The organism is Sphingomonas sp. PEI4 (assembly GCF_056679955.1).
Window position 1 is genome coordinate 1 of the sequence record NZ_JBWXPI010000004.1, and the last position, 107,793, is coordinate 107,793.

Genomic DNA, 107,793 nt, shown 5'->3' on the forward strand with positions numbered 1-107,793 from the left:
ATGGATTCGCGAGAAGTCGCTCTCACCCAGGGCAAGCTGTTCGACTATCTCGACAGCCCGCTGCACGGCAAAGTCCGTGGCGAGCAGAGTATCATGGACTTTCCACTGTTCTCGTTAGCGAAGCGGCCTCAGATGGAGGCCATGACCTACGAGATGGACGGCGTCAAAATCGAGATCAAGCCCAGTTCGAGCGGTATCGCGACGATGTGGGATAAAGAGGTGCTGATCTACGTCCTGTCGTTGATGGTGCAGCATATTGGTCGGACCGGGGGTGAAGTACAGAATGTCTTCACCTTCAATGCACATGACTTCTTCCGGGCGACCGGCGTCGGACGCCCATCGAAGCGTGATTACGATCGCTTCATCGAAGCGCTCGGTCGTCTGCAGGGCACGCAGATCCGCACGAACATCAAAACTGGCACCGTGGGGACGAAGGGCTTCTTCTCCTGGTTCGCGGAAGCGCAGGCGACCACTCGCGAAACGGCGAGCGGCGTCGATCAACTCATGCCGGTCCGCGTCCAGCTCTGTGACTGGCTCGTCCGCGCGGTCTCGCGTGACAGCCGTATCTATGACTACCACAACGACTATTTCCGTCTCGGCCCGATCGAACGACGCCTTTATGAATTGGCGCACTGCTACTGTCGTGATGAAGAATATGAAATGCCTCTGGAAATGCTGGGTGCGAAAATCGGCTCCACGTCGCCGCTCCGCACGTTGAAAAGTCAGCTGAAGAAGATCGCGGCCGAGAATAAAATGCCCAGTTACTCAATCGAAGTGCGGGAAGTTGTTCCGGAAGTCCCTGCGCGGGATAAACTAGGCCGACGGGTCGGGAAGCCCGAGACGGTCGTCGTGATGAAGCCCAAGGATCGTTTGACAGGAGGTCGAGCCGCGTTGGCCGCCTGATATAGATCCATATGCCTGACGTCCTGCGCGACTAGCTGCGGCAGACGCGTCCCGTCCGGCTTTGGAAGATGGCTTAGCGGTAGCGATGCTTCGTCGGGCACAAGGCGTTCAGAGGAGAGGGAGCCTTCGGCTTGTTGCTCCGGTGATGATCACCGGGCGACAAGAAGGAAGCCCTCGATGCGCACCTCAGCCGCAGCTCTCGAACTCGACTTCACCGAACCCTCGATCACGGCCGCCAAGGCGGTCGCCGACACCATCGCCAGGAATGGTTCGCTCCAGCGCGACACGCTGCTGTGGGTCATGGAGCAAGCCTATGGCGGATCCTCGGCCGACGGTCGTTGGTCGCTACGCGACGCTTACGACATGCTCGAACTCGCCGAGGTCATGCACCTAGCGAAGGCCGACCTGCCATCCACTCCGGGCGATTGCCTTGGCGCACTGACCGCGCTGGTCGCCGGCCTGCCCACGCATACCGTTCGCAGCGAAGAGCAAATCGAGCTCCAGCAATTCTCCACCCCTGCCCCGATCGCCTACCTCGCTGCGCTCGCCGGTAGAATCGCGGCCACGGATCTGGTCCTCGAACCGTCTGCCGGGACAGGCCTGCTCGCCGCCTTCGCGCACCGCGCCGGTGCGCGCCTGATCCTCAACGAGATAGATCCGGCGCGCGCTGAGATGCTCGCTGCCGCGTTCCCGGGCGTCGCTGTCACGCGGCACGACGGCGAGCTGATCCACGATCTACTCGAACCAACGATTCGGCCAACGGCCGTCCTCATCAATCCTCCCTTCTCGCGCAGCATCGGTCGCCACGCCGACCGCCAAGCAGCGTTCCGGCATCTTCGCGCCGCCTTGATGCGTCTCGGCACCGGAGGCCGTTGCGCCGCCATCCTGCCCGGCCGCGTCGATACATCGAGCCGCGCCTGGGCCAAGGCGACCGAGGGCTGCACGCTGACGCTGCACCTCGAACTGCCGGCGAACGCCTATGCGAAGCATGGCACCAGCCAGACCGTGAAGATCATGGTGTTGGAAAAAGGTACCGGCATGCCGGCCGAACTGATCCGCTGCGCGACGCTCGCCGAGGCGCTCGCGGCGATCGCGGCAAAGGCCGCTTCCCCCGTATCCGCGCCTGTCCCGCGCACCGCCTCGCTGCTCGCGCGCCCTGCAGGGCGCAGCTCGCTGCTTGGCGGTCTCGCGAATAAACCGCGCCTGAGCGCACCGCCCGCAAAAGCCGCGCGGTCGCAGACCGCGACCCCGATCGATTACACCGTGTTCGCCGAGCCACTCCCGACCGGCGAGTCTGTCGGTGTGTACCTGCCATACCGGCCGAGCCGGATCGCGATCGTCTGCGCATCGGCGCATCCAACCGCTCTGGTGGAATCGATCGCCATGGGCTCGATCACAGCGCCACGGCCGACCTACATCCCCACGCTCCCGCACGCCGTCGTCGATGCGAAGACGCTCTCCGACGCGCAGCTCGAGACGTTGATCTATGCCGGCGACGCCTTTGAGCGCGACATTCCCGGCCTGTTCAAACCTGTCGAGGAGGGGCTCTCGATCGCACCGTCCGAGGATGGCCGCCCATACCGGACCGGCTTCTTCCTCGGTGACGGCACCGGCGCCGGCAAGGGCCGCCAGGTCGCCGCTATCATCCTCGACCAGTGGCTGCGCGGCCGTCGCAAGCACATCTGGGTCTCCAAGACCGAGACGCTGCTCGAAGATGCGCGTCGCGACTGGACCGCCGTTGGCGGTCTCGCGCTCGACATCCAGCATCTCAACCAGTGGAAGCTGGGCTCGCCCGTAGGCGCGGCCGAAGGCGTGCTGTTCCTCACCTATGCGACGCTGCGCTCCAATCGCGGTGACAAGGGAACGCGGCTCCAGCAGATCCTTGAATGGGTTGGCGACGACTATGACGGCATGATCGTTTTCGACGAGGCGCACGAGATGGCCGGTGTCGCAGGTGGCGAAGGCAGCTTCGGCACCAAACAAGGCTCCGACCAGGGCATCGCCGGCGTCCGTCTCCAGAACCTCCTCCCGCGCGCCCGCGTCCTCTACGTCTCCGCGACCGGTGCATCCGACGTCAACAATCTTGCCTATGCAACGCGGCTTGGCCTGTGGGGTCCGGGCACGGCGTTTGCCGATCGCCGGACCTTCGTCGACTCCCTGCGCCGGGGCGGTATCGCCGCGCTGGAGCTGATCGCGCGCGACCTGAAAATGCAGGGCCTCTACGTCTCGCGCGCGCTGAGCTTCGCCGGTGTCGAATACGATATCCTCCAACACAACCTCACACTAGACCAGATCGAGGTCTATGACGCCTATGCCGATGCGTGGGCGATCATCCACAGCAACCTGCGCGCGGCGCTGGACGCGACCCGCGTGACGGACAGCTTCTCGAACGACACCTATAACAGCGGCGCCAAGGCGGCCGCGCTGTCGATCTTCGAGTCCACCAAGCAGCGTTTCTTCTGCCAACTCCTGATCGGCATGAAGCTGCCCTCACTCGTTCCCGCGATCCGCGCCGATCTCGCGCGCGGCGAGAGCGTGGTGATCCAGCTCGTCTCGACGTCCGAGGCGATGCTTAACCGGGCACTGGCCGCGCTGACCGTCGAAGAACGCGCCAATCTCGACATCGAGCTTTCCCCCCGCGAGTTCCTCATGTCGTACCTCACGGCCGCCTTCCCGGTGCGGCAGATGAAGACCTTTGTCGACGAGACCGGCAAAACCCGTTCCGAACCAATGTCGGACGAAGACGGCCGCCCCGTCTTCAGCCAGGAGGCGCTCGAGATGCGCGACAACCTCCTCGAGCAGCTCTGCGCACTGCCCATCGTCGGGTCCGCGCTCGACCATATTATCGGGCATTTCGGCACCGATGCGGTCGCCGAGGTCACGGGGCGTAGCCGTCGCGTCATCATGGACGCGCACGGTCGCCAGCGCGTCGAAAGCCGCTCGCCCCGTACCAACTTGGCCGAAACCGACGCCTTCATGCGCGGTGCCAAGAAAATCCTGATCTTCTCCGACGCTGGCGGCACCGGGCGCAGCTATCATGCGAGCCTGACGTGCGAGAACCAGTCGCGCCGCAATCACTACCTCCTCGAGCCGGGCTGGCGTGCTGACGCCGCCATCCAGGGGCTCGGACGCACGCACCGCACCCATCAGGCGATCGCACCGCTGTTCCGGCCGGTGTCGACCGACTGCCGCGGCGAACGTCGCTTCATCTCGACGATCGCACGCCGGCTCGACAGCCTAGGCGCGCTCACCCGCGGGCAGCGCCAGACCGGCGGTCAGGGCCTGTTCGACCCCCGCGACAGTCTCGAAAGCGACTATGCCAAGGAATCACTCGAACAGTGGTTTCGCCTGCTCGCCAATGGCAAGCTTCGCTCGACCACGCTTGACCAGTTCCAGAAGCTCACCGGCCTCGAGCTGGAGGGCGAAGGTGGCGGCCTTAAGGAAGATATGCCGCCCATCCAGCGCTGGCTCAATCGCATCCTCGCGCTGCGCATCGCCATGCAGAATGCGATCTTCGACGAATATCTCGGGCTGATCGAAGCCCGCATCGAAGCGGCCAAGGATGCTGGCACGCTGGATCTCGGTGTCGAGAGCATCAACGCCGAGCGCATCACAATCCTCGACCGTAGCGTCATCCGTCGTGACGAGACCAGCGGTGCCGAGACCGAGATCCTCCGGTTGGAGACCGAGGAACGCTACAAGCCGCTCGCGCTCGCGTCCGCGTTGCAGATCCTCGACGAGGACTCCCGTCCGATGGTGAACCGGAAGTCGGGCAAGGCCGCGATTCGGAGCAGCACTTATTCGCTGACCGACGACGATGGCGAGATCGTGCGCCGCTACGAGCTGGTCCGCCCCACGCGTACCGAACGGATGCGTCAGGATCTTCTTGTCGAGACGATGTGGGAGGAGGCGAGCGAGGAGGAGTTCTCGACATTGTGGCAGGCCGAGGTCGAGGAGATGGCGGGGAAAACCCGCACCAATACGCTCTACCTCGTCACCGGCCTGCTCCTACCGGTATGGGACCGCCTGCCCGACGATCACGTCCAGGTCTGGCGCTTGAACACCGATGACGGCCAGTCCTTCCTTGGCCGCATCGTCCCTGCCCCGCTCGTCGCCAAGCTCGCGGACGCTTTCGGCATCGCGGCGACCATCACCGTCTCGGGTGCCGAAAACGCCAAGCACGTCATGACGAGCGGCGAGATCGCGATCGTGGGCGCATACAGGCTGAAGCGCAGCCTGGTCGCCGGCCAGCAGCGCCTCGAGCTACTCGACTGGCCTCACACGCGACTGCCTGAGCTGAAGGCCGCCGGGTGCTTCACCGACATCATCCAGCACAAGACGCGGATGTTTGTACCCGTGGCCAGCGCTGCAGCCGTGATCGACCGCATCATCGCCTGACGAACCAACGACTTCCTCCCCGCTCGATCGAAGGGAGGGGAGGGAGCCTTCGGCTTTGTGAGCTTGATGAGCAGGCTTGCGCGACCGTCTGACGCGGCGCGCCAATTCCAGATGGAGACGACCGGTGATCCAGTCCGTGAAGGTCAAGAACCTTTCGCTGTCGAAAGACAATGTGCGCAAATCCAACCGCGAGGTCGGCATCGACTCCCTCGCCGCTAACATCGCTGCCCAGGGGTTGTTGCAGAACCTCGTCGTTACCCCGCTCAAGAAGGCGGGCACGTTCACCGTCAAGGCAGGCGGTCGCCGCCTTCGGGCGCTTCAGCGCCTGATCGAACAGGGCGCCCTCCCCGCTGACCACACCGTCCCGGTCCTGGTACTGAGCGATGACGACAACGCGACCGAGGCGAGCCTTGCCGAGAACTTCCAGCGCGTGCCGATGAACCCGGCCGACGAATGCACCGCGTTCAACTTCCTGATCCAGAAGGGCATGACCGCCGAGGACGTCGCCAAGCGTCAGGGCGTCACCACCCGCTTCGTCGAGCAGCGTGTCCGTCTCGCGGAACTGGCACCGTGCGTCTTTGAGGCGCTCGCGGCCGGCGAGATCACCCTCGGCGTGGCGCAGGCTTACGCCGTCACCACCGATGTCGACCGTCAGGCCCGCGTGTTCACGCAGATGAGCAACTCGTACTATGGCGATAATCCCGACAATATCCGCCGCGCCATCCTCAACGGCACCGTCAAGGCGAACGACGCCAAGGCCCGCTTTGTCGGTCGCGATGCCTATGTCGCCGCAGGCGGACGTATCGAGGGCGACTTGTTCGCGACCGAAGGCGATGAGAACTGGATCGACGTCGACCTGATCGAGATGCTCGCCGCCAAGAAGCTGGAAGCGGCCGCTGCCGAGCTGGCGCAGGCGGAAGGTCTCGCGTTCGTAACGCCGATCGCGGCGACGCACGTTCCCTACGACCTCGAGCGCCAGCTGCACGAGTTTCACGCCCCTGCCCGCGCCCTCACCGAGGACGAGACCGCGCGTGTCGAAGTTCTGTCGGCCGAGAACGACACGCTGATCGACCAGCTCGAGCAGGAACTGCCCGACGGCAGCGCCGAAGCCGAGGCGGCGAACGCGCGCATCGAGACGATTGAGCGGGAACTGGAGACCATCGAGGACGCCCGGCACGAGATCGATCCGGCGCTGAAAGCGCAGATCGGGACGTTCGTCTATATCGGGGGCGATGGCGAACCTCGCGTCCACACCCGCCTCTTCAGCGAAAAGCCGGTCGTGGATCCGAACGCCCCGCCCAAGGAGTCGGGCGGTGCAACCGGGGACCGCGATGCCGGCGACGCCGAACAGGGTCCGAAGCTCAGCGCCACGCTGGTCGATGAACTGGCGACGCAGCGCCGCCAGATCCTCGTCGCTCATATCGCCAGCGACCCGGGACTCGCACTCGACCTGACCATCTTCCTGATGGCGCAGAACGTGGTGTTCGAGCAGGCCCACATCCCGACCCACTCGACGCTGAAGTCGAGCGCCGCGGGCTTCCCGATCTTCGCCTTCCGCGACGAGGGTTCGATGGCGTCGCAGACGATCGACGACCAGCGCCAGCGGCTCGACACGAGCTGGGCGGGTCTGCCGACCATGACCGCCCGCTTCGACGCCTTCCGCGCGCTCGACGACGAGGCCCGGGGCGCTTGGGTTGCATACTCGATAGCACGAACTCTCGAACCGACGCTTAACGTTGCCGAGGGCTATCGGAGCAACGGCTTCCACGACCATCTTGGTCGCCTCCTCCACATCCAGGTCGAGAATTGGTGGCGCCCGACGGCCGAGAACTTCTTCGGTCGGGTCAAGAAGACCGTCATGCTCGACGCGCTCGAGGAGATTGGAGGCCCGATCCTGCGCGGCCGCTACAAAGACGCCAAGAAGGGCGACCTTGCCGGCACCTGTGCCTCGCTATGCAACGGCCAGGGCATCGTCGAAGCCGAGATCCGCGATAAGGCGACCGCCTGGTTGCCCGACGCGATGCGTTTCGACGGAATCGAGAAGGAGGCACGCACGCCACTGCGCTCCAGCTTCGTCGACGACGAGACCGGCATCGATCCGGACGAAGACGAGGATACCGACCTCGACACCGGTGACGACGCAGTGATCGATCACGAGGAAGAGGAGGATTTCAGCCAAGCGGCCTGACGCCGGCTTGCACATTTCGAGGCACCTGGGGGCGGCACTCTTCGCGCGAGTGTCGCCCCTCTTTTTGTGACCCGGCACCGCCCTTCCGGAGGGATGGATGCTCACGCGGGTTTGCCTCAACCCAATCAGGAGAACGATCGTGGCACAGACCACCGACAAGCCCTCGCCTGCCGACATCATCACCAGCACGATCATCGACAAGCTCGAATCCGGGGTGCGTCCCTGGGTCAAGCCATGGCGCCCCGGCCTTGGCGGCCGTCCGCTGCGCGCGACCGGCGACCCCTACAAGGGCATCAACTGCTTCTGGCTGTGGCTGTGTGCCGAGGGCGCGGGCTACAACTCGCGCACCTGGATGACGTACAAACAGGCGCAGGCTCTTGGCGGCCAGGTCCGCGAACGCGAGCGCTCGCAGATCGCGATCTTCTACAAATCCTACAGCAAGACCGTCGAATCCGTCGTCACCGGCGATACGACCGACGAAATGCGGCGCGTGCTGCGCTCCTACGCCGTGTTCAATTGCGACCAGATCGACGGGCTGTCTCCTGACTTCTACCCGAGCCCTGTCAGCATCGTGCCCCCGGCCGATGCGCTGCCCGTTCGCGCGCAGCGCTTCCTCGATGCGCTGCCGGCAACCGTCCAGATGCGCGGCGATCGCGCGTTCTACGACCGCACCGCCGATAGCATCACCATGCCGCCCGTCGAGCTATTCTCGGCCCGCGCCTACTTCGCGGCGACGCTCGCCCATGAGGCTGGCCACTGGACCGGCCATCCCGACCGGCTCGATCGCACGTTCGGCAAGCGCTTCGGCGACGACGCCTACGCGTTCGAGGAACTTTGCGCCGAGATGACCTCAGCGCTGCTCGGTGCCGATCTTGGTCTGCCGACGTCGCATATGGACGACCATGCCGCCTATATCGGCTCGTGGTTGAAGGTGCTGCGCAAGGATAGCCGCGCGATCATGACCGCCGCGGCGAAGGCAGAAGCGGCAGCCGGCTATCTACTCCGCGCAACCGGCCTCGACGCCTCGGCCGAACCCGAGGAACAGATCCGTGAAGCAGCATGACCGCTCCGGCCGCCCTCCCCGACCTCGGCGCCTACCGGCGCTTCGTCGTGGCATTCAGTGGCGGCAAGGACAGCCTTGCCGCCCTGCTCCACCTCCTCAGCCTCGGCGTGCCGGCACACGCGATCGAGCTGCATCACCATGATGTCGATGGCCACGGCCCGACCTTCATGGATTGGCCGTGCACCCCCGCCTATGTCCGCGCGATCGCCGAGCATTTCGGCATAGCGCTCTACGTCTCGTGGCGCGAGGGCGGCTTCGCGCGCGAACTGGCGCGCGACGACGCGCCGACCGCGCCGATCGCGTTCGAGACGCCAACCGGCATCGGCCGTGCCGGGGGCAACGGCCCTACCGGCACGCGCGGGCTCTTTCCCCAGATGTCTCCCGATCTTCGGGTGCGCTGGTGCAGCCCCGCGCTGAAGATTGACGTCCTCGCGGCCGCGATCCGGAATCAGCCGCGCTTCCTTGACGGCCGCACGCTCGTCATCACCGGCGAGCGCGCCGAGGAAAGTCCCTCGCGTGCGCGCTATGCGACGTTTGAGCCGCATCGCACCTCCACCCTCGCGCGTGCAGTCGATCATTGGCGCCCAGTCCATGACTGGACCGAGCGCCTGACCTGGGACGCGATCTCGCAAGCGCGCATCCGCCCCCACCCGGCCTACGTCCTGGGATGGGGACGTCTGTCGTGCCGAGCCTGCATCTTCGGCTCACCGGACCAATGGGCGACGCTCCGGCTCGTCTACCCTGCCGCCTTCCGACGGGTGGCGGCTCGCGAATCCGCGAGCGGGAAGACGATCCATCGCTCGCTCACCGTCACGCAGCTCGCTGATCGCGGCACGGCGTTCCCGGCTGCAACACTCCATCCCGACGAATTGGCGCAAGCCGATGACCCGGTCTGGCGTCTCTCGATTCTGACGGATCGCTGGACGCTCCCTGCCGGTGCCTTTGGCGACCATGCAGGCCCGCCATGAACGCCGCCACGCGCGTCGATCTCATGGACCTGCTCGGTCCCACGCGGGAAGACCCGCTGTGGGAAGCCGAGAAATCGGGATGGCGCTGCTTCGTCATGGGCAACGACCGTTGCCATTACCACCGAGCGAGCAAGCTCCGCACGGCTTGGCAATACGGCTATGACGCAGCCTCCCGCTCGGCCGACCCTGTAGGAGGGATGCTCTGACCAAGGCCCGGTTGACGGAGGAGAGGGAGCCTTCGGCCTTTTGAGCGCGCGTGTGCGCTCAGGAGGTCCGGCCATGCTCTACGACACTCACTACCGCCACAAAGAGGCGCTTTCCCCCGACGCGCTTGGCACCCTGCCCGCAGCACTACATGCCCTGAACGCGGGCGTCGACGACTGCAAGCGTGCCGGCAAGCCGATCGACCGCGATGCATCGGTCCTGCTGCTGATCCGCAACCTGGCGTCCGTCGCCGAACGTGGAGCGCCCAGCACCAACGAACTGCGCCTGCGCTGTGCGGAAGATCGGGGTACCGTCATTGCAGGATCCGCGCTGCTCGACATCGCCGGCAACAGCGTCGTCGGCGACGGAGCGGCGAAACGTACCTTCCATCGGCAGGCACGCCTCGCGCTCGCTTCGCTCGCCGAGACAATCGGCCTCGAGGCCCATGACGTCCGTATCGATAGCGACATGGGGGGTATCGCGGACGATGGCACGACCGAGCTGCGCCACGCCGATCTCTCGATCCGGGTGCGGCCGCACAGCTTCCTCCCCGACAGCGAGATCACCTTCAACCGCTGCCGGGGCGGCGAACACGCTGGCCCCGTTCAACGCGCGCCGATCGCCGAGCTGCTGGATGCAGCCACGTTCCAGCGCCGGCTCACCGCGACGGTTGGCGACGTGGGCGCTCCGCGCCTCGCCGCTGCCGCCTGATCCTCACGTCATCGGAGACTTATCATGGGTTGGCTCTTCATGCGCGATATGGGCGGCCACGCCTCCGCGCGCTCCTATCTCGATAACCAGTTCACCTATCAGCGTGACACGCATCGCCTGACCGTGCTCGCATCGGCCATGGTCGGATCGACCTATTACGCCGCTTGCGAGCGCCTGACGGACGACGCCGAACGGATCGTGTTCGGCATCGTCTGCCTCACCAAGACCAGCACCGGCGCACGCGACGGCTGCACGTTCGGGTACAAGGACATGGATGAAACGGTCGGGCCGAACGAAAGCGAGTGCCCGGCCGCGATCCTCGACGAACTGACCGCTACGGACAGCGAATATGCCTTGGCCTGGCGCGCGCGGTGCCGCGCCAATCTGCTCGCGAAGAAGCTCGACCGGGCCAAGCCGACCCCGAAGCCTGGGCAGATCATCATCTTCGATGAGCCCATGCGCTTCAGCGACGGCGGCGACCGCACCCGCTTCGAGGTGGTCGCCAACCCCAAGGGCAAGACGCCGCTGTTCCGCGACCCGGAAAGCCGCGCGATCTGCCGCATCCCGGCGTTTCGCAAGCGCGCCTACCGCATCGTTCATGCGGCGATCATCGTCCGGGATACGACCAATGGTTGATCGCCCGCCCGTCATCGCGGCTTGGGGGGCCGGCGTCGACTCCACCGCCATGATCGTCGAGCTCGCCGAACGCGGCGAGCCCGTCGACATGGTTCTCTTCGCCGATCCCGGCGCCGAAAAATCGGCGACCTATGCGTTCATCCCCGTGTTCCGGGCCTGGATGTCGGAACGCGGCATCCCATCCGAGATCGTCCGCTACCAGCCCCGCAACTTCAAACACTGGCCGCCCTATGCGGGCATCGCCGAGAACATGCTGACCAACGCCACCCTGCCCTCCGTGGTATTTGGTGGCGGGTCGTGCAGCCAGAAATGGAAGGCGGCCCCGCAAGATGCCTGGACCGCCCAGTGGGAACCCGCGCGCCGCTGCTGGGACGCAGGCGGGCGCGTGGTAAAGCTGATCGGCTACGACGCCTCGGGACGCGACACGCAGCGTTACCATCATGCGGTCGGGTGCGAGGATCCTCGCTACGCCTACCGCTACCCCTTGCGGGAATGGGAATGGTCGCGCGCCGACTGCGAGGCGCGCATCGTGTGCGCCGGACTCCCCGTCCCGCCCAAATCGAGCTGCTACTTTTGTGGCAGCATCAAGCCCGACGAGGTGCTGGAGCTTTCAACCGAGGAGTTGCGCATCATCGTTTTGATGGAAGCGCGAGCCAAGCCTCGCCTTCGCAATGTCGAGGGCCTGTGGCGCAAGCCGGTGCTTGGCCGTCGCGGTGCGACGCCGCGTCCCGGCAGCATCACCGAGTTCATCCGCGAACGCGGCCTCCTCTCACCGGCCGAAGTCGACCGCATCATCGAGACGGCGCCCTTGGCGCTACTCGATTTTCAGGCCGCGCAGGCTGCACTTCTCCCTGAGCAACGCGTCCCGATGGGGCGCTGGCTCGACGACTTTCATCTCGCGTCCAACGCGCTGGTCGAAGACCATCACCATGGTACTGAGATTCCGGCGAACTCTGCACCGAACCGGCACTGACTGCCTGTGGCGTCACCTTTGCCGAGGGTCACGAGGACCACGGATGGACGATGGCGCTGGAGTTTCAGGCGCATCTCAATCGCGATTGGAACGTCGGCGACCACGCGCGCGAGATCAGCAGCATCCTCTCCGCTGGTCGCTTCGGGACCCACGCCCACGAAGGCTGGCCCGCTCTCGCCTTTCCGGCCGAGCGTCCCCGCTACGAATGACCCGAACCGCTTGGGTCTCCAATTTTGCCAACCTTCAGAAGTCCGGTCTCATGAAGACCTTCACTGACCCCTTTCGAATACCCTGCCCATTACCGTGCGGAAATCACGGTCGAGGCGGAAGATGTCGTCAGCGCCTGCCGCTCCGCTTGTCGATGCGTCGCATACGACCGACGGGTGGAAGAGCCTTGGTATGGGGCATCCTACGTCGGCAGCGCTTGTCGCTGAAGGTGTGGACGTCGCGCCTTAGCGCCTTGTCCTCGATGGCGGCGCTGCCTCCGCCCTGCCCGTCCCGGGCCTCTTCTCGCAAGCTACGGCGTGCGTGGGCTATGCCGCGACCCGGAGCGAGGATCTGGTCGACCCGCTTGCGCACCATGGTCGATGCGATCGGCGCCGATGGAGCGCCCACGGATCACCCCAGCGGCGATGGTCCGCTTGTGTGCAACGTGGCAGGCGCTTCTCAACGACATCGCGACGTTCGGGTTGAGCCCCACGTCAACCGTAGCAGCAAGCGTGGTCACGTCTGCGCCTGACGCCACCTGACGCCCGACAGCCCTCCGCCAGAGAGATGCGGCCCATGGGCGGCCGCGAGACCCCCGCAACCGCAAAAATCCGGGCCGAGTTGCCGCTTTGCGGCTGCCCGCACCACCCCGGTTTTTTGGGTTTCCCTCCGCTTCGCGTCGGTGCGGGCGCCCCTCATTCGGCTGCCCAGGAGGTGCGCATCCGGCGGATAGGCCGCCGGCCTCGATCAGATGAAGGGCTTGACCCCATGACCACTTCCCTCGCTGCCGCACTCTCCGATCTGGAGCTTGGACACCTCGAACCCCGCGCCGAAGACATTTCAGGCATGTGCCCGCCCTCGACCGAAGCACTGGAGCAGACCACCACCGCCATCTGGAGCGACCTATTCGCAACCCTCCAGAACACGTCGCTCGAGCGCGACATCGAGGAGATGGGCTGGGGCCTAGTCAACCTCTTCCACCGGGCCGCGGCGAAGAAGCACGCGACCATCGACCGTCTCACCGACGAGATCAGGCTCCTCCTGGCCGAGCAGGACGGTTCGGAGATCAACACCGCCAACCTCGAGGACAAGATCGACCTTGCCAAGAAGATCGAGGAGGCCGCCACCTGCTACGAACACATGCGCGACACCGCAGCGGCTCACTATATCCGCGAGACCGGCCGTTCCTGGATCCCGTCGACCGGCAACCGCATTTCGCTCGGGGTTACGTCGGCAATCGTTGACGGACGCGCCTTCCTCCAGGCTCGGCGCGAGCGGGTCCGCGACGCCAACACTGCACAGGGCACGCCCGTAGTGTTTGCCGGGGGACGGCTGACCTTCCGGACCGATGAGGATATGAAGGCGTTTGGCGACAATCTGCTGCGTACCCTGGGTGCGGTTCGGGAGCGTGTCGGCGACATGTATCTCGTCCATGGCGGCGACATGAAGGGGATCGAGCGCATCGCGGCGTCGTGGGCCGAGCAAAACGGCATCCAGCAAGTCCGCTTCGGTCTCGATCGCAAGCTGGGTGATCGTGCCGGCTTCCGTCGCAACGAGCAGATGCTCTCGCTGAAGCCCCGCTACGTCATCGCCTTCCAGGGTAACGGCGTGACCGAGCGTCTGGTCATCGACGCCAAGAAGGCCGGCATCCGCGTGGTCGATCGTCGCGGTCCGCTGGGGACCCCGCCCGCAGCTCAGAACGCTCAGCGCGACCGAGAGGTCGCCTGAGCTTCGGCGAGGCCGCTGGCAAAGCCAGCGGCCTCGCCCCTTGCCGCCTCCCCCCGATTCCACTCACTTCCACCCCATCTGGGAGCAAACCGATGCCTCGCCCAACCCGTAACAGACGGCTGCGCATTGCGGTCGCTTCGCGTTTCGCGTTTCGCGCTTCGTCTGACGGCGATACCTGCCACGTCGTCATGACGGACAATCGCAGCGCTCCTCGCGCGAGCGGCAAGAGGCTTTTCGTCACCGTCACCGTCACGGTCGCCGGCTACGGCCCCCCGCCTGCACGGTGAGAACGCGGATCGCGCTGTCGAGGCCATGATCGGTCGTGCAGGCTTCCCAGGGCGCACAGCCGAGCGGTGATGACTGGTTACTAAGGGCAGGCTCGCGAAGGTTCGGGGCCGATAGTGTCGCGACCAGCGCGCTATTCCGCTTCGCTTCACCGAGCCCCTTAGCCGGTCTTGGCCCATTCGGGTGACGATCGACTGACGGGGGCTTACCGCGCCCGCATCGCGATTCCGACGCGGAGCGGTTCCGTGGGGCGAGGCCGGAGTCTGCCCCGCGCCGTGTGCCTCTCGTTCAGGCCACACGCCACCTCACCGCGTTGGTCTCTGCGCCGGCTTCGCCGCTCTATACCAGGGGGGATGCGCTGCCGGAATCACGACAGCCGCGTTCGGTTCCTGCCGTCCGGGCGGGGCGTTGCGCAGCACGACCCCCCCATCGTCATCTCGACACGCACGACGCGCGCGCCGTGACGGCGAAAGGCGGCACCAAGGTCCACGCCGCAACCATCATCCTTCACGACAGACACCGGCGCAGGGCGCGAGCACCAGCGAGGGAGGGTGTCAGGTCCGCCCGGATAGCGGGATCAAGGCATAGTGGCACTGCCGGACGAGCAACGCGACAAGGGCGTCCTGCTTCACGGTTCCATGTCCGTTGCCCGCCGGGGGGTCCATCCCCTCTCTTTCCTGAACGACCTAATCCGGCCGTCCACCCCCTCCAACCCGCGATCGTTCGGGCCGAGTTGCCGCTCCGCGGCTGCCCGCACCACCCCTTCGATCGGGGTTCCCCTGCGCGTCTTCGCGCTCCGGTGGAGAGGGCGTCCTGGCCGTCTTTTTTGGTGTTCAGTCGAGGGGACGGACCCCCCGGCGAGCAAAAAAGGAACCTCGAAATGCAGAACCTCGTCATCCTCGCCGGCAACGTCGGCGCCACGCCTGAAGTCCGCACCACCCAGGGCGGCACCAAGATCACCAACTTCTCCCTCGCCACCTCGCGCCCCAAGCGCGACCAGGACGGCAAGACCATGAAGGATGGCGAAGGTCGCCGGGTCGAGGACACCGAATGGCACCGGATCACCTGCTTCAACGGCGTCGGCAAGACCGTCGCGCAGTATGTCGAGAAGGGCCAGAAGGTCATGGTCCGGGGCCGCATCCACTACACCCGCTGGACCGACGATCAGAACATCGAGCGCTACGGTGTCGAGATCATCGCCGACGAAGTGACCTTCCTCTCCTACGGCAAAAGCCGCCAGGAACGCCAAGGCGCCGCGCAGGACGATGAGGCGGATGACGTCCCCTTCTGAGGGAGGCAGTACGGGCCCGGAGCTGACGCTCCGGGCCTCTTCTCGCGTTCACCGGCAATCAGGACCGCAAGGTCACAAGTTCACGAAAACACAGCTACACCGCGCGCTTGAGCTGTTCGAGTTGCTTGTTGTCCGGCACCGTCTCCGTGAGACGTTGCTGGAGCATGCGATCGTCGAAAGGCTTGCCGATGCACGTTGCTTTGTCGGGCATGTCCCCCGGACATGGCGTCACGTTGCCGCTTGTGAGCACGATCTCGATCCAGGGCCAATACTCGGCAACGTAATGGGTTCGCGCGAACCCGTCGCTGTCGCCGGGCATCGCCACGTCGGAGAACAGGAGCGTCACACCGTCGGCATCATCGCCCATGAAGGCCTTAGCCTCCTCGACCGTACCCGCTTGGTGAAAGTTAAAACCCGCTACCTCCGGAATGTCGCACGCATGCCTGAGAATGAGCGGATCGTCGTCGACTACCAATGCATAGAGGACGGTAGGGATCGCCATTCAGTCTAAAGCCTTATCATGAAGCCGGGTAGCCTTGGGTTGCTGTCTCGAAACGAGTTGGCGTCTCCCGGCAAAGCCGGGACCGTCGCTCTATTCCGCTTCGCTCCACCGAGCCCGTAGCCGGTCTCGGCCCGTTCGGGTGACGATCGACTGACGGGCGCGCAGCGCGGAAACTTCTTTCCGGAAAGCGGCAACGTCCTTCCATCTTGGCCCGGCCTGGGCTGCACCGCCGAGCAGCGCACTGTGCCCGTCGACATTGGAGCGCAGAGAAGGGGCACGGACTGGGCAGGTGTCCACCGCGCCTGCGCGATGGGGCGCGTCTCCGGCGACCCAGCGTTGCGTCGCGACGCTTCGTGCAGGCGGGCTTCACCCCGCTCTTGAGGCGCAATCCTTGGGCCGGCTCAGGGCCTTGTACGATCAACCCGCAAGGGGTCCGGGCGCTTCGCTACGGCTTTTTTCGCATGCGAAAAAAGTGATCGCGGCCCTTCCCCGTCCTGTCGGGCGCCTGTCGAGCGGGGATGAACCCCGCCGGCTTCACAGGAGCCTCGGACATGTTCAACGATATCTGGATCGCCCGCAAAAACGCCATGGGCCTCGCAAGAACCTTGATGGTGGCAACCATGGTCATCGCCGTCGGCACCCAATATTCCGTCATCACCGCCGAAGATCACGACAGCTCGCTCACGATCGTCAACGAGTACGACCCTTACGCCTGAGCCTCCCGGGGGGCTTCGGCCCCCCTCCCCTCCCCTCCCCGCGCTTCAGCCGTGAAGGCGGCGGAGCGGGCATCGAGCCCGCCCCGCCGCCGCTGCGCAAGCACGGCAGCGCCGCCGGACGAAGGGCTTCTGCCCCCTTCTATCCACCGCTTGGGTGCGGGATCCAAATTCAGACGGTATCTCTTCCGGAGGCGGGCAATCAGCTCCACGCCGTCCGGACAGGCGGCAGTTCCTCGAACATCTTCATCAGCCGCGGGTCGCGCAGGAGCGTCACCCATTCGCGGCCATAGGTTCGCGACGCCAGATAGAACGTAGACCCTTCGCACTCGACCATCCGACAGCGCTCCAGCTTGTCGACCAGCGAATAGTCAGACCCGTGGCGTGCCACGATGTCTTCCAACTCGGCCCGCATCAGCGTCCCGCATTTGCAGCACCGGGTCCGGACCAACGCCTTCATCCGGAGCATATCGCCAGCGCTGTCCATCCAGCGGGGCCACAGGGCAACGATGTTGGCAGCCGTTTCCATGATCGAACGATACGCCGCGATCGGCGTGGTCGTCCAGCATCAGCCTCGACGTGAAGTCTCCCCGTGTCGACGATCCGCGCGGCATTTCGGGCTCGTACGTCCTGGCCGGGGCGCTCCCCCGCGCAAGCCCGCCAGCGGGCTTCTCCACTCCGTTTCGACCCTATGGGTGCGCGAGCGACCTATGCCCCGGCCGTCCTGTCGCCTGTCGAAAGGCCCCGATCGTCGGGGTCAATGGCAGGAGACCATCATGGCCGAGCAAACGCCCCAATCGAACCACGCCAAGGGTGGCGCAGCGGAGATCGCCCGCCTCAACGACTGGCTGCGCGAGCATCTCACCGCCCCGGGCAACAACCGTGTCGTGATGACCAGCGGGATCGCAGACCTGATCGGCGACATCAGCCTCTTCCGGAACTTCCGCAAGCGGGCGGAGCTGCTCCGCGCGGTTCGCGACTTCGATGCCTTTGACGACGCGATCGATCCGTACGGCGAGCACGACCTGGGCCGGTTTCGGTTTGAAGGCACCGACTGCTACTGGAAGATCGACTATTACAATCACGACCTGAGCGCGGGCTCGGATGATCCGGCAGATCTCTTTAAAACCACGCGCGTCCTAACGATCATGCGCGTCGACGAACGCTGACGCGTCGCCCCGGCGTAGTGGCGCCGGGGCTTCCCATTTCTGCCGAAAGGCTCGGATCATGAATGTCGAGACCCCCCCCTCCACGCTCGTCGATCAACGCGGCCGAGCGCGCGCGGCGTGAACACGAGGTCGCCCTCGCTCGGGGAAACGTCCGTCATGAAGCGGCATTCTTCCCGATGAGATCGAGTGCCTCAATGCCCGTGACCTCGCCGCGGAGTTCGATAGCGACCAGCTGACGGTCGCGATTTGGGCAACGACGGTTGTACGGGAAGGGTGATTGGCGCGCGTGGGAGGCAAGACCGTCGCTAGGGTCGGCGCCTCCCCTGCCCTGCCAACGTCGGAAAGGCTCTGTCGTCGACTCTGTCCATCGTGACGACCGGGCGGAGCCAGCGTCAAGGATGCGCGGTTCCCCCAATTTTGACGCGGCCTTCGCTGCGCTTCGACCACGACAAAATCGGCACCCCCACGCCCCGCTTGCGCGGCCGCTGCGCGGTCCTGTGACCCTGACCCCACCCGATCGTCAGCCGGCATCCGTCTCAACGAACAGACGGAGGTTCACATGCACGTGCAAACCGCACGCACCCAGGCATGGCTCGCTGAACTTGCAAGCATCCAAGCGGAGATCGCAGCACACGGGATGCCCGAGCGGGCACCCCTCCCCGCAGTAAAGCGAACTCGCAAGCTCAAGCCGCTCTGGGAGGAATGAGCATCGTCCGGGCGGCCTCGGCCGCCCGATTAGAAGATTGGGTCTTCTTCTTGAGCGTCGTTGTATCCGGTGTGGTGCAGGTCGTGTCGAACGAGATCGGGCCGTGGGTACTTCACGATCGATTTCGCCATTTTGCGCTTTGGTGAACGCCGATCGCGTTTGTCGCGTTCGGCGTCTCAATCTTTTGTCGATTTGTGGCTTTGCACTGCGGTTTCATCAATTGATTTGGCGACACGCGAACTGAGGGAATTTGTTCCTTCGTCTGGTAGCTGCTTGGTAGCAACGAGCTAGCGACATTGTAGCGACCTGATCGCGGATTGCGTTCGGGTAGCAACCCGATAGCTACGATCTGGCATGTTCATACACGGTTGGTAGCCTTGCCTCTCGCGCGTTTACAACCGCGTCTCGACGGTATCGCAAGGGCGAGCATCGCTGGTTGGTAGCAAGCAGCAACACGCTACCAACCAGATCGCCAGCACGTCGCCTTCCAGTCGCAACATGGTCGCATCCAAGCTGCAATCGGCTCGCGATAAACTCGCTACCAACTGGCGGCCTAGTTGCGATCAAATCGCAATTATACCGCAAGCTGCTCGCTGTCAGATTGCGTCAAAGTCGCTAGACGCTAGCTGCTAGGTTGCGATATAGCCGCTTCATGAACGCTGGCTGCTACATGGTAGCAACCTGGCCGCAACGGGAGAGCAGCATGCCAGTCATCAGCTTCGTGTCGCCGAAAGGCGGGGTGGGCAAGACCACCGCGACATTGTTGCTCGCCGGAGAGTTGGCGGAGGCGGGGGGTACCGTACGCCTGATCGATGCTGACCCGAACCTTCCGCTGGTCGACTGGGGCGAGTTACCGGGACGACCGGATGCGATAACTGTCGTGGGGTGCCGCGACGAAAACGCGATCATCGATGAAATTGAGAGGGGCGCGTCGGAGGCGCGCTTCACACTCGTTGACCTCGAAGGCGCGGCGACCGCGACCGTCACGTTCGCAATCGCGCAAAGCGATCTGGTGATCATTCCTTGCAAGGGGTCGCATCTGGATGCCACCCAGGCTGCCCGCGCTATCAAGCTCGTCAAGCAGACTGCGCGCGGCACCAGGACAGAGATCGATTATGCGATCCTGTTCAGCCAAATCCCGCCGGCGCTGCGCTCGAACAATCAGAAGGACATCGCGGAGCAGTTCAACGATGCTGAAATTCCAGTCCTTCCGGTCATGATCTACAATCGCGAGGCCTATCGCGCGATGTTCGCCGCTGGTGGAACGCTTCGCACCATCAACGACAAAGGCGTCGGTAACATGAAGGCAGCGCTCGAGAACGCCGAGGCCTATGCGGCAGCGGTGATCGCAAGGCTGCGTAAGGCGCGTAGCGTGAAGGAGGCAGCATGACCCGGTCCCGGCTCGATCTCTCGGAGTTCGATGATACGCCCCCGAACAAGGATCCAGCCAAGCTACGCGAGATCAGCGACGGGGCCGGCTTTCCGTCGCGTCCGGCTGTCCCAGCTGTAGCTGCCCCGCCTGTAGCGGCGCCCGTGCCTCAAGAGCGTCCCCAAGCCGGGACATTTCAACGGCCGCCACGCGTAACCGGCAATCGCAATATCGCGATCAACGTGAGGGTAGATCCCGAGACCGCTGCGAGACTCTATGCTCTTCGTGACGCCGACCCGGCACGCAAACGCGTGCTCGCCGACGTCGTCGCTGATGCGGCGCTTTTGCTTTACGAACGCGAGATCGATGGCGCTAGTCAATAGGTAGGGCAGGGGCCTTGCATGGCCGTTAGCGCTGCGACGCAACCCAATCCTGGTTGACCGCCCGCGCGCCGCAGAACCTCGTTAAAGGCGGCCCCACGATCGAATGGATAGGGCGTGATACCCCGCTTGGCAGGACCGAGACGGCGACCGAAACACCATACGAACGGCGCCAGCGTGCAGCGGCGCACGGGCGATTGCCGGCCACCGACACGACGCAATCTGCGGTCGGCCGGCAGGGGAGGGGACAGCCTGATTTGGCGCCGTCAATCTGCTTTCGGATATCCTGCTCGGCCGCGCTGAAGCGAGCGCCGGCCTTGAGCCCCCGTCAAAGGAACGCCCGGACAGCCCGTGGCTACCAAGATTGGGGCATCGTTACGTTCGATCCCACCCAATCCCGTTACCGCATAGAATGGCGGATCGAAGGTCATCCCTTGCCCACGCTCAGTTCGATCAAATCCCATCGGTTTCCGTAGAGGTCTTCGAAGACCGCCACCGTGCCGTATGGTTCATGTCGAGGCGCTTCGACAAAACGGATGCCCCGCTGCGTGTTAGCGAGGTGGTCACGGGCAAAGTCGTCTGTTTCGAGAAACAGGAACACGCGACCGCCGCTTTGATAGCCGATCGTCTCACGTTGCCGGTCGCCAACAGCTCGCGCTAGTAACAGTCCGTTCGCCGCACCATGCGACGCGACCACCACCCACCGCTTGTCATCAGTCAGCGCGGTATCTTCACGCACTTCGAAGCCAAGCTTCTCGACGAAGAAGGAGAGCGCGGTGTCATATTCGTCGACAAGGAGAGTGGTCAGGTTCAAGCGTTGAGGCATCCGATGAGGCTGCCCTAATCTGGATGCCAAGCCAACGCCGGCTTCTCGTCCGGAGGGTGGATCGGGAAGTCTAGCGTAGCGACGCAAGCTGGCCTGCCACCGCTTTGCCGCCGTGTTTCGAGATAGCCGTCGCGATTGCCCGGGCATCCGCTTTGTCGATCGCTGCAATTTTAACCCGCTCGAGCGCTGCGGTAAGAACCGGACGACCAGCGTCTCGAGCCGTCTGCTCCGCCGCCTTTGCCTGTTCGTCCAGATGAGCAAGTTCCGCTTTTAGAACTTCCCGCCGAGCCTCGATTGTTGCGAGATCGACGGCGTTTCTTGTTCGGGCCATTCTTCGAATCCGGTTCCAATAGAGAACAACTTAGGAGGTTGCGGGCAATCCAGGAAATAGCAGTTAGCCGTGCCTAATCGTGCAAACGCCTTGCGCCGGGACCACAACGCCGAAAGCTACTTGTCGCAAGCGCACAGTCAATCACTTTTCACCTCCGCGTTTGGAGCGATTTAGCTCCAAAGAGGTCGTTGTTTTATGAGGATAGGCAATTACTAGGGATGGCAGGATATGCCTCACGGCACCAATGTTTAACATTGGCTTGTGGGGGCCGCTGCACGGGGCTTTTAGGATGAATGTAGGCCTGCGGTTGAAGGACGAATTGGTCGCCGAGATCGACCGCGTTGCCGCGGCGAATGGGCAAACCCGCAGCAGCTGGATGGAAAGCGTACTGGCCAACGCCGTGCTGGCCCCGGAGAACGATGACATCCCGGTGCTGCCAATTCAGGGCAGGGGGCATCCCGACGACCTCGTTCGCGTCACCGTCCGACTCGACCGGAGCGAGGTCGAAGGCATCGACACCGTAGCGGCGCCGATGAAGATGACGCGAAACGAATGGATCAAACGCACGCTTCGCTGGCAGCTTTGGGACAAGGCGGGCGTGCTGAGGCTGGCTCCGGCCACCCAGGTTGAGATCGTCAAATTGCGCAAGCAGGTGCTTCTGATCGGCCGAAACATCAACCAGGCGGTCCACGCGATGAACGCAGCGAACCAGCCCGAAAGCTCGCTCGATATCGCCCGCATCGCCGGTCCCTTTATCGAAAAATGTGAAGAGCTGAACGCGCTGCTGTTTACGACCCGGCTGGCCCTCTCGGCCGTGATCGGGGCAGAGGTCGGGTACTGGACCGAAACTCACCGAGGTTCAGTAGCGTGAGCTTCCGCTTCTCTTCCGGAACGATGGACTCCATGGCGGGCGTCTTCGCGCCGCCGAAGAAGTACCGCCTCGGGACTGGAGGCGGCAGCGCAAAGGGCCCGAAAACGGGGGGCACAATGCTCGGCCTTGCCGTCGCATCGATGTTCCCGAAGGCCGCATCATCTTTGGCCACTTCGCGTCCCAGTGCGCAGGCGAAACATGCTTTCGGGGGAGGACCGCAGGCCCGGATGAGCGGCCGGGCGATCATGGCTGCGGATCGCACATCACGTCGAGTTCCAGAGGTTATGGTGCGGATCACGGGGCGTCAGCATGGCGGCGGACACGTCCTTGCCAACTTCGCCTACATCAGTCGGCTGGGGCATGGTCCCGACGAGGAACTCGGGCTTGAAACCGGCGAGGGCGTCGTGCTGCGCGACGGACGGGACATGCAGATTCTCGCGAAGGATTGGCACAACTTCGAGATGGACGGGGACGCCAGACGCAAGGGTGCGACGTCCATATCGATGATCCTTTCGATGCCGTCGGGGACCGATCCGGAGCGTCTGAAAGCGGCAGCTCTGGATTTCGCAGCCGAGGAGTTTGCGAACCGGTCGTGGGTTGCCGGCCTTCACGTCGATCGCGACCATCCGCACGTTCACCTCACGATCGCACGTCGCGATTACGATGGGCGCCGCTTCCATCCGGACCGGGATGATCTGTTTCGATGGCGGCAGCGCTTCGCCGAGAAGCTCCGCGAACGCGGCATCCAGGCCAACGCCACGCCGACCAGAGCGCGCGGTATCGACCCCGCGCATGAACACATCGCGGTACGGAAGATGCGCGACAAAGGGCAGGTTCCGCAGATCGATACGGGCCGCGCCGAGCGCGCCCGGCGCCTTCGCGACCAGGGTATTTCCGACCCGGTCGAGGCCGTTCTTGCAAGTCGGCAGGCCATCGTTCGCGCGACCTATATGCGATCCGTCGCGGAGCTGTCGGCTTCGCATTCCCTTGCCGATCAGGTGGTCGCACAGAGCCTCGAACGGTTCGTCGCGGCATTGCCGCCGCCCGAGCCCAACTCCGCCCGGGCGATGCGTGCCGTTTCACCGTCCCGCAGGCGCGACGCGGTCGTCGATGCTCGGACGCGCCCGGCTGTTGCGGACCCCGGGCGCGATCCGATCACCGCAGCACTGGAACGTTCACGCGTCATGCGTGGAAAGCTGGAGGCCAAGCAAGCACTCCGGGAGAGCCCCGAGCGGACCGAAGACACTCCGCATGAACACCGACCCTCAGTGGTATCCGAGCGCCTTCGTTCGCTTATGGCCGAGGCCGAACGGCAGGCCACAGCACCGACGCCAAGCAAGCCGGAGGAGGTCCTTCGCGAGATATTGGATCGTGATCGCTCAACTCTGGACCGCGCGCGTTCGCCGGATAGGGGGAGGCCAGAACGATGAGTACGGACCAGGTAAGCGTTGCTCTGGCGGGCGTTCTGGACGCGTTGACGCTCGTTCAGGAGCAGCTCGATGCGCTGACCGAGAGCAGCCAGCGCATTGAGGCGACACACAAAGAGATCGTCAGCAGGCTCGACACGATCGATGCGGGCCAGGCCGCCGTGACGGATCTAACGCCGATCCTCGAGATGATCCTAGCGCGATCGATCGACGATCGTGAGATCATGAAAACGCAACTGGGTACGATTGCGGCGGCGATCGGCTTCGCCCATGCCGCCGCTAACGGTAACCGGGCACCCCTGCCTGTCGCAGTAGCCAGCGATCCGCTCCTCGAGCGCTTTATCCTAACCCAGCCTGCGGATCTGGCATCGAAGGAACGGGCTTTGACGGACTGGCGCAACGCCGCGTCGACCACCACCACCGCGGAGCTTATCTCTTTCCTGAACCATCAGCAGCAGCCCTCACCAACGGATACCTCAGAATCCCGGGTCCTGCGCTACCGCCTGGTGGCAATTACGCGGGCCGAGATCAAGGGGAGGGGGGCCGCGCCGCCAGGACCGCCGGACACCACGGTTGCGGGCGATCGAACGGCCTCGGCTTGCATGATCCGGTCCCACCAACTTGCCGGCCTATGGCGAGCAGGGGAAAGCGCAGCGCTATACAGTGAACCCGAACTGGCAGGCGCAATAGATCTCTTCGACGATACGGAGCGCAGGCTGGGGTCTGCGGCTGGTGTGGATTTTCCACCCGAGCTCGGCTCGCTTCACAGCGATCTAGCAACCCGCATCGAGGCAGGCGAACGGCCGAGCATAGGTGACAGTGGCCCGGCTTACAGCAGCGAACGTGCGACTACGGTCGAGCCCAGCAAGGACCGTTAGACGGCGTCCGGTAGAGTGAATTGACGGCTTCCGACCAGATTACGAAGTTCACTGGCGTTTCGCCAATGTCCGGATCGGACAGGAGCGGCCGCCCGAGCGTCACGAAACTGTCTGCCGGCACTCGCCAAGTCCCGGTCGTTAGCGCCAAAATCTAAGAGCCTTGGAAGCCTGATTATGACACGCGGTTCTGATACCTACAAACAGACGGAAAACCGCGCTCCGGACAGCGGTTCCAAAACCGACCGTGGCTGTTGAAAAACAGGCTGCTGGGATCTCGCCTGGACGATCAAACCGCAGCCGGCCATCGATCGAGTGCCATTTCGGCGATGGAGAGAAGTTCGTTGATCGTAGCGCCGTCGCGCGCTTGAACGGACATGCCTTCCATGACCGTATTGATGAATTTGCCTAGGACGGCCGGATCAGTATCGGCCGCAAGCTCGCCCTGCGCGGCGCCCCGATGTAAACGCTCGATCAGGAGGGCCTCCGCCGCGATACGCTTGTCGCGCAGCAGGCATTCGATGGCGGCGGACGCCGGCGACACGGCTGCCGCTGCCGAATACATGAAGCAGCCGGCCGGCGTTCCAGGTTCCGAGAATAGTGACGCCGCTCGTTCCAGCAGGCCTTTGACGGCCTCGTAGGTGGACAACGCCGGATCGTTGATGGGTGCATAGAGGTGGACGCTGAACGTCGCGGCGTAGCGCTCGATTACCGCCGCAAACAGCCCCGCCTTGTTGTCAAACGCTGCATAGAGACTGGCGGCGGCGACGCCAGTCTCCGCCACCAGATCGGCCATCGATGTCGCCTCGTAGCCGCGCTGCCAGAACAGCCGCACCGCTTTGTCGAGCGCAGCGTCAGTGTCGAACACACGAGGGCGACCTGCGCGGCGCCGGGCTTTCGTCTCTGTCATCTCTGGTGCACGATATGGAACGATCGATAAATAATATCTTGAAACTGGTGCTCCGCTCTCTTACAGAACGATCATTCAATAATCAAGGATTTTCCAATGAGCCGCATCGTCCGTATCCACGAATATGGCGACGCCAGCGTCCTCAGGATTGAAGATGTGGCAGTCCCCGCGCCCGCGGCTGACGAAGTGCAGATCGCGGTGAAGGCAATAGGCATAAACCGCGCCGAGGTGATGTTCCGCAACCATGCCTATCTTCAGGAAGCCGAGTTCCCGAGCCGCCTTGGCTATGAGGCTGCCGGCACTGTCGTTACGGTCGGCGCGGACGTGACCGGGTTTGCGGAAGGCGAAGCCGTCAGCGTCATCCCCCCGCTCGATATCGCGCGCTGGGGCACTTATGGCGAGGTCGCCAACGTGCCCGCCCGCCTCGTCGTCAAACATCCGGCGGCGCTGACGTTCGAGGAAGCGGCGGCCGTGTGGATGCAGTATGTCACCGCTTGGGGTGCGCTGGTGGAGCAGGCGAAACTCGGCGAGGGCGATTTTGTCATCGTCACTGCTGCCTCCAGCAGCGTCGGCCTTGCAGCCTTCCAGATTGCGCGGATGGTCGGCGCGACGGTAATCGCGACGACGCGTACCGGCGCCAAGCGCCAGGCCCTGATCGATGCCGGTGCACATCATGTCGTCGCGACCGGGGAAGAGGATCTGGTAGCGAGGGTGATGGAGATAACCGATGGTCAGGGTGCGCGCGTGGTGCTCGATCCGGTCGGAGGCCCGTCGTTCGAGCCGCTGACCGAGAGCATGGCACGCGGAGGCATCCTGCTCGAATATGGCGCGCTCAGCGGCGAACCGACGCCGTTCCCGTTGTTCTCCGTGCTGGGCAAGAGCCTCACGCTCAAGGGGTATCTCTACAGCGAGATCGTCTCGGACGATGCCGCCCTCGATCGCGCTAAGGCGTTCATCGTGGCGGGTCTGGAATCGGGCGCGCTCAAGCCGCGGATCGCGCGCACTTTCGCGCTCGACGCCATCCAGGACGCTCACCGCTTCCTCGAATCGAACGACCAGATCGGCAAGGTCGTCGTTACGGTCTGACCGGCATACCGGGGGAGTGAGCGATCGCTCCCCCACGAATTTGCGCTGACGCAACGGCCTCGCACCAGCAATCGGTTTAACTCAACGAAGGTATCCCAACATGAAATCTCGCGCCGCTGTAGCCTTCGAGGCGGGCAAGCCACTCGAAATCGTCGAGATCGATGTCGCCCCACCCCGGAAAGGCGAAGTCCTCATACGGGTGACGCACACCGGTGTGTGCCACACCGACGCGTACACGCTGGCGGGGAGTGATCCGGAGGGTGTTTTCCCGGTGGTTCTGGGCCACGAGGGCGCGGGCATCGTTGTCGAGGTCGGTGAAGGCGTCACCAGCGTCGGACCGGGCGATCACGTGATTCCGCTCTACACCGCCGAATGCGGCAAGTGCGACTTCTGCCTGTCGGGCAAGACCAACCTGTGCGTCGCTGTCCGCGAAACGCAGGGCAAGGGCTTGATGCCCGATGGGACCACCCGCTTTTCGTACAATGGTCAGCCCCTCTATCATTACATGGGCTGTTCAACCTTCAGTGAATATACTGTCGTCGCCGAAGTCTCGCTCGCCAAGATCAATCCCGAGGCAAACCCCGAACATGTCTGCCTGCTCGGCTGCGGCGTCACGACCGGCATCGGCGCAGTCCACAATACCGCCAAGGTCCAGCCCGGAGACTCGGTCGCCGTGTTCGGCCTCGGCGGCATCGGCCTCGCGGCGATTCAGGGTGCGCGCCAGGCGAAGGCGGGTCGCATCATCGCCATCGACACCAATCCATCCAAGTTCGAGCTGGCACGCCGGTTCGGTGCGACCGAGTGCATCAACCCCAAGGACCATGACAAGCCTATCCAGCAAGTGCTGATCGAGATGACGGGCTGGGGCATCGATCATACCTTCGAGTGCATCGGCAACGTCCACGTCATGCGCGCCGCGCTTGAATCAGCGCACCGTGGCTGGGGTCAGTCGATCGTGATTGGCGTTGCCGGCGCGGGCGAGGAAATCTCCACCCGCCCATTCCAGCTCGTCACGGGCCGCGTATGGAAGGGGTCCGCTTTCGGTGGCGTCAAGGGACGGACACAGCTCCCCGGCATGGTCGAGGATGCGATGAGAGGCGATATCGATCTGGCCCCATTTGTAACCCACACGATGGGTTTGGAGGAGATCAACGAGGCCTTCGAACTGATGCACGAAGGCAAGTCGATCCGCACGGTCATTCACTACTGACCCGCCGATCCGAAGCGGCGCGAGGCGCTCGGATCGACAACTCGGCCGTCATCATGGCCCGACCCCGGCCATGATGAAGCGCGCTCTGGCAAATGGGCAACGCGTCGCGATGCGGTAACAAGCGCCGAAGTACGGTCGTTACATGTCGATAGCGGCACGGACCATTGCCGCCTACCGTCGTAGTCGTCGAACATGACATGCGCGCCATCACACAGGCGGACTGGATCATCGACCTGGGACCGGGGGCCGGGGAAGATGGAGGGAGTATCGTTGGCAGCGGCGTCCCTGGCGTCGTTGCGGAAGCGGAAGGCAGTCTCACCGCCCGCTATCTCAAGGCGGCGCTGTAGGTCGTAAATCTGGCCGAACGCACGTTCGATCAGGTGCATTTCGACCACACGTTGGAATGGGTCGAATCTGGAAGCGGGAGCCGGCGATGTGTCACCGCGGTTGACCCGGGGTTTTCTGAATGATTGAGCCAAAACAGCCGAATAACGCGCCAAATTGATGTGCTCAAGAATCTCCCGCGAACGAATGGTGCCGTCATGTCACGACACATCAACGGCGCCTTATCATTAAATTCAGAGATGTGATAAGTGCAGAAGACAATGTCATCCACTATCGCGGATGACCTGCCATATTCATTTATTCATTTCCTGATACGGCCGGTCCACCCATTCCGGATAGAAACACGAACCTTACCCTGCAATCAAACGGCAGCTTAGGTACCGACCACTCCGCTATTTCGCGGCCAGCAGGGTGAACTTGTGAATTTGCGGGGGTTCAGAAAACAGTTCTTCTGCCTTGTCCATCAGTGCGGCGGCAACCTTGCCGTCAAGGTGGGCCTGCCGATCCTCCTCTGTGTCGAACGTATCGAAGATCGCGTACGCACCGGGACCTTCCTCGATCGCATACCAGGTCAGAGTGCCCGCCTCAGCTTGAACGAGCGGCAATGCCGAGGTCAGGAAATTGGCGACATCACGCTCTTTTCCGGGCTTGGCCTTCAGTGGTACATACAGGGCAAGTTTGGGCATAAATGAATCCTCAAGTGAAACCGACAGTCATTATTCGGCAAAGTAACGGAAGAGCGGGCCGGTACGTTCCCCATGAGGCGGAGCACACGCGGCCCCGCCTCCTCGTCGAAATCAGAACTGCTGTGCGGTCGGCCGGATGACGATCGCGTTGATGTCGACGTCATCAGGCTGTTCGACAGCGAACGCGATAGCACGCGCCACCGACGCCGCAGGGATGGCCTGTTTATAGAAGTCGAGTACCGTCTCGGCAGCCGTGCCCGAAGTCGTGAACTTCAAGTCGCTTTCGACGGCTCCGGGCTCGATAGACGTGACACGGACCTTTTCGCCCACCTCTTGGCGAAGACCCTCGCTGATGGCGCTGACGGCGAACTTGGTGCCGGAGTAGACCGTGCCGCCTGGTGCGAAGACCTTGATGCCCGCAACCGAGCTCAGGTTGATGATGTGGCCGCTGCCCTGCTCGAGAAAGCCGGGAAGAGCCGCGGCGATGCCGTAGAGCGTGCCCTTCAGGTTGACGTCGATCATCTGGTCCCACTCGTCGGTGTTGACCTCGGCCATCGGACGGATCGGCATCAGCCCGGCGTTGTTGATCAGCACGTCGAGGCGACCGAAGTCGGCGATGATCGCGGCGACGACGGACTGGACCGCCGACTTGTCGGTGACGTCGAGCGCGTAGCTACGTGCCGTGCCGCCGCTTGAGGCGATGTCCGCGACAACCTCGTCGAGCCTGTCCTTGCGACGGGCGGCGATGGCCACCTTGGCGCCGCGTTCAGCGAGAAGCCGCGCGGTTTCCGCGCCGATACCGGTGCTGCCGCCGGTGATGAGAACAACCTTGCCTTCGATACCTTTGGTCATGACTGTGTGTCCTTGATTTCAGATGTTGATTTTCCGCTGGATCGCGGCCCCGCGCCAGCGGTAGCCGCCGCGTGGATAAACGAGGCCAATAAGGCCCAAGCGAAGCGCAGGTGCCAACAGGCCGATCATCCGCAGCTCCTCTACATAGAACGGTTGTGCCAGCAGCGCCGACCCCACCCATTCTTTAAGCTTGCCCATGGCAGCACCCTCAGGTCGCGGAGACGGGGTTGAGGACGAACGCGCCGCGCTCGGCCAGATCGCCGATCTGAGAGAGGTAGTTCTGGAAGTGGGGCGTCGCGCGGTGGGCGGCAACCGCATCCGAGTCCGCGTACAGCTCGTCGAGGACGAAGCGGTTCGGATCGCTCTGGTCCTGCCAGAGATCGTAGCGCAAATTGCCCGGCTCCGCACGGCTCGGCTTTAACATGGCGTCGAGCAGAGCGTGCAGGCGGTCGACGGTATCCGCACGGGCGGTGAGCACGGCGACGATCTTCACGTTGGCTGTCATGGCACCGTTCCTTGTCATGGTTATATGCGAAGCGGGGCGCATCCTGAGCGCCCCGCCCGTCATCCTGGTACTCACGCAGCGGCGCGATCGAGGGCTTCGATCAAAGCGTCGGCCATGGCCTGGTCCGACGCCGGATTCTGACCCGTGATCAGCTCCCGGTCCACGACGACATTCGAAGCGAAGTTCTTGTCAGTGACCGAGACGTCGCCACCGGCCGAGCGCAGCGCCTTTTCCATGTCGAAGAAGAGCTCGCCCTTCAGTACTTGCTCCTCGGCGATCTTCTCCTCGCTCGCCGAGAAAACGGTCATGCGGTAGCCCGAGTAGATCCAGTCTCGCGCCAGGTCGGCCGCCCCGGCGTCATCGCCTTCCTCCAGCGCCTTGCGGAAGGCCGGAGCATCGTCGAGCGTAGCGACAACGGCTACCGGTCCGTGGCAGAGGAGCGCGGTCGGCTTGGCCGCCGTGTGGAAGTGACGGAGGATCGTGCCCGCGTCGTGGTCCTGCATCAGGTCGACGACGGGAGCGTGGCCGCCCGGCACGAACACTCCGACAAAGCCGTCCAGGCCGCCCTCGACGACAGAGCGCAAGCTGCGGACGTCGTTCATCGCCGGGTGGCTGGCGAAAAAGTCCTTGGCGCGCTGGAATGCCGTCTGATCGCCGCCAAAATGATCAACCGAAACGGAGACGGAGTCGATGTGCGGCTTGGCCCCATTGGGCGTGGCGAGAACAATGTCATAGCCGGCGTCGAGCAGAGCCAGCGCGGGGACCGCCGTCTCGTTGAGATACTGACCGACCGTCGCGGTACCGCCGCCACGAAGACCGATCTGCGTTGCGTTCGATCCAAGAACGAGAACCTGTCCCTTGCTCATCTGAACCTCCATGTTCGCGGCGTCCGTCGCCGATGGATGGGAAATGGGCCTCGTTGACATATTCCAGAAGTTTATCTTTCTGATTTCAGATATAACGCTAACAGGATGACTGTATGCGCTACGATCTGAACCTGCTGCCGATCTTCGTCGCGTTAATGGAGGAGCGCAGCGTCACGCGGGCCGCCGAGCGCATGGGCATGACACAGCCCGCCCTGTCTAACGCCCTATCGCGTCTACGACTAATGCTTCAGGACCAGCTGTTCGTCCGCGAGCGCTACGGCATCCAGCCGACCCCAATCGCGCTAGAACTCGCGCCGCTGATCGCCGAGGCACTCGCGCAGCTCGACAACGCGGTCCTCGGTCAGCAGGCCTTCGACCCCGTACAGGCCGAACGGCTCTTCACCATCGCGCCGAACGGCTATGTCGAGTTCGTCCTCGTCCCCGCTGTCGTGGCGCGCCTGGAGAAGGTCGCTCCCGGCATAAAGCTTCGTCTGACGCCCTACGGCAACGATCTTGTGGAAACAGGCGTCGTATCGGGCACGACGGCGCTCGTACTAGGCCGCATCGTCGATCCGCCCGACAATCTCGTCGTCCAGCACCTGATGGACGAAGGGCTCGCCTGCGCCGTCCGCGCCGACCATCCGGGCGTCGGCGATGCCATGACGCGCGAGCAGTTCGAGGCGATGAAGCACGTTAACATCGTGCCGCCCGGACGGATGCGCGCCGGGCTGTTCCAGGCGCTGGCGCAGCAGCAGCTGAAGCGTGACGTCGCAATCTCCGTGACAAACTTCTTCGCGGTAGCCGAGATGGTGGCGGTGACCGACTATTGCGCCACCTTGCCCTCGCTCATCTGCAGGCGGCTGATGCACGACCCCCGGCTGAAGATCCTGCCGGCTCCGGTCGACCTTGGCAGCTTTCCCGTGGAAATGGCTTGGCACGTCCGCTATCGGCATGATCCCGCACACCGCTGGCTACGGGCGCTGATCGGCGCGGTCATCACCGACCTCACGGGGAAGACGGCAGCGGCAGCCACGCCGTCGCCAGCCTGAGGACGATGTCGAACCGCGACGTCGCTTGTGCGTATCCCGTACACGACAAAGTTCGCTATACAGCCCCTGACAATAGGATTTATCATGCGCGCAATCGGCTACCAGCAGCCCGGAACGATCGATCGCACGGAAGCTCTCGTCGATATCGAACTTCCCAATCCCAACGCTACCGGCCGTGATCTCCTTGTCGAGGTCAAGGCTGTCTCGGTAAACCCGGTTGACACGAAGGTGCGCGCTGGCTCGGGTTCGATCCACGGTGATTGGCGTGTCCTGGGTTGGGATGCCGCCGGTGTCGTTCGCGCTGTTGGCCCTGAAGTGCGCGGCTTCGAACCGGGCGACGAGGTGTTCTACGCGGGCAGCATCGGCCGCGATGGGACCAACGCCGAGTTTCACTTGGTCGACGAGCGCATTGTCGGGAAGAAGCCGGCCAGCCTCGATTGGGCAGAGGCAGCGGCGTTGCCGCTGACGGCGATCACCGCGTGGGAGGCCCTCTTCGAGCGATTGTCCGTGCGTACTCCTGTAGCCGGTGCAGCACATGCGCTGTTGATTGTCGGGGGTGCCGGCGGGGTAGGCTCGATGGCAATCCAGCTTGCTCGCCAAGTACCCGAGCTGATCGTCATTGCGACAGCCTCGCGCCCTGAAACGCAGGCCTGGGTGGGCGAGCTCGGTGCGCACCATGTCATCGATCATCGCCAGCCGCTGGCTCGGCAAGTGGCGAATTTGGGCATTGGCGCGCCGGCTTTCGTCTTCTCGACCACGCACACCGACGAGCATATCGAGCAGATCGCCGAGCTGATCGCCCCGCAGGGACGTTTTGCGCTCATCGACGACCCCAAGACGCTCGATGTCGTACCGTTCAAACGCAAGTCGGTGTCGACCCACTGGGAGTTTATGTTCACCAGGTCCATGTTCGAGACCGCTGATATGGAAACGCAGGGTCAGACCCTGTCGGCCATCGCCAGCCTCGTGGACGCCGGGGAGGTGCGCACCACCCTCACCGAACGGTTCTCCCCCATCAACGCCGCGAACCTCAAGCGCGCGCACCAGGCGCTTGAGAGCACTACCGCACGCGGCAAGATCGTCATCGAGGGTTGGCAGTGATGCGGTTCACGCTCACCCGCAACGTCCGCCGCGCCCGCGGCGCCCGCGGCCCCCGCTGCACCAACTGAAAGGGACCAAGCCTCGGCGTTATCGATGCCAGCCATGTGCGGTTGTGGGCGTCGCTTTCGCTGGGTCACTGATATCTACAATCATAAAAGACCATGATGTTTTGAGATAGCAGACGCGGTCCTCGGGTGAAAACTCGGGACGTCTGCTAGCTCGGCCTCTCACCAATCGGTGCCAAGAGCGGGGAGTGCTTCGGCTAAAAAGTCAATCCACGCCCGCGTCTTGGCGGCGGGGCGCCGCGTCGGGTGTGTGATGGCATATGCCGCTCCCAGCATCATAGGCGGCTCGTCCAGCTCAAGCTCGCTCAATTGGCCGGCGCGAAGCGCCTCTGCCGCAATAAAGCGTGGCCCATAAACCAGCCCTTGGCCCGCGATGGCAGCGCGAACCAAGGCCTCGCCATTGTCGGAACACATCGATCCTGAGATCGGCACTTTGATCGTCCCGTCTTTGCCGAACGCCCACGATGTCGTTCCTGCAAGCGACGCGTTGGTGTGGCCGAGGCAATCGTGATCGCCAAGATCGGCCAGGCGGGTGGGCGTTCCGCGCCGCTCCAGGTAGGCGGGGGCGGCACACAGCACGACGCGCATCGCCACGAGCTTGCGGGCAACAAGCGCACTGTCGGCAAGGCGCCCGATCCTCACGGCCACATCCCATCGCTCTTCCAGCAGGTCGACGTAGCGATCGTTGAAGCCCAGTTCGATCGTCACCTCGGAATGACGCGCGGAGAATGTAGGGACGAGCGAGGCAAGGTGCAGGACGCCGAAGGTGGCGGGCGCACTGACGCGCAGCAGTCCCCGCGCGGTGATCGATCGCGACGATGCCTCCGCCTCGGCTTCACCGATCTCCATCAGGATACGTTCGGCCTTCTCGAAATAGTCAGCGCCCGCCTCGGTCAGCGACAGTCGACGCGTCGAGCGCTGGACCAGCGTTGTGCAAAGCCGCGCTTCAAGGGCGTCGAGGTGCTTGGCCGCCATCGCAGGCGACATGTGCAGATCACGGGCGGCAGCAGAGATGCCACCGAGCCTGATCGCCCGCACGAATACGTCCATACCCGTCAACCGATCCGCCATGACTTCCTACCCGTGGTTGAAGCTGATCCTTCTACGCGAGCGATTATCATTGCGCGATAGCGGGCACATATTCCGGCCAACAGATCGATGATCCAGGCCGCCTCCGCGGCGCCTGCACCGGAGTGTATGACCATGAACGTCCAGCCCACCTACTTCATCCCGCATGGCGGCGGCCCCTGCTTCTTCATGGACGATCCGCGCGGCGTGTGGATCGGTATGGAAGCGTTCCTGCGCAACCTGCCGAACACGCTTGCCGAGAAGCCCAAGGCCATCCTCGTCGTCTCGGGACATTGGGAGACGGACGGCTTCGCCTTCACCGGCGCCGAACGGCCCGAACTGATCTACGACTATTACAACTTCCCGCCCCATACCTATCAGCTGCGCTACGACGTGCCAGGCGCACCCGCGCTCGCCGCTCGTGCCGCGGCCTTGCTCAAGGATGCGGGTATCCCCTCGACTGTCGACGCGAAGCGGGGCCTAGATCACGGCGTGTTCGTCCCCCTCAAAGTGGCTTTTCCGGATGCGGACATTCCGCTGATCGAGATGTCCGTCGAGCGGGGGCTGGACCCGGCCCTCCATGTCGCTGCGGGCCGCGCCCTTGCGCCGCTGCGTGAGGAGGGCGTGCTGATCCTCGGCTCGGGCATGAGCTTTCACAACATGCGCGCCTATGGCGACCCGCGCTCGACGCCCGGCTCGCAAGCGTTCGACCAGTGGCTGGCCGAAAGCATGGAACTCGACGGCCCGCAGCGGGCCGAGCGCCTGGCGCGCTGGGCCGATGCGCCCTCGGCACGGTTCGCCCATCCCCCGGCCAAGGAGGAGCATCTGCTGCCCCTGATGGTCGCAGCCGGTGCGACCGAGGGCGAAGGCGCCCGGGTCTATGCCGAGGAAGTCCTGTCGACCGCCATTTCGGGCTTCCGTTTCAACTAATCTTACCGCGTCACCGAAGGAGAATTGTCATGACTATCGCCGTCACCGGCGCGACCGGCCAGCTTGGCCGCCTCGTCATCGAAAGCCTGAAGCGCAAATCGACCGGCGAGCCGATCGTGGCGCTGGTGCGCTCGCCCGAAAAGGCCAGCGATCTGGGCGTCGAGGCACGCGCTTTCGATTACGCGCAGCCCGAGACGCTCGCTCCGGCGCTGGCCGGGGTCGACACGCTGCTCCTGATCTCATCGAGCGAGGTCGGGCAGCGCGAGCCGCAGCACCTCAACGTCATCGAGGCCGCCAAGCAGGCAGGCATCAAGCGTATCGTCTATACCAGCCTGCTGCATGCCGACCGCTCGCCGATCAGTCTGGGCGAGGAGCATCGCGCGACCGAAGCGCTGCTGGCGTCCTCCGGTATCCCGACGACCCTCCTGCGCAATGGCTGGTACACCGAGAACTACACCGGCTCGATTCCCGCAGCCCTGGAGAATGGTGCGCTCGTCGGCAGCGCTGGCGAGGGACGCCTGTCGCTCGCGACCCGCGCTGATTATGCCCAAGCCGCAGCCATCGTGCTGACCAGCGCCGGCCATGAGGGCAAGACCTATGAGCTGGCCGGTGACGACGCGGTGATGCTCGCCGACCTTGCCGCCGAGATCTCGCGCCAGACCGGTCGCGACATCCCGTACCGCGATCTACCGCAGGCCGAATACGCTGCAATCCTGAAGCAGGTCGGCCTGCCCGAGGGCTTCGCCGAGGGGCTTGCGGCGTGGGACGTCGATGCCTCAAACGGTGCGCTGTTTGATGACGCTCATCAGTTCTCGAAGCTGATCGGACGTCCGACGACGCCGCTGGCCGACGCCGTGCGGGCGCAACTCGCCGTGCAGGGCTGACGTTACGGACAACTCCGACCGATAACGACCATCCCTGGAGATAGCGCATGAACATCGACCTTTCCGGCAAGACGGCGCTCGTGACCGGCTCGACCGCCGGCATCGGCTTTGCGATCGCGAAGGGGTTGGCGGCAGCCGGGGCGATCGTCGTTCTGAACGGGCGCGACGAGAGCCGCACCCAGGCGGCGGTGGCCGAGCTAAAGCGTGAGGTCGGGGATGCCGATGTGCGCGGTGTGGCCGGAGACGTCGGCACGGAAGCCGGATGTGATGCCATCGTATCCGCGCTTCGGGAGGTCGACATCCTGGTCAACAATGCCGGCATCTTCGGCCCGCAGGACTTTTTCGAGACACTCGATGAGGAATGGGAGCGCTTCTTCCGGGTCAACGTGTTGTCGGGCGTACGCCTGTCCCGGGCCTATCTGCCGGGGATGCGGGACAAAGGCTGGGGTCGGGTGCTGTTCCTGTCCTCGGAATCCGGCCTAAACATCCCGGCGGACATGATCCACTACGGCGTGACCAAAACGGCCGACCTTGCCTTGTCGCGTGGGCTGGCCAAGCGCATGGCGGGCACGGGCGTGACGGTGAACGCCATTCTTCCCGGTCCAACGTTGTCGGAGGGCGTGACCGAGATGCTGGCGGACGCGGTCGCATCGGGCAAATCGTTGGAAGAGGCCGGCGCCGATTTCGTCAGGGCGCACCGACCGTCCTCGATTATTCGGCGTGCTGCCACGGTCGGGGAAGTCGCCAACCTGTGCGTCTATATCGCCTCTCCGCAGGCGTCCGCGACCACCGGTGCGGCGCTACGCGTTGACGGCGGTGTGGTGGATACGATCGCCTGACTTTCAGTTTGTCCCATCCCGATTGGAAAGGGCGGCCAGCACGACCAATGCGCGAGTTGCACGACAGACGGCAAGGCGGGTGCCGTTTCCCGAACTGTTTGTCGAGCGTGGCAAAACGGAAAGCCAGACCGCCAGAAAAACGACCGGTTTTCTGGCGATCGCTGATTTTGCCTCATCAGCGCATCCCGGCAATCGGAAAACCCGTTGCGGAAACCACCGGCACATTGCAGGGTGCCGGATGTCTTTTCTGGCGGGGTAACGATGCTCATCGGATATGTGAGGGTGTCCAAGGCTGACGGCTCGCAGACCCTGGCACCCCAGCGCGATGCGTTGCTCGCTGCCGGCGTCGATTCCTCGCGGATTTATGAAGACCTCGCGTCGGGGCGGCACGACGCCCGGCCCGGCCTGACCGCGTGCCTGAAGGCACTGCAGCCCGGCAACACTTTGGTCCTCTGGAAGCTCGATCGTCTTGGGCGCGACCTCCGCCATCTTGTCATCACAGCCGAGGCGCTGCGCGAACGCGGCATCGGCCTGAAGGTGCTGACAGGGGCCGGCGCGCAGATCGACACCACGACTGCCAACGGCCGCCTCGCCTTCGGCATCTTCGCAGCGTTCGCCGAGTTCGAGCGCGAGCTCATCGCCGAGCGCACCCAGGCAGGACTTGCTGCGGCACGCGCGCGGGGACGGATGGGGGGTCGGCCGCGGAAGATGGATAAGGCCACCCTTGCAATGGCGATGGCTGCGATGTCCGATCGCAACGCGATCGCAGCCGATGTCGCGCGCCGTCTCGGGATGACAACCACGACGCTCTATATGTATGTGAATGGCGACGGCACGCCCAAGGCGCCGGGCCAGGCACTGCTCGACGGCGTACCGTACCGTAAAGAACGACTGCGCGCCGCGTGATGAACCGGACCACGCTGCAACGGTCAGGTATATCGCCTAAATGGCGGCACGATCACGTCATGTTCGATCGACCGGGCCGAGATGGTAGCCGAGGTCAATGCCGCGGGAACGCAGACACCCCGGCGCGGCTTGCCGATCAGCCGACGTGGTCGCGCCAGTATCATCAGGTTCATCACCGCCGCACCGATCAGAAACTCTTCTTCCGCTCCGCGGATGCCGCGCAGGTGAAGCCGCCTCATGCCATGCTTCCCCTTAGCGTCAGCGAAGAACCGTTCGACCCCACGCCGCAACCGCATCGACCGCTTGTACAGGCCGGTTTGTGCTTCGGCTCTGGCAAGATCGCGGACGTCCTCATCGTCCAGACGGGTCAGGGTACGACGCCGTGCCGTCGTGCATTTCTTCCGAAGCACGCACGCCGCGCAGTCCCGGGCGTCGGCAGCATAGCGATGTACGCCGGTGGGTGGATGGAAGGCGTGGTGCCGAAGCGGCTTGCCGGTCGGGCAGGTAAAGCTGTCGGTATCCCGGTCATAGCTGAAGGCCGATCGTGGCAGCTTGCCATTGGTCTGGTGCGTCCGATCGATCACGGGAATGTGCGGGATTGCACCGTGGTCCCGCACGAAGCCGAGAAAGACGGCGCTGCCATAGGCCTTGTCGGCAGCAACCCGCTTTGGGTGATAGTCAAACCGATCGGCCGACCGCTCGAGCATGACGCGGCCTGCATCGACCTCCTCCGCAAAGCGAGCCGGCGTCGCCTGAACATCAAGCGCGACGCCGCTCGGGGTGTCTATCAGCGTGTTAAGGGCGTAGCCGAAACGGCCACGCACCGTTCGCGCCGACCAAGCCGCGGCAGGGTCGGTTCGAGAGACGCCTTGGCAGCTTTTCGAGCGCGCCATTTCCCAGACGGCATCACCTGTGTCTTGCACCCATTCCCGAACCGCGCGCGACGCGTTGGCGACATACGGCAAGTAGCCAGGAACGGTCTTGCGCTGCCAGCTCGCATCAGCCGCTATGAACGACGCATCGATCGCGGCGTCTTTTCCGCCGATCAGCCCTTCACTGATGCAGCGTCGAACCGTGCTCTCGAACAGGATCCGGAACACGCCGGCATCGCGGAAGCGACCATGCCGGTTCTTGCTGAACGTCGAGTGGTGCGGAACCTTGTCTCCCGGCCTAAGACGGCAGAACCAGCGATAGGCCAGATTGTAGCACAGCTCTTCACACAGGCGCCGCTCGGACGTGATCGCGTAGATTCGGCCGATCAGCGTCATGCGGATGAGGAGTTCGGGATCGATCGATGGTCGCCCCCGTGCGCTGTAATGACCGGTCAGTGCCTGCCTCAACTCGCTCATGTCGAGACACTGGTCGATGCGACGCAGCAGGTGGTCTGTGGGCAATATGGCTTCTATGGCGCGGTGGATCGCCCCTCCCCGCCCACCGCGACAGGCTGGTCCCATCATAGCGACGCTCCTTTCGGCAGGGGTGAAACGAAGGAGCAACCCGGCATGTCCGGCATTTTTCAACAGGCCCGACCGGTTATGACACCGGCAGCGTTACCGACTGGAATGATGAAGCAGGAAGCGTATCGGCGCGATCAGTCTGGGATCAGCGCCCAACCACGCAGCTGCAACGTCGCCAAAGTAGTCAGCGCAGACACGTCGGTCTCGACACTCTTTTCTACCGTAGCGGGGTCGATCTTGTTGCCAATAAGAGCTTGGCTGCATACCCGAACGGACACACCCGCCTTCTTCAACGCCTCAATCAAAGCAAGGTTAGGGTTCGCAGCTACTCCCGTCTTTATCGCATAGGCGCGATCTTCGGTAACGATGGGCGTCGCCGGACCGTGGACGATCACGACGACATCGCCTTGTTCTGGACGAACGCCGTCGTTGCCTAGCAGGTTCAGGAAGCGGGCGACCTTCTCCAGAGATGGATTGATCTTATCCGGCGTTGCCGCGGCCTTGGTCACATTGAACAGCACGCGATAGCGCAACTTGCGATCGGGCCGTTCCGCAGCACCTTCGATGGGTGTGATCGCGCCGTATCCCGCTATCACCGCCTGCCCGGGCACGCTGGCTAAAGCACTGACGCTGCTCATGAGTGACAAGCATCCTGCAACAGCAATGATTGGCATGCGCATCCGCTTTTTCCTTTTTCAGTCAAAATGATCAGCCAACTCTCGCAAAAACGGCCGCACCGATATTTTGCGGTCGAACCACGGAGGGCGTCTCGCGCGGTCGTACTTGGCGGAGGGCGGGGGCTGTTTGGGGGGCCGACAGATCGTCGGCTCCAAACATCGCCTCCAGGGTTCGCACGCACAATGCGGCTGCGTCGTCGGCAAGGCGGTAGTGAACCTGTTTGGCCTCACGTCTGGTCTTAACGAGTTCGGCGCGCCGTAGCTCGGCAAGCTGCTGGCTGAGCGCGGGTTGTGTCACGCCCGTGGCGGCCTCAATGTCCGCTACCTGCCGTTCGCCGTCTAAGAGATAGGACAGGATCATAAGCCGCTGAGGCTGCGCGAACACGCGCAGCTTCTCGACTGCGACGTCGGCGAGCGCGCGGGACTGGTAAATCGCCGTCACCGGTCAGCCTTCGTTTGGTGAAACCAGTCAGCGCCTGCGTGCCCCGGCAAGGCAGGAGGCAGGAGCACGTCGTCACCCGGCTGCCAGTCAGCAGGCGTATAGGCCTCGCCATCGGCCGAGCGCCGCAACGCCCTGACCGTGCGCAGCATCTCGTCGACAGACCGACCAACATTCATCGGATACCAGCTAAGCGCGCGGATGATGCCTTCAGGATCGATGAAGTAAGTCGCGCGCACGGTTGAGGCATCTCCGGCCTGCTCGTCGAGCATGCCGTAGGCATACCCGACCGCCATCGAGGGATCTTCGATTACCGGAAATGGCACCTCTACACCGAAGACGTCTTTGATCGCGCGTAGCCAAGCCACGTGCGAGTAGAGGCTGTCGACCGACAGCCCTAGCAGCGCGCAATCCAACTCTCCAAAGCGAGGTGCCGCCTTGGCCAAGGCCACAAACTCGCTGGTGCAAACCGGCGTGAAGTCGGCAGGGTGCGAGAAGAACACGACCCAGCGCCCACGATACTGATCGAGCGCAATCTCGCCCTGCGTGGTGCGGGCGGTGAAGTTCGGGGCTGCATCCCCGATGCGCAGCGAGCGCGGCATGTTCGCATCAATCATTTCCATTCCTCCCAAATGGCACGAACACCCCGTTGACGCAATATGATTACACAACTACATAAACCGTGATATTGATTAAACGGAGATGGTCATGGACCCGGTTTTGAGCGAAGCCAACGCCCAGATCAGACGCGCAAAAACGGCCGGATCGCCGGTCGTTCAGTCCTTCTTTGATGAGCCCACCAACACAGCGACCTACGTCGTTTGGGACGCGGCGACGAAAAAAGCTGCGATCGTCGACAGCGTCCTCGATTTTGACGCCGCGGCGGGCCGGACCAAAACTGCGTCGGCGGACGCAGTGATCGCTTACGTGCGGGATCAGGGACTGACGGTCGATTGGCTGTTGGAAACCCATGCACATGCCGATCACCTGTCTGCGGCACCCTATCTTCAACAGGCGCTTGGCGGGCAGCTCGCGATCGGTCGTGAGATCATCCGGGTCCAGAACGTATTTGGCAAAATCTTCAACGCTGGCACCGATTTCGAGCGCGACGGTTCCGAGTTCGACCGGCTGTTCGACGACGGCGACCGCTTTGCCATCGGCAACATCGACGCCGTTGCGCTGCACGTGCCCGGCCATACGCCGGCGGACATGGCCTATGCCATCGGCGACGCGGTCTTCACCGGCGATACGCTCTTCATGCCCGACTACGGCACCGCGCGGGCAGACTTCCCTGGTGGCGACGCACGCCAGCTATTCCGCTCGATCCGCCGGCTCATGCAGCTGCCGGACGAGACGCGCCTGTTCCTCTGCCACGACTACAAGGCGGTGGGTCGCGACCAATATGTCTGGGAAACGACTGTAGGCGCGCAGCGTGTCGGCAACGTGCATGTCCACGAAGGGGTCAGCGAAGACGACTTCGTCGCGATGCGGACCAGTCGCGATGCCACCTTGTCGATGCCCAAGCTCATCCTGCCCTCGATTCAGGTGAACATGCGCGGTGGTCATTTGCCGGAGCCGGAAGCCAACGGCACCCGCTACCTCAAGATCCCGCTGGATGCGTTGTGATGCTGGGCTTTCCGCATGCCATGCCGCTCGAAGGCTTCATCGGCGGGCTGATGATCGGTGTCGCCGCGGCGATCATGCTGCTCGGAAACGGCCGCATCGCCGGAGTCAGCGGCATGTTCGCGAGGGTTTTGGGTCTTTCCGCTGGAGGTCCACCATGGGCAATCGCGCTGCTTTTCACCGCGGGTCTGCCTTTGGGCGCGGGTATTGTTGCAGCCAGCTTAGGCGTGAAGGCCAGCTTTCCGACATCGCTTTCGCTGATCGCCGTCGCCGGTCTGATCGTCGGTATCGGAACACGGCTCGGGTCCGGGTGCACCAGTGGGCACGGCGTATGCGGCCTGTCTCGCCTGTCGCCCCGGTCCATCGCCGCGACCGCTACGTTCATGGCGACCGGCGTCGTCACGGTCACGATCATGCGTCTGTCCGGGGTAATACTGTGATGCGCCAGAACCTCATTTCACTCGCCAGCGGGACGCTGTTCGGCGCCGGCCTTGCCGTCTCGGGAATGATTGATCCGGCGCGCGTGCGGGCGTTCCTCGATGTCACCGGCGCGTGGGACCCGACCCTGGCGTTCGTCATGGCGGGCGCAATTCTGCCGATGGCGATAGCGTGGTTCGTCGTGCGGCGTTGCTCGACCCCGATCGCGGCCGAACAATTTCACACGCCCGCCACCTCGCCGATCGACCGGCGCCTCATCGGCGGTGCGGCCTTGTTCGGCATAGGCTGGGGCATCGTCGGATTGTGCCCAGGTCCCGCCATTGCCGCACTGGCGATCCAGCCTCTGCCGGCACTGGTCTTCATCGCTGCAATGGCCCTCGGCGTTGCCGTCCACCGCTTTGCATTCACTTCCCGCCGTTCGGCCTGATCAGACAGGAGACATCACATGGCTTTCAAGCAGATCACCTCGTCCTTCTCTGCCGCCCCCCAGCTGACGCAAGACGACCTCGCCGCTGCCGCGAAGGCAGGATATCGCTCGATCATCTCAAGCCGCCCGGACGGCGAAGAGGCGGGCCAGCCGAGCGCGGAAGAAATGGCCCGAATGGCAGGCGAACATGGTCTCGCGTTTGCCCATGTCCCTATCGTACCGGGCAAGGCGACTGACGCCGATGCGGATCGCATGAAGGAGGCGCTAGCCACACTGCCACAGCCTACGCTCGGCTTCTGCCGTAGCGGGACACGCGCGGCGACCTTGTGGGCGTTGGCCGAGGCCGATCGCGCCGATCCGGCGACGATCATCGCCCAGGCAAAGGCTGCCGGGTACGACCTTGCCGATTTGACGCCTGCGCTGAAGCGCCGTTCCGAAAGGGTGGATCAATGACCTACGACGTCATCATCATCGGGGGCGGTGCCGCCGGCATCGCGACAGCCTCCAGCATTCTGAAGCGCAACGCCAAGGTGACGATCGCGGTCGTCGATCCGGCCACGGACCACTATTACCAGCCTGGCTGGACGATGGTCGGGGCCGGCGTCTTCACGCCCGAGCAAACCCGCAAGGCCGAAGCCGATGTGATGCCTAAGGGCGTCCGCTGGATACGGTTGCCCGCGATCACCATCGACCCCGACCGCAACGCGATCGAGCTCCAAGACGGTGGCACATTGACCTATCGCGTTCTGGTCGTCGCGCCCGGGCTGCGCCTGGCGTGGGAGAAGATCGAGGGGCTGCCTGAGGCTCTCGGCCGCAACGGCGTCACCTCCAACTACCGCTACGATCTGGCACCCTACACCTACCAGCTCGTCAAGGAGTTGCGGCAGGGGCGGGCGCTGTTCTCGCAGCCACCCATGCCGATCAAGTGCGCCGGCGCACCGCAGAAAGCGATGTATCTCTCCTGCGACATCTGGCGGGATAGCGGCGTTCTCCCAGCTATCGACGTCGAGTTCCATAATGCCGGCGCAGCCCTGTTCGGGGTCCCGACCTACGTCCCGGCGCTGATGGAATATGTCGAGAAGTACGGCATCGATCTCAGGCTTGAGTCCAACCTGGTCGCGGTCGACGCCGATCGTCGCGTCGCCACGTTCGAGCGCAAGCAGGACGGCGTCTCCGAGCGGATCGAACGTGAGTTCGATATGCTCCATGTCGTGCCACCTCAGGTGTCACATGCGGTCGTCGCCAATAGCCCGCTCGCGGCTGCGAACGGCTTCGTCGAGGTCGACGAGACTACGCTGCGGCACAAGCGATTTGAAAACATCTTTGGCCTTGGCGATGCCGCTGGCACCAGCAATGCCAAGACGGCCGCTGCTGCTCGCGTCCAGGCGCCCGTGGTCGCCGTCAACGCGCTGGCCGCGCTCGACGGCAGACCCCCCGTTGCCGACTATAATGGTTACGGCTCATGCCCGCTCACGGTCGAACGCGGTAAGATCGTCCTCGCCGAGTTCGGCTATGGCGGAAAGCTGCTGCCCAGCTTTCCATCCTGGCTGCTCGACGGAACGCGTCCCACGCGCGCCGCCTGGTTCCTGAAGGAGCGCATGCTGCCCCCGATCTACTGGCAGGGCATGCTGAAAGGCCGCGAGTGGATGGCCGCCCCGCATGAAATCGGCAAGGCAGCATGACTCTCGAACCGATCCAGTATCTGCTTGGCGCCCTTTCGGGCAGCTTGGTCGGATTTACCCTTGGCCTCGTAGGCGGCGGGGGCTCGATCCTCGCCGTACCGCTGATGGTGTATCTGGTGCGCGTGCCCGATGCGCACCTTGCAATCGGCACGAGTGCGTTTGCCGTGGCAGCCAATGCCGCGACCGGTCTTATCGGTCATGCCAAGGCTCATACCGTAAAATGGCGGTGCGGGGGCATGTACGCCACAGCGGGCGTCATCGGTGCGCTGCTCGGATCCACCGTCGGCAAGGCCGTCGATGGCGGCAAGCTGCTCTTTCTGTTCGCGCTTGTCATGGTCGTTGTCGGCGTCCTGATGCTTCGCGGGCGGGGTGATGCAGGTAATCCCGGTGCGGAATGCAACCGGGAGAAGGCACCCAAGGTGCTGGGCTACGGCCTTGGGACGGGCTTGTTCTCAGGGTTCTTCGGCATCGGAGGTGGCTTTCTGATCGTTCCGGGCCTGATCGGATCGACGGGTATGCCGATCCTCAACGCTGTCGGCACGTCGTTGATTGCTGTCACCGCCTTCGGCCTGACGACCGCCGCCAATTATGCATTCTCCGGGCTGGTCGACTGGCCGCTTGCCTTCGTCTTCATTGGCGGCGGGGTCGTCGGCGGGTTGATCGGCACACGCATGGCCAAGCGCCTTGGCTCGGGCGGAACGCTTACCACCGTCTTCGCGGTGCTGATCTTCGTCGTGGCAGCTTACATGCTCTGGAAGAGCGCAGGCGCGTTTCTCTGATGGGAAGCGCGATTGCCATCGGACCGCTCATGATGGCGGTTGAACGCGGACTGGCGGTGCTATGCATCGTCGTGTTCCTGGGGCTGACAACCTTGGCAGGGCGGTTCCGCTTCCCGCGGGTGTCCACGGTCGCCACCAGTGCCATCGTCGCTGGACTGGTGGCGGCGCGGATCGGCTATGTCGCGGCACATTGGGCGAGCTACGTCGAAGCGCCCCTATCCATTTTCGCCGTCTGGCAGGGCGGCTTCTCCGCCATCGCCGGCATCATTGGTGCTGCCGCGACGCTGGCCTTCCAGCTTGGCCGAACACGCGCCTTGGCGGCGGGCTGGGGGGCATTGGCGATAGCGGGTGGCCTGTGGTTTACGCTCCAGGCGCTTATCCCGCCCGTGAACTACGGTCCGTTCCCCTATTATCTAACGTTGACGACGCAGCCCGGAGTTCCGCTTCCGCTTGCACGCTTCCAGGGCCGCCCCTTCGTGATCAATCTATGGGCGACATGGTGCGGGCCGTGCCGGCGCGAGCTGCCGATGCTCGACGCCGCGGCAACGCGCAATCGGGATGTGCCGATCCTGCTCGCCGATCAGGGTGAGGCTCCAGCAATCGTCACCGGGTTTCTTACCCGTGAAGGCATCGGCGTGAGCAATGTCGCGCTCGATCCTGCCCGTGGGCTTTCCCAAGCCCTCGAAGTCGCTGGCTATCCCGCAACCGCCTTCGTCGCTGCGGACGGAACGATCGTGCAGCTTCAGCTTGGCGAGCTGTCACGCGCCGCCCTCGCTGATGGGATCGATATGGCAAGGAAACACCGATGAACCGACGCAACCTTCTCTGTCGCAGCTTTCTGGCGTTGCTCGCCGTCGCCGTGCCGGCAATGCCAGCAGTCGCGCAGCAACCCGATCTGTCGCGTAAGGCGGTCGTAGACGATCCCGTTGCTCCGAAGCGTGCCGGCCGAGCCTATGACGTCACCGTTGTCGAGTTCTTCGACTACAACTGCCCCTATTGCCGTCGCATGGAGCCGGTGCTGAACGCTCTGCTTCGCTCCGACCCGAAGGTGCGGATCGTGTATCGGGATTGGCCGATATTCGGACCCGCCTCCCGTGAGGCGTCCCGGGCGGCCGTCGCGAGCCAGTGGCAGGGCAAACATGCCGCCTTTCATGAGGCGCTGCTGACCTCGCCGGCACGGCTCGATAGCGCCGGGGTCAAGGCCGCTGCCGCGAGAGCCAAGGTAGACTGGCCGCGTCTGCAACGCGATCTGAAGACCCGCGGTGCAGAAATCGATGCGCTCCTCGCTCGTACCAACGCCATCGCTCAAGCGATCGGGTTCAACGGAACACCGGCGCTGATCGTCGGCTTACAAGTGGTGGCCGGCGCGGTTGATCTGCCGACGCTACGCCGGCTTGTCGCAACGGCGCGCAGCAAGCCTCAGGCTCGCTGAACATGCCAGAGCCGCTCAATCGCAGGCAGGCAGTCGGGCTTGGGGCCGTCGTCGTGACTGGTTGGGCAGTCGGACAGATGCTGCGACGCACAGCGCCGATCGGTCGCGACGTTGGTCCGACCGCTGACCTGATTCTGGCGGGCAGCGGTTCGCCTGAATACGGCCCTGCCAATGCCACGCTGCGACTTGCCGTGTTCACCGATTATCGTTGCCCGGCCTGTCGTCACGCCTTCCCCGCACTGGAAGAGGCGGTGCGACGCGATCGCAAGGTTCGGGTCATCTACAAGGACTGGCCGATCTTCGGTCCGCCGTCCGAACGCGCCGCGAGCGTTGCGCTCGCCTGTGCCGAACAGGGCATCTACCCGGCCGTTCATCGCCAGCTGATGACCGACAGTCGTTTGATCGACGACGACATGCTGAGGGACATTGTCACCGGCGCTGGCGGGGACTGGCTGCGCGCGACGACCTGGCTTGCTTCGCATGCACAGGCTGTCGCAGCGCGTCTGCGCGCGAACGGCCAAGAGGCCTATTCGATCGGTTTGGCCGGCACCCCGGGCTTTCTTGCTGAACGCATGCTGGTGATGGGCGCGATCGAAGCAGGTGATTTCGAACGATTGTTCGCGCGTGCGCGGGCGGAAAGCTGACAGAGCGAGAGGACGAAAACATGATCGAGTATAAGCACGATGGCATGACCGTTGCGTCGCTCCATGACGAACGCACTGGTAGCTTCCAATATGTTGTCGTCGACGACACTACGAAAACGGCCGCGATCATCGATCCAGTCCTGGATTTTGACCCGCGCGCTGGTGCGACCGCGACCCGCAACGCCGATCTGATCCTCGACTATGTGCGTGAGAAGGGGCTGACGGTTGAATGGGTGCTCGACACCCACCCCCATGCCGATCACTTCTCAGCCGTTCCGTACCTCGCCGGCAAGACCGGTGGCAAAACCGCGATCGGCAACAAGATCGTGGAAGTGCAGAAGCTGTGGCGGGACATCTACTGCCTGCCCGATCTCGCCGTCGACGGCAGCCAGTGGGACCGGTTGTTTGCGGATGGCGAGCGTTTCCGGATCGGTACGCTAGACGCTCAAGTCATGCTGTCCCCGGGCCATACGCTCGCCTCGATCACTTATGTCGTCGGTGACGCCGCGTTCGTTCACGACACGCTTATGGTCCCCGATAGCGGCACAAGCCGGGCAGACTTCCCGGGTGGTGATGCTCATGCGTTGTGGCGCTCGATTCGCGCCATCCTCGATCTGCCACCCGAAACCGCAACCTATGTCGGGCATGACTATGGAAAGGATGGCCGGGACGTACTCGGTCACTCGACCGTCGCCGATCAGCGTCGCGACAACATCCATGTTCACGATGGCATCGACGAAGCCGAGTTCGTCGCAACCCGCGAGAAACGCGACGCATCGCTCCCACTACCCGACCTGATGCTTACCGCGCTTCAGGTGAACATACGTGGCGGCCGACTGCCAGATGCCGACGAATGTGGGACGGCGTTTCTCAAGTTGCCACTGAACCGGTTTGGACCTGCTGCTTCATAGCTCAGTCCGCGCTGTCTCAAGTGTCACAACCGAACGGTTGTGACACCACGTGCCGGCGGCTTTCGACCGTTCCAATCCTGAAAGCTGTCTGGCAGGAAAGTCCCCAACTGACGCCCTCCGGGGACAACCTTGCTCGTTCCCACTTTAAAACTCGATGAGAAGGCATTCCCATTGGTCACCCAGATCTGCCTCGCACCATGAGGACGCCGTCGAAGAGCTTGGCGACACGCTCGTTTGACGGAACGGCCAAGGCGGCGTTGATCGCGGCTTGGTTCAATCCATGCCGACCTACTGCGGGAGCGCCGTTAGTCGCAACCGCTCCTGCCATCGGCGCGGCGCCTGGCGCTGACGAGGCGGCATTGACGTCATCCGGGGCCTGCGTGGCCTCGATCACGCGGAGGCTGTTAGCAGCGACCGCCGGGTCGACGCGGATCTGGGGCATCTCGGGGGCCGGTATCTTGGTCCGCGCCGAGAGCTTCTTCTCGGCATAGTAGCGGACCTTCTTTCCATAGGTCGCGTACATGCCTCGCCGGAAAACGATCAGATCGTCCTCCGGCAGCAACTCGACTTCCTGAGGGAGCATCAGCGGCCGGCGCTGATCGGAGTCCGAGGTGGAGCCGCCGCCGCCACCCCACGTTCCCATCGAGCGCGAGCGAGCCTTGAACGTGTAGCTGCCGAGCTGGTCCGAAATCTTCTTCGCTTCGGCCAAACCGGCCGGACGAAGCACGAGCCGCACCGCGCAGTTCCGCTCGATGTCGGCCGCCACCTTGTCCCCATAGACGCCCTGGATCTGTTCGAGCGACTGGAATGCCGGCAGCATCCGCAACCCGTAGCCGGCGACATAGCTGAAGGCGTTCGCGAGCACGGTGCATTTGCCGAGGCTCGCGAACTCGTCCAGGGCTAGCAGCACCTTGATCTGATGCTTGTCGCCCTTCGGCAGCTCGCGGACGTTGCGGTCGATGAGTTGCTGGAAGAGCAGGCCGTAGATCGGCGCAACCCGCTCCAGGTCATCCGGCGACACGCCGAGATAGAGCGAGATCCGCTTGTCCCGAAAGTCACTGAGATCGAAATCACTCTCTGAGGTCGCCGCATCGACATATGGGTTCAGCCAGCCGTTGATCTTGGACGTAACCGACTGGCGCAATCCAGAGAATGTGTTCGCCGACGAGCCGGTATAATCCTTGATCGCCGATACGCACCCTTCCGACAGGGGCTTACCGGCCTTCTTACGATCGGCGATGATCTTCGGGAAACGCCGCTGGGCGTCGCTGGCCGCGAACTGGCGGTACACCTCGCCGAGCGTAAAGGGGAGGGCGTCCTCCCCATCGTCGACGGTTGCCGCGATATATGCGGTGATGCCGAGGAAAGCGGTTCGCGCGCCCTCGGCCCAGAACTTCTCGCCCGTGAGCGGATCGGGATAGAGCATTGCCGCGATCTTCTGAAGCTCGTTGATGACCTCCACCGGATCATGCCGGTTGATGTAGCTCAGCGGGTTCCACCGCACGGTGCGGCCCGTGGGATCGAGCGGGTTGAAGAGCAGCACCTGCTGCCCGAGCACCTTCAGCCGATACCCCGCCGTATTGTCGTAATTTTCCTGCTTGATGTCGAGCACCACGAGAGAATCGAGCCAGTCGAGCAAGTTCGGGATGATGACGCCCACCCCCTTGCCGGCGCGCGTTGGGGCTTCCAGCATCACATGCTCGGGTCCGCCAAAGCGCATCACCTTGCCGCCGAACTTGCCCAGCACGATGCCGGCCGAGGCGAGCATCTTGCCGTTGCGGACCTCGCCGACTCGTGCGAAGCGCGCCTCGCCGTGGAGCTTCTGCCGTTTGAACAGCGTGGAGAGAATGGTGATGACCGTCAGGACGAGGCCGATCCCGACGCCGATCAGGAACGGCTGATAGACGATCGGATAGCCCTTCAGCGCCCACAGCGCGGCCGGCACCTTAATCCAGGGCGTATGCGCGTTGAGGAGGTGGGCACGCCACAGGACGGCGAGGGCGCCGATCGTGGCGCTCAGCGCCAGGCCGATGATGCCGAGGAACGCGATCGCGCCCGGCTGCGACCCTTCGTCGCTTCGCACCCATTTTCCGTTCATGCCGATACCCCCTTCAGTCGGTCGGCTTGCTCGCCGGATCGAACCATACTTCGGTCATGCGATAGCGCGCCGGCTGGCCCTCGCCGGGTGGCAGGCGGTGCATCTGCACGACGATATCGACCAGCGAGCGCAGCAGCGCCCGGATGTCGTGGCGGTCGAGATCGTTGCCGCCCTCCGATTCCTTCACCAGCAGCGTCAGCTGCTCGAGCGCGCCCTCCGCCGTGTTTGCGTGGACCGTGGTGATCGAACCGGGATGACCGCTGTTGACGTTGCGCAGGTAGAAGAAGGCGGTGCCGTCCCGCAGCTCCTGCAGAAGGATGCGATCGGGCCGCATCCGCAGCGCCGATTCCAGCAACTCCTTGGCGCCCGCCTTCTGGAGGCTCTTCCCATCCTTGGCGTACATCATGTGGACGTGGTTGCGCTGGGGTACAACGAGCTCGCGCGTGTCCTCGATCGTCAGGATCCGCTCATAGTCCGGGATCAGCTTGATGAGACCCTTAGAGAAGCTCGTCTTGCCGGAGCCCGTCGCGCCGGAAATGAGGATGTTCTTGCGGGCTTCGACCGCCAGCTTGAAGAAGGCGCGCCAGTCGCCCGCCTCGCGCAGTCGCAGCAGATCGGGGTCGACCTCCTCGTACAGGCCGTGCGCGCGGACCTCGCTGAACAAGCCGGCACGCTCGAAATCGTCGATGTTCATCGTCACGCCCGACGCTTTGCGGATCGTGATCGAGATGAAGCCTTGCTCGACCGCCGGGGGGACGACGACCTGCGCGCGCTCGCCGCCCGGCAAGACCGAGGAGCAGATCGGATATTCGGAGTTGATGTCCTGCTTGGTCAGCCCCGCGATCAGCTTCGCCAGCGTCATGAGGGCCGCATTGTCGAGTGCGGGCTCCTCATGCCACTCCCAGCCGTTCCGTGTTTCGAGGCCAATCATCCCCGGCTCATTGATGACCAGTTCGGTCACATCGTCGCGCAGAAGGTGCCGTCGGATCGGTTCGGCATTATGCTCGTAGATCAGCGAGGTCGGACTGGATGCCACGGCCTTAACGCCTCAATCCTACGTCATAGACCGAGCGGAAATCGAAGTCCTTGGCGACGAAGATCGCAGCGGTGTCGCCCTGGTTCTTTTTCAGGATCGGTTTGATGTTCATGGTCTGCTGCAGGACGGTCTGCCCGGTTTGCCCGGGAACCTGCGTGGTGTTGCTCCCCTCATTGGCAACCGCCCGACCGGCAATCTGCGAGGCATCCTCCAGCACCGAGATGACGAGCCCGACGCCAAAACGTGCCCAGAACTGGGTATCGACGCCGCCTGGCAACCCGGCCCGACCAAGGCTATCCGCTGCCGGCGACCCGAGGTCGATCGCGACGCCACGCGGCGTCAGGGCGCGCGTCCACAGTACGAACAGGCGCGCTTGCCCCTGCGTGATGCCGCCGGAATATTGCCCGAGGACCTTGGTCCCCTTGTCGAGCAGGACGATGCGGCCGTTCTCGGAATAGACGTCGTGATTAATGACGCAGGACACGAAGCCGGCCTGCGTCGAGTTGATCGCCGTTTGGAGCGTGCAGGGAATGACCGTGCCGGCACTCAGCAGAAGGTTGCGGTCCGCGACCATCGTTGCCCGGACCGTCTGGATCGCGGCATGGCCGAGCTGATCGCTGAAGTCGGTCGAGCCCTTGCCCGCCTCGGCCGGACTGTCTTCACCCGGCGCTCCGAAGCCACTGGCACCGAGGCCCCGCCGTGCGACAGTGGATTGGCCGCCGCGCGTCCGGTCGTCGAGGTCCGTGCCCTGTTGGGCGTCGGCACCGGCGGAGGCGGGAAGGGCGGCCGAGGCCAGCCCGGTGTTGCCAAAGGCCATGATCGGCGACCGCCGCGCCGCATCGGCCATGGCGCGTGCCTGCTCGGCACGTCGCTGCTCGGGAGATTGCTGTCCGTTCGCCGTTGGGGAGGTTGTCCCGCTCGTTGCCGGCACCGGATTGCCGTTGGCATCCGCGACCTGCGGCCCCGGGGCTGCGGCGATCGGCCGCCCGAAGATGTCGGTTTGCGCCGCGCCGGGCTGGCCGAGCTGACCCGCGAGCGCCGCTCGCTGCGCGTTCGGCGATCCCATCACGTCGTCGACGGCACGGTCACTGGCCTTAGCGGGCTGCGCGGCAGCCGCGGTACTGGCCGATTGGTGAAACGCGCCATAGCCTATCACGATGCCGCCTATGGCACCGAGCAGGCCGATCCCCGCACCGATGAAGGCGAGGTTGCCCCACCCGCCGCTACGCGTGACCGGGCTATCCACCTCGCCTGGTGGAACGGTGTCGGCAGCGACATCGCCCCCGCGGTCAATGACGGTCCCGACCATGTTACTGCCCCTTCACTTTGCGTTCGACGACATTGGAGACGGTGCCCGTTCGATCGCCGCGATCGTTGCGCAGCGACGCCTCGTTGTAGATGCACAGCACCGTCGCCCCGCGCCGGAGGCGCAGCTGCCGGTAGACCGCATGGATCACGACGAAATCCTCGCGGACATCGTAGGGGACGATCGTCTCGGTCCCGTCGACATCGACCGCGAAGATCGAGGGAATGTCGGCGTGGCCGGGATAGCGCAGCACGGTGAACTCGCCGTTGTCCGAGATTTCGGTGGGTTGCAGCGCGCTGTCACCCTGCACGGTGTAATTCATATTCCGGGTGCCCTCGATCACGGCATGGTCGAGCGCGGCGGTGGTGATGGTCGTCTCGATCGCCTTGGCAGCCTGGCGCTGGGCAAGCTGCACCTGTAACGCCGCCATCGCCCGTTCCTCGCGCGGATAGCGGAACCGTACGCCGTACATCGTGGCGCCCGTCCCTAGTGCGAGGTTGAAATGATAGGTGCGCGGCACGCCGCCCGCGTTGGTGACGACGATCAGGTTGGTGCCTCCAGCCCTCTCGCGGGGTTTGAGAAAGACGATATTGCCTACAGGCGCGATCTGCCAGGAGACGGTATCGCCCAGGGCGGCCTGCGTTACCGTTTCGCCGGGCCCGAACTGGATCTCGATCGCGTGCCGGAAACTGCCGACGATCGTCACCACTTGATCCGGATCGTAGTTGACGTTGCGAACGCGGGCGTCCTTGGCCCCGGGGACGGGAGTCTCCGAGGCGAACGCGGGTTGCGGCGCGAGCGTGACTGCCGCGGCACCCAGAATTGAGAACGCGACGAGGCGGTGCCACACCGCCCCAACCCCGCGCCAGAACCGGTTCCTGGCGCCATCCTCTGTCAACACCAACTCCGTCGCCAGCGGTGACAGGCGGAGAATCAGCTTTTTGCGGAGCGCGGGCATGAAGGGGACGGCAACACGGTCGCCATTGTCCGACGTATTTGGCTGATCGCTCATGTCACGCCTCCGGATCAGAACGATAATTCACGACCTGGAAGCCGAGCGGATTGATATTCCGATCCTTCTCATGCTCCGGCGCTGTCGTGTATCTGAAGGTCAGTATCGCGTTCCAATTTTGCGCGATCGGCGTGTTCTGCCCGAAGGTGATGATCTTCGTGAAGCGAACCTGTGCCACGGTAGGACTGAGGAAACTGATCGTCCGGATCGAGATCGAGACGAAGCCCTTGTCGCCGTAAATGTTGGACGGCGCGTTCTTGTTGTTGGCCTGAACGCTGTTCAGGTAACGAGCGCTCTCGGCGGAATCGCTGGTAAGCATGACCGTATAGGCGTTCTCGCGCGCGGCATCGTTGAGCCAGCCTTCGCGCAACCGTACATATTGCGAGATGAAGTAGCGGTTGACCGCATCCTCATAGGTGCGCGGCTGCGGCCCTTTGAGCGCGGTCACGACCTGCGTCTCGCCCGAGCTCTTGTCGACCCTGATGACATAGGGCTCGACGGTCTTCAGCGGACTCAGCATCGCGACGGCCGCAACCGACGCCACAGCGAGCGTGCACGCACCTGCGGCGACACCCCAGGCGAGCCGCTTGGACTGGATCGCCGCACGCATACGATCGTATTCCCACGTCCTCGAGGTCTCGTAGTATTTCTCTTTATCTTCGGCCTTCACCGCGCCCATGGCGTCGATCCCTTCAGCAGGAGGAGTAGGTCGGCGCGACGTCCTGCGCGGACGTGCGTGGTGCCGATCGCGGGATATTCGTGGCCCCAGGTCCGATGGGGGCGGCAGGCGGACCTCCGGCACCGGGCGTAGGGGGCGGTGCGGGAAGAGGCGCCGGTGCTGACTCGCGTGATGGAGGAACCACCATCGACTGCCCTGCGCCCTGCTGTGACGCCGGCAGTGGCACCGGCAAGCTCGGCAGGATCGACCCGTAGAGGTTGGCGGGACGCCGGTGTTTGCCGTCGCACACCGAGACAGGTCTGATATGAGTCCCGGTGCAGCCGCCAAGAACAAGCGTGCCGATCGCCACGATGGTCAGCCTTTTCATACGGTCTCCGTTCGTAAGGTCCCGCGCCCGGCGGTTCTGTGTTTCATGGTTCTGGACTGGCAGCCGGCCTAATTGGACCGAGAGGCCGAGCCGCCCGTGCCGCTTCCTACTGCGGGGGGACGGTTCGCCTGCGTCGCGCGCCGGAACATGAGCCGGTTGGTCAACATGTTCGCCCCGGTCTGCAGGAAGCCATGGCCGCCAGAGGACGCACCCCCCGAGATGCCCGCGGCGATGGCCGGCGATTGAAAGAAGAAGATCGTGCCGACGATGTAGATCGCCGCACAGGCGATCGTCGCGACGAGCATTACGGCGGCTTTCAGAACGATGTAGCCGTTCTGCGCCATGACGAAGGACGAGCCGTCTTCGGGGATCGATCCCATGATGCCGTCCATCGCGGCTTCCTGGAGGCCGGTGATGAACTTGGTCATGATCGCCATGACGACCATCAGCAGGATGAAATTGACGGTCTGCTTCAGCCACCCGTCGAACAGCCAGCGGGAGGAGTTGAAAAGCAGACACGCCAGCGCAAGCGGCGCGAGCGCGACGCAGATCGCAACCGAAAGCTTGGCAAAAATGACGATGCAAAAGCCGATCGACGCCGATAGGAACGCGAAGATGTAGAGGACGGCGACGCACAGATAGGTGATCAGCGTGGCGCTGAGCTGAATCACGGGCGTGCGAAAGTCGGTGATGCCCTTCTGCTCTTGCGATTGAACTTTCAGGTTCGCGTTGACCAACTTTTCCGAGAGCTTGCCGGTATCGGAGACATAGGTATCGAAGGTCGTGCCCGGGTTGGTGACGGGCGTGCCCGATCCAGCCGCGATGATCTCGCTCGGCAAGTTGGTGACCACGTTCACCACAAACGCCGAATAGCCGACGGCACTGGCAGCCGCGAGGGCGAATCCGACCTTACCAGCCTGGAATACCAGTTCGCGCAAGGGGGCCTGGATAGCACCTCGCAGCACGGCGAAGCCGAGCAGCAGGAAGTAGATGATCGCCGCCAGGGCCAAAGGCGCTGCAACGAAACTGACGAGACCCGCCCCGAAGCTCGCAACCGAGGTCGCTATGGCGGTCTCCACATACGAATACATCGTCGTGAACAGCGTCATGATGTTGGGTGGGCCGGCAGCCATTGGGTGAGGTTCCGATCTTCGGCGATCAAAGCGCAGCGAGTAAATCTACTTCTTGCGGATCGTGTTCTGTTTGAAGAAGTCCGCCTCTTCGTTGCCGGCCTTGGTCTGGGCGACCGAGATGGTCGCGTCGCCGGTCGTCGCGCACATCTTGGCCTTCTGATCCGCAGGGAGATGGCTGTACTCCCCCGCATCGCACTTCGCTTGCCACTGCGAGAGGAGTTGAGGACTGGCGATCAGATCCTTGGCGGTAGGCACCACGACGTTCTGTTGGCATCCGCAGACGACGAGCAACGAGCAGAGCGATAGTATCTTGCGCATGATCACTTCCTGATCGTGTTGGCACTGAAGAAGGCTGCTTCATCGCGACCGGCCGCCACTTGCGCCGCACTGATCTGCATGTTCGCCTGACCGGCCTGCGCCATCTGGATCGCCTGCATCTTGAGCATATCGTTTTGAAGCTGTGCCTGTTCGACCGAGATCCGGGCTTGGAGGTCCATCACGTCCTTGGGATCCTTGGCATACGACAGTTGCTCGCGGAGCTGGTCGAGGCCTTGCATCCGGGTCTGGGCGATGCTGAGCGTATTCTCGCCCAGCGCGGCCGTGGCGGCCGATGAGCTGGTCGCATCCTTGAGCGCCTGGGTGTAGGCTAGGTCTGCGTCGGAGGACGACGTTGCCGGCAGCGCGTAACGAGACTGGATGCTCGATGCGAGCGAACCGAGCGAACCAATCTTCGACAGGTCGCCACTGAGCAACGTCGAGGCGTCGATCGTCGTGTTGGGCAGGATGTTGCGCACCTGCGCGTTGAGCAATTGCGGGGCGAGCGCGTTGACGTTGGTCAGCTTCTGAAGCGAGCTGAGCGTCGTCGTCGCTGTCTGGATCTGCTGCTCGCCCTGCTGGATCATTTTGATCGTGTTCTGGACCTGGGCGAGCGCTTGCACATAGGTAGAGGTGTCGAACACAGGGATGCCCTGTGCAGCGGCCGGCGACGCGAACGCGACGATCGCGACCGGCGCGGCTGCAACCATGATGATGCGCTTGAGCGACATGTCAGCTTCTCCTTTGGTTGGCATAGAAATGCGGCAGCCATGCCGCAGGATCGTTGCCCGCCAGGGCAATGGCCTCCTCCATGGCGACGAGGGTTTCCTCGCGGCCAGAAAGCACTTTCAGCTCATTGGGCATCCCGCCGAGATCGAGCTTCGCAACGATCGAGGTATGCCCTTGCTTGACCAGAAAGGTCCGGCTCTCCGGCGTCAGGTCTTCACGGATCAGCCGATACTCCGCATCCGTCAGGCCGAGCCCATCGCAATAATCCGATCGCTTGGCGTCCGAGTTTGGAAGCAAGATCTTGGTCGCGGTCTGCTCGATGATCGAGTGCGCGATCGGCGAGCGCAGCGCGTCGGCCGGGGACTGCGTGCCAAATACCATGAAGGCGTTGCGCTTACGGAAGGTCTTGAGACCGTCCTGCGCGAACGCCCGAAAGGCTTCGTCCTGAAGCGCCTTCCAGAACTCGTCGACGTCAACCACGACACGCCGCCCGTCCAGTAGCTCGTCGACGCGGTGGAAGAGGTACAATATCGTGGGAGTGCGGATCTCAGGGTTCTCCAGGAAGTCCGTCATGTCGAAGCCGATGAACCGCGCCGACATCGACACCTCGTCCTGTGGACCATCGAAAGCCCAGCCGAGCGGGCCGCCCAGACACCAGCGCTCCAGCCGCGCACCAATGCCCTCCGCATCGGCGTAGCCCAGCATCTCGCGCAACGCGCTGAACGAGCGCGACGGCGCCGGCAGCCGCATCACCGCCTCGATACCCTCGTCGATCAGTCGCTCTTCGGCGACGCTGAGCGGGCGGTTGTCCCGGCGTACCAGGACACGAATGAACTGCCGCAGAAAAGCAATGTCGTGCGGCGACGGGGTGAGACCCTTCAACGGCGCGAACCCGGTGGGCTCGCCGTCGCGCAGCGCCAGATAGGTGCCGCCACAAGCGCGGACGAAGATCTCGGCACCGCGATCCTTGTCAAAAAATACCTGCTTCGCACCGGTCTTTTCGAGCTGCGCTTGAAGGAAGTTCTGCAGCACTGTTTTGCCGCCACCCGTTGGCCCGATGATGAGCGTGTGGCCGATGTCGGCCCGGTGGAAGTTGAACCAGAAGGAGGAGCCCGCGCGCGTCTTGAGCAGCGTCACCGCCTCGCCCCAGTGGTTTCCCGACTTGCGACCCGCCGGGAAGGTGTAGAACGGGCTCAAGCCTGCGAAATTGCGCGTGTTGATGACCGCGGGGCGCGCGCGCATCCGAAAATTGCCGGGAAGCTGCGCCCAGAAGGCGGCCTCCAGCGCGACGTCCTCGCGCGCCATCACCATACCTGTATCGGCCGCTGCCGATCGTGCGATCGACAAGCGTTCCAGCAGCCGCTTCGGGTTCTCGTCGATTACCGCGATCGAGAGGTGATGCTCGCCCATGGCAAAGCGGTTCGCCATGAGATCGTCGACGCCGTCGAGCAGTTCCTCCGCCTGGCTGACGCCGGCATCGTCCGAAGAGACCATTTGCTTGTATTTTTTGGTGAACCGCTCGCTCGCGACCGACTTCACCAACGGCGCGAAACTCTGGGTCAGCACGAACGGGAAGTCGAGCGTGAGCAGGCTGTTGAACTGACCGGTCCGCGTGCTGGCGACATACTCGCGCACGCCGAACATTCCGAGGAAATGGGACGTGTGCGGAAGCCGGATCTCGGCCGCCTCGCGACCGAACACCACGCGTGAGGCATACAGGGCTTGGCCCAGCCTGCCGTCGAGCAGCGGCACGCGGATGCGGTCGCCGGTCAGGATGAAGTGAAGCACCTCCATCGGTCGTGAAAATAGAATACCGTTGTGCTCATACATCGAGAGCGGCTCCGGAACGACATCAGCAAGCAGCGTTTCGAAGTCGCGGCACTTGTCCGCCATGATCGTGAGCGCGCGATCGTCGATCTCGGCGTTCGCTTTTCGCTTGGAGAAAAGCCGCGTCACTTGCTCGCCGGCCATGCTCGACGGCCGGACGATGATCGTGACGTAGAACTCGTTGTGGTAGAGGACCTTCTCCTTCAGCGTGCCGGCGTATTTCTCCTGCAAGGTTCGCGCGAAGTCGGAGTGGAAGTCGCCGCCGAGAATGGGGTCTGTGGCTGTCCGCACGAGATGGGTCCACAACGCAACGCGATCGTCACCGATCGAGCGCCACGCGATGTTGAGCTTGTTATGCCAGGTGTTGAGATCGCCGACGTCGCTGGTCTCGAACGGCCGCCCATCGACGCGGTACATGCGCATGAGCGAGCCGTCCTCGAGCGCGACCAGCGTGTCGTCGACGTGCCGCGTGTAGGGAATGAACTTGATGTCATCCGTCTCGCGGACAGCGATCTTCTTATGCTTCAGCCTGAAATCAGTCATTGCCGAAATGCTTTCGCTTCACGCCTTTGGCGAGGCGGACGGGAGAGTAGCTCCCGCCCCCCCAGAACTTGCGGTTCTTGGATAGGAAGCCGGTCTGGAACCACAGGCCCCACAGCCGGAACGCATTGAAGTCGTAGTGACAGATCATGCGCGCCGGGAAGTAGAGCGCTCCGAACAAGGCCAGGGGGTAGAACGGATTGTGGAAAATCCCCCAAACCACCATGCAGACCATGATGATTGGCAGGATTGCCTCGAGCGGCAATCCCATGAACACCGACGGTCTGGTCAGGGCAAGGAACACCTTATCCTCGGCGAGCTTGTCTTCCATGCTACGCCGATCCGCCCATCCAGCCGACGATTGTCGCTGCCGAGAAGATGATGCCGATGCCGATCAGCACCGTGACCGCTTTCCCCCAATCCATCCGGCCGGTCAGCTTGGCATAGCCGACCGCCATGACGGCTATGACGCCGACAACGGACGCGACGGTGGTCATCCAGGTCCTGATCGTGCCGAGCCCGGTCTCGATCGACGTGCCGCTGCTCTGTGCAAGGACGGGCTGTGCGATCGAAATGAGGGCGAGCGCACCGGCAAAGCCGATGACCTGCCGCGCGCGGGCGTCGGACAACATCCGGCCCATGGATTGAGTGAACTTCATACGGGTCTCCATGGCTTGGGGTTTACCTCTCGAGATCGTGGGTGGGGCGGATCGGCTCGACCTGCCGAACAGGCGTCGGCTCGCGGACCGAAACATCCAGGCCGCGCCGCAGCACGTCCGAGATCATGTGGCGGCTCTCCAAGCTCGCGGACGTCATCCGTTCCGCGTCGCCATCGAACGCCGCACCAAGGTGCTGATCCATCGCCGCCTGCGCCTGTAGCGCGTTGGCGAGGCGCGGCTCGGCGGCAATACGCTCCGCCCCGCCATGAAGGAACAGTTCGGCCAGTTCGTCATTTTCGTGACGTCGCTCAGGCGCGGCCTGACGAAGGCGCTCCTCCCGAACGATATGGGGTTCCTGTTCGGGCTGTCGCTCGGGCGCAGCCGTCGCTTCGCCGGCCAGGCGGTCTTCGGGCGTGGCGGCGAGCGCGCCGCCGAGCGGCACGTTCGCACCGGCTTCGCGGGCGACTTCGTGCCGGTTGAGCCCGGAGCGGACGATGTAGATCGCATCGGCGACCTCGCCGTCCCACGCGCCGTCGCGCGCCATCTGGCGCAGACCGTCGGGTTCATAACCGGACCTTGAGAAGGCGTTGACCAGCGTCGGGCTTTCCAAGGCCCGCTCCAGCGCCCCGTTCAGCGCATCCCTGTTCAGATCGATACGTTCGGCCTGAACCTCCCTCCGCACGGGGTCCATGTCCTCGTTGACGGCCGCGTAGAGCGCCTTGCGATCCTGCGTGTGCACGCTCACCGTCAACAGGAGGCGCTTGTCTGCGTCGGACAATTCGGTGCTGCTTCCGCTTGGCAACGGCTGAGGCGCGCCGTTCCTCTCCGCGTCGGCCGACGGCGCGAGGACTGTCGCCTCCGTCGCCCCGACAGCCGCCGTCGGAGCGACGGGTTCGACAGTCGGCGCCGGCTTTTCCGCCACCTCACGGTCGCGTCGTGCAGCATCGGCGCGACGCAGCTCTTCCAATCGCGCCTGTTCGTCGAAGCTCGGCTCATAGCCGCGCACCGTCAGGCCTTCGCGCGACGCCGCCGTCCACACGGCCTGACGAAACTCAGGCGAACCTTCGACGTCGATGCCCTCCCAGCCATTGTGCTTGGCGATCGTGACCAGAGCCGAGACGGTCTCGGGATCCTCGTTTCGAGCAACGATGCGATCGCCGGCAATCTCGATCGACGGGTTCTCGCGATCCGTCGGCAGGAACATGCCGACGCGGCGCTCGCTGCCGTCGGACGGCTCGATGATCCGGACCTGATAACGTGTCGCCAGCTCAGGCGGGATCTGGAACGCAGCCTGTTCGGCTTGCGTTTGCGCATCGAGGCCGCCCCGCGCAACGCTGTTATCCGCGCTCATTTGAAGACCTGAACCGCGCTGGAATCGATCTGCCCCACCACCCAGCTAGCTTCGGCGATCCCTTGCTTTGCCGAGGCGGGCGTGGCGGTCGGCGCCGACGCCGACGCCGAGCCCGGGATGGGCGGGGGTGTATGGATCGTCCCCATGCCGCTCGCGGCCGACCAGACGCGACCGACATAGCCATTGTGGAAACCGCGCGTCAGCGTGCCGGTGTTGTAGAGCGAATAGGTCGCTGAGATCGCGTCCAGCCCCGTATAATGCTGGATCGCGAGGCCATATCCCGCCCGAAGGATCGAGGATGCGAGGCGCAGGTTCGTACAGGGGTCGAAGGCCTGTTCGACGGTAACGCCCAACCGCGCTAAATTGGCGGAGTTCACCTGAGCCAACCCGACATCGACCGTATAGCCGGCCGCCATGTACCGCCGCACCAGCGCGGCACCGTCGGCGATCGACGCGGCGCGGACACGCGGCCCCTTGTTGATATTGATCGCCAGATCGTCGCCGCCGCTTTCGGTCACGACCAGGGGAACAACCGCCTCGGTCGCGATCTCAGGCGCGCATTGCTGCGCGAGCATGGTGATCGCGGCGATGGCGTGGATCATTGCTGCGTCACCGTCTGGTAGCGGGTGTCGAGCGCGTACCGCGACGTTCCGCCATCGGCCTGCGTCACGGTCAGGTCGTAGCCGTGCTTGGCCTTTTTCATTTTGACGCCGACCCCGGTGCAGGTCGGGAACGAGCCGCCGATAGCGAGGGCGTTCCAGAGTTTCGTGATCGGCGGGACGCACTCGACATATTTCGTCGGCGAACCGGGTGTCGCAAGGCAGAGGACCACCTGACACCCCCAGTCCGACGCGTACGCGGGTTGTGGGGCCGCGACCGCCACGACGCCGGCCACGCACAGCGCGATGGCGCCAGTAGTGCCGCCCAGCTTGGTCGTCAGGTATCGGATCATGAGCCACCTCCATGAACTGCGCGCCACTCTTCGGTTGCGAACACGTCCCACTGCGCCGGTGCATTGGCGGCAAGCGCGAGGGCCGAGGCCGGCGCGGTCGGTGCGGGGGCCGCCTCAACTCCGGCGGGCGTCGGCGGGGACGGCGCGTCGCCTTGTGCGACGGTGATGATCCAGTCCTCGTCGCCTTCGATCGGTCGGGTCCGGTCGATGACCTGCCCGGGTCGCGCGAACGCGACATGCCAGTGGTTCGAGTGACCGCGATCCCCCGGCCCGAGCAGTTCGATGATCCGGATACCGCTCTGTGCCATGAGCGCGCGGATCTGCTCGCGGTCGATCGCGTGGACGCCGCCTGCGGGAACGAAATCGACCGCCTGGCCGAACTTGTGCCAGCTATACCGCGCGCCGAAGCTGGCGTTCATTGGGCGGATCGTATCGGTGATCCGCGAGCCAAAGGCGCGACGAACGAGGTCTGCGACGTTCGACACCGAGGGCGCGCCCACGGAGCCGATAGAAGACCGGTCGTCGTCGATATGCGAGAGCGCGCAGGCATCAAAAACCGTTGCCGGCGTGATACCGTAAGTCGCGAAATCACGGCCGCGGATCGCCAGCGGCCCCGCCTCGAAGTCCGCGCCCAACGCGAGCAGATCACGCACCGTCGCCTCTGCGTCAGCTGCGTTGACCGGCTGCCGAGCGAGGACCCCACCCGAACGAACGGAGATTGCGAGCGACGCGGGAGATGGCGTTCCGGCCACGGCTAGCCCGGCGGCACAGAGTTGAATTGCCTTCGCTAGGATACTCGCCGGAAGCACATCAATGCACCAATGCTGAATTGAACCCAAGCAGATGTCAGCGACTACAGGACATCGACACCAAAAGGTTAAACCCGAAGCAGCAGGCAAACAACAACACATCTGGAGCAATTCAATCGCGATTGTGGAGTGATACGGCGTAATCTATTGCGACGAAAGGCACGGTATTGCACCATGACCGTATGATATGTGTTTCAAACGGCTTTAGGCAATTATCAGCTAGGCCAGCTCTTAGCTGAGTCAGTTGTCGAGTGGTTTCGAGGTGACTGGAACGACGGTGGATATACGGGCCATGCGCTCTTGAAGCTGCAAGCTATATCGGGCGGATTGGCGCTCTTGATCGCCATCGGCTTCTGGTATCGGCCGTTCGACGACAAGCGGGCTGGGAAGCGAGGTGAGGTTTCGGCCTGCAGCGTCGCTGCGACGCATGACTTCTGCGACGCCGTTGCCGGCCTATCAACGGCGCTCCGCAATCCCGTCTTGCGGGTGGACCGAACCAGCATCCTGCCGCCCCGCGACACGCCAGGGGCCGTCGATCCCTTTATCACTCAGGCGAACATCGGCACGACGATTTGCCGACCCGGCTATGCCCGATCGGTCCGCCCCTCCTTCGCGGTTACCGCGCCCGTCAAACGGCGCTTGATGGACGCGCAGCATCCGGGCGAGTCCTTCGCCGATTACGAACTCGACCATCTGATCCCGATCTCGCTTGGCGGCGCGCCGCTCGACCTACGCGATCTGTGGCTCCAGCCCCGGCGCGGCCAGGCGAACGCGGCCGACAAGAATGCCTTGGCCTATGTCCTGTGGCGACTGGTTTGCGAGCGCCGCTTGCCACTTCGGACGGCGCAGCAGGCCATCCGGCGCGACTGGACGAAGGCCTACGACACATACGCGACGCCCGAGAATTTGGCGCGCTACCACTTTGCGCACCGGCAAGAGGAGCGCGACTAGGCTCGCACAGGCCCGCCGGATCCGACCCCAACATCAACCAAGGAGGAAATCATGCCACAGAATATTGCCGAGTTCCGGATCATCGGTCGCATCGGCAAAATCACGGCGCGCGAGAAGGTCACCTATGTGAGCGTCGCCGCCAATTATAACCGGCGCGACGGCGACGACTGGAAGACCGACACGCTGTGGAACAGCGTCGTGTGCTTCTCCAATATCGGACCCCAAGTCGAAGCAGCCGGGAAGGGCGATCTGGTGCATGTCACCGGCCGGGTCCGCGAGAGCAACCACGGCGAAGGCAACGAGGTTTCCTACCGCACCGAGCTGATCGCCGACACCTTCTCGATCCTGACCAAGGCCGAAGCCGAGCATAGCTGATTGGGGGTCGGAAGCGGGTTGGCGGCACGGCTCCACCTCCGCCGCGTTGCGGTCGAGCCAGCGTGGCCGTTCCAACCCGGTCGGGTGACGATCCTCGCTTGGTTGCCACCCGGACGAAAGAGATCGTCGCGCCGCGCGCGGCCCACCTTCTCATGCCGACCATCCAGAGTGGAGGATGCCGCCTGTGCCTTCGGTGATATTTTCCGGAGGCTAAAGTGACCGAAACCGACCAACTTCACAGGACATGGCCGATGACGAGACTACCGCTCGATGCCGAAATCCGAGCCAAGAACATCGTCGAACAGCTCGGCGGGGTGTGGCGCGGCACTCGCGGCGAATGCCGCTGCCCTGCCCATGACGATGGCTCACCCAGCCTGTCCGTCCGCCTCGGCGATTCGGCGATCCTCTTCCACTGTTTTGCCGGCTGTACAGCGCTCGAGGTGCTGAAGGCGCTTCAGCGCCAAAAGCTCCATGACCGTTCTGCGGTGGCAATGCCGGAGGGAAAACCAAAGCGCGACATGGGCGCGCTCGCCCTGCGTCTCTGGAATGCCAGCGTGCCGGTCGCGGGCACGCTCGCCGAAGCCTATCTCGTCGCCCGCGGCCTCTCCGCGCCCTATCCCAACGCCTTGCGCTTCAACCCGGCGACCATATTCGGCTCTGGTGCCGACAGACGCGTAATGCCCGCGATGATCGCCGCAGTCGAAAACGACCTCGGACTGGTTGCCGTCCAGCGGACCTTCCTCGATCCTGTCGACGTGCTGCGCAAGCCCATCCCAAAGCCGAAGGTTGCGCTCGGACTGCTCGGCACAGCAGCGATCCGTCTTGCGCCTGCGACCGAAGAGCTGGGCCTTGCCGAAGGGATCGAGGACGCCCGATCGGCGACGCAATGGTTCGGGACGCCGACATGGGCGCTGGGCGGTGTCGAACGGCTAGCCTTCGTCGCGATCCCGGAGAAGGTCCGCCGGGTGATCGTTTACGGTGACCGAGGCCGCGCTGCCGAACGCCTGCTCGAAAAAGCACGCGATCACCTGACAGCGAACGGGCGCGAGCTCATCAGCCGCGTGCCCGAGGATCATGACGACTGGAACGACGCCTGGCGCGCGCACCAGCGAAGCGCATGAAACCGCAACTGCGGCAGCTGAATTACGCGGATCATGGGCGTGTCAGCCAAGCCGCATCAACTGGGAAGGGTAGGGGGCGACGAGCCCCTTCAGATCGTCCCATGGTGCCGATAGCCAGTGATCATAGTCGTCGTCGTGAAGGACCACCGGCATCGCCTTTGGATGGATCGGCGCGACGATCGCATTCGGCTCGGTGGTCAAGAACCCATAGGCATTCCCGCGCTCGGTCGGTCGCCAGATTCCGGCAAAGGCAAAAATCGGGCGGCTAGGCACGTCGAACCAGTGCAGCGGCTTCTTTCCGTCCTCGCCAGGCGCGATCCCGAACTCGGAGAACGCCGTCACCGGCACCAGGCAACGACGCCCCGGCGTCGTCAGCATCGACCGCCAGAAGCTCGAACTGAGATTGCGCACGTTGGTCACGTACTTGGTGAGCTTGACCGCTGGATCGCGCTTGCTCGGCACCTGTGTCGGTACACCCCACTCCATCCGCTCGATCTTCCGGTCGGCGCCGTCCTGGATGACCACTTGGCCGTAGAACGGCGTCTTCTTGCCCGTCGGAAAGATGTCGGGGACCGGATACGTCTCGTCGGGCTCGTAAGGCGGGCGGATGCCGAATGTCGCCGCGATCTCCGCCTGCTTCGCGGTCAGCCTGTATCGATTGCACATCCGAGCACCCTTTCGGTGCCGGCAAGCTCCGCCCGCCGGCACTCTGGCCTTAGAGCTTGTCCTTCAGACCCTTGGCGGGCGTGAACGAAACCTTCTTCGATGCAGCGATCGTCATCGCCTCGCCGGTCGACGGATTGCGGCCCTGGCGCTCAGGACGATCCTTGACCGAGAACTTGCCGAAGCCGGCGATCGAGACGTCTTCGCCTTTTGCGGCCGCGCTTGCGATCTGGTCAAACACGGCGGCGATTGCGGCCTTGGCCTCTGCCTCGCTCGTGCCTGTCGTCCCAGCGACGCCCTTCGCCAGTTCACCGATGTTCATGCTACTTACTCTCCCTAGTGGATCTGGCCGGACCTTAGCCGTGCCGAGCGCCGATACAATGATGCTGCTCGACGATGCGTACGTCGCGGGCGCCCGCTCGATGGTCCGCAAACTAGCTAATCATGACGTGGACGAGGTGTATCAGGCCGGGTGCGGGCAGGGGCCGATCGCCGAGCTGGCGGCCGAGCCGATGCAAAGCCGCAGGCTGGATTTCTAACGCGCGCTGCGCTCTCGCGTGACGCGCGGATCTTCATACAGGTCGCGGATCGCGCGCAGGCGAAAGACGTTCCACCAGCGCTGCCATCGATGCTCGGCCGCATCGTGGATCATATGGCAACGCTGGCAGAGCGCCGCGAGATTGCCGGGCATGCTGTTGCCTGGATCGTGATCGAGATGCGCACAAGCCAGCACGACATAAGTCGTTCGTACCGACGCCAGAATGAAGCCGCCCTTGAGCGCGATCCGCTTGCCACGGCCGGAGCGCCAACACACGGCATCGGCATCCCACCAGCGACCATCGCCAAGATGGGCGACCCGACGCATATGCGGCCTCGAGCAGTGCTCGCAGCGCGCGCCGGCCCGATCGAACCGGATCACGTCCGACAGCTGGCGCCAGTCGATCGGGTAAAGCCAGCGGTTTTCAGGGCGGATCGGCATCTCGATTCTATGAGTCAGCCGATGGCAGAACGAAAGCAAAATCTTCTTGGTTTGTTTTTGGTCTGTTGTGTAACCGTTCCACGCGGTGCGTACCGTCAGTTTTCGTGGCGACTGCCCGCGATCGTGCGCGGCGACACTGGCAACTCACTCGAGATCGCGCTGTAGACCTAGTATTCGTTACGACTCCGTACCGTCCGGCCCTCGGCTGCGGTCAAGCCCAAAGACTCGGTCCGGCAGACATAAATCCGTTGACCAAGCGTCGGCGGTAACGGAACATAAAGCGAACACGTGGAGTCTAACCACCATGTCAGCCGCCCTCGATTCGCTTCCCCAGAGCATCGCCCATCTGCGAAGCATTGCGATGCCGATCGCCGAATACCGGGTCCTGCCGTTCGGGGTGAGTGACCTCGACAATCGTCTGAACGGGGGAGGGCTCCGGGCTGGAGCACTGCACGAGGTCGCCGCACGGACCTGTTCGCTGGTCGACGATGCGGCTGCCACGCTGTTCCTTGCCGGTGTAGCCGCGCGAGAAGCGCGGAACACTCGTGCCCCGGTGCTTTGGGCAAGCTGCCGGAACGATCTCTACGCCCCCGGCTTGGCGCAAGCCGGCTTGTGCTCGGCGAACGTGATCTACGCCCAGCCCAAGGACGACGCCGCGCTTCTGGCGGTTGTCGAGGACGCGATCCGGGATGGTACGCCGGCAGCGGTCGTGGCCGAGGCGGCAAAGGTTTCGATGGTCGCCACGCGGCGCCTGCAGCTCGTCGCTGCTGAAGCCGACATTCCCGTACTGCTCCTGCGCCGCTGGCGGGGCCGATCGCAAGACCCGCTCGGCGAGCCCTCCGCTGCCTGGACGCGCTGGCGGGTCGCCAGCGCCCCGTCGCAGCGGCTCGCGGTTGCCGGGGTGGGACGCGCCCGTTGGTCGGTCGAGCTGGCGCGTCAACGCACTGGCGGGTCCTTCTCATTGATCGTGGAGGGGTGCGATGAGACGGGTTGTCTCGCTGTTCCTGCCGCACTTGGCCATCGAGCGGCTGAGACGGCTGGACCGGCACGCTACGCCGCGGCCTGAGCGGCCCGCGCTCCAGCTTCCGGTCGACGACGATCCGGGTGAATGCTCTGTCCCGAGGGGTGGCGGATGGCGGCCGGGTGCGCGCTGGGCGCGGGCGCAATCGCCTACCAAGGCCGAGGTTGCCGGGCAGATAGCCGCGCTTCCGGCGCATGCGAAGCCGCCCATGCGCGAACTCGGGCGGCGATCGGAAGCTGCGAGCCATCCGTACAAGGACCAGTCGGTCACGCGACCGGCCATGATCGTGACACGGCCCGCAACCGCTCACGCTCCGCTGGCGCTTGTCGGCAAGGTCGGGCGTCGTGAGGAAGTTGTGGCCGTCTGTGCCGCGGCGACCTCGCTCGGCATCCATGTCGGAATGGCCGCGACGCATGCCCGCGCGCTGGTGTCCGATCTCGACTTCCGGCCCGCCGAACCAGAGGCGGACGCAGTCCTGCTCGATCGCCTGGCGCTGCTTGCCGTTCGGCGTTGGTCGCCCATTGCGGCCGCGACGCCGACCGATGGCCTGTGGCTCGACCTCGCCGGCTGCGATCACCTCTACGGGGGAGAAGAGCGATTTTGCCGACGCCTGCGCGCCTTTTGCCAGCGTGCCGGGTTTACCGCGCGCGTTGCGGTCGCCGACACGCCCGGTGCCGCACACGCGCTCGCCCGGTACGGCCGGGAAGATCTGACGATCGTGCCGGCCGGTGGTACGGTCCGAGCGATATCATCGCTACCGATCGCTGCCTTGCGGCTGACCGGCACGGCGCTCAGCGCTGCCAAGCGGTTCGGCTTCGAGACTATCGCAGACCTTTTGCCGGTCGCGCGCGGCCCGCTCGCGCGGCGGCTGGGCCTGCCCGCCATCACCCGGCTTGATCAGGCGCTCGGTGGCGTAGCGGAGCCGATCACACCGCGCGAAGATGTCACCGTTCCAGCCGTCGAGCGCCGCTTGCTCGAGCCGATCGGCACGGCCGAGGCGATCGCGCAGGTGATGGAAGATCTGCTGGGCGATTTGGCCGAGGTACTGCAGGCGAGAGGGCTCGGTGCGCGATCGCTCCGACTGTCGGGGCTGTGCGTCGACGGGACGGAACAGGTGGTTGCCGTCGGGACATCGCGGCCGACACGCGAAGTTCCCCATCTCCTGCGACTGCTGAAGCTCAGGATCGAGCGCATTGATCCCGGACTGGGGCTTGAGCAGTTCCTGCTTGTGGCGCCGCATACCGAGCCGCTCGATGCAGTGGATCTCGGCGCAGTGCTAGCCGGCGAGGTTCTGGTGCGCGACCCCGCGCGCCTCGTCGATGTCGTCGCCGGCCGCATTGGCCCGAATGCCGTCTATCGGATCGCGCCGATCCCGAGCCATGTACCCGAGCGAGCGGTCGCGCGCGCCGACCCGGTCGAAATGCCGGCAGGGTGGCCGATATGGCAGCGACCTGTGCGTCTGTTCGCCAGACCGGAGCCATTGTGGGGCGTCATCGCGCTGCTGCCCGATCAACCGCCGCGGCGCTTCGAGTGGCGTGGCGAGGCGCACAAGGTCGTCGCCGGCGATGGCCCCGAGCGGATCCACGGCGAATGGTGGCGCCGCGACGCCGAGACCTGGGCGGTGCGGGACTATTACCGCGTCGAGGATGAAGCAGGCGGCCGTTTCTGGGTGTTCCGGCGCGGCGACGGCACCCATGATGATACCGGCGATCTCAGCTGGTGGATCCACGGCGTGTTCGCATGAGCGCGCCCTATGTCGAGCTTCAGGTGCTCACCCATTTCTCGCTGCTGCGCGGCGCGTCGAGCCCCGACGAGCTGTTCGCGGCGGCGGCACTGCTCGGGTATTCCGCGATTGGGATCAGCGACATCGGTACGGTGGCGGGCGTCGTGCGCGCCTGGGAGGCGCAAAAGGCGACCGGCGTCCGCTCGATCGCGGGTACGCGTGTCAATCTTTCCTGCGGGCGCCGCCTGATCCTCTATCCGACCGATCGCCCCGCCTGGTCACGGATCACGCGGCTCCTAACCGTCGGGAAGAAGCGGGCGGGGAAGGGGGGCTGCTTGCTGCACTGGCACGACCTTGAGCCATGGTCGGAGGGGATCATCGCTATCCTGCTACCGGACGAGGCGGATCAGGCGAACCTTGCGGCACTTGCCGACCTGAAGACGGTTTACGGCCGACGCGGGTACATGGCGCTGTTCCAGCGCCGGCGGCCGGACGACGCCGTCCGTATCGATGCGCTGGCTAGGCAGGCTGGCGGCGCCGGCGTCCGCGCGGTCGCAACCGGTGACGTCCTCTACCATGCGCCCGAAGCCCGCCTTCTGCAGGACGTGGTTACGGCCGTGCGCGAGAAGTGCACCGTTGATGAGCTCGGCTACCGCCGTGAGATCAACGCCGATCGCGCGCTCAAATCACCGGAGGAAATGGTCCGGCGCTTTCGTGATTATCCCGATGCGCTGCGCGCCAGCGTCGATATCGCCCGGGCCTGTAACTTTGATCTTGGTGAGCTGGCCTATCAATATCCCCACGAGCGGCTGATCGATGGCCTGAGTGCGCAGGACGCGCTGCAGAAGCTGGCGACCGAGGCGGTCGAGCGGATGTTCGATGGCAACGTGCCGGCTGCCTATACCGACCAGATCGGCCACGAGATGCGGTTGATCGGCGAGCTCGGTTACGCGCCCTATTTCCTGACCGTCTATGCGATCGTGCGCGAAGCACGCCGCCGCGGCATCCTGTGCCAAGGGCGTGGCTCGGCCGCGAACTCGTGCGTGTGCTTCGTGCTGGGGGTGACCTCGATCGATCCGATCAAGCACGAGCTTCTCTTCGAACGCTTCGTGTCGGGCGAGCGGCGCGAACCACCCGACATCGACGTCGACTTCGAGCATGAGCGCCGTGAAGAGATCATCCAGTGGATCTACGAGACCTACGGCCGTGACCGATCCGCGCTGACTGCGGTCGTCCAGCGCTACCGCGCTCGCGGTGCGGTGCGCGATGTTGGCAAGGCATTGGGGTTGCCCGAAGACCTGACGTCCTCGCTGGCGGGGCTGGTGTGGGGCTGGTCCGCCGAAGGCGTGGGTGAGAAGCAGGTCGAGGAACTCAACCTCGATATCGGCGATCGACGGCTGCGCTTGACCCTGGAACTGGCCCGCAAGTTGATCGGCGTGCCCCGCCACATGAGCCAGCACCCGGGCGGGTTCGTCCTGACGCATGATCGGCTCGACGATCTCGTGCCGATTGAGCCCGCCGCGATGGAAGATCGCCAGATCATCGAGTGGGACAAGGACGACATCGATGCGCTGAAGTTCATGAAGGTCGACGTGCTCGGCCTCGGAATGCTCGGCTGCATGAACCGCGCCTTCAACATGCTCGAGCAGGATAAGGGCATCCGCGTCGGCTTGGCCGACCTCCAGGACGACGATCCGGCGGTGTACGCGATGATCCAAAAGGCGGATACGCTCGGCACCTTCCAGATCGAGAGCCGCGCGCAGATGTCGATGCTGCCGCGGATGAAGCCGCGACGGTTCTACGATCTCGTGATCCAGGTCGCGATCGTCCGACCAGGGCCGATCCAGGGCGATATGGTTCATCCCTATCTTCGTCGCCGCGAGGGGCTGGAGAAGCCAGAATATCCTCGGCCCGAGCTGCGCGCGGTGCTGGAAAAGACGCTCGGCGTACCACTATTCCAGGAACAGGCGATGAAAGTCGCCATCGTGGGCGCGGGCTTCACCCCGGCGGAAGCGGATCAGCTGCGCCGAGCGATGGCGACCTTCAAAGTCACCGGTGGCGTATCGCATTTCTCGGAAAAGCTGGTCGAGGGAATGGTCGCGCGCGGGTATCCGCGCGACTTCGCCGAACGCACCTTCCGCCAGCTCGAGGGCTTCGGCTCCTACGGCTTCCCGGAGAGCCACGCGGCGAGCTTCGCCAAGATTTCCTACGCCTCGAGCTGGATGAAGCATCACCATCCCGACGTCTTCTGCGCGTCGCTGATGAACGCGCAGCCGATGGGGTTCTACGCCCCCGCGCAGATCGTGCGCGACGCCCAGGCACACGATGTTGAGGTTCGGCCCCCGTGCATCAACGCGAGCCGCTGGGACTGCACGTTGGAGCCGACAGGCGGCCGCTACCTCGCGGTGCGGCTCGGCCTGCGCCAAGTGCGTGGGCTGTCGAACGCCGACGGGGCTGCGATCGTAGGCGCGCGCAGCACGACATTGTTCGACTCGGTCGAGGACGTTTGGCGCCGGTCAGGTGTCCAGCGCGCGGCGATCGAGAAGCTGGCGGATGCCGATGCGTTTCACGCGTTCGGTGCCGATCGCCGGCAGGGCCTGTGGAAGGTAAGGGGGCTTGGCGAGGCGCCGCTGCCGCTGTTCGCGGCTGCGGATCGCGCTGCAGAGACGATCAGCGCCGAAGGGATCGAACCGTCCGTCGCTCTCCGTCCGTTGACGGACGGCCGCGAGGTGATCGAGGATTACCGCTCGCTGCAGCTGTCGCTGCGGGCGCATCCGCTGACGTTCGTCCGAGGTGAACTTGCGCGACGCGGCGTGACCAAATGCGCCGAACTCGCGAACATTCGGGATGGCCGGCACGTCGAGGTCGCTGGCATCATTCTGGTCCGCCAAAAGCCCGGCTCCGCCAAGGGCGTGTTGTTCATCACGATCGAGGACGAAACGGGGATCGCGAACGGTATTCTGTGGCCGGATCGGTTCGAGCGGCAACGCCGCACGATCATGTCTGCGTCTATGATCGGCATGAAGGGCAGGGTGCAGAAAGAGGGGGAGGTGATCCACGTCATCTGCGACCGGATCATCGACCATGGTGACCTGCTGCACCGCGTGGGCGAGATGTCGTTCCCCCATCGGACCGGCCGCGGCGATGGGGCCAAGCATGCCGGATCGCCTGACCGGGGTGACGCGGGTTGGAAGCCGGAGCCCCGCAACTGCTACTGGCCGCCGCACGCCGAAGGCATGGACCCCGAGGACGCGGTGCGCTTCAAATCGCATGACTTTCGTTGAGCGATGGCAAAGCTCGCTCGCCACCAGCGCGTCGTCATCGCGCTATCGGTCCATATCCTGCGGGGCGGCGTCGTCCGCTGCTCGGACTCGCGCGTGGACGGCGTAGAGGTTCGTCTGGCGCTTCGGTGCCTCTTACCGCATTGCCCAGAGCGTTGGCCGCTTGAGCTCTACTGGGACGCGGCGTGCCAGGAGAATGAGATTGGCAGGGCACAGGGTGTGACCGCTGCGTTCAACGGCATTGTCCGTCAGCTACGCCGCGCAGGCCGATATGAGGAAGTGTTGGATCAGTGAGAAAGAGTGCCGCCCGCATCGTCTCTGAGGCATCTCAGAAATGGTGCCGGTCGGATGCATGGATCGATCCAGCTGGCGCTGCCATTTCTCGTAGTCTCAGCCCTCCACGTCGGCCGCGGTCAGCAGGATCGGAGGCTCCCCGCCGAGCCGCTTGACGAACTCGCGCTGTGCTATGCGGTGAATGTCACTCTCGAATTCGATGAAGACCTCGAGCGCAGTTTCGGAATCGAGCGTATCGCGATCGGGATCGAGGAGCTGCGTCAGGGCCTCGCTGGTGATGAGGAACTCGACGACTCCTAAGTTGGTGGTGCCCGTGAAGCCGACGCTCTCGCGTTCGGCAACCCAGTAATAGTCCCCCATTTCGAAACGGACGCTGGGAGTGGCCATGCCGGCTTACTCCTCGGTTGGGCTGGAAGCCGGCAGGTGCTCCGCCAGTGCTGCGATGCCTTCACCGGTAAAGGTCGTGCTGGAGGCACCTTCGATTTGGACAGGATGCTCCACCGTCAGGACGGCCGCGGCTTGATGCTCTGGGTCCAATCCGCGCCAATCCCGAACTGCTCGCTCGAGGTTGGTGACTTCAGCGACGTCGCTATCGCCGCGCGGGACGTTTTCGAGCGACGCGCTCATCCGCCAGTTGATCTCAGGCGTCTTTACGCTTTCGCCCCAGGTCGCTTCCGTCATGATCGTCTACCTTCTTGCGTCTGGTTCTTGGCGCAATTTCGAATGTAGCCTGACAGGGCGCGTCCGTGCCAGTCCGAAGCTTACAATCCTCGAGCTTCAAGGGCCGCGAGGGGCGACTGCGATGATATCAAGCTTTCGCAGGGCTCGTGCCATGCGTTTGGCATCGAGCAGCCCGATGCCATGTGAACGAAAGGCGCTGGCGAGTTGTCGCTCCGTCAATGGCGCTGACACCTGATCGAGAACGGCAAGCGCTGCGGCTCGCACCTCAGGGGGTGCAGCCTTCAGGGCGTCTAGGGCTTTCATTCTGCCTCGTGAAGGTTGCTCGGTCTGATCGGTAGACTAACGACATGCGCCGCGCCATGCGACTTGCACGTACCACGCCCCGCAGTGCCCGCCCCCTGAAGAGCAAGCCGCACGGCCGACGCTCTGTGTGACATTGCCGGTTCTATCGATCCCGCCCGAGCAGGCACTTGCATCCGCTCCTGTCGAACCCGGGCAACGCGTCTCGACCCGGCTATCTCGACTGGCATCTTAAGGTCGTGTATAACACACCGTATTGGCCTCATGGGCGCTTATATGAGACGCTAGATGCGATCGACTGTCGCTGATACTCTTCCGCCGCGCGTGAGGCGGAGCTTGACGAAGCTGGGCGCCGATATTGCGCTGGCGCGCAAGAAGCGCAGCCTCACGGTGGTCATGATGGCCGAACGCATCGGCGTGGCCAAGAGTACATATCTCAAGCTGGAAAAAGGCGACCCGACCGTCGCGTTGGGTACATACGCCATGACCTTCTTCGTTCTGGGTTTTGGCGAGAGCCTTGGAGAGATCCTCGACGCCAGGAAAGACGAGCAAGGTCTGTTGCTCGACGTGGAACGTATGCCGCAGCGCGTCCGTAGACCCAAACCGCCCGTTTCGCTGTGAGGCGGACGATCGGCATTCAGATAGGCGACGAAGCCCGCGGTGTCGGGTTGCTTCACTACAATCAGCAAGGGAGCCGCGAGAGCGCGGGCTTCGAATATGACGCCGGCTGGCTGGCCGCTCCCGACCGCTTCGCGCTGGAGCCTGCGCTGCCGCTCGACGCCGGTCCGCAATTCCACCGGAAGGTTGGCACCGGCTCCGCCTTCCATGCCGCCATCGCCGACACCGAACCGGACGGCTGGGGAAAGCGCGTCATTCAGCGCGACCATGCCAAGCGGCGGCAGGATGCCCGCCGCCGCGGTGAAGAGGTCGATGCTCGGGCACTGAATGGCCTCGATTATCTGTTGGCGGTCGACGACCTCAGCCGAGTTGGCGCGCTGCGTCTCGTCGACGAACAAGGGACCGCTCAGCGGGCCACCGAGGATGGTCGCCGCACCACTCCACCCCTCATCGAGCTGGGCCACCTCCTTGCCGCCAGTCGTGCGGTCGAAACCAACACCGAGACTGCAGCCGATCTCGCCTATTTGCGCGGTCGCGGGACATCGCTCGGCGGGCTTCGCCCCAAATGCACTGTCGTCGATGACGAGGGGCACCTGTCGATCGGCAAGTTTCCAAGCGTCGCCGACGAACGCTCGGTGACGCGGGGGGAGGTGCTGGCGATGCGGCTGGCTCGTCGCGCCGGGATCGACGCGGCTGACGCCCGACTGATCGACAGCGATGGCGACGCGATCGCGCTGATCCGACGGTTCGATCGGCCCGCAGGGGGCGGGCGGCTCATGTACGTCTCGGCGGCCACGATGATCGGTGCGGAGCCCGGCGATGCGCAGGAGCATGCCTATACCGAGATCGTCGATGCCCTTCGGGTAAATGGCAGCGCCCCCACCGCCGACATCGAGGAGCTATGGCGCCGGATCGCTTTCTCGATCCTGATTACGAACGTCGACGATCATCTGATGAACCACGGTTTCCTGCACGTCGACCGTGGCCTGTGGCGGCTGGCGCCAGCCTTCGACATCAACCCGTTCCCCGAGCGACTGCGCGAGTTGAAGACCTGGGTCTCGGAAGAGGTTGGACCAGAGGCAACCATCGATGCCCTGATGTCGGTGCTGCCGTACTTTCGCATTACCCTGCTGCGCGCGCAGGAGATGCTCGCGCAGGTCGAGCAGGCCGTCGCGGGGTGGCAGGAAGAGGGACGTGCGCTCGGTATGACCAATACCGATCTGGACAGCTTTGCCGAGGCGTTCGAGCATGAGGAGCGCGCGGCGGCCCAAAGGGTGCTGGTTTGAGGCGATGGCAGCAACCCAAAAAACCGTCCGCTTATTTGTAAAACGGGTGGATCACGGCCTGGCCGCTTTCGGGCGCTGGATAACGTAAGCGGCCTTTCATTCAGGCTCAGGTGATCGGCCGCTACGAACGCCGTTATCGGTCTTGGCACCCAGTTGCTTGGCTCCAACGACTACCTAACGGGCTACGTGAGCGAGCATGCGATACATTTGCTCGCAGCCTTGACATCCCCACCCGTAAGCATATCTTACCACTCGTAAGAAGTGGAGAGACATCGTGGACGCCAACACTATAAAGGCTAAGCTGATCGAGGTGCTGCAGACCGTGCAGTCCCTCAGCGGCGAGGATTGTCCGGCAATCGATGGCACCACCAAGCCGGTTGACGTCCTGCCGAAATTCACCAGCAAGATTTGGCCGGTTGCCGCCGGGATGCTGGGCATCGCGCTCGGCAAGTCGATCCCCTGCGAAGCGAACATCTTTGTCGACGAGCAGTCGAAGGCGCCGCTCGCGATCAACCAGACGGTCGCTCTGGTGCTGAAGATCCTCGAAAAGCAGGATGCGGACGAGGCTGCGGCGCAGTGAGCGTACCGCAGATCGACAAGGCAGCGACCATCCCCGCACGCTTGCGCGCCGCGCGTGAAGCGGCGGGCCTTTCCCAGGGACAGGTCGCGAAGCTCATGAACATGCACCGGCCGACTATATCGGAAATGGAAGCGGGCAACCGGCGCATCTCCGCCGACGAACTGGCGAAGTTGGCCGATCTTTACGACACCAAAGTGACGTGGCTGCTGGGCGAAGCGCCGGATAGCCTCGCGTCCGATGACCCCAAACTGCAACTGGCCGCGCGCGAGCTCGGCAAACTGAAACCCGACGACCTCGATCGCCTGCTGAAACTCATCGCTGCGCTCAAGACCGACGATGACGGGCAGGAGGCCTAAACCATGAAAGCGTTCGCCGTGCCGATGATGCCGAACCGCCGCGCCCTAGCCGATCAGGCCATGAAGGCCTCGATCACGGCACGGCTAAAGGCCGGAAAAGATCTGGTCAGCCCGATCTGCATCTATAGCCTCGCCGAGGCGCACGGGGTGCGCGTAACCTTCAATGATATCGACATGGAGGGCATGTATCAGCGTGGATCGCCGCCGCGTATCCATCTGTCGGCAAAGCGCCCGCTGGCGCGTCGCGCCTATAATTGTGGACATGAACTCGGCCATCATCTGCTTGGCCACGGTTCCGCGATCGACGAACTTCGCGAAACTCAAACGGTACGTCCGTGGGATTCGCCCCAGGAATACAGCGCCGACACCTTTGCCAGCTACACGCTGATGCCCACACTCGGGTTGCGCCAGGCCTTCGTGTCGCGCGGCCTACAGGCGGCGACGGCGACGCCGGTGGAGATCTACCGCGTGGCTTGCCATTTCGGAGTTGGCTACACGACATTGATTACGCACCTGTTGTTCGGCGAGAGCATGATAACGCGCGCTCGTGCCGACGAACTGCGCAAACATTCCCCGCGCTCGCTTCGCGCGCTGATCCTGGGGTCGCTGACCCCGCAGCCCTTGATCGTTGCCGACGAGGCCTGGGGAGCGCCGTCGATCGATGCCGAAGTCGGCCATCTCCTACTGCTGCCGGCCGGCACGCAGGCGCAAGGCGATGCCGTCATCGCAGTCTCAGACCTGCCCGGCGGTCGCTTGTTCGAAGCGAAACGCCCCGGGCTCGTCCGCCTGGCCCGCTCGGACAACAGCTGGGCCGCGTTCGGCCGGATTGCCCGGACGGCTTATGTCGGTCGCGCCGAGTTCCGCCATCTGGAGGACGACATCGATGCCTAAAGCTAAGGTCCCACAAAATCCGGCACCGCTTGTTTTGGAAGCGAAGAGCGTGTCGGAGGCCTATTCCAGGGTTTTGCTCCATATTGTCGATCATCCGGGCAAGGAGATCGCGCCGCTGGTGCTGACCATCTCCGGCTTTGGCGACGGCTATGATATCCCGGAAGACATGAAAGTCCGCTCGACCCTCGATGCCCTTCTCGTCGCCAAGGGCAAGATCGACGTCGAGGACGTCGCCTACACGATCTTTCCGCAACGCCTCTGGACCATGGCGCAGGGCAATCGCGTCAAGCTCTTCCAATTCTACAGGATGGCGTTTCCCTTCTACCGTGCGAAAAATCCCAAGGCTAATGGTCGGGGCCTGTATTTCGAGCGGCTGATGATGTTCGGCCGCGGCCCGTGTGACGGGAACCAGCTGGAGTGGATCTTGAGTCAGCACGATAACCGCCCAGGTGTGCGCCGATCGATGTGGCAGGCCACCACGTTCGATCCCGGCCGGGACCATAATGCCACCGCGCAACTCCCGTTTCCCTGCCTACAACATGTCACGTTCGTCCCGACCAAGGCAGGCCTGGTGGCAAATGCGTTCTACGCAACCCAGCAACTGTTCGACAAAGCTTATGGCAATTATCTGGGTCTGGCCCAGCTCGCCGCCTTCATGGCTCATGAGATGGATCTGCCGCTGGCTCGGCTGAACGTCACGATCGGCGTCGCTAAGCTGGAGCGGATCATCAAGACCGATCTAGCATTACGCCCGCTCATCGATGCGGCGCGGGCCTGCCTCGCACCGCCGCTGTCGGCGCGTCCGATGGCGGCGGCAGCGCAGCTCGCGGCCCAGCCTGCCTAGTCAGATGGTCAAGACGGTTTCCCCGAGCGGTCGCAAGCGCGGCCGCCCCGCCAAGATTCGCAGCGAGCCGCCTGTCACGCTCGAACTCGCGCTAACCCCGCCCGACGCTCACGCACCGGCTACGCCACGCGCGCCGACGATCGTTTCGCTTCATCTCGCGCCAGCGAAAACGACCGAGGTCTACGACAGCTATTGGCGGTTCGCCGCTGAGCGCCAGCGCGTCTTCTACCGCCGCGCGCTGGGCCAATCATGGCCTTGGACGGACGATCCAGTCCTCGGCAGCTACAAATTCACCAACGCTTACCGGGCGTCCGATCGCGTCAGCCAGTTTCTGATCCGCCACGTCATCTACCGCAGCGACCTGCCCGACACCGCGACCGAAGTCGTGTTTCGCATCCTGCTGTTTAAATTGTTCAACAAGATCGAGACGTGGCAGCGTCTCGAACGCGAGGTCGGGCCGATCACCTTCGCCGACTATCAATTTGGGCGCTACGATGCCGTGCTGTCGAAGGCGATGGCACAGGGGAAACGCATCTATTCCGCCGCCTATATCATGCCACCGGGCAGTTCTGCCTTTGGATGCAAAGCCAAACACCAGAACCATTTGAAGCTGCTCGAAATGATGATGCGCAATGAGTTGCCAAACCAGCTCGCAGCGGCCCGCTCGATGCAAAAGGGGTTCGAGTTACTTCGGGCCTATCCGACCATCGGCGATTTCCTCGCCTATCAGTTTATCACCGACGTCAATTACAGCGACGTCACCGCGTTTTCGGAGATGGACTTCGTCATTCCAGGCCCGGGCGCGAAGGACGGGCTGCGCAAATGCTTTGCCGATTCTGGCGGCTTGAGCGACGCGGAGCTGATCCGCCTGATGGCGGATCGGCAAAACGAGGAATGCGCACGTCTGGGGCTCGAACTGCCCTCATTATGGGGGCGCCCGCTGCAGCTCATCGACTGTCAGAACCTGTTCTGCGAGGTCGATAAGTACGCGCGCGTCGCGCATCCCGAAGCATCCGGTCTGACTGGCCGCACGCGCATCAAGCAGAAGTTCGCGGCCCATAGCGAGCCTATGCAATTCTGGTATCCTCCGAAATGGGAAATCAACGATCGCATCGCGGCAGGCGCGGTGCCGAATGAAGCCTTCGTGGCGGCGCCATCAAGCGCACCGGCTCCGCGCGACGGCGAGACCTGACGTGGAGCGGGACCAATGGATCTGAAAGCCTATCAAGCCCAGGCGCTGCAAACCGACCAGGTTCCGGGCGTCGCCGACGATGAGTTCGCCACGGCCGTCATCGTCCCAATGCTCGGGCTGGCCGGCGAAACCGGCCAGCTCCTCAGCGAGTATAAGAAGCACCTGCGCGATGGCGATGCGCATCGCCTGTTCAAGGATCGTGTCGGCGAAGAGCTTGGCGACCTGCTGTGGTATGTAGCCAACGTCGCGAGCAAGTTTGGCCTCGACCTCGACGATATCGCCCAACGCAACCTGACGAAGGTGCACGCGCGCTGGTCATCACAGAGTGCAACCGCGCCTGATTTCGATTCCGCCCTGCCCGAAGGGGAGCGCCTTCCGCGGCAAATGGCGGTGCGTCTCGTCGAAGAGCCGGGCTCGGCCGATCGGCCCAAAGTGCGCATGACGATCGGCGGCGAGGGGATCGGGTCGCTTCTGGGCGACAATGCCTATGACCCGGACGGCTATCGCTTCCACGACGTATTTCACCTCGCCTATGCCGCCGTCCTCGGCTGGTCTCCCAACCTGCGCGCCTTCCTAAAGCGCAAGCGCAAGAGTCGGCCGCTGCTCGATGACGTCGAGGATGGCGGTCGCGCGCGGATCATTGAGGAGGGCGTGTCGGCCCTCGTCTTCGACTATGCCCGCGTCCACAGCTTTCTGGAGGGAATCAGCGAGATCGACTATCGCCTGCTGCGGACGATCCGGAGCATGACATCGCATCTCGAAGTCGGCAACGCGACCGCCGCCGATTGGGAGCGCGCGATCCTCGAAGGTTTCAGCGTTTGGCGCGCGGTCCTTGCCAATGGAGGCGGCGAAATCCTGGTCGATCTCGATACGCGCCAGATCCGCTATCTGGGAATGCCCTGATCGCCGAGCGCGATGACGCTGGCTATCGCGAGATCGCCTTCATGGCTGGTGCTGACGAGCCAGTGCGAGATCGCCAAAGCCTCCGCGCGTCGCTTGGCCTCGCCGTGAAGGACGATGGTCGGCGCACCCGACACCTGCGTGACGGTCTCTATGTCGAGAAAGCCGACGCCTGCCCCGAAGCCGGTGCCTAGCGCCTTCATCACCGCTTCCTTGACCGCGAAGCGCCCAGAGAGACGCGCGGCGCGATCGCCGCCGTTCGCCACGCTCGCCTGTTCTTGGATCGTGAAGCATCGCGCTAGAAACTGATCGTTCGGATCGTCCAGAAGGCGAGCGGTCGAGAGAATGTCGACCAAGTCGACTCCGTGGGCGATCATCATGCGCTGCCGTTGAATACGCGGTTCTAACAAACAGGCAAAATATTTGTCAGAAGCGTGTAGCTGTTTTCTGACAAATTGCGGAGGGGCTATGCCGATTGCGAAGGGATTTTGGAGCGGGGAGACCCTGCATCAGCGCCTCCAGCCTCTCATCTCGCCATTCGATCCCGATCGGATCGACTGCTCGGCATACACCTTGGCGATGGGACGCGAGGTCTATGTGTCCCCCAACGACGAAACCGCTGATCCGCAGGCCGTCACCATCCGCCAGCTCGGCGATGGCGAAGCCTTCACGATCCCGCCAGGGCAGTTCGCCTTCCTCCTGTCGGAAGAGAAGGTCGAAATCCCCGACACCGCATTGGGTCTCATCTCGATCAAGGCAAAGATCAAATGGCGCGGGCTTATCAATGTCTCGGGTTTTCACGTCGATCCCGGTTTCCGCGGCCGCTTGGTCTTTTCGGTCTATAACGCAGGCCCGGTGCCTGTTCACCTGCGTCAGGGGCAGCCGATGTTCCTCATCTGGTATGCCTCCCTCGACGCACCGACAAAGCTCGGCCGTCGTCAGCCGGTGCAGGAATCCTTCCCGCCGGATCTCATCTCAGGAATATCAGGCGAACTGCAATCGCTCGCCGGTATGAACAAAAAGATTAAGGAAATCGACAAGGCATTAACCGAGCGCGTTCACGCCCTCGAACGCGAACAATCCTATTATCGCTCTCTCGCCCTCGTGATCGTGCTGCTCGTCACCGCGATCGTCGGCACCTGGGTCAAGGACGGCGTACTTCACCGCCTGTTCGACACACCCGCAGTCGTTCAACCTGTTGAGGGGAGCGTCGTCGCCCCGACACCATTGCCAAGCCCCAACATCAAAGCCCCGACTGCGGTGCCTCCTGTTGCTCTCCATTCGGAGGATGCATCGCCTCGAAGCTCACGACCCAATCCGCGATGAGCGTCACCCGCGCGAACAAGGTGCCCGATACGCTGCTCCGCGCCCTGATCGCGGATTTCGAGCGCAGCACCACCGTTAGCAAGGGAGGGGTGCAATTCGAAGCACTCGACTTCGACGAGACGTTCGAGATCCTGCCGGACGCCTTCCGATTTCACCCGGAGGTAAGTCGGCGGGTGGCGATCGGACTGCTGCGCCGCGCCATCATCGATTGCCGGAACGCCGGACCGATCACGATCGATGCCTTGACCGATCGGGCGAACGCGCTGGACCGCGTTGCCAGAGCCGTGCCGAACGAGCGGTACACGATCTGGACGAAGTTCCGCGCGACCAACATGGCACATCATCCCGGCTTCAGGCTGGAATGGCAGGGGGTGCGACTGCGCTCGGCGGCCCATCTGCCGGCGCGCATCACGCAGGGAGAGTATTTCCTGAACGGCGTCGGCCGCATCTACCCGGATCGCCCGCATGGCTACGGTCACGTCATCATGACCGTCGATGCCCGCGACGAGCGATCGGCGGTGGAGCGGGCGTTGGAAGCTCTCCAGCTCATCATGGGCCTCGCCAACATGTTCGAGAACATGGGGCGATGGTCGCACGGCGGCCATCGCCACTGGACAGAAGGCAAATGGTGGCTGGGGCCGCACCACTTCGTCTTTCGAGGCAACCGCTTCCTCGGCGACGAGCGCCTCTGGTATAACGGCGATTATGACGAGACGGCATGGACGATCCATGCTCCACCGATGCGCGACGCGCTGCGCGTCATGCCCTTGGTTCGCCGCGCCCTCCGCGAGCTGGCCGATCATCCGTTACGACCGCTGCTTCTCCAGGCGATACTTCTTCTTCAGGACGGGTTCGCGGCGCGGGACGGAAGCCATCGCCTGCTGCGATACTGGTCGGCGCTGGAGCGGCTCTATGTCGAGGAAAGCGGTCGGGGATCGTCGAACCAGAAGGTCGTCGATCGCGCGTCCTTCGCCGAACTCAATCCCGCGATATCGCGCTGGAAGCTGAACCACGCTGCCCAGCTCCGCAACAATCACGCCCATGCCGGCGGGACCGACGACGATCTCCAGGTGATGAGCCAATTCCTGCGCCACCTGCTCGCGCGCCATTTGAACCACTGGATTTTCCAAGGGCGATCGTTCGCCAATCAGGCTCAGCTCCTCGCCTATGTCGATCTCCCCGGTGACGAGGTAGCCCTTGCCAGTTTGCAGGCGGCGATCGACCGTCGTCTCGACCTGATCGCGCAACGTCCCGCCCCCTCGGGAGGGACTTAGAGCCAGCAATCCCATCAAGATCGCGGCCGCTTCTTCGAGATTCGTATTTCGGTGAGAGGCAGTAGAGTGCATCGACACAGTAGCCTAAATTCCCCTCCGGCGCTGTCGCGGTTCAGTCGCGACGCGGCGTCCACATCATGTGGGTGGCGTTGCCCGCCTCGGCGAGGAGTTCGGCTACATCAACCGGTGCCCACTGATGTGTCATTGAAGAATAGGGGTGAAAATCAGGCACTCGGCTGCTCCGGCTGCCGTCTGGCGCGATGAAATGATGCGCCGCTCCAGGTAGCAGCTCTATAGCAAACCTCTCCTTCGCGATGCGATTGTGAAAGACGTTAAGGCCTTCGATCCAGCTCTCGTCGTATCCGGCGGCATTCACAATCACGCGAAAATACTTTGGCTCGCTGGCATCGGGATCGTGATCGACGACGGTCCCCTCTCGAAGCAATGCGACATTTCCGCTCCCGAACCCTGCCAACAGCCCCATTCGATTGAACTTCGAGATCGTCCCGCTCGCCGTCGTCAGGATCGCGCTGACGTGCTCGGCCCCGGCCAGATCGAAGAAGCCGGATGGTATCGGCGGCTTGTCTCCGAACTGATGCTCGGCGATCTTGCGCGCTACGACGGTAAGCTTGCCTGCCGCATCGCGCTGCGCTTCGGCTTCGAAACCGTAAACGTACCGCTCAAGCGACGACGCCGAATGCATCATCGATCCTGGCGACGAGAAATCGGCAATCGCCAGTACGAATGGCGCACCGGCAACATTTGCACGCTCCCAATAGCGTTTACGTAATTTGGAGAACAGCGCGCTGCCGAACTTAATCGGCAGATATTGATCGAGATATGCTTTGAGCTTCTCTGGCGTGTCGGTTTCGGGCGGTGGGACGATCGTGCTGCCGTCGCGCGTCGGTCCGACTGTCACCGCTTCGGCGCTAAACCGCCTAGCAAGCCCTTGGCAGCTAAAATCCGGAATGGCTTCGCTGCGGTCAAGCGTGAAGCCCTGCTCGATGAACGTGGCAAACAGATACAGTTCCCAGATTCGCTGGTCGAAGCCAGTGGTCTGAAACTGCTCAACGAAGTTGCCGTCGGCATCTTCGTACCATCGCATCATTGGCTCGATAATACCGCGAGCCGGGGAAAAACACTCGTCCTCAATGAGGCGGACAAACGCTGGGTTGAGCCGTTCGCGTTCGCGAACCGGCGTGAAAAAGTCGATCGGTTCTCCCGTCTCATCATCTTGATAGTGATCTTCGACCGGCGCTTGGACGGCGCTGTCGATGGCGACCGCCAAGTCAACTCTCGCCACTGCCTCGGTGTCGACAAAGGGCGTCATTGAAACGCTGCGGAAGCGCAATTTGCGATCTTGCGTATTGAGCGGCGATCTGGATGAGACAGTAGCGGCGATCAGGATGAGACTCTGCGGCCGTGACGGGAGCGAGATTGTCGCGGCGCGACAGGCAATGCAAGGCCAACTTTGGTCTTGATCGCCGCTCCGCGACAGACGGTGTCTCAGCTTGATTGTCGCTGGAGGGCTGCGCGGCGTCGGTAGCTCTCGACGTTCATCTCGAAGATGGTGGAATGATGAACGAGGCGATCGACAGCGGCGAGCGTCATGGCGGGGTCAGGGAATACGCGCGACCAGTCGCCGAATGGCTGGTTGGCGGTAATGAGGGTTGATCGGCGTTCGTAGCGGGCGCTAATCAGTTCGAAGAGGACGGAGGTTTCGGCCTGGTCCTTGGTGACGTAGGCGAGATCGTCGAGCACGAGCAGGTGATATTTGTCGAGCTTGGCGATCGCACTTTCGAGGGCGAGCTCACGGCGCGCGATCTGCAGTTTCTGGACGAGATCCGAGGTACGGGTGAACAGGACGCGCCAGCCCGCCTCGATGAGTGCCATGCCGATTGCAGCGGCGAGATGGCTCTTCCCGCCGCCCGGTCCGCCAATCATGATGAGGTTGGCCCCCTTCTCGAGCCAGCTGTCGCCGGCGCAGAGCGCCATGATGTGAGCCTTCGAGATCATCGGCACGTTGGTGAAGTCGAAGGTGTCGAGGGTCTTGCCTGGTGGCAGGCGTGCTTCTGCCAGGTGCCGCTCGATGCGTCGCCGGTCGCGTTCGGCGATCTCATGCTCGGCGAGCGCGGCGAGGAAGCGGGTGGCCGGCCACGCCTCCTTGTCGGCGCGTTCAGCGAACTGGAGCCAGGCCTGCTTGATGGCAGGCAGACGCAGTTCGTTGAGGATGAATGCGAGGCGCTGGGTGTCGACAGCGGGGTTCATGCGGCCGCTCCCGTCAGCAGAGTGTCGTAGACGGCAAGCGAGGGCAATTGCACCGAGACGACCGGCAAGCTGGCCGGGTCTGGTGAGAAGCGTGCTCGTAGCTGCGTGAGGTCTGGCAGGCGCCTGGCGTCCAGATCCGCTGCCAGAACATCTGCCAGCTCTGCTTCGCAACCCCGCTCATGCGCGAGCGAGAGCAACTCGACCATGATCTTGCAGGCGACGCGCTCGGGCAGTTGTTCGATAAGACGGTCGAATGTCCGGCGATACGCTTCGCGCGGAAAGATCTGGTCGCGGTAGACGAGGTTCATCAGCGCCATAGGTTTGCGCCGCAGGCTGTGAATGACGTGCCGGTAGTCGACGACGTGTCCGTGCTTGCCGTCGCTGGGCGTTCGTCCGCGACGGAGCGTCATGAGACGCGTCGCGCCGAGGAAGATATCGAGGCGGTCGTCATACAGGCGGACCCTCAGCCTGTGGCCGATGAGGCGCGACGGGACCGTGTAGAAGACCTTCTTCAGCGTGAAGCTGCTGGTCGAGGTGACGGGGACAATGCTCTCCTCATAGTCGCCGGTGCGAAGCTGCGGGAGCGGCTGCAGCGTTGCGCGCTCGGCATCGATACGAGCCGCGTTGCGTCGGTTCTTGCGCGCGACGATCTCGTCGATGAAGGCGCGATAGGCGGTCAAATCGTCGAAGTCGCCGGATCCGCGCATCAACAGTGCGTCGTTTACGGCATATTTGAGATGGCCGTGGGGGCTTTCGATAGCGCCGTTCTCATGGGCGACACCGCGATTGTTGCGCGTCGGCTCCATCGCATAATGCTCGCAAAGCGCATCATATCGCCGCGTCAGGTCAACTCTGGCGTCAGCGTCGAGATTGCGGAATGCGGCCGACAGGCTGTCACTGCGGTGTAGGCGTGGCGCGCCGCCTACCGCCCACAGGGCGTTCTGCAGTCCCTCGGCCAAGGCGACATAGCTCTCGCCGCCGAGGATGACATGGGCGTGCTCGAAACCCGACCAGACCAACCGGAAGTGATAGAGGAGATGCTTGAGCGGCTCGCCGGCGACCGTGACGGGCACATCGAGGTCGCCCATATCGGTGAAGTCCGACAGGCCCATGTGGCCGGGCTCGTGGGTCTGACGGAAAATGACTTCCTGGTCCTGACCATGCCGCGCACGCCATGTCCGGATGCGCCGCTCCAGGGTCCTCCGGATACCGGGCGACAGATCCGAATGCCGGCGAAGCATCTCCTCAAATATGGCAACGGCCCGCAGGCCGGGAGCCGCCTGGAGAAGTGGGACAATCTCGGTGTCGAAGATCTCTGCCAGCGGGTCTGGTCGGCGCCGACCTCGCGGCTCCGCCTTCTGGGACGGGAGTTTGCCGCCCTTGAGCAGTCGATAGGCGGTCGCCCGGCTGATACCGGCCTTGGCCGCTGCCACGGGCACCGGGTCGCTTTGACGATGTTTCATAAAGAGCCTCGTTTGATGATCGTTGACGTGTCGACCGCTCACCTGCGCTCTTCCCCCAAGGAAAAGCCCAGATGTAGGCCGGTCACGACCACCAAAGCCCTTCGAAAGGGCTTCCGTTTGGGGCTGTCGGCTCCGGGCTACGCCCTACGCCGACAGCCCCAAACGGAGTCTCATCTTGATTGACGCTGCTGTCTCACCTTCATCGCCGCGCAGCACTTGCGCGAATATCATCCCGAAGAACTCGTCATCTTCGATATCGCGCATCAACATGCCAACGATGCGACCGCCGTCCGCCTGAAAATAGGCTCGCTCTTCGCCAAACAGCTCCGCCTGGGGCAGACGAGCATAGCCGGCGAGGGCGTTGAACCGGACTTTTGAGATGCTTTCCATAGCGACGCTATAAGGTAGGAACAGGCTGCACACACCTAGGTGGCGGCGCAGCGATCTGTTTACCAAGCGGATCTGTCATCGTGCCCGTGGCTTGCGAGCCGTGGCGATCTCGGCCACCTTTAAACCTATGAAGTCGCTGATATCCGAGTTCTCTTACGGTTTCGCCTTAACACACGAACTGGTCGGCGCCTTGGGCAGTTTGTCCGCCGCGCCTGTGTTTCCGTCACTCATCGAGGAAGGTCGCGCCGGTGGCGGGTACGACGTGAAACTTGAAGCGCCGGGCCTTCCCCTCTTTCTGCAATTCAAGCGATCAGACTGTCTCTCGAGGCGTAGCGCGCGGGAGATCCGCCTGGGGGCGCCGTTGACGACACCATATTACCGGATCGAGATCACGGCGAAGGCCGACTCGGAACAGCATGAGATGCTCATCGACCTCGACCAGTCGCCCAACCTCGTGTTTTACGCTGCGCCGATGTTTCACCAGAAAGCCGAGTTCGACACGGCATTCCTGAGTGGCACGGTGCGGCAGCAATCCTTTTTTGTGCGCCCTCGCACGATCGGCCACTTTGCCGACACTGGCGCACATCATGTCTCGTTTGATGGGAGTCATTGCGTCGTCATGTCGGAGCCGAGGGTGATCGAAGGGTTGGGCGTCGTAGAACTGGAGGCGCTGTTGCGCGAGCGTCTCGATCAGGACAAGCGGCCCCTCCGTGCCACCGTGAATGAGGCCGTCGAAGAGGCAGAAGCCGCGCGAATCCGAGCGCGTGAGCGTCTGCGCCGGCGGTACGAGCAGCCCGACGAGAACGAATATCTAGCCGCGACAGTGGCAGGTGACGAGCCGCCAAGAATCTCGGCGGCCGATGATTTCCGCAGGCGACAAGCCGATACTCTCCCGCCCGCGCAGGCTCCCAAGGTGCTTGACGATCCCGGTGAAGCCGCACTCCAGCGGCTCGCAGATATCGGGCTGCGCGAATTTAACGCGCAGCTTTACATCGTCCAAGCGAAAGAGGCGCAATAAGGAACGGGGCCGTCAATCTTAGTCCGAAATGGTATACCGCTGCTAGACTGTCCGTGAGGCATGGTGATCCGTCTAAAGGACGTCGCTGCAAGAATTCTGGAACAGCCTGGCCTGATGGTCTAGCGTCCTAAGCTTCACATAACATTACGGCGTTGAAGTTTGACAAGTATGACGCCGTTCGTGGGTCTGTCGCCGTGCCCTTCGTGAGTTCGCACTCCTTCAGCAGCTCTTCGTTCGTTGACTTGGTGATAAATTCACTGATGGACTCGTTCACCAATGTCTCGAGCTGGCCGATAGACACGCTCTGTTCGCCAGCAATAACGTTGATCTCTTGGAGACCGGCGGCCTGCATCTTCCGGTCGGCGAGGAGCGCGGCCACAACGCCGCTCATATTTTGGACATTGGTGGGCAACGTGCCAAGCGGGCGTGCTGGATTGGAGCCGGTCACGGTGAAGATAGGCGTCGTCATCGCGCGAGGATAAGGCACCGGGCGGTTGAGCCGCAAGTGCTTGCGGGTCAAGTGGAGCTAGCTTGATTGTCAGCCGAGAGGCTTACAGCATAGCCGCCGCCGCACATCTAGAACGGCGCTTTCACCAGCCGCCGGTAGTCACCTTGAAAGCGCACGGTAACGCTGTTCCAATTTTGGCCGATCGCGATGCACCAGTGGGTCACTCATTTTAGATGAAGCAACAGCTGGAACTGGGAAGGCGAAGGCTGGCGGCGAATGGCGGAGATTGGGTCGGTTAGGTCATTGCGTTCGCCGGTGTCCACTGCGGCACCTGCTGATCCTGCCATAGTCTCAGGCGTCGCCAGTCCAGCGCATCGTAGACGGCTGTGGTGCCTACAGCATCGTTCAGTGGCAGTGCCGCAGCGGCCTCACGCAGAAAACGAGGTCGAAGCGCATCATCCTCCAGATACGCTACCTCCCACCAGCCGATGATGCGATTCCGCGCATTCGCCATCGCCGCAGCCGACGGTAGCCGGTCGCGCTTCTCGTGCTGGTTGACCCGGGCGTGCGCCGGCATCAGGTTCCAAAGATCACCGCATGGCCAGACCGACCATGGCAGGCAGTGGTCGATGTCAAAGCTGTTCGGCTTCAGCGGTCGTCCCGTCCAGACGCATTCGATCGGCTGCCCGCAAGCGAGAAGTCGCTGGGCGACGTCGCGGCCAAGAGCGGTGGTGCGAACCGGCTCTACCCAGGCCAGGGCGGCTTCTGCAGTACCGGGCGCGACCGCTAGACCCATACGGTCGGCATAGGCGCAGGTCAGGCGGGACCATTCGGCCACCAGCATGGGTTCGATCCAGGACCCGAACCGCGACATGGCCCGCCACAAGTGGCCCGGCACCTCGATTAGACCCCAGCCGCGCAGCGTCTCAAGGTCGAGCACGGTTGCGGATGCACCACCCCGCCGCCCGCGGCTGACGCCGAACACCTGGATGTCACTGTTGGGATAGCGGGTGAAGGTTGCCGGCATCTTGGCGATTGTGTGAGCAGCCCGGGACAACGCGGAAGCGATGGCGTGGGCCTGCTCGCCGGCGAAGACCGCACCGACCCGTAGCTCGACCGGTGCCGTGCCGAGCGCGAGCAGTGATTCAAACCCGTCCTTGGCGAAGCCCAGTCGATCGATGCCGACATTACCCGGCATTTGCGGGAGCCTCGCCCGAACCAGGGGCAGGTACATTCTCAGCCAGTTCAGTGCGACCAAGCCCAGCGGCACCTCGACTGCATCGCGGCCATCGGGCGCCGGCGTAGCTGCAGCAGGCGCATACTCGGCGATCCGTGCCACGGCTCGGAGCAGTGCCAGCTTATAGGTGGATGACTTCTCGTCGGACAGGACGATGCCGCGCACCAGCGGGAGCGCGCCGGTGCCGTCATCGGGCATGCGGAGCGCTATGACGTCCCAGGTCACACCGGCGCGTCCGCCCTGATCGCTGGAGGGCACAACCCGTAGCACCTCCAGCCCGTGCGCCCGGGCCAGCCCCTCAATCTCGGTGGTCGAGGTCGGGTGCATCTGCATGGCGGGCGGAGCGGGACCGTTGCGCAGCGTCATCACCAGCACGCCGCCGGGCTTCATCAGCGTGGCGAGTTTGCGGAAGGCGCGGGGCCGATCGGCAGGCGTGATGTGCTGCCAGACGGCTGACAGCAGCACGAGATCGTAGGCCAGCCCAAGCCCATGGACATGGTCGAGCGAGGGCAGGGCATCGCTCACCCACCGGACGCCGTGGCTTCTATGCTTCTCAGCTGCGATCCGGCGCATACCTGCAGCAGGCTCGGCCGCCACTACCTCGTAGCCAAGTGAGGTCAGCCAGGCCGCGTCACGTCCTGTGCCGGCACCGACGTCGAGCGCCAGCTTGCTGTCGCTGCCGTCCGGGATGACCGGCAACACCTCCCCCAGCATACGCTCAGACGATATCGCCTCGTAGCGCTCGGCTAGCATGTCGGCTTGACCGTCATAGGCAGCAACGACGTCTAGGTAGCTGTTCAAGCGTCAAGGCCTGCGAAACGGGCACGGTGCCGGGCGACATAGTCGGTGCGCGGGTGGAGCCTTGGATCGACGGGCAGGTGAACGCGCTCGCCCGGTTGCGGGAACAGCCGGATGAGCTCGGACGGCACCTTGTTGTGCGACACCAGCAGCCGGCACTCATCGTCGAGGCTGATGAGGTGACGATCGAACAACCAGTGCGCGGTCGCGGACAGAGCAATGCCGTTCTGCACGACGTCCGGGCCGCCATCTGCGACGCTCCAGATGTGCGCGGCCTGAGCTTCGGCCTTGCCGCCACCATTGACCATACGCAGCCCCGTCACCGCGCAACGGTTGTCATATGCGTCGAGCACGTGGCCGCGGAAGGCGGCGCTGCGCACCTTGCGGTTGACCAGTAGCTGCGCCACGCGCCGCTCGTCTGGCGGTGAGGCCAGTAACGCGGCCGTGGCGGCGTCGATGTGGCGGGGATCGAGTTCGAGCCGGATCGCGTGTTCAGGTGATAGCGTGTCGACCAAGCCGACGTTCACGATGGCGGCAAAGTCAGCATCATCAATTGCGCGAACCGATCTACCGCGTAGCGTCCGACCAGCGATGGCGGGATTATCGAGCTCGCGCAGCATACGCTCGAGAAAGCGGCCGTCCGGATCGCGATACGGCACGGGACGATCGAACTCGATAAAGTCGCTGATGCGGGCGTAGAAGAGCGTGCGGTAGGCGGGATCGGGGTCGATGCTGTGCACTAGGCCGGCCGCCACATAGGCCTTGCGCCCACCCGCCGAGCCGGTTTCGCGGTAGATGATCCAATCGCCGACGCAACCCTCGGCCGCGCGCAGGTAGATGCGTGGGAAATGGTACCGCTCGGCGATCAGGTCGTCGTAGCGCGATGCACCGCTGATTTCGAACACACCCTTCATGCCGAGATCCTGACGCCGATCCCGGGCTTGAGCAACCTTGCTGACAGCCCGCAACGGTCAGCGACCGCGAAGCACGATATTGCTGAAGGAACGGCCGCTCTCGGGGAATGCAAATGCTGCCTCGAACGTCCAGGTCTGGGTCGTGCTCGCTCGTTGGCGCGCGCATGTCGCCACGGCGCAGCTTGACTTCCTCCACTCGCCGCGCCAGACCAAAGCCACAGGAGTGGAAGTTCGGTAGATTCGGATTGCGATTCGGGTCGTCTGTGGATGTCCTGTGGAGCGTCGCAGCTGGGAAACCGGCGGGTAGGGCGTCTGCGCGGGGAGACCATCATGCGGACTCAGATCGGAAGCTCATCTTAGTCCTTCGAGAAGGACTTCACTGCTTTATAGCAGCCTATCGCACGGCGTAGCGTTGAGGTGCTTCGTGCCGCCTCCGTCGGTTTTGCCGGTGAGCACGTCTTTCAGGACGTAGCCGATCCCATCCCCGTCTTTGTTCATGACGTCAAAGTGCAGGCCCGGGTCGGCCTTAGCACCAAACGTGTGGTGGGCGTTAAAGAGGTGCAAGGCGTCGTCGCGGCTGGCCTTCCCGACCGTTTGGATCGACGCATGAAGCCGATCGGCTTGAAACGCGGTGTTCTGATCCAGCATGTAGGCACCCCAGAGCTTGCGCTTTTCCGGATTTCGGAAGTCTGACCTGTAGAGGTTGGCGTGGTGCGCCCTCAGAATGTTTTCGAAATTAGCGGGATTGGCCTGAATGTTGCGGGCAATCGAGTGTCCACCCATCCGCTGGAAGTTGCGATCCGGCATTAGAGCCGCGTGGAGCGACTTCGGCCTGTTGGATGAAGCGAGGAGAACGGCCTCCACGGTCGGCTCAAAGCCATCCAAGGCGGCGCGCAATTGATCGTCAGGCGGTAGCACAGGGCCGGGCAGCCGGAGAATCAGCGTCGCGCGTCCGAGCGCCTCTAGCGCGTCCGCTTCGATCTGTTCGGCGCAAACGGTCACGACCATCTGAGGACGGGCCCGCGCGCAAGCGGTTGGTCCCGCAGGATGCGGCTCGCATGCTTTGCCGCGTGGTCCTTCGCCGGCCGGCTGACGCGCGCAGCGCTGATCCAGCCTGCGGCAAAAATTAGTCGCGCCGTCTCGGCCGAAAATCAAGTCGTTCGCGTCGCGTACCACGCCGCGGAGGTGGCCCTGCCGTAAACCCTGCTTTACCGGATAGGGGCGTGCAATGACGCGGACGCCGCCTTCCTCGAAGCTCTCCTGGAGCGTCGATGCCCGGCGCTCGACGTCCCTATCGTCGAAGCCGGCGAGAAGGTAGAGTCGCCTCAGCATGATCGATGGTCTGCCGGGTGCGTGCGGTCAATCGCGGTCACGCAGGTACGTCAGTACGCTGACTGGGATTACCCAGCTTGCAGCGATGGATTGGGGGAGCAAGTCGACGACGTCCAGCAGCTGGTCGAGCCGCGTGCGCTTGCGAACCGACGCCTTCTGCTCGAGCAATAAAACTGAGAGCGGCACGCCTGCTTGGGCCGCCCATTCCACGATATGTGCCTGTAGCTTGTCCCCGTCTATCGGCGCGTGTGCTGGCAGCCCGAGGACGAACCGAGGCTCAATCTCGCGCCAGTCACCGCCGGGCGGCGGGTCTGCTGCATCCGTGAAGCCGATCTTGTCGAGGTTCAGGAACCGTCGCCTGCCCTCGAGGGGGCGGATGAACGCGGCCCATACTGCACGATTGAAGCGGAGTGGCGCAACCGCCGAAGACGTATGCTGCTGTTCGCCCGGCGGTGGCGCCACTGCGGGGCTAACGAAGTGAATGCCGCCTGCCTCCTCCTGAAGCGAAAGCAGGTCGCGACAGTGGGTTTCAACAAACGGAGCGAGCTTGCGGCGGCTACGCGGTAGCGACACCAGCCCCCTATCCGCTAAGCGGTTAACGTGCTCCTCGAAGGGTGCACCGACCGATTTTCTGAATTCCCCCCCAATAAAGGTAAGCCGAACGGGCGAGCCCGAGCGCGCCTGTGAGGCGGCGCCAACCGCGCCGGCGAGGTAAGTCCTGATGCTTTCGATGGACGTCAGGGTGTCCGCCAACTCTGGGCCGGTGCTCATCGCTCCATCATAGAGCGTTGGACCAAAACTTTATAGCCTAAACGACATTTCGCGTGCGAACGCGCCCAGCAGTTTGCGGCGGACGCCCGCTGATGCGCGGGGTTATGATACGCTGCTGCGCGGGAAGCCTGATCGATCGAGCATTGAGAGGTGGTGCAAGGGGCGCCTGAACGAACGGTCGCTTTCAGTAAACGGAACTGCGGCGCTGAGTGTCCACAAGTGGGTCAGTTACAAGAATCCCTCGCCCGCATGCTCGCGGAACCGCTCATGATCCCGCACATATTCCGCTACCATCTCTAAAGATGAATGCCGGCTATGCTCCTTCATTTTGAACAAATTGGCGTTCTGGCGACCGGCCTCGGTAAGGAACCCGGCGCGGAGAGAGTGGCCTGAGAACAACTCCGGCGAGTAGCCCGCGGCGATCGCAGCCGCCTTTACTACCAATGCCACGCCTTGGGCGCTCATTGGCTTGTCGGTAAGCCGGCCCTGTGGCGTCAGTTTGCGGAATACCGGCCCGCTGGTGACGCCTGCCTGCTCGAGCCAGGCGCGGTAATGCCTCACTGGTTCAAGCCTGCGGCCGTCTGGGATCGCGACGGTGTGACCCTTGCCCTCCTGGTCAGTCTTCGATGCCGCGATGCGCACTAGCAGCCCGCGGCTATCCTCGCTCACACGCGCAACGGTTATAGCCACGAGCTCGGAACGGCGGAACGCTCCGGCCATCCCGATCGCAAGTAGCGCGCGGTCGCGGTAGCTACGCAGATCCTCACCCGTGATTGCGCGTACCATGTCGCGAAGAACGTCGCCGTCGGCAGGACGCTTCTTCCCGGGAAGTTCGCCGCGCTTGTCCTTACGAATGCCCCGCATCGCGCGCTCAAGGCGAGCCGCGTCTGGCTGCGAGGTGGGCGGCTCGACGTCGGCGGCCCGGTGCGCAAATACGATGGCAGCAAGCCGCCGGCCGATTGTCGCGCGGCCGAGCGGCACCGGTTCCTTGCGCTGCAGCACTGTGCCGCGCTTGGTCCGGCGAGGTTCTTGGGGACTGAACCCGCTCTCAGCGAGCAGCGTCAGGAACGCGGCGACCGTCGCCGGTGTCGCGGGCAACGGGCGATAGCCGCTCTCCTGGCACCAGGCGCAAAATAGCCGCCAGTCCGATTTGTAGGCGCGCAGTGTCGCGTCGGCCGACGCGCGGCGAACATATTCGTCGACGCGCTCGCGATCCTCTGGTGCGAGCTGCGGAAGATAGGGTTCAAGCGACTGAACCCGATCGACGACGACCAACGCATCAGCCACGATGCTATCCAAGTCTGCGCGATCGACGCGCGCCGCATCAATATGATCCTCATCGGCCAAACCGACCTCCTACGCTGCGCACTGACGGATCGGCACCGGCGCGGGGGCGACGGCGCATATTCTCCAAAAGCGCTAACCGACCAGCCAATTTGACGCCAGCATGTAATTCGCGGGAATCAGCGTTATCGCTATTTACACGGCGTGGTATGGGACGGGCGGAGTGAAAAACGGAGAATGAGTTTTGCGACACGGTTCGGCGCAAGAGCTGACGCGTTTCTTTGTCGATCTGCATCGATCGTATAGGTCCAAGAACATCCTCAAACGTGCGGAGACGGTCTACAATGGGAAGTGTCGATCTAATTGAGATGCGAACGAAGATCCGCTCGATGACGTTTGAACGTGGCACCCCGGATCAAATCACACTTTGGCGCGACGATCTGGCCGAAGCGCGCGCGAACCTCGTCATCGAGGGGCTTGCACCGACACTAGATGATGATGAGATGTTCGCAATGATGCTTGAAGAGGGCGTTCCACCACGATTGATGCCAACCCTTATACTTCAAATTTACCGGCAGGACGGTCGCGGATGAACTCTTGCGTTATCGGACGCAAGAATGAAGTCAGCTTTGGCAAAAACTTCTAGGCGTCTACAACGGGCGACTGGGTTGCATTTATTTCACGCCCATTCCTATCCAACTCGCCTGCGATCGCTGTCAGAGTGCTGCTTCTGCCCGTGACTGCCATTTGGCACCTTTTGGCGGTTACGTTCAAGGCCGGTTGATCGCGCCGGTCGATAAGTCCGTCGTGTCGCGCACTGCTCGATCAAGAAGCCAAGATCGTGCGCGTAAAGGTTAGAGAGGCGCTGACACGTGCTCGTCCTGGTGGCGCGATATAGCCTTATTTGCGATGCTGATCAGTCTCGAATGGTCGTCGAAAGCACGAACTCGCGGCCTTTCGGCTGACCATTCTTGAGTGGAATCTCGCGTATGAGCTTCCCGATTCGTGCTTTAGACGACCGATCACCACCGCAGGCCGTCGGCACAACGTTGCCGCTCGCGCGGATGTCCGACGTCGCGCGACGATTATTGAGGGATCGCTATAGCCCACACGATAGCTCAGATCTGCTAAAACCTTCCGGGGAAGCGGACAGGCCCACTAACCCGCCGCGGGTAAGGTGTGTCTAGATGCTGTAGGAAAAAAGCGAGTCTGCCGCGCCGGTGCCGGTAAATTGAAATCCGGGTAGAGGAGGTGTGCCACGTGGCACACCTATCTTCCGCAGGAGCGACGAGGATATTCGAGCTATGGCAAGGGCGCAGCTTACCGCAACCAGTACTTCGGTTCGCGACCCGAAAACGGGTCGTTTTCAAATGGTTCGCGGCGTTGGTGCGCTCAGCGGCCGCCTTACGATGGAAAAGGGCGTAGATCTTACCAAACCGATCGCGTCCCAGGTGTTGAAGTGCGGCAGATCCCGCAAGAATGCTGCTCCGAACCTGTAGAGACGCCTCGTCGACAATAATTAACACGCTTGCCGGCCGGTCGATAATGTCGAACGAATGCGCGGTCGGAATAATCAATTAGCAGGCGGGGCCTGCCCTTTGGTCTGCGCTTTACGCTGCTCTGTGCCGGCGCCCCGGACCTCCAATAGGCTGCCGCCTTCGCGGGTGACAATCGCTAGGCCGACGCTGGTTGCCCTGGCCGGGCGGGCGTAAGGCACGGCTTGGCATTATAAGAACAGGTCATTGACCCTCCGGTCCGGCCTGTAATGCCTCAAGGATAGGGCAGCCCAAACCGTCCCCGCCGTGCTCACACCGCGCAGAGATCGCGACCAACGTCTTCTCCAATCGCGCCAAGTCGCGCAGCTTGGCGCGCACGTCGGCTAGGTGACGCTGAGTGAGCGCATGAGCTTCGCCGCAGGCCTCGGATCCAGATCCGCCTAGACTCAGAAGCCCTCGCAGCTCGTCGATCGAGAAGCCGAGTTGACGACCGCGTAGGATAAACGCGAGTTGCGCCTCGTCGTCGGCCGAATAGAGGCGGTGTCCTGACTCTGTTCGATCCGGCGCGTTGAGCAGGCCGATTTTCTCGTAATGACGCACGGTCTCGATGTTGCATCTGAACCGCCGGGCAACGTCGCCGCGCTTCCTGGACCGTCCTCCAAACGCCATCGAAATACCTCTTGAACCTGTAGTTACTACAGACCCTATAATCTTTTCATACGAGAATCGGAACCTAGAATGGATCGACCATCAGCACCCGGCAGCCTCGGTGATCGCCGTGCCGGCTGGCTTGCCGCAGGCGGCATCGCGGGCGCGCTGCTTGCGTCGTCCTGCTGCGTGCTGCCTCTCATTCTCGTCTTGGTCGGCGTCAGCGGTGCGTGGATCGGCAATCTTGCTGTACTCAAGCCCTACACCCCGCTGTTCGCGGTCGTGACGTTGGGGCTGATCGCAGCAGGTCTGTGGCACGCCTATCATGGGCAGCCAACCAGATGCGCTGAAGGGGCCTGCGCCAGCACCCGTCGCCGGACGTTCACCCGGACAGTGCTCTGGCTTGGTGCCGTGCTGGTCATTCTCGCGCTTACCACCCGGTGGTGGGCACCCATTTTCTACTAGGAATTCCGATGAATCGACATCTTGTTCTCACACTCGCTGCGTTCTGCCTGCCCACAGCGGCCGTCGCCGCCCCTGAACGCAGCGCCACGTTTGCGGTCAGCAATCTCACATGCCCGACCTGCCCGATCGCGGTGAAGGCGGCGATGGGACGCGTGCCCGGCGTCAGCCATGTTACCGTGGACTTTTCGAGCAAGATCGCGACAGTAAATTACGACCCGGCGCGCGCGACGCCGGCTGGGATCGCGGCGGCCGCGACCAAGGTCGGCTATCCCGCACGGATTGCGACCCGATGAGCCGGGGGGCTTACGCGACGGCGATCGAACCAAAATCGACGATTACCTGTCCGGAGTGCGGACACGTTGAACCTGAGACGATGCCGACCAATGCGTGCCAATTTTTCTACGACTGCAAGGGTTGTGCCGCGGTGCTCCGGCCGAACGCTGGCGATTGCTGCGTCTACTGTTCGTTCGCCGACGTCCCATGCCCGCCCATTCAGGAAGCGCGGCTGACCGGGGGCGCGGCGAGTTGCTGCGGCTAGAGTTGCCGAAAAGAAATCAACAAGCACCAGGAAATGAGTTGCCGCTGAGTGGCACTGCTTGAGATCAGACAAACCAAGGGCCGCCCGTTTTGGGCGGCCCCGGCCTGTTAGTACCCTCTCGGGAAACGGATACGCCCGATAAGCGACCGCAGGCTCAATCCATATATAGGGCAGCGGAGGAGAACAACCGCGATACCTGCCTTGCGGCCCAACGGTCCGGCGAAACTGATCGCCAGGGCCTTTGTGCTTCTCTTAGGTCTCGCGAACTTGGCGGATCAATTTGATCGCCGGTGTCAACCCACCGCCTTGAAAGCACCATCGACCAAGCTGCCTCGCTCGACCTTACCGTTGAGCTTGCGGATCATCACGTCGGGATTGTCGCTGTCGAGCGAATAGAGGGGCACGTCCTTCTTGGCGTAAAGTCGGACACCGGCTTTTGCCAAACGTCCCGTTACCCACTCGAGCGCTTGGGTGCTGACCTTCACGTTGTGCTGGACCACCGCCTTGGAAGGCGCGGGTGCAGTCACCGTCACGCTTCCGAAGCGGGTCTTGCGCCTTCTTACCTTGCGCTTGCCGAGCTTAATGATCGCATCGGTCGCCATATCCTACCCTCCTGCGGCTAGGTTAAATCATCATCTCAGAATAACGCCTGTCTCTCTCCGCTACAGCAGGTCGCTTGATCGACGTCGATATCAAAGCACTTTCCACGATCGCCTCCGAAAGGCACCCAGCAGACGTTGCAGGTGTGCCACGTGGCACACTCTTCTCTTCGATCACGCCTGTCTGGCGATATGGCGAGCGTTCATCAATGCGACCAAATGGCCGATCAGCAGCCCATCTTCGGGCGCGATGTTCAAGGCGGTTCCGGCAACGTTGAGTTGCAGGAGCGCGGACATCCCCGGGGGAAGCTGAAAAACTGCCTCGCTGACCGGCTTTCAAATCTTATTTGAACCCTGATGCACCGACGCCTATATCGGACGCAACATGGCCGTCCCCTCTGTTGCCGCTGGCATCAAGGGGCGGCCTTCTTCGTATCTGGGCCGGATGCTTGCGCCCTATACGATGCCCTCTCCTTAGTTTTGCCGATCAGATCGCGCTTCTCAAACCGACGGCTTGGTCGTGCCGATATGGATGGCAGTCGAGGCATGGAATTTCGAAACCTTGTCCTGGTTGCTCGAGATGGCGCATCCCAACGATCGTGCGCCACCGGCAAGCGCTACGCCTTCTTCCCAACACGCTGGTGAGCTGGATCAAGACGCTCGCGTTCGTGCGCAACGCCAGCGCGCATCATGCCCGTCTCTGGAACGCAGGCATCATCAATTAGCCGTTGGTGCGCAAGCCGTTCGAGTGTTGTTGCCCCCTAAAGGCCTGACGGGGCCTCGCGGGTTTGTGCGATGTACTCGCGGGGTGAACGATAGCCCAAGGCGCGATGCGGATGCACCTCATTGTAATGCGCCAGCCATCCTGGGAGCTGCTCGATGACTGTCTGAGCGTCCGGCCTGGGGTTCACGCGGACATAGTCGCGCTTGAGGGTTCGGACGAACGCCTCGGCCATGCCGTTCGACTGCGGGCTGCTGACCGGAGTGGTGCGCGGCAGCAGGCCGATGTCGCGGGCGAAGGTGCGGGTGTCGCGGGCGGTGTAGCAGCTGCCGTTGTCGGTCAGCCACTCGATGGGTTTGGGCAGGCGGTTCACGGGTCCGTAGCGGTGCTCGACGGTGGCGACCATCAGGTCCTGCACGTCCTCGGCGGTGATGCCGCCCGTCGTTGCCACATGCCCCATCGCTTCCCGGTCGCAGCAGTCGAGCGCGAAGGCGACGCGGACCTTCTCGCCATTGTCGCATGCGATCTCCAGCCCGTCAGAGCACCAACGCGTGTTGCGCTGGTCGACGGCGATGCGGCCGTCGTGACGCCGTTCCTCGCGATGTTCGCCATCTCGCCGGAGCAGCAGCCCATGCACCTTCATGACGCGGTAGACGCGCTTTGGATTGGGGCTTTCGCGCCCGGTCTTTTCGGCCTGCCGGCGCAGCAGGGCATGCACGCGACGATAGCCGTAGGTCGGCAGATCGGCGACGAGCAACCGGATGTTGGCGACCAGTTCCGCGTCCGGCAGCGGCGGCCGTCCACGCGGTCGCGGAGGCGGTCTGTTGCGCATCGCGGACAGATGCTGGCGGGTAATGCCGAGCGCGTCGGCTACCTCGGTCACAGACCATCTCCCGGCAACGAGGTCGAGCGCAGCAGCAGTTTTTTTGGGCCTGCGGCCCGGGACACGGCCTCGCGGAGCAGTTCGTTCTCCATGGCCTTCTTGCCCAGCAGCCGCTGCAGTTCGCGCACTTGCGCCTCCAGCGCCCGGTACTCTGACGCCGGCACCACTTCCTCGCCGGCTGCCGCGGCGGTCAACGCTCCCTGGTTCATCAGCCTGCGCCACGTGAAGACCTGGCTGCCGCTGATGCCGTGCTGGCGGGCAACGAGCGACACGCTCATCCCCGGCAGATACGTCTCCTCGACGATCCGGACCTTCTCCTCCGGTGTCCACCGCCTCCGGCGCTGCACACCGGAAAGGACCTCGCCGTCATTGTAACGCCTGGTCGTACCGTCAGTCATATGCCTCACTCTTATCCAAGAGCGAGATCCTGTCAGGTCAATTAGGGGGCCACCTCATCGAGGCACCGCAGCTCGTGCTAATTGATGGCGATCTGGAGCGGCGCACGCGTGTTTATCGTGCCGCGGCCGTGGCCAGCTGCTTCGTCAGGCGGATCAATCCCGGGACATTCTGCCGTCCCGCATGAAAGGCGCACTGGGAAGCGTTCCCTACAGTACCGTTCGCGAGACCCTTCCAAAGCGGTTTCTTGGCCGGCTGGATCGCAGAAGCGATCTGGGCCCGATCCAAGGGGTTTGCGGCACGACTCTGCCGGAGCCGGCTTTATCGGCACATTTCTGCCAACCGAGCCACCGTGCCGGCGTCTCAGCCCTGACGGGTTACGATCCTCCCGTGAGGTGTGCCACGTGGCACACCTATGGCCCCGCGCCCATGCGCGGCACTGAGCCCGTCAACCGCCGCAGCCCTCCCCCGGAGGCCCGCCAGCGCAGGGACCACCAAGTGGCTGCTCGCCGAGCGTCGTCAGCATTCACGTCGACTAGCGCTAAAATCTGTCAGGCTATCCTTGGCGGGCGGTCGCAATGCTCGACAGATCCGTCGCCGTGTCGATCGGCACGCCAGCTTCCTTCCGTTCCGAGTAGCGATCGACGAGCTGGACCGCATGAGGGCGCAGCAGCACCGTGAACCGCACCAGTTCCTCCATTACGTCGACAATCCGGTCATAGTAGCTGCACGGCTTCATACGCCCGGCATCGTCGAACTCGTTGAACGCCTTGGCGACGCTCGACTGGTTCGGGATCGTGACCATGCGCATCCAGCGGCCCAGCACCCGCAGCGTGTTGACGCTGTTGAACGACTGCGACCCCGCCGACACCTGCATGACCGCCAGCGTGCGCCCCTGGGTTGGGCGCATCCCGCCCATCGACAGCGGCAGATGATCGATTTGCAGCTTCATGATGCCGGTAATCTGGCCGTGCCGTTCGGGGCTGCACCACACCTGACCTTCCGACCACAGCTACAGTTCACGCAGCTCGTGGACGGCCGGATGGTCGTCGCCGGTGACCTGATCGGGCAACGGCAACGCCGAGGGATCGTAAATGCGCGTTTCGCATCCGAAGAATTGCAGCAGTCGAGACGCTTCCTCGACACACAGCCGCGAGAATGACCGCTCGCGCAAGGAACCGTAGAGCAGAAGGATTCGTGGCGGTGGATCACTAGCGCCGAAGCCAAGAGCAGGCCGTTCGATCGCGTAGCGCCGATCAAGCGCGGGCAGATGGTCGGGGTCGGAGGGTGTTCGTACAGGCATCAGGCGGTTCGTGGTCCCAAAAGGATGATGCAGGTGCCGATCAGACAGAGAGCCGCTCCGCCGACATCCCAGCGATCGGGCCGCACGCCCTCGACGGTCCAGAGCCAGGCAAGCGATGCGCAGATGTAAATGCCGCCGTAAGCGGCATACGCCCGTCCCGCGGCATTGCTGTCCACGCGGGTCAGGAGCCATGCGAACAGGATCAGTGAGACGACGCCGGGAGCAAGCCACAAGGGTGACTTTCCCATGCGAAGCCATGCCCAGAAGGCAAAGCATCCGGCGATCTCGGCAAGCGCCGCGCCGATGTAGATCAGGGCTGTCATCCGATCGTGATCCTCAATGCCAAGGCGGCAAGCGTGACCAGCAACACCGGCACGGTGAGCGTCACGCCAACACGGAAGTAATAGCCCCATCCGATCCGCACACCTTTCTGGCCGAGGACGTGAAGCCATAGCAGCGTCGCGAGAGAGCCGATCGGCGTCAGCTTGGGGCCGAGATCGCAGCCGATGATATTTGCATAGATCATCGCTTCCTTCACCGCGCCCGTGGCTTGGGTGGCGTCGATCGATAGCGCGCCCACCAGCACGGTCGGCATGTTGTTCATCACCGATGACAGGACGGCCGCGATCACGCCGGTGCCGAACGCCGCGCCCCACACGCCGCTTTGAGCGGTGCGATCGAGCAGGACGGCCAGATGGTCGGTCAGGCCCGCGTTCCGCAGGCCGTAAACGACTAGGTACATGCCGAGAGAGAAGATCACGACCTGCCACGGCGCGCCGCGCAGCACCTTGCCGGTTGGGATCACATGGCCCCGCCCCGCGATCACCAGCAGGAGGATCGCGCCGGCAGCGGCGACGGCGCTGACCGGCACGCCGAGGGGTTCGAGCAGGAAGAACCCTGCGAGCAACAACGCCAACACGATCCATCCGGCGCGGAAGGTCGCGACGTCGCGGATCGCTTCGCGGGGCGCACGCAGCGCGCCCACGTCATAGTCTTCCGGTAAGTCGCGCCGGAAGAACAGCAGCAGCGCGCCGAGCGTGGCGACGATCGATACCAGGTCAACCGGCACCATTACGGACGCATATGTGCCGAACCCGATCTTGAAGAAGTCGGCCGACACGATGTTGACGAGATTCGACACGACCAGCGGCAGGCTGGCCGTGTCGGCGATGAACCCGGCCGCCATGACGAACGCGAGCGTCGCCTTGTCCTTGAAGCCTAGTGCCCGCAGCATGGCGATGACGATCGGCGTCAGGATCAGCGCGGCGCCGTCATTGGCGAACAACGCGGACACCGCCGCGCCGAGCAGAACGATCAGTACGAACAGCCGGCGACCATGCCCCCGGCCCCAGCGCGCGACGTGGAGCGCCGCCCATTCGAAGAATCCGGCTTCATCAAGCAGCAGGCTGACGATGATGATAGCGACGAACGTCGCGGTCGCGTTCCAGACGATTCCCCACACCACCGGCACGTCGGAGAGCGAGACGACCCCGACGAGCAGCGCGATCGCTGCGCCCCCCAACGCGCTCCACCCGATTCCGAGGCCCTTGGGCTGCCAGATGACGAACGTGATCGTTGCAACGAAGATGGCGAGGGCGAGCAACATCAGGCGATGCGCTGACCCGAGGCGTCCACGACCTGTTCGCCGTCTTCCTTGGCAAACGCACCCTGTTGCGGCTCGGGCAGTAGATCGAGGACCGCTTCGGAAGGTCGGCACAGCTTCACGCCGAGCGGCGAGACGACCAGCGGCCGGTTGATAAAGACCGGATGCGCCGTCATTGCGTCCACCAGAGCGTCGTCAGACAATGACGTGTCGCCCAGGCCCATCTCCGCATAGGGCGTGCCCCTTTCACGCAGCAGATCGCGGGGCGTCATACCGGCACGATCGATCAGCTCGACCAGCAGTGCACGCGAGGGCGGCGTCTTCAGATATTCGACCACATGCGGCTCGATGCCCGCATTGCGGATCATCGCCAGCGTGTTGCGCGACGTGCCGCACTCGGGGTTGTGATAGATCACGATATCGAAGGCCGTGCTCTCGGTGGTCATTTCGCGTCCTTTCAGCAGCAGGGGGTGAGTTCGGCTAGGAGCGGCGCGCACAGTTCAGGCGAACCGGCGCAGCAATCCTTGACGAGGAACAGCGTCAGCGCGCGCAGCCCGTCCAGATCGGCCCGGTAGATGATCGAGCGGCTATGCCGTTCGGAATGGACTAGACCGGCACGCGCGAGAATACCAAGGTGCGCTGACATAGTGTTTTGCGGGACGTTGAGCTGACGAGCTATATCACCCGCAGCCAAGCCATCAGGTTCATGGCGCACCAGCACCCGGAAGGTATCAAGGCGGGTGCCCTGCGCGAGCGCGCCCAAGGCGGAGATTGCTAATGAGTTTTCCACATATCCAGCATAACGGATGCGTGAGTTTTGGCTAAGAGTTTCCTGCGGCCTATGGGTACGACCCCTACGATCACGTCATGAGCAGCAAGGCCTATCCTGCATTCCGGATTTTGCGATATTCCGCCTTCTTCCTGATGGCGCTGATGTTGCTTGTCCGGCTCGGGCCGCTCTGTGAGACGATGGCGATGGCGATGGCGATGGCGATGGCGATGGCGATGGCGATGGCGATGGCGGCGACACCCGCTGCATCCGCGATGATCGATTGTGCCAGTGAATCTAAACAAAACCCGGCCAAGAAAATCCCACCGTCCGCCTGTGCCATGCCTTGCGCGGCGGTTGCTGGCGAAAGCGTCGAGCCAATCAAATCGATATTGTTCGGCAGGCTGGCCCCATATTCCCGGGAGCAAGCTACCCTTTTCGGCCAAACCAGCGCACCGCGACACCCCCTCCGCAAATCGTGTGAACCCGATCAATTTCACATGCTAATTTCCGGAGAATACCAATGACCAAGTTCAAGTTCATCAGCGCCGCTTTCGCCCTCACGCTCGCGACCGGCGCTTTCGCGGCCGTGGCGAACTGTTGCACCGACATGGCGTGCTGCAAGGATGGCGCTGACTGCTGCGATCATGGGGACAAGGCCAAGGGCGGCGACCATGCCGGCCACGCCATGCCGAACATGAAGTAACAAGTTAGCGGGGGGCGGTTGTCCGCCCTCCGCCATTCAATCCTTGCCAGTGGTGCGAGGGGCAGGCCGCTGCATTCGCGGCCCCCGTTTTACCCCCTCGCGCCACGGGCGCATCGTCGAGGGCAGTGAAAGGCACAGCGTTGCCGCTCTCCCGCGGATCGCATCCTGCGTCCGCCCCATGTCGCGCGCTATCTGGCCGACCGTCTGGCGTGCGTCGATCCGCTTGCGCAGTTCGACGTCTGTCTCGTCCGACCAACGCTGGCCATAGTTATGGGTCAACATCCGGGAGTCCATGGCGGGTAAGGCTGATAATCTTTCTTAAATCGATTTTCGCTCAGCGGGTATGGCCATCGCGCTTGCGAAGGTCATTATGCAAAGTTGTCGCGGCAATAGCTGCATGGCCCATGGCGACGCTTATCTGATCCAGCGACATGACGATGTCACCAGCAGCATAAACGCCCGAAATGCTGGTGCGCTGTTTGGTATCGACCACGATGCAGCGATCGTCGCTCAGCTCGGCACCGAGCTGCTGCGCAAGGGCGTTACTGCTGTCCGAACCGAGCGCTGGGTAGATCGTGTCAAACTGCAATTCTGTCTCATCGGCCAGACGCAGCGTGACGTGTTCTTCAGAGAATTCGATTTGGTCGAGCGCACTTGGCGCGACAGCGATACCTGCCTCCTCCAGCGCCCCGCGGTCGCAAGCCTCAAGTTCGAAATCCTCGTGCGCCACTAGCGTTATTCGGTCGGAGAACGTACGGAGAAACAGCGCCTCGGCGACGCCATGCGTGTCCGCGCCGATGACGCCGATAGCCTGGCCAGTCGCTTCATAACCGTCGCAGATCGGGCAGTAGCGCAGCAGGCCGCGATCCAGCGCGTCGCGATGGACCGCAGCGTCGATCGAGGGGCGTCGGTTCTCGACTCCCGTTGCGATCAGGATCGATCGCGCGAACAGGGTTATCCCAGCCCCGTGAGCGTCGAAGTCATCGGCGTTTTGTGCCACCGTGTCGATGCGACCGGTCACGATCGTAGCACCGTAGCGTTCGGCCTGTTCGCGCATCCGGTGTAAAAGGTCTTCACCCGCAATCCCGTTCGGAAAACCGGCGTGGTTGTGCGAACGCGGTATCCATTTCGCCCGGCTGTTTCCCTCATCGACCACGATAACGCGCCGATGATAGCGTGTGAGGTAGATCGCGGCGGTCAATCCTGCTGGCCCCCCGCCGATGATGAGCGCATCGCATCGATATTCCGTCACGCCACCCGGCCCATCGGAGCCCGAGTGGGCAATGGGGCACAGGGGTAGCGCAGCGTCATCGGAATGACTGCGAGCCATCATCAGGAGCCCTTTCCGGCAGCTCGACGCTCGGCAAGCCAGGCCCGCATCGTCGTGATCTCGGCCTGTTGTGTTCGGATCACCTCCTCCGCCATTTCCCGAATTTTCGGATCGGTGCCGTTGGCGATCTCGGCACGCGCCATCTCCACTGCACCTTCGTGATGCGGGATCATGCCGCGCAGGAAGTCGGTGTCCGGATCGCCGGTCGATGGCATGACCATGCTTGTCTTATCGTGCGCAGGGTTCGCCCCGTGGATCGCGTCCTTGGCATGCTGCACGTTCGATCCATGGATCGCATCGGTCGGACCGGATTCATTCGACGTGAATTGGTACGAAGGCTTCTCGGCCGAACACGCGGACAGGGCCGCAGCCACGCCCAAAATAAGCCAGCGTGCATTGATTATCGACA

The 107,793-nt window shown here is 63.5% G+C and carries 122 protein-coding genes and 1 pseudogene (1 of these 123 only partly in view); 64 read left to right on the top strand and 59 right to left on the bottom strand.

Annotated elements, in window-relative coordinates:
- From AC1MLZ_RS22255 to AC1MLZ_RS22315, 13 genes are all read left to right on the top strand, one after another.
- On the top strand, positions 1–903 hold a 903-nt coding region (locus AC1MLZ_RS22255), incomplete at its 5' end, for a replication initiator protein A (RefSeq protein WP_480962131.1).
- A 177-nt stretch (positions 904–1,080) separates the two neighbouring features.
- Complete coding sequence (locus AC1MLZ_RS22260; protein ID WP_480962132.1) at positions 1,081–5,301, top strand: strawberry notch-like NTP hydrolase domain-containing protein; 4,221 nt, start codon at positions 1,081–1,083, stop codon at positions 5,299–5,301.
- A gap of 124 nt (positions 5,302–5,425) precedes the next feature.
- Complete coding sequence (locus AC1MLZ_RS22265; RefSeq protein WP_480962133.1) at positions 5,426–7,489, top strand: ParB/RepB/Spo0J family partition protein; 2,064 nt, start codon at positions 5,426–5,428, stop codon at positions 7,487–7,489.
- 139 nt (positions 7,490–7,628) lie between these two features.
- Positions 7,629–8,552 (top strand): ArdC family protein, encoded by a 924-nt coding sequence (locus AC1MLZ_RS22270; protein ID WP_480962134.1) that lies wholly within the window; start codon positions 7,629–7,631, stop codon positions 8,550–8,552.
- Complete coding sequence (locus AC1MLZ_RS22275; protein ID WP_480962135.1) at positions 8,549–9,520, top strand: phosphoadenosine phosphosulfate reductase domain-containing protein; 972 nt, start codon at positions 8,549–8,551, stop codon at positions 9,518–9,520. Before AC1MLZ_RS22270 ends, AC1MLZ_RS22275 begins: the two co-directional genes overlap by 4 nt.
- A complete protein-coding gene (locus AC1MLZ_RS22280) occupies positions 9,517–9,726 on the top strand; it encodes a hypothetical protein (RefSeq protein WP_480962136.1) in 210 nt (69 codons plus the stop codon). Before AC1MLZ_RS22275 ends, AC1MLZ_RS22280 begins: the two co-directional genes overlap by 4 nt.
- Before the next feature lie 73 nt (positions 9,727–9,799).
- A complete protein-coding gene (locus AC1MLZ_RS22285) occupies positions 9,800–10,435 on the top strand; it encodes a hypothetical protein (RefSeq protein ID WP_010165183.1) in 636 nt (211 codons plus the stop codon).
- A gap of 24 nt (positions 10,436–10,459) precedes the next feature.
- Positions 10,460–11,071 carry a DUF6927 domain-containing protein gene (locus AC1MLZ_RS22290; RefSeq protein WP_480962137.1) on the top strand — a complete coding sequence of 204 codons (612 nt, stop codon included), beginning with the start codon at positions 10,460–10,462 and terminating at the stop codon, positions 11,069–11,071.
- Positions 11,064–12,044 (top strand): hypothetical protein, encoded by a 981-nt coding sequence (locus AC1MLZ_RS22295; RefSeq protein WP_480962138.1) that lies wholly within the window; start codon positions 11,064–11,066, stop codon positions 12,042–12,044. Before AC1MLZ_RS22290 ends, AC1MLZ_RS22295 begins: the two co-directional genes overlap by 8 nt.
- A gap of 50 nt (positions 12,045–12,094) precedes the next feature.
- Complete coding sequence (locus tag AC1MLZ_RS22300) at positions 12,095–12,253, top strand: hypothetical protein (protein ID WP_480962139.1); 159 nt, start codon at positions 12,095–12,097, stop codon at positions 12,251–12,253.
- A gap of 766 nt (positions 12,254–13,019) precedes the next feature.
- Complete coding sequence (locus tag AC1MLZ_RS22305) at positions 13,020–13,979, top strand: DUF2493 domain-containing protein (protein ID WP_121905584.1); 960 nt, start codon at positions 13,020–13,022, stop codon at positions 13,977–13,979.
- Positions 13,980–14,071: 92 nt separating this feature from the next.
- Complete coding sequence (locus AC1MLZ_RS22310; RefSeq protein ID WP_480962140.1) at positions 14,072–14,266, top strand: hypothetical protein; 195 nt, start codon at positions 14,072–14,074, stop codon at positions 14,264–14,266.
- A gap of 878 nt (positions 14,267–15,144) precedes the next feature.
- Positions 15,145–15,555: a single-stranded DNA-binding protein gene (locus tag AC1MLZ_RS22315; RefSeq protein WP_037527256.1), complete on the top strand. Its 411-nt coding sequence runs from the start codon at positions 15,145–15,147 to the stop codon at positions 15,553–15,555.
- Between the two features lie 94 nt (positions 15,556–15,649).
- Here the strand turns inward: AC1MLZ_RS22315 and AC1MLZ_RS22320 are convergent, their stop codons facing one another.
- A complete protein-coding gene (locus AC1MLZ_RS22320) occupies positions 15,650–16,057 on the bottom strand; it encodes a response regulator (RefSeq protein ID WP_183937263.1) in 408 nt (135 codons plus the stop codon).
- Positions 16,058–16,608: 551 nt separating this feature from the next.
- Between AC1MLZ_RS22320 and AC1MLZ_RS22325 the strand changes: the two genes are divergently transcribed.
- Positions 16,609–16,773 (top strand): hypothetical protein, encoded by a 165-nt coding sequence (locus tag AC1MLZ_RS22325; protein WP_183937264.1) that lies wholly within the window; start codon positions 16,609–16,611, stop codon positions 16,771–16,773.
- Between the two features lie 199 nt (positions 16,774–16,972).
- On the opposite strand, the gene AC1MLZ_RS22330 is transcribed toward AC1MLZ_RS22325, so the two are convergent.
- Entirely contained in the window at positions 16,973–17,299 is a 327-nt protein-coding gene (locus AC1MLZ_RS22330; RefSeq protein WP_480962141.1) for a hypothetical protein, read from the bottom strand.
- A gap of 247 nt (positions 17,300–17,546) precedes the next feature.
- Here AC1MLZ_RS22330 and AC1MLZ_RS22335 point away from each other — a divergent pair, with 247 nt between their 5' ends.
- The 3 genes from AC1MLZ_RS22335 to AC1MLZ_RS22345 all read left to right on the top strand — a co-directional run bounded on the left by AC1MLZ_RS22335 (position 17,547) and on the right by AC1MLZ_RS22345 (position 20,397).
- Positions 17,547–17,939 carry a DUF3768 domain-containing protein gene (locus AC1MLZ_RS22335; RefSeq protein ID WP_480962142.1) on the top strand — a complete coding sequence of 131 codons (393 nt, stop codon included), beginning with the start codon at positions 17,547–17,549 and terminating at the stop codon, positions 17,937–17,939.
- Between the two features lie 1,409 nt (positions 17,940–19,348).
- Positions 19,349–20,035: a ParA family protein gene (locus AC1MLZ_RS22340; protein WP_183937802.1), complete on the top strand. Its 687-nt coding sequence runs from the start codon at positions 19,349–19,351 to the stop codon at positions 20,033–20,035.
- Complete coding sequence (locus AC1MLZ_RS22345) at positions 20,032–20,397, top strand: hypothetical protein (RefSeq protein ID WP_133192393.1); 366 nt, start codon at positions 20,032–20,034, stop codon at positions 20,395–20,397. Before AC1MLZ_RS22340 ends, AC1MLZ_RS22345 begins: the two co-directional genes overlap by 4 nt.
- 424 nt (positions 20,398–20,821) lie before the next feature.
- Here the strand turns inward: AC1MLZ_RS22345 and AC1MLZ_RS22350 are convergent, their stop codons facing one another.
- Complete coding sequence (locus tag AC1MLZ_RS22350; protein ID WP_183937804.1) at positions 20,822–21,220, bottom strand: VOC family protein; 399 nt, start codon at positions 21,218–21,220, stop codon at positions 20,822–20,824.
- A 70-nt stretch (positions 21,221–21,290) separates the two neighbouring features.
- Positions 21,291–21,551 carry a hypothetical protein gene (locus tag AC1MLZ_RS22355; RefSeq protein WP_183937806.1) on the bottom strand — a complete coding sequence of 87 codons (261 nt, stop codon included), beginning with the start codon at positions 21,549–21,551 and terminating at the stop codon, positions 21,291–21,293.
- A 289-nt stretch (positions 21,552–21,840) separates the two neighbouring features.
- Between AC1MLZ_RS22355 and AC1MLZ_RS22360 the strand changes: the two genes are divergently transcribed.
- Genes AC1MLZ_RS22360 through AC1MLZ_RS22370 form a run of 3 tightly spaced genes read left to right on the top strand, consistent with a single transcriptional unit; the run spans position 21,841 to position 24,727 of the window.
- Positions 21,841–22,422 carry a hypothetical protein gene (locus AC1MLZ_RS22360; protein WP_480962143.1) on the top strand — a complete coding sequence of 194 codons (582 nt, stop codon included), beginning with the start codon at positions 21,841–21,843 and terminating at the stop codon, positions 22,420–22,422.
- Positions 22,419–23,852 (top strand): relaxase/mobilization nuclease domain-containing protein, encoded by a 1,434-nt coding sequence (locus AC1MLZ_RS22365; protein ID WP_311725918.1) that lies wholly within the window; start codon positions 22,419–22,421, stop codon positions 23,850–23,852. The genes AC1MLZ_RS22360 and AC1MLZ_RS22365 overlap by 4 nt, the downstream gene beginning before the upstream one ends.
- A complete protein-coding gene (locus AC1MLZ_RS22370; protein WP_037529360.1) occupies positions 23,849–24,727 on the top strand; it encodes a hypothetical protein in 879 nt (292 codons plus the stop codon). Before AC1MLZ_RS22365 ends, AC1MLZ_RS22370 begins: the two co-directional genes overlap by 4 nt.
- Before the next feature lie 286 nt (positions 24,728–25,013).
- On the opposite strand, the gene AC1MLZ_RS22375 is transcribed toward AC1MLZ_RS22370, so the two are convergent.
- Positions 25,014–25,592 (bottom strand): TetR/AcrR family transcriptional regulator, encoded by a 579-nt coding sequence (locus tag AC1MLZ_RS22375; RefSeq protein ID WP_234422445.1) that lies wholly within the window; start codon positions 25,590–25,592, stop codon positions 25,014–25,016.
- Between the two features lie 138 nt (positions 25,593–25,730).
- Here AC1MLZ_RS22375 and AC1MLZ_RS22380 point away from each other — a divergent pair, with 138 nt between their 5' ends.
- A complete protein-coding gene (locus AC1MLZ_RS22380; protein ID WP_151989526.1) occupies positions 25,731–26,720 on the top strand; it encodes a zinc-dependent alcohol dehydrogenase family protein in 990 nt (329 codons plus the stop codon).
- Positions 26,721–26,820: 100 nt separating this feature from the next.
- Positions 26,821–27,930, top strand: coding sequence for an S-(hydroxymethyl)glutathione dehydrogenase/class III alcohol dehydrogenase (locus AC1MLZ_RS22385; protein WP_183937808.1), 1,110 nt, complete (start codon positions 26,821–26,823; stop codon positions 27,928–27,930).
- Here the strand turns inward: AC1MLZ_RS22385 and AC1MLZ_RS22390 are convergent.
- The 6 genes from AC1MLZ_RS22390 to AC1MLZ_RS22415 form a co-directional block, all read right to left on the bottom strand.
- Positions 27,924–28,316: a hypothetical protein gene (locus tag AC1MLZ_RS22390; protein WP_183937810.1), complete on the bottom strand. Its 393-nt coding sequence runs from the start codon at positions 28,314–28,316 to the stop codon at positions 27,924–27,926. The two genes, AC1MLZ_RS22385 and AC1MLZ_RS22390, sit on opposite strands and share 7 nt — an antisense overlap.
- Before the next feature lie 351 nt (positions 28,317–28,667).
- Positions 28,668–28,961 carry a putative quinol monooxygenase gene (locus AC1MLZ_RS22395; protein WP_037093999.1) on the bottom strand — a complete coding sequence of 98 codons (294 nt, stop codon included), beginning with the start codon at positions 28,959–28,961 and terminating at the stop codon, positions 28,668–28,670.
- Positions 28,962–29,072: 111 nt separating this feature from the next.
- Entirely contained in the window at positions 29,073–29,813 is a 741-nt protein-coding gene (locus AC1MLZ_RS22400) for an SDR family oxidoreductase (RefSeq protein WP_037528221.1), read from the bottom strand.
- Between the two features lie 18 nt (positions 29,814–29,831).
- Positions 29,832–30,011 carry a hypothetical protein gene (locus AC1MLZ_RS22405; RefSeq protein ID WP_066781563.1) on the bottom strand — a complete coding sequence of 60 codons (180 nt, stop codon included), beginning with the start codon at positions 30,009–30,011 and terminating at the stop codon, positions 29,832–29,834.
- A gap of 10 nt (positions 30,012–30,021) precedes the next feature.
- Positions 30,022–30,318 carry a putative quinol monooxygenase gene (locus AC1MLZ_RS22410; RefSeq protein ID WP_132884492.1) on the bottom strand — a complete coding sequence of 99 codons (297 nt, stop codon included), beginning with the start codon at positions 30,316–30,318 and terminating at the stop codon, positions 30,022–30,024.
- Between the two features lie 71 nt (positions 30,319–30,389).
- The gene (locus AC1MLZ_RS22415) at positions 30,390–31,184 is read right to left on the bottom strand and encodes a type 1 glutamine amidotransferase domain-containing protein (RefSeq protein ID WP_480962144.1); all 795 of its coding nucleotides are present in this window, start codon (positions 31,182–31,184) and stop codon (positions 30,390–30,392) included.
- Between the two features lie 113 nt (positions 31,185–31,297).
- Here AC1MLZ_RS22415 and AC1MLZ_RS22420 point away from each other — a divergent pair, with 113 nt between their 5' ends.
- Both AC1MLZ_RS22420 and AC1MLZ_RS22425 read left to right on the top strand, forming a co-directional pair.
- Positions 31,298–32,233, top strand: coding sequence for a LysR family transcriptional regulator (locus AC1MLZ_RS22420; RefSeq protein WP_151991790.1), 936 nt, complete (start codon positions 31,298–31,300; stop codon positions 32,231–32,233).
- Between the two features lie 84 nt (positions 32,234–32,317).
- The gene (locus tag AC1MLZ_RS22425) at positions 32,318–33,334 is read left to right on the top strand and encodes a zinc-binding alcohol dehydrogenase family protein (RefSeq protein WP_480962145.1); all 1,017 of its coding nucleotides are present in this window, start codon (positions 32,318–32,320) and stop codon (positions 33,332–33,334) included.
- A gap of 227 nt (positions 33,335–33,561) precedes the next feature.
- On the opposite strand, the gene AC1MLZ_RS22430 is transcribed toward AC1MLZ_RS22425, so the two are convergent.
- Positions 33,562–34,470, bottom strand: a complete 909-nt coding sequence (locus AC1MLZ_RS22430) for a LysR family transcriptional regulator (protein WP_037528212.1) — start codon at positions 34,468–34,470, stop codon at positions 33,562–33,564.
- Positions 34,471–34,557: 87 nt separating this feature from the next.
- Between AC1MLZ_RS22430 and AC1MLZ_RS22435 the strand changes: the two genes are divergently transcribed.
- The 4 genes from AC1MLZ_RS22435 to AC1MLZ_RS22450 all read left to right on the top strand — a co-directional run bounded on the left by AC1MLZ_RS22435 (position 34,558) and on the right by AC1MLZ_RS22450 (position 38,026).
- Positions 34,558–35,397, top strand: coding sequence for a DODA-type extradiol aromatic ring-opening family dioxygenase (locus tag AC1MLZ_RS22435; protein WP_480962146.1), 840 nt, complete (start codon positions 34,558–34,560; stop codon positions 35,395–35,397).
- Between the two features lie 29 nt (positions 35,398–35,426).
- Complete coding sequence (locus AC1MLZ_RS22440) at positions 35,427–36,281, top strand: SDR family oxidoreductase (protein WP_480962147.1); 855 nt, start codon at positions 35,427–35,429, stop codon at positions 36,279–36,281.
- Positions 36,282–36,328: 47 nt separating this feature from the next.
- Positions 36,329–37,120, top strand: coding sequence for an SDR family NAD(P)-dependent oxidoreductase (locus AC1MLZ_RS22445; protein WP_132884499.1), 792 nt, complete (start codon positions 36,329–36,331; stop codon positions 37,118–37,120).
- A 261-nt stretch (positions 37,121–37,381) separates the two neighbouring features.
- Positions 37,382–38,026 (top strand): recombinase family protein, encoded by a 645-nt coding sequence (locus tag AC1MLZ_RS22450; protein ID WP_151992502.1) that lies wholly within the window; start codon positions 37,382–37,384, stop codon positions 38,024–38,026.
- Between the two features lie 23 nt (positions 38,027–38,049).
- On the opposite strand, the gene AC1MLZ_RS22455 is transcribed toward AC1MLZ_RS22450, so the two are convergent.
- The 4 genes from AC1MLZ_RS22455 to AC1MLZ_RS22470 form a co-directional block, all read right to left on the bottom strand.
- Positions 38,050–39,483 carry an IS1182 family transposase gene (locus AC1MLZ_RS22455; RefSeq protein ID WP_480962148.1) on the bottom strand — a complete coding sequence of 478 codons (1,434 nt, stop codon included), beginning with the start codon at positions 39,481–39,483 and terminating at the stop codon, positions 38,050–38,052.
- A 134-nt stretch (positions 39,484–39,617) separates the two neighbouring features.
- Positions 39,618–40,163, bottom strand: coding sequence for a DsrE family protein (locus AC1MLZ_RS22460; protein ID WP_409349188.1), 546 nt, complete (start codon positions 40,161–40,163; stop codon positions 39,618–39,620).
- 28 nt (positions 40,164–40,191) lie between these two features.
- Positions 40,192–40,602, bottom strand: coding sequence for an ArsR/SmtB family transcription factor (locus tag AC1MLZ_RS22465; RefSeq protein WP_037529358.1), 411 nt, complete (start codon positions 40,600–40,602; stop codon positions 40,192–40,194).
- Positions 40,599–41,222, bottom strand: coding sequence for a peroxiredoxin (locus tag AC1MLZ_RS22470; RefSeq protein ID WP_183937828.1), 624 nt, complete (start codon positions 41,220–41,222; stop codon positions 40,599–40,601). Before AC1MLZ_RS22470 ends, AC1MLZ_RS22465 begins: the two co-directional genes overlap by 4 nt.
- 85 nt (positions 41,223–41,307) lie before the next feature.
- Here AC1MLZ_RS22470 and AC1MLZ_RS22475 point away from each other — a divergent pair, with 85 nt between their 5' ends.
- The 10 genes from AC1MLZ_RS22475 to AC1MLZ_RS22520 are packed head-to-tail and all read left to right on the top strand — an operon-like array spanning position 41,308 to position 48,535.
- Positions 41,308–42,225: an MBL fold metallo-hydrolase gene (locus AC1MLZ_RS22475; RefSeq protein ID WP_480962149.1), complete on the top strand. Its 918-nt coding sequence runs from the start codon at positions 41,308–41,310 to the stop codon at positions 42,223–42,225.
- Positions 42,225–42,662: a YeeE/YedE family protein gene (locus AC1MLZ_RS22480; RefSeq protein ID WP_183937832.1), complete on the top strand. Its 438-nt coding sequence runs from the start codon at positions 42,225–42,227 to the stop codon at positions 42,660–42,662. Before AC1MLZ_RS22475 ends, AC1MLZ_RS22480 begins: the two co-directional genes overlap by 1 nt.
- The gene (locus tag AC1MLZ_RS22485) at positions 42,662–43,087 is read left to right on the top strand and encodes a DUF6691 family protein (RefSeq protein ID WP_037529424.1); all 426 of its coding nucleotides are present in this window, start codon (positions 42,662–42,664) and stop codon (positions 43,085–43,087) included. The genes AC1MLZ_RS22480 and AC1MLZ_RS22485 overlap by 1 nt, the downstream gene beginning before the upstream one ends.
- 18 nt (positions 43,088–43,105) lie before the next feature.
- Positions 43,106–43,540 carry a protein tyrosine phosphatase family protein gene (locus AC1MLZ_RS22490; protein WP_183937834.1) on the top strand — a complete coding sequence of 145 codons (435 nt, stop codon included), beginning with the start codon at positions 43,106–43,108 and terminating at the stop codon, positions 43,538–43,540.
- Positions 43,537–44,769: an NAD(P)/FAD-dependent oxidoreductase gene (locus tag AC1MLZ_RS22495; RefSeq protein ID WP_037529352.1), complete on the top strand. Its 1,233-nt coding sequence runs from the start codon at positions 43,537–43,539 to the stop codon at positions 44,767–44,769. The genes AC1MLZ_RS22490 and AC1MLZ_RS22495 overlap by 4 nt, the downstream gene beginning before the upstream one ends.
- On the top strand, positions 44,766–45,548 hold the full coding sequence (locus AC1MLZ_RS22500; RefSeq protein ID WP_037529349.1) for a sulfite exporter TauE/SafE family protein: 783 nt from the start codon (positions 44,766–44,768) through the stop codon (positions 45,546–45,548). The genes AC1MLZ_RS22495 and AC1MLZ_RS22500 overlap by 4 nt, the downstream gene beginning before the upstream one ends.
- Positions 45,549–45,577: 29 nt before the next feature.
- A complete protein-coding gene (locus tag AC1MLZ_RS22505; RefSeq protein ID WP_480962150.1) occupies positions 45,578–46,357 on the top strand; it encodes a TlpA family protein disulfide reductase in 780 nt (259 codons plus the stop codon).
- A complete protein-coding gene (locus AC1MLZ_RS22510) occupies positions 46,354–46,980 on the top strand; it encodes a DsbA family protein (protein ID WP_037529343.1) in 627 nt (208 codons plus the stop codon). The genes AC1MLZ_RS22505 and AC1MLZ_RS22510 overlap by 4 nt, the downstream gene beginning before the upstream one ends.
- Before the next feature lie 2 nt (positions 46,981–46,982).
- Complete coding sequence (locus tag AC1MLZ_RS22515; protein ID WP_037529341.1) at positions 46,983–47,624, top strand: DsbA family protein; 642 nt, start codon at positions 46,983–46,985, stop codon at positions 47,622–47,624.
- A gap of 20 nt (positions 47,625–47,644) precedes the next feature.
- The gene (locus tag AC1MLZ_RS22520) at positions 47,645–48,535 is read left to right on the top strand and encodes an MBL fold metallo-hydrolase (RefSeq protein WP_183937840.1); all 891 of its coding nucleotides are present in this window, start codon (positions 47,645–47,647) and stop codon (positions 48,533–48,535) included.
- 175 nt (positions 48,536–48,710) lie between these two features.
- On the opposite strand, the gene AC1MLZ_RS22525 is transcribed toward AC1MLZ_RS22520, so the two are convergent.
- The 15 genes from AC1MLZ_RS22525 to AC1MLZ_RS22595 form a co-directional block, all read right to left on the bottom strand.
- Positions 48,711–50,633 (bottom strand): type IV secretory system conjugative DNA transfer family protein, encoded by a 1,923-nt coding sequence (locus tag AC1MLZ_RS22525; protein WP_183937156.1) that lies wholly within the window; start codon positions 50,631–50,633, stop codon positions 48,711–48,713.
- A gap of 13 nt (positions 50,634–50,646) precedes the next feature.
- Positions 50,647–51,669 carry a P-type DNA transfer ATPase VirB11 gene (virB11, locus tag AC1MLZ_RS22530; protein ID WP_262827099.1) on the bottom strand — a complete coding sequence of 341 codons (1,023 nt, stop codon included), beginning with the start codon at positions 51,667–51,669 and terminating at the stop codon, positions 50,647–50,649.
- Between the two features lie 4 nt (positions 51,670–51,673).
- Positions 51,674–52,978 (bottom strand): type IV secretion system protein VirB10, encoded by a 1,305-nt coding sequence (gene virB10, locus AC1MLZ_RS22535; RefSeq protein WP_480962151.1) that lies wholly within the window; start codon positions 52,976–52,978, stop codon positions 51,674–51,676.
- 1 nt (position 52,979) lies between these two features.
- Entirely contained in the window at positions 52,980–53,987 is a 1,008-nt protein-coding gene (locus AC1MLZ_RS22540) for a TrbG/VirB9 family P-type conjugative transfer protein (protein WP_480962152.1), read from the bottom strand.
- 1 nt (position 53,988) lies between these two features.
- Positions 53,989–54,666 (bottom strand): VirB8 family type IV secretion system protein, encoded by a 678-nt coding sequence (locus AC1MLZ_RS22545; RefSeq protein WP_480962153.1) that lies wholly within the window; start codon positions 54,664–54,666, stop codon positions 53,989–53,991.
- Positions 54,667–55,101: 435 nt separating this feature from the next.
- The gene (locus tag AC1MLZ_RS22550; RefSeq protein WP_480962154.1) at positions 55,102–56,166 is read right to left on the bottom strand and encodes a type IV secretion system protein; all 1,065 of its coding nucleotides are present in this window, start codon (positions 56,164–56,166) and stop codon (positions 55,102–55,104) included.
- Between the two features lie 45 nt (positions 56,167–56,211).
- The gene (locus AC1MLZ_RS22555; protein ID WP_262827094.1) at positions 56,212–56,484 is read right to left on the bottom strand and encodes a hypothetical protein; all 273 of its coding nucleotides are present in this window, start codon (positions 56,482–56,484) and stop codon (positions 56,212–56,214) included.
- Between the two features lie 2 nt (positions 56,485–56,486).
- Positions 56,487–57,212, bottom strand: a complete 726-nt coding sequence (locus AC1MLZ_RS22560) for a TrbJ/VirB5 family protein (RefSeq protein WP_262827093.1) — start codon at positions 57,210–57,212, stop codon at positions 56,487–56,489.
- Between the two features lies 1 nt (position 57,213).
- The gene (locus tag AC1MLZ_RS22565) at positions 57,214–59,580 is read right to left on the bottom strand and encodes a VirB4 family type IV secretion/conjugal transfer ATPase (RefSeq protein WP_480962155.1); all 2,367 of its coding nucleotides are present in this window, start codon (positions 59,578–59,580) and stop codon (positions 57,214–57,216) included.
- Entirely contained in the window at positions 59,573–59,908 is a 336-nt protein-coding gene (locus tag AC1MLZ_RS22570) for a VirB3 family type IV secretion system protein (protein ID WP_262827091.1), read from the bottom strand. The genes AC1MLZ_RS22565 and AC1MLZ_RS22570 overlap by 8 nt, the downstream gene beginning before the upstream one ends.
- A 1-nt stretch (position 59,909) precedes the next feature.
- Complete coding sequence (locus tag AC1MLZ_RS22575; RefSeq protein ID WP_262827090.1) at positions 59,910–60,236, bottom strand: TrbC/VirB2 family protein; 327 nt, start codon at positions 60,234–60,236, stop codon at positions 59,910–59,912.
- 22 nt (positions 60,237–60,258) lie between these two features.
- On the bottom strand, positions 60,259–61,587 hold the full coding sequence (locus AC1MLZ_RS22580; protein WP_480962156.1) for an LPD7 domain-containing protein: 1,329 nt from the start codon (positions 61,585–61,587) through the stop codon (positions 60,259–60,261).
- Positions 61,584–62,189 carry a lytic transglycosylase domain-containing protein gene (locus tag AC1MLZ_RS22585; RefSeq protein WP_480962157.1) on the bottom strand — a complete coding sequence of 202 codons (606 nt, stop codon included), beginning with the start codon at positions 62,187–62,189 and terminating at the stop codon, positions 61,584–61,586. Before AC1MLZ_RS22585 ends, AC1MLZ_RS22580 begins: the two co-directional genes overlap by 4 nt.
- Positions 62,186–62,539 (bottom strand): hypothetical protein, encoded by a 354-nt coding sequence (locus AC1MLZ_RS22590; RefSeq protein ID WP_037533367.1) that lies wholly within the window; start codon positions 62,537–62,539, stop codon positions 62,186–62,188. The genes AC1MLZ_RS22585 and AC1MLZ_RS22590 overlap by 4 nt, the downstream gene beginning before the upstream one ends.
- Positions 62,536–63,192 carry a muramidase gene (locus tag AC1MLZ_RS22595; RefSeq protein ID WP_480962158.1) on the bottom strand — a complete coding sequence of 219 codons (657 nt, stop codon included), beginning with the start codon at positions 63,190–63,192 and terminating at the stop codon, positions 62,536–62,538. The genes AC1MLZ_RS22590 and AC1MLZ_RS22595 overlap by 4 nt, the downstream gene beginning before the upstream one ends.
- A 492-nt stretch (positions 63,193–63,684) precedes the next feature.
- Here AC1MLZ_RS22595 and AC1MLZ_RS22600 point away from each other — a divergent pair, with 492 nt between their 5' ends.
- The 3 genes from AC1MLZ_RS22600 (at position 63,685) to AC1MLZ_RS22610 (ending at position 65,795) form a co-directional block, all read left to right on the top strand.
- A complete protein-coding gene (locus AC1MLZ_RS22600) occupies positions 63,685–64,299 on the top strand; it encodes a hypothetical protein (protein WP_480962159.1) in 615 nt (204 codons plus the stop codon).
- Positions 64,300–64,350: 51 nt separating this feature from the next.
- Positions 64,351–64,674, top strand: a complete 324-nt coding sequence (locus AC1MLZ_RS22605) for a single-stranded DNA-binding protein (RefSeq protein ID WP_480962160.1) — start codon at positions 64,351–64,353, stop codon at positions 64,672–64,674.
- A gap of 251 nt (positions 64,675–64,925) precedes the next feature.
- Positions 64,926–65,795, top strand: coding sequence for a DUF7146 domain-containing protein (locus AC1MLZ_RS22610; protein ID WP_480962161.1), 870 nt, complete (start codon positions 64,926–64,928; stop codon positions 65,793–65,795).
- A gap of 42 nt (positions 65,796–65,837) precedes the next feature.
- Here the strand turns inward: AC1MLZ_RS22610 and AC1MLZ_RS22615 are convergent, their stop codons facing one another.
- Both AC1MLZ_RS22615 and AC1MLZ_RS22620 read right to left on the bottom strand, forming a co-directional pair.
- Positions 65,838–66,461: an SOS response-associated peptidase gene (locus tag AC1MLZ_RS22615; RefSeq protein ID WP_262827082.1), complete on the bottom strand. Its 624-nt coding sequence runs from the start codon at positions 66,459–66,461 to the stop codon at positions 65,838–65,840.
- Between the two features lie 49 nt (positions 66,462–66,510).
- Positions 66,511–66,780 (bottom strand): HU family DNA-binding protein, encoded by a 270-nt coding sequence (locus tag AC1MLZ_RS22620; protein WP_262827081.1) that lies wholly within the window; start codon positions 66,778–66,780, stop codon positions 66,511–66,513.
- A gap of 58 nt (positions 66,781–66,838) precedes the next feature.
- Here AC1MLZ_RS22620 and AC1MLZ_RS22625 point away from each other — a divergent pair, with 58 nt between their 5' ends.
- Complete coding sequence (locus AC1MLZ_RS22625) at positions 66,839–66,997, top strand: hypothetical protein (protein ID WP_480962162.1); 159 nt, start codon at positions 66,839–66,841, stop codon at positions 66,995–66,997.
- Here AC1MLZ_RS22625 and AC1MLZ_RS22630 read toward each other — a convergent pair.
- Positions 66,994–67,437 (bottom strand): hypothetical protein, encoded by a 444-nt coding sequence (locus tag AC1MLZ_RS22630; protein ID WP_480962163.1) that lies wholly within the window; start codon positions 67,435–67,437, stop codon positions 66,994–66,996. The two genes, AC1MLZ_RS22625 and AC1MLZ_RS22630, sit on opposite strands and share 4 nt — an antisense overlap.
- A gap of 304 nt (positions 67,438–67,741) precedes the next feature.
- Here AC1MLZ_RS22630 and AC1MLZ_RS22635 point away from each other — a divergent pair, with 304 nt between their 5' ends.
- The 4 genes from AC1MLZ_RS22635 to AC1MLZ_RS22650 are packed head-to-tail and all read left to right on the top strand — an operon-like array spanning position 67,742 to position 73,756.
- On the top strand, positions 67,742–68,503 hold the full coding sequence (locus tag AC1MLZ_RS22635; protein WP_480962164.1) for an ImuA family protein: 762 nt from the start codon (positions 67,742–67,744) through the stop codon (positions 68,501–68,503).
- Positions 68,418–70,202: a Y-family DNA polymerase gene (locus AC1MLZ_RS22640; protein ID WP_480962165.1), complete on the top strand. Its 1,785-nt coding sequence runs from the start codon at positions 68,418–68,420 to the stop codon at positions 70,200–70,202. Before AC1MLZ_RS22635 ends, AC1MLZ_RS22640 begins: the two co-directional genes overlap by 86 nt.
- Entirely contained in the window at positions 70,199–73,465 is a 3,267-nt protein-coding gene (locus AC1MLZ_RS22645) for an error-prone DNA polymerase (RefSeq protein WP_480962166.1), read from the top strand. Before AC1MLZ_RS22640 ends, AC1MLZ_RS22645 begins: the two co-directional genes overlap by 4 nt.
- A 3-nt stretch (positions 73,466–73,468) precedes the next feature.
- On the top strand, positions 73,469–73,756 hold the full coding sequence (locus AC1MLZ_RS22650) for a hypothetical protein (protein WP_480962167.1): 288 nt from the start codon (positions 73,469–73,471) through the stop codon (positions 73,754–73,756).
- Between the two features lie 96 nt (positions 73,757–73,852).
- On the opposite strand, the gene AC1MLZ_RS22655 is transcribed toward AC1MLZ_RS22650, so the two are convergent.
- Both AC1MLZ_RS22655 and AC1MLZ_RS22660 read right to left on the bottom strand, forming a co-directional pair.
- On the bottom strand, positions 73,853–74,143 hold the full coding sequence (locus AC1MLZ_RS22655) for a DUF1488 family protein (protein ID WP_480962168.1): 291 nt from the start codon (positions 74,141–74,143) through the stop codon (positions 73,853–73,855).
- A gap of 6 nt (positions 74,144–74,149) precedes the next feature.
- The gene (locus AC1MLZ_RS22660; RefSeq protein ID WP_480962169.1) at positions 74,150–74,437 is read right to left on the bottom strand and encodes a hypothetical protein; all 288 of its coding nucleotides are present in this window, start codon (positions 74,435–74,437) and stop codon (positions 74,150–74,152) included.
- A 636-nt stretch (positions 74,438–75,073) separates the two neighbouring features.
- Between AC1MLZ_RS22660 and AC1MLZ_RS22665 the strand changes: the two genes are divergently transcribed.
- From AC1MLZ_RS22665 to AC1MLZ_RS22700, 8 genes are all read left to right on the top strand, one after another.
- Positions 75,074–75,358 (top strand): helix-turn-helix domain-containing protein, encoded by a 285-nt coding sequence (locus AC1MLZ_RS22665; RefSeq protein ID WP_480962170.1) that lies wholly within the window; start codon positions 75,074–75,076, stop codon positions 75,356–75,358.
- Entirely contained in the window at positions 75,355–76,641 is a 1,287-nt protein-coding gene (locus tag AC1MLZ_RS22670; protein WP_480962171.1) for a type II toxin-antitoxin system HipA family toxin, read from the top strand. The genes AC1MLZ_RS22665 and AC1MLZ_RS22670 overlap by 4 nt, the downstream gene beginning before the upstream one ends.
- Positions 76,642–76,915: 274 nt before the next feature.
- Complete coding sequence (locus AC1MLZ_RS22675; protein ID WP_480962172.1) at positions 76,916–77,221, top strand: hypothetical protein; 306 nt, start codon at positions 76,916–76,918, stop codon at positions 77,219–77,221.
- Positions 77,218–77,577 carry a helix-turn-helix domain-containing protein gene (locus AC1MLZ_RS22680; protein WP_480962173.1) on the top strand — a complete coding sequence of 120 codons (360 nt, stop codon included), beginning with the start codon at positions 77,218–77,220 and terminating at the stop codon, positions 77,575–77,577. Before AC1MLZ_RS22675 ends, AC1MLZ_RS22680 begins: the two co-directional genes overlap by 4 nt.
- A 3-nt stretch (positions 77,578–77,580) precedes the next feature.
- Entirely contained in the window at positions 77,581–78,468 is an 888-nt protein-coding gene (locus AC1MLZ_RS22685; protein WP_480962174.1) for an ImmA/IrrE family metallo-endopeptidase, read from the top strand.
- Positions 78,461–79,312, top strand: a complete 852-nt coding sequence (locus AC1MLZ_RS22690; RefSeq protein ID WP_480962175.1) for a thymidylate synthase family protein — start codon at positions 78,461–78,463, stop codon at positions 79,310–79,312. The genes AC1MLZ_RS22685 and AC1MLZ_RS22690 overlap by 8 nt, the downstream gene beginning before the upstream one ends.
- A 4-nt stretch (positions 79,313–79,316) precedes the next feature.
- Positions 79,317–80,504: a nucleotide kinase domain-containing protein gene (locus AC1MLZ_RS22695; protein WP_480962176.1), complete on the top strand. Its 1,188-nt coding sequence runs from the start codon at positions 79,317–79,319 to the stop codon at positions 80,502–80,504.
- A 15-nt stretch (positions 80,505–80,519) separates the two neighbouring features.
- The gene (locus tag AC1MLZ_RS22700; protein WP_480962177.1) at positions 80,520–81,407 is read left to right on the top strand and encodes a MazG nucleotide pyrophosphohydrolase domain-containing protein; all 888 of its coding nucleotides are present in this window, start codon (positions 80,520–80,522) and stop codon (positions 81,405–81,407) included.
- On the opposite strand, the gene acpS is transcribed toward AC1MLZ_RS22700, so the two are convergent.
- Entirely contained in the window at positions 81,389–81,784 is a 396-nt protein-coding gene (gene acpS / locus AC1MLZ_RS22705) for a holo-ACP synthase (RefSeq protein WP_480962178.1), read from the bottom strand. The two genes, AC1MLZ_RS22700 and acpS, sit on opposite strands and share 19 nt — an antisense overlap.
- A gap of 88 nt (positions 81,785–81,872) precedes the next feature.
- On the opposite strand from acpS, the gene AC1MLZ_RS22710 reads away from it, so the two are divergent.
- Both AC1MLZ_RS22710 and AC1MLZ_RS22715 read left to right on the top strand, forming a co-directional pair.
- Entirely contained in the window at positions 81,873–82,730 is an 858-nt protein-coding gene (locus AC1MLZ_RS22710; protein WP_480962179.1) for a dCTP deaminase domain-containing protein, read from the top strand.
- Positions 82,727–84,004, top strand: a complete 1,278-nt coding sequence (locus tag AC1MLZ_RS22715) for a hypothetical protein (RefSeq protein WP_480962180.1) — start codon at positions 82,727–82,729, stop codon at positions 84,002–84,004. Before AC1MLZ_RS22710 ends, AC1MLZ_RS22715 begins: the two co-directional genes overlap by 4 nt.
- A 112-nt stretch (positions 84,005–84,116) precedes the next feature.
- On the opposite strand, the gene AC1MLZ_RS22720 is transcribed toward AC1MLZ_RS22715, so the two are convergent.
- The 4 genes from AC1MLZ_RS22720 to AC1MLZ_RS22735 all read right to left on the bottom strand — a co-directional run bounded on the left by AC1MLZ_RS22720 (position 84,117) and on the right by AC1MLZ_RS22735 (position 88,125).
- The gene (locus AC1MLZ_RS22720) at positions 84,117–85,334 is read right to left on the bottom strand and encodes a hypothetical protein (RefSeq protein ID WP_480962181.1); all 1,218 of its coding nucleotides are present in this window, start codon (positions 85,332–85,334) and stop codon (positions 84,117–84,119) included.
- A 176-nt stretch (positions 85,335–85,510) separates the two neighbouring features.
- On the bottom strand, positions 85,511–86,272 hold the full coding sequence (gene istB, locus AC1MLZ_RS22725) for an IS21-like element helper ATPase IstB (RefSeq protein ID WP_159513485.1): 762 nt from the start codon (positions 86,270–86,272) through the stop codon (positions 85,511–85,513).
- Positions 86,269–87,777 (bottom strand): IS21 family transposase, encoded by a 1,509-nt coding sequence (gene istA / locus AC1MLZ_RS22730; protein WP_151989758.1) that lies wholly within the window; start codon positions 87,775–87,777, stop codon positions 86,269–86,271. The genes istB and istA overlap by 4 nt, the downstream gene beginning before the upstream one ends.
- 102 nt (positions 87,778–87,879) lie before the next feature.
- A complete protein-coding gene (locus tag AC1MLZ_RS22735; protein WP_480962182.1) occupies positions 87,880–88,125 on the bottom strand; it encodes a hypothetical protein in 246 nt (81 codons plus the stop codon).
- Between the two features lie 127 nt (positions 88,126–88,252).
- Here AC1MLZ_RS22735 and AC1MLZ_RS22740 point away from each other — a divergent pair, with 127 nt between their 5' ends.
- Positions 88,253–89,143 (top strand): hypothetical protein, encoded by an 891-nt coding sequence (locus AC1MLZ_RS22740; protein WP_480962183.1) that lies wholly within the window; start codon positions 88,253–88,255, stop codon positions 89,141–89,143.
- Between the two features lie 127 nt (positions 89,144–89,270).
- Here the strand turns inward: AC1MLZ_RS22740 and AC1MLZ_RS22745 are convergent, their stop codons facing one another.
- From AC1MLZ_RS22745 to AC1MLZ_RS22770, 6 genes are all read right to left on the bottom strand, one after another.
- A complete protein-coding gene (locus tag AC1MLZ_RS22745; protein ID WP_480962184.1) occupies positions 89,271–89,612 on the bottom strand; it encodes a hypothetical protein in 342 nt (113 codons plus the stop codon).
- A gap of 274 nt (positions 89,613–89,886) precedes the next feature.
- A complete protein-coding gene (locus tag AC1MLZ_RS22750; protein WP_480962185.1) occupies positions 89,887–91,629 on the bottom strand; it encodes a class I SAM-dependent methyltransferase in 1,743 nt (580 codons plus the stop codon).
- Positions 91,626–92,540, bottom strand: a complete 915-nt coding sequence (locus AC1MLZ_RS22755; protein ID WP_480962186.1) for an HNH endonuclease — start codon at positions 92,538–92,540, stop codon at positions 91,626–91,628. The genes AC1MLZ_RS22750 and AC1MLZ_RS22755 overlap by 4 nt, the downstream gene beginning before the upstream one ends.
- Positions 92,541–92,924: 384 nt before the next feature.
- Positions 92,925–93,872, bottom strand: coding sequence for a hypothetical protein (locus tag AC1MLZ_RS22760; protein ID WP_480962187.1), 948 nt, complete (start codon positions 93,870–93,872; stop codon positions 92,925–92,927).
- Between the two features lie 27 nt (positions 93,873–93,899).
- On the bottom strand, positions 93,900–94,643 hold the full coding sequence (locus AC1MLZ_RS22765) for a hypothetical protein (RefSeq protein ID WP_480962188.1): 744 nt from the start codon (positions 94,641–94,643) through the stop codon (positions 93,900–93,902).
- Between the two features lie 228 nt (positions 94,644–94,871).
- Positions 94,872–95,930 carry a site-specific integrase gene (locus AC1MLZ_RS22770; RefSeq protein WP_480962189.1) on the bottom strand — a complete coding sequence of 353 codons (1,059 nt, stop codon included), beginning with the start codon at positions 95,928–95,930 and terminating at the stop codon, positions 94,872–94,874.
- A 386-nt stretch (positions 95,931–96,316) separates the two neighbouring features.
- Between AC1MLZ_RS22770 and AC1MLZ_RS22775 the strand changes: the two genes are divergently transcribed.
- Positions 96,317–96,520: a hypothetical protein gene (locus AC1MLZ_RS22775; protein ID WP_480962190.1), complete on the top strand. Its 204-nt coding sequence runs from the start codon at positions 96,317–96,319 to the stop codon at positions 96,518–96,520.
- A gap of 1,146 nt (positions 96,521–97,666) precedes the next feature.
- Here the strand turns inward: AC1MLZ_RS22775 and AC1MLZ_RS22780 are convergent.
- Complete coding sequence (locus AC1MLZ_RS22780; protein WP_480962191.1) at positions 97,667–98,092, bottom strand: MerR family DNA-binding protein; 426 nt, start codon at positions 98,090–98,092, stop codon at positions 97,667–97,669.
- Between the two features lie 69 nt (positions 98,093–98,161).
- On the opposite strand from AC1MLZ_RS22780, the gene AC1MLZ_RS22785 reads away from it, so the two are divergent.
- The 3 genes from AC1MLZ_RS22785 to AC1MLZ_RS22795 are packed head-to-tail and all read left to right on the top strand — an operon-like array spanning position 98,162 to position 99,074.
- On the top strand, positions 98,162–98,536 hold the full coding sequence (locus AC1MLZ_RS22785; RefSeq protein ID WP_480962192.1) for a mercuric transporter MerT family protein: 375 nt from the start codon (positions 98,162–98,164) through the stop codon (positions 98,534–98,536).
- 8 nt (positions 98,537–98,544) lie between these two features.
- The gene (locus tag AC1MLZ_RS22790; RefSeq protein WP_037527247.1) at positions 98,545–98,829 is read left to right on the top strand and encodes a heavy-metal-associated domain-containing protein; all 285 of its coding nucleotides are present in this window, start codon (positions 98,545–98,547) and stop codon (positions 98,827–98,829) included.
- Positions 98,826–99,074, top strand: coding sequence for a GDCCVxC domain-containing (seleno)protein (locus tag AC1MLZ_RS22795; RefSeq protein WP_480962193.1), 249 nt, complete (start codon positions 98,826–98,828; stop codon positions 99,072–99,074). The genes AC1MLZ_RS22790 and AC1MLZ_RS22795 overlap by 4 nt, the downstream gene beginning before the upstream one ends.
- Before the next feature lie 293 nt (positions 99,075–99,367).
- Here AC1MLZ_RS22795 and AC1MLZ_RS22800 read toward each other — a convergent pair whose 3' ends face one another.
- Complete coding sequence (locus AC1MLZ_RS22800) at positions 99,368–99,676, bottom strand: hypothetical protein (RefSeq protein ID WP_037527245.1); 309 nt, start codon at positions 99,674–99,676, stop codon at positions 99,368–99,370.
- A gap of 171 nt (positions 99,677–99,847) precedes the next feature.
- Positions 99,848–99,970, bottom strand: coding sequence for a hypothetical protein (locus AC1MLZ_RS22805; protein ID WP_306286119.1), 123 nt, complete (start codon positions 99,968–99,970; stop codon positions 99,848–99,850).
- 302 nt (positions 99,971–100,272) lie between these two features.
- On the opposite strand from AC1MLZ_RS22805, the gene AC1MLZ_RS22810 reads away from it, so the two are divergent.
- Complete coding sequence (locus AC1MLZ_RS22810) at positions 100,273–100,398, top strand: Abi family protein (protein WP_198526911.1); 126 nt, start codon at positions 100,273–100,275, stop codon at positions 100,396–100,398.
- 36 nt (positions 100,399–100,434) lie between these two features.
- On the opposite strand, the gene AC1MLZ_RS22815 is transcribed toward AC1MLZ_RS22810, so the two are convergent.
- From AC1MLZ_RS22815 to AC1MLZ_RS22840, 6 genes and pseudogenes are all read right to left on the bottom strand, one after another.
- Positions 100,435–101,675 (bottom strand): IS3 family transposase gene (locus AC1MLZ_RS22815; protein ID WP_480962194.1). Its coding sequence is split into 2 segments (ribosomal slippage): positions 100,435–101,328 and positions 101,331–101,675, totalling 1,239 coding nucleotides; the frame shifts between segments, so codons are not numbered across the junction.
- A gap of 554 nt (positions 101,676–102,229) precedes the next feature.
- Positions 102,230–102,976, bottom strand: a pseudogene (arsH, locus tag AC1MLZ_RS22820) (arsenical resistance protein ArsH).
- Positions 102,976–103,299: a YnfA family protein gene (locus AC1MLZ_RS22825; protein ID WP_037527226.1), complete on the bottom strand. Its 324-nt coding sequence runs from the start codon at positions 103,297–103,299 to the stop codon at positions 102,976–102,978. Before AC1MLZ_RS22825 ends, arsH begins: the two are co-directional and overlap by 1 nt.
- Positions 103,296–104,582 carry an arsenic transporter gene (locus tag AC1MLZ_RS22830; protein ID WP_480962195.1) on the bottom strand — a complete coding sequence of 429 codons (1,287 nt, stop codon included), beginning with the start codon at positions 104,580–104,582 and terminating at the stop codon, positions 103,296–103,298. The genes AC1MLZ_RS22825 and AC1MLZ_RS22830 overlap by 4 nt, the downstream gene beginning before the upstream one ends.
- Complete coding sequence (gene arsC / locus AC1MLZ_RS22835) at positions 104,582–105,025, bottom strand: arsenate reductase (glutaredoxin) (RefSeq protein ID WP_037527223.1); 444 nt, start codon at positions 105,023–105,025, stop codon at positions 104,582–104,584. The genes AC1MLZ_RS22830 and arsC overlap by 1 nt, the downstream gene beginning before the upstream one ends.
- Positions 105,026–105,036: 11 nt before the next feature.
- Positions 105,037–105,369: an ArsR/SmtB family transcription factor gene (locus AC1MLZ_RS22840; RefSeq protein WP_037527221.1), complete on the bottom strand. Its 333-nt coding sequence runs from the start codon at positions 105,367–105,369 to the stop codon at positions 105,037–105,039.
- A 77-nt stretch (positions 105,370–105,446) separates the two neighbouring features.
- On the opposite strand from AC1MLZ_RS22840, the gene AC1MLZ_RS22845 reads away from it, so the two are divergent.
- Both AC1MLZ_RS22845 and AC1MLZ_RS22850 read left to right on the top strand, forming a co-directional pair.
- A complete protein-coding gene (locus tag AC1MLZ_RS22845; protein ID WP_480962196.1) occupies positions 105,447–105,875 on the top strand; it encodes a hypothetical protein in 429 nt (142 codons plus the stop codon).
- Positions 105,872–106,054: a hypothetical protein gene (locus tag AC1MLZ_RS22850; RefSeq protein WP_037527217.1), complete on the top strand. Its 183-nt coding sequence runs from the start codon at positions 105,872–105,874 to the stop codon at positions 106,052–106,054. The genes AC1MLZ_RS22845 and AC1MLZ_RS22850 overlap by 4 nt, the downstream gene beginning before the upstream one ends.
- A gap of 36 nt (positions 106,055–106,090) precedes the next feature.
- Here AC1MLZ_RS22850 and AC1MLZ_RS22855 read toward each other — a convergent pair whose 3' ends face one another.
- The 3 genes from AC1MLZ_RS22855 to copM form a co-directional block, all read right to left on the bottom strand.
- A complete protein-coding gene (locus AC1MLZ_RS22855; RefSeq protein ID WP_128081997.1) occupies positions 106,091–106,336 on the bottom strand; it encodes a hypothetical protein in 246 nt (81 codons plus the stop codon).
- Positions 106,337–106,388: 52 nt separating this feature from the next.
- On the bottom strand, positions 106,389–107,306 hold the full coding sequence (locus AC1MLZ_RS22860) for an NAD(P)/FAD-dependent oxidoreductase (RefSeq protein ID WP_037527213.1): 918 nt from the start codon (positions 107,304–107,306) through the stop codon (positions 106,389–106,391).
- An 80-nt stretch (positions 107,307–107,386) separates the two neighbouring features.
- On the bottom strand, positions 107,387–107,793 hold the 3' portion of the coding sequence (copM, locus tag AC1MLZ_RS22865) for a CopM family metallochaperone (protein ID WP_052148877.1). 64 nt of this gene lie beyond the right edge of the window; 407 of the gene's 471 nt are visible here — the last part of the coding sequence; the start codon falls outside the window, past its right edge; its stop codon occupies positions 107,387–107,389.

What these genes read in the sequence shown, in the direction of transcription:
- AC1MLZ_RS22585 (WP_480962157.1), bottom strand. Translation starts at nt 62,189, where the DNA reads ATGATCCACGCCATCGCCGCGATCACCATGCTCGCGCAGCAATGCGCG.
- AC1MLZ_RS22525 (WP_183937156.1), bottom strand. Translation starts at nt 50,633, where the DNA reads ATGAACGGAAAATGGGTGCGAAGCGACGAAGGGTCGCAGCCGGGCGCG.
- AC1MLZ_RS22830 (WP_480962195.1), bottom strand. Translation starts at nt 104,582, where the DNA reads ATGTTGCTCGCCCTCGCCATCTTCGTTGCAACGATCACGTTCGTCATC.
- AC1MLZ_RS22855 (WP_128081997.1), bottom strand. Translation starts at nt 106,336, where the DNA reads ATGTTGACCCATAACTATGGCCAGCGTTGGTCGGACGAGACAGACGTC.
- AC1MLZ_RS22390 (WP_183937810.1), bottom strand. Translation starts at nt 28,316, where the DNA reads ATGCACCTGATCGAACGTGCGTTCGGCCAGATTTACGACCTACAGCGC.
- AC1MLZ_RS22355 (WP_183937806.1), bottom strand. Translation starts at nt 21,551, where the DNA reads ATGGCCCGAACAAGAAACGCCGTCGATCTCGCAACAATCGAGGCTCGG.
- AC1MLZ_RS22695 (WP_480962176.1), top strand. Translation starts at nt 79,317, where the DNA reads ATGGTCAAGACGGTTTCCCCGAGCGGTCGCAAGCGCGGCCGCCCCGCC.
- AC1MLZ_RS22280 (WP_480962136.1), top strand. Translation starts at nt 9,517, where the DNA reads ATGAACGCCGCCACGCGCGTCGATCTCATGGACCTGCTCGGTCCCACG.
- AC1MLZ_RS22565 (WP_480962155.1), bottom strand. Translation starts at nt 59,580, where the DNA reads ATGACTGATTTCAGGCTGAAGCATAAGAAGATCGCTGTCCGCGAGACG.
- AC1MLZ_RS22360 (WP_480962143.1), top strand. Translation starts at nt 21,841, where the DNA reads ATGAATGTAGGCCTGCGGTTGAAGGACGAATTGGTCGCCGAGATCGAC.
- AC1MLZ_RS22300 (WP_480962139.1), top strand. Translation starts at nt 12,095, where the DNA reads ATGGCGCTGGAGTTTCAGGCGCATCTCAATCGCGATTGGAACGTCGGC.
- istB (WP_159513485.1), bottom strand. Translation starts at nt 86,272, where the DNA reads ATGAACCCCGCTGTCGACACCCAGCGCCTCGCATTCATCCTCAACGAA.
- AC1MLZ_RS22635 (WP_480962164.1), top strand. Translation starts at nt 67,742, where the DNA reads ATGTCAGCCGCCCTCGATTCGCTTCCCCAGAGCATCGCCCATCTGCGA.
- AC1MLZ_RS22560 (WP_262827093.1), bottom strand. Translation starts at nt 57,212, where the DNA reads ATGTCGCTCAAGCGCATCATCATGGTTGCAGCCGCGCCGGTCGCGATC.
- AC1MLZ_RS22590 (WP_037533367.1), bottom strand. Translation starts at nt 62,539, where the DNA reads ATGATCCGATACCTGACGACCAAGCTGGGCGGCACTACTGGCGCCATC.
- AC1MLZ_RS22685 (WP_480962174.1), top strand. Translation starts at nt 77,581, where the DNA reads ATGAAAGCGTTCGCCGTGCCGATGATGCCGAACCGCCGCGCCCTAGCC.
- AC1MLZ_RS22845 (WP_480962196.1), top strand. Translation starts at nt 105,447, where the DNA reads ATGAGCAGCAAGGCCTATCCTGCATTCCGGATTTTGCGATATTCCGCC.
- AC1MLZ_RS22615 (WP_262827082.1), bottom strand. Translation starts at nt 66,461, where the DNA reads ATGTGCAATCGATACAGGCTGACCGCGAAGCAGGCGGAGATCGCGGCG.
- AC1MLZ_RS22610 (WP_480962161.1), top strand. Translation starts at nt 64,926, where the DNA reads ATGACGAGACTACCGCTCGATGCCGAAATCCGAGCCAAGAACATCGTC.
- AC1MLZ_RS22545 (WP_480962153.1), bottom strand. Translation starts at nt 54,666, where the DNA reads ATGGGCGCGGTGAAGGCCGAAGATAAAGAGAAATACTACGAGACCTCG.
- AC1MLZ_RS22555 (WP_262827094.1), bottom strand. Translation starts at nt 56,484, where the DNA reads ATGCGCAAGATACTATCGCTCTGCTCGTTGCTCGTCGTCTGCGGATGC.
- AC1MLZ_RS22290 (WP_480962137.1), top strand. Translation starts at nt 10,460, where the DNA reads ATGGGTTGGCTCTTCATGCGCGATATGGGCGGCCACGCCTCCGCGCGC.
- AC1MLZ_RS22490 (WP_183937834.1), top strand. Translation starts at nt 43,106, where the DNA reads ATGGCTTTCAAGCAGATCACCTCGTCCTTCTCTGCCGCCCCCCAGCTG.
- AC1MLZ_RS22310 (WP_480962140.1), top strand. Translation starts at nt 14,072, where the DNA reads ATGCCTCGCCCAACCCGTAACAGACGGCTGCGCATTGCGGTCGCTTCG.
- AC1MLZ_RS22275 (WP_480962135.1), top strand. Translation starts at nt 8,549, where the DNA reads ATGACCGCTCCGGCCGCCCTCCCCGACCTCGGCGCCTACCGGCGCTTC.
- AC1MLZ_RS22645 (WP_480962166.1), top strand. Translation starts at nt 70,199, where the DNA reads ATGAGCGCGCCCTATGTCGAGCTTCAGGTGCTCACCCATTTCTCGCTG.
- AC1MLZ_RS22510 (WP_037529343.1), top strand. Translation starts at nt 46,354, where the DNA reads ATGAACCGACGCAACCTTCTCTGTCGCAGCTTTCTGGCGTTGCTCGCC.
- AC1MLZ_RS22800 (WP_037527245.1), bottom strand. Translation starts at nt 99,676, where the DNA reads ATGGCGACCGATGCGATCATTAAGCTCGGCAAGCGCAAGGTAAGAAGG.
- AC1MLZ_RS22425 (WP_480962145.1), top strand. Translation starts at nt 32,318, where the DNA reads ATGCGCGCAATCGGCTACCAGCAGCCCGGAACGATCGATCGCACGGAA.
- AC1MLZ_RS22335 (WP_480962142.1), top strand. Translation starts at nt 17,547, where the DNA reads ATGGCCGAGCAAACGCCCCAATCGAACCACGCCAAGGGTGGCGCAGCG.
- AC1MLZ_RS22440 (WP_480962147.1), top strand. Translation starts at nt 35,427, where the DNA reads ATGACTATCGCCGTCACCGGCGCGACCGGCCAGCTTGGCCGCCTCGTC.
- AC1MLZ_RS22710 (WP_480962179.1), top strand. Translation starts at nt 81,873, where the DNA reads ATGCCGATTGCGAAGGGATTTTGGAGCGGGGAGACCCTGCATCAGCGC.
- AC1MLZ_RS22500 (WP_037529349.1), top strand. Translation starts at nt 44,766, where the DNA reads ATGACTCTCGAACCGATCCAGTATCTGCTTGGCGCCCTTTCGGGCAGC.
- AC1MLZ_RS22655 (WP_480962168.1), bottom strand. Translation starts at nt 74,143, where the DNA reads ATGGCCACTCCCAGCGTCCGTTTCGAAATGGGGGACTATTACTGGGTT.
- AC1MLZ_RS22405 (WP_066781563.1), bottom strand. Translation starts at nt 30,011, where the DNA reads ATGGGCAAGCTTAAAGAATGGGTGGGGTCGGCGCTGCTGGCACAACCG.
- AC1MLZ_RS22795 (WP_480962193.1), top strand. Translation starts at nt 98,826, where the DNA reads ATGAGCCGGGGGGCTTACGCGACGGCGATCGAACCAAAATCGACGATT.
- AC1MLZ_RS22650 (WP_480962167.1), top strand. Translation starts at nt 73,469, where the DNA reads ATGGCAAAGCTCGCTCGCCACCAGCGCGTCGTCATCGCGCTATCGGTC.
- AC1MLZ_RS22445 (WP_132884499.1), top strand. Translation starts at nt 36,329, where the DNA reads ATGAACATCGACCTTTCCGGCAAGACGGCGCTCGTGACCGGCTCGACC.
- virB10 (WP_480962151.1), bottom strand. Translation starts at nt 52,978, where the DNA reads ATGGTCGGGACCGTCATTGACCGCGGGGGCGATGTCGCTGCCGACACC.
- AC1MLZ_RS22775 (WP_480962190.1), top strand. Translation starts at nt 96,317, where the DNA reads ATGACGTTTGAACGTGGCACCCCGGATCAAATCACACTTTGGCGCGAC.
- AC1MLZ_RS22700 (WP_480962177.1), top strand. Translation starts at nt 80,520, where the DNA reads ATGGATCTGAAAGCCTATCAAGCCCAGGCGCTGCAAACCGACCAGGTT.
- AC1MLZ_RS22790 (WP_037527247.1), top strand. Translation starts at nt 98,545, where the DNA reads ATGAATCGACATCTTGTTCTCACACTCGCTGCGTTCTGCCTGCCCACA.
- AC1MLZ_RS22330 (WP_480962141.1), bottom strand. Translation starts at nt 17,299, where the DNA reads ATGGAAACGGCTGCCAACATCGTTGCCCTGTGGCCCCGCTGGATGGAC.
- AC1MLZ_RS22295 (WP_480962138.1), top strand. Translation starts at nt 11,064, where the DNA reads ATGGTTGATCGCCCGCCCGTCATCGCGGCTTGGGGGGCCGGCGTCGAC.
- AC1MLZ_RS22735 (WP_480962182.1), bottom strand. Translation starts at nt 88,125, where the DNA reads ATGGAAAGCATCTCAAAAGTCCGGTTCAACGCCCTCGCCGGCTATGCT.
- AC1MLZ_RS22475 (WP_480962149.1), top strand. Translation starts at nt 41,308, where the DNA reads ATGGACCCGGTTTTGAGCGAAGCCAACGCCCAGATCAGACGCGCAAAA.
- AC1MLZ_RS22575 (WP_262827090.1), bottom strand. Translation starts at nt 60,236, where the DNA reads ATGAAGTTCACTCAATCCATGGGCCGGATGTTGTCCGACGCCCGCGCG.
- acpS (WP_480962178.1), bottom strand. Translation starts at nt 81,784, where the DNA reads ATGATGATCGCCCACGGAGTCGACTTGGTCGACATTCTCTCGACCGCT.
- AC1MLZ_RS22765 (WP_480962188.1), bottom strand. Translation starts at nt 94,643, where the DNA reads ATGAGCACCGGCCCAGAGTTGGCGGACACCCTGACGTCCATCGAAAGC.
- AC1MLZ_RS22550 (WP_480962154.1), bottom strand. Translation starts at nt 56,166, where the DNA reads ATGGCTGCCGGCCCACCCAACATCATGACGCTGTTCACGACGATGTAT.
- AC1MLZ_RS22605 (WP_480962160.1), top strand. Translation starts at nt 64,351, where the DNA reads ATGCCACAGAATATTGCCGAGTTCCGGATCATCGGTCGCATCGGCAAA.
- AC1MLZ_RS22435 (WP_480962146.1), top strand. Translation starts at nt 34,558, where the DNA reads ATGATCCAGGCCGCCTCCGCGGCGCCTGCACCGGAGTGTATGACCATG.
- AC1MLZ_RS22660 (WP_480962169.1), bottom strand. Translation starts at nt 74,437, where the DNA reads ATGACGGAAGCGACCTGGGGCGAAAGCGTAAAGACGCCTGAGATCAAC.
- AC1MLZ_RS22690 (WP_480962175.1), top strand. Translation starts at nt 78,461, where the DNA reads ATGCCTAAAGCTAAGGTCCCACAAAATCCGGCACCGCTTGTTTTGGAA.
- AC1MLZ_RS22625 (WP_480962162.1), top strand. Translation starts at nt 66,839, where the DNA reads ATGATGCTGCTCGACGATGCGTACGTCGCGGGCGCCCGCTCGATGGTC.
- AC1MLZ_RS22580 (WP_480962156.1), bottom strand. Translation starts at nt 61,587, where the DNA reads ATGAGCGCGGATAACAGCGTTGCGCGGGGCGGCCTCGATGCGCAAACG.
- AC1MLZ_RS22305 (WP_121905584.1), top strand. Translation starts at nt 13,020, where the DNA reads ATGACCACTTCCCTCGCTGCCGCACTCTCCGATCTGGAGCTTGGACAC.
- AC1MLZ_RS22720 (WP_480962181.1), bottom strand. Translation starts at nt 85,334, where the DNA reads ATGACGCCCTTTGTCGACACCGAGGCAGTGGCGAGAGTTGACTTGGCG.
- AC1MLZ_RS22385 (WP_183937808.1), top strand. Translation starts at nt 26,821, where the DNA reads ATGAAATCTCGCGCCGCTGTAGCCTTCGAGGCGGGCAAGCCACTCGAA.
- AC1MLZ_RS22805 (WP_306286119.1), bottom strand. Translation starts at nt 99,970, where the DNA reads ATGTCCGCGCTCCTGCAACTCAACGTTGCCGGAACCGCCTTGAACATC.
- AC1MLZ_RS22380 (WP_151989526.1), top strand. Translation starts at nt 25,731, where the DNA reads ATGAGCCGCATCGTCCGTATCCACGAATATGGCGACGCCAGCGTCCTC.
- AC1MLZ_RS22260 (WP_480962132.1), top strand. Translation starts at nt 1,081, where the DNA reads ATGCGCACCTCAGCCGCAGCTCTCGAACTCGACTTCACCGAACCCTCG.
- AC1MLZ_RS22325 (WP_183937264.1), top strand. Translation starts at nt 16,609, where the DNA reads ATGTTCAACGATATCTGGATCGCCCGCAAAAACGCCATGGGCCTCGCA.
- AC1MLZ_RS22495 (WP_037529352.1), top strand. Translation starts at nt 43,537, where the DNA reads ATGACCTACGACGTCATCATCATCGGGGGCGGTGCCGCCGGCATCGCG.
- AC1MLZ_RS22480 (WP_183937832.1), top strand. Translation starts at nt 42,225, where the DNA reads ATGCTGGGCTTTCCGCATGCCATGCCGCTCGAAGGCTTCATCGGCGGG.
- AC1MLZ_RS22515 (WP_037529341.1), top strand. Translation starts at nt 46,983, where the DNA reads ATGCCAGAGCCGCTCAATCGCAGGCAGGCAGTCGGGCTTGGGGCCGTC.
- AC1MLZ_RS22350 (WP_183937804.1), bottom strand. Translation starts at nt 21,220, where the DNA reads ATGCCTCAACGCTTGAACCTGACCACTCTCCTTGTCGACGAATATGAC.
- AC1MLZ_RS22470 (WP_183937828.1), bottom strand. Translation starts at nt 41,222, where the DNA reads ATGGAAATGATTGATGCGAACATGCCGCGCTCGCTGCGCATCGGGGAT.
- AC1MLZ_RS22850 (WP_037527217.1), top strand. Translation starts at nt 105,872, where the DNA reads ATGACCAAGTTCAAGTTCATCAGCGCCGCTTTCGCCCTCACGCTCGCG.
- AC1MLZ_RS22620 (WP_262827081.1), bottom strand. Translation starts at nt 66,780, where the DNA reads ATGAACATCGGTGAACTGGCGAAGGGCGTCGCTGGGACGACAGGCACG.
- AC1MLZ_RS22825 (WP_037527226.1), bottom strand. Translation starts at nt 103,299, where the DNA reads ATGACAGCCCTGATCTACATCGGCGCGGCGCTTGCCGAGATCGCCGGA.
- AC1MLZ_RS22345 (WP_133192393.1), top strand. Translation starts at nt 20,032, where the DNA reads ATGACCCGGTCCCGGCTCGATCTCTCGGAGTTCGATGATACGCCCCCG.
- AC1MLZ_RS22785 (WP_480962192.1), top strand. Translation starts at nt 98,162, where the DNA reads ATGGATCGACCATCAGCACCCGGCAGCCTCGGTGATCGCCGTGCCGGC.
- AC1MLZ_RS22540 (WP_480962152.1), bottom strand. Translation starts at nt 53,987, where the DNA reads ATGAGCGATCAGCCAAATACGTCGGACAATGGCGACCGTGTTGCCGTC.
- AC1MLZ_RS22370 (WP_037529360.1), top strand. Translation starts at nt 23,849, where the DNA reads ATGAGTACGGACCAGGTAAGCGTTGCTCTGGCGGGCGTTCTGGACGCG.
- AC1MLZ_RS22745 (WP_480962184.1), bottom strand. Translation starts at nt 89,612, where the DNA reads ATGACGACGCCTATCTTCACCGTGACCGGCTCCAATCCAGCACGCCCG.
- AC1MLZ_RS22340 (WP_183937802.1), top strand. Translation starts at nt 19,349, where the DNA reads ATGCCAGTCATCAGCTTCGTGTCGCCGAAAGGCGGGGTGGGCAAGACC.
- AC1MLZ_RS22740 (WP_480962183.1), top strand. Translation starts at nt 88,253, where the DNA reads ATGAAGTCGCTGATATCCGAGTTCTCTTACGGTTTCGCCTTAACACAC.
- AC1MLZ_RS22320 (WP_183937263.1), bottom strand. Translation starts at nt 16,057, where the DNA reads ATGGCGATCCCTACCGTCCTCTATGCATTGGTAGTCGACGACGATCCG.
- AC1MLZ_RS22285 (WP_010165183.1), top strand. Translation starts at nt 9,800, where the DNA reads ATGCTCTACGACACTCACTACCGCCACAAAGAGGCGCTTTCCCCCGAC.
- AC1MLZ_RS22420 (WP_151991790.1), top strand. Translation starts at nt 31,298, where the DNA reads ATGCGCTACGATCTGAACCTGCTGCCGATCTTCGTCGCGTTAATGGAG.
- AC1MLZ_RS22640 (WP_480962165.1), top strand. Translation starts at nt 68,418, where the DNA reads ATGAGACGGGTTGTCTCGCTGTTCCTGCCGCACTTGGCCATCGAGCGG.
- AC1MLZ_RS22410 (WP_132884492.1), bottom strand. Translation starts at nt 30,318, where the DNA reads ATGACAGCCAACGTGAAGATCGTCGCCGTGCTCACCGCCCGTGCGGAT.
- AC1MLZ_RS22715 (WP_480962180.1), top strand. Translation starts at nt 82,727, where the DNA reads ATGAGCGTCACCCGCGCGAACAAGGTGCCCGATACGCTGCTCCGCGCC.
- AC1MLZ_RS22395 (WP_037093999.1), bottom strand. Translation starts at nt 28,961, where the DNA reads ATGCCCAAACTTGCCCTGTATGTACCACTGAAGGCCAAGCCCGGAAAA.
- AC1MLZ_RS22485 (WP_037529424.1), top strand. Translation starts at nt 42,662, where the DNA reads ATGCGCCAGAACCTCATTTCACTCGCCAGCGGGACGCTGTTCGGCGCC.
- AC1MLZ_RS22455 (WP_480962148.1), bottom strand. Translation starts at nt 39,483, where the DNA reads ATGATGGGACCAGCCTGTCGCGGTGGGCGGGGAGGGGCGATCCACCGC.
- AC1MLZ_RS22315 (WP_037527256.1), top strand. Translation starts at nt 15,145, where the DNA reads ATGCAGAACCTCGTCATCCTCGCCGGCAACGTCGGCGCCACGCCTGAA.
- AC1MLZ_RS22760 (WP_480962187.1), bottom strand. Translation starts at nt 93,872, where the DNA reads ATGCTGAGGCGACTCTACCTTCTCGCCGGCTTCGACGATAGGGACGTC.
- arsC (WP_037527223.1), bottom strand. Translation starts at nt 105,025, where the DNA reads ATGACCACCGAGAGCACGGCCTTCGATATCGTGATCTATCACAACCCC.
- AC1MLZ_RS22450 (WP_151992502.1), top strand. Translation starts at nt 37,382, where the DNA reads ATGCTCATCGGATATGTGAGGGTGTCCAAGGCTGACGGCTCGCAGACC.
- AC1MLZ_RS22460 (WP_409349188.1), bottom strand. Translation starts at nt 40,163, where the DNA reads ATGCGCATGCCAATCATTGCTGTTGCAGGATGCTTGTCACTCATGAGC.
- AC1MLZ_RS22780 (WP_480962191.1), bottom strand. Translation starts at nt 98,092, where the DNA reads ATGGCGTTTGGAGGACGGTCCAGGAAGCGCGGCGACGTTGCCCGGCGG.
- AC1MLZ_RS22400 (WP_037528221.1), bottom strand. Translation starts at nt 29,813, where the DNA reads ATGACCAAAGGTATCGAAGGCAAGGTTGTTCTCATCACCGGCGGCAGC.
- AC1MLZ_RS22505 (WP_480962150.1), top strand. Translation starts at nt 45,578, where the DNA reads ATGATGGCGGTTGAACGCGGACTGGCGGTGCTATGCATCGTCGTGTTC.
- AC1MLZ_RS22520 (WP_183937840.1), top strand. Translation starts at nt 47,645, where the DNA reads ATGATCGAGTATAAGCACGATGGCATGACCGTTGCGTCGCTCCATGAC.
- AC1MLZ_RS22570 (WP_262827091.1), bottom strand. Translation starts at nt 59,908, where the DNA reads ATGGAAGACAAGCTCGCCGAGGATAAGGTGTTCCTTGCCCTGACCAGA.
- AC1MLZ_RS22630 (WP_480962163.1), bottom strand. Translation starts at nt 67,437, where the DNA reads ATGCCGATCCGCCCTGAAAACCGCTGGCTTTACCCGATCGACTGGCGC.
- AC1MLZ_RS22415 (WP_480962144.1), bottom strand. Translation starts at nt 31,184, where the DNA reads ATGAGCAAGGGACAGGTTCTCGTTCTTGGATCGAACGCAACGCAGATC.
- AC1MLZ_RS22430 (WP_037528212.1), bottom strand. Translation starts at nt 34,470, where the DNA reads ATGGCGGATCGGTTGACGGGTATGGACGTATTCGTGCGGGCGATCAGG.
- AC1MLZ_RS22755 (WP_480962186.1), bottom strand. Translation starts at nt 92,540, where the DNA reads ATGAAGGGTGTGTTCGAAATCAGCGGTGCATCGCGCTACGACGACCTG.